The organism is Janthinobacterium sp. SUN026 (assembly GCF_030397625.1).
In the GTDB taxonomy this organism is placed as follows: domain Bacteria; phylum Pseudomonadota; class Gammaproteobacteria; order Burkholderiales; family Burkholderiaceae_D; genus Janthinobacterium; species Janthinobacterium kumbetense.
This window is the reverse complement of record NZ_JAPQNU010000004.1, coordinates 398508-513850: the sequence shown is the minus strand read 5'-3', so window position 1 is coordinate 513850 and position 115343 is coordinate 398508. Positions and strand designations below refer to the sequence as shown.

Below are 115343 nucleotides of genomic sequence, written 5' to 3'. Positions count from 1 at the left end.
CCGCCGTGGCCGGTGACCAGAAGGGCAAGCTGTACACCCTGCATGCGGACAGCCTGGGATCCGTCGATGTCGGTTCGCCCCTGTTCTTCCACCGCCTGCGGGTGGGCAAGGTGGTCAGCTTTGCGCTGGACAAGGATGGCAACGGCATCACCATGTCCGTCTTCGTGAACGCGCCGTACGACCAGTTCGTCGGCAAGAACGCGCGCTGGTGGCATGCCAGCGGCGTCGATGTGCGCCTCGATTCCAACGGCTTCAAGCTGAACACCCAGTCCCTGGCGGCCATGCTGGTGGGCGGCATCGCCTTCGAGGCGGAAAATGGCCGTAAGCCGGAAGAACCGGCACCGGCCAATACCAATTTCCGCTTGGCGGCCGACGAAGCCAGCGCCATGCGCGAACCCGATGGCGAAGCCATTACTACCGTGTTCTATTTCGACCAGTCCCTGCGCGGCTTGCAGCCTGGCGCCACGGTGGACTTCCGCGGCATCGTGCTGGGCGAAGTGCGTTCGGTCGGCATCGAGTTCGATCCCGTGAAGAAGAACTTCCGCATGCCCGTCACCGTCAATTTGTACCCCGCCCGCCTGGGCATGCGCTTCAAGGCCGCTGTCGACGATGAGGAAGGCTCGGCCGGCCACCAGCTGCTCGAACGCATGGTCAGCCGTGGCTTGCGCGCCCAGCTACGCACGGGCAACCTGCTGACCAGCCAGCTGTACATCGCGCTGGACTTCTTCCCGAAAGCGCCGAAGGTGGTGCTCGACGCGAACAAGTATCCGCTGGAAGTGCCGACCGTGCCGAACACGCTCGACGAATTGCAGACGCAGATCGCCAGCATCGCCCGCAAGCTCGATCAGGTACCGTATGCGGAGATCGGCAATAACCTGAACGCCACCATCAAGCAGGCCAATACCCTGTTCAAGCAGCTCGATGGTCAGGTGGTGCCGGAAATGCGCGATACCTTGACGGCGGCGAAACAGACCTTCGGCACGGCCGAACAGGTGCTGCAAAAGGATTCGCCGCTGCAGTCGGACGTGCGCCAGGCCTTGCAGCAGCTGACGCAAACCCTGCAATCGCTCAATGCCCTGTCGGATTACCTGGAACGCCACCCCGAGTCCCTGATCCGCGGTAAAAAAGGAGATGAGAAAAAATGAAGCAGCCAATTCTTGCGCTTTTGATGACAGCCATCCTGCTGGGTGCCTGTTCCACGCCACAGCCCGAGCATTTCTATACGCTCAGCGGCGGCGCCGACGCGCAGCCGGCCAAGCCCGTCAAATACTATGTCGAAGTGCTGGCCGTCAGCGTGCCGCAGCAGGTGAGCCGTAACCAGTTTGTCGTGACGGCGCCATCGGGGCGCATCGAATTGCTGGAGCAGCAGCGCTGGGCGGGGCCGCTGGCCGGCGAGATCGGCCAGGCGCTGTCGACGGCCGTGACGAACGACCTGGGCGCCATCGACGTGTTCCGCACGCCGCATCCGGACAACTTGCCCGTGTACCGCATCAGCACCAATGTGCAGCGTTTCGAGTCCGTGATGGGCCAATATGCGCTGATCGACGCCGTGTGGAGCGTGCGCCAGCTGGCCAGCAGCAAGGTGGTGACTTGCCGCACGATAGCCAATGAGAGGGTGGGCGCCGGCTACGATGAACTGGTGCTGGGCCACCGCCGCGCCGTCGCCCGCATCGCCGCCGATACGGCGAGCGTCGTGCGCGCTTTTGATAACGGCAACGCCGCCTGCCCGGCCGCCTGAGCCGCTTTCCGCTACCCAGTCCCGGCGGCCGCTGGTAAAATGCGGCCATGGGAATGACCTTGTTCACGCGCCGCTTTGCCGCATGGATCGCCTGTTTCGCGATCCTGCTGGCGGCGCTCGCGCCATCGATTTCCCAGGCCGTCGCCAACGCCAAGCAGGAGTCGGGCTCCGGCTGGGCGGAAATCTGCTCGGTTGCCGGCATCCGCTTCGTGCAGGTCGATGACGGTGCCGCCGACGAGAAATCCGGCGGCAAGGCCATGCAGATGGAGCATTGCGCCTTCTGTTCCACGCATGCGGGTTCCGTCGGCCTGCCGCCCGCCAGCCCCGTGCTGCCGCTGCTCGTGGCCAGCGGCACGGCCATTTTCCCGGCCCTGTACTATCAGTCCCCATCGCCACTGTTCATCTGGTCCATCGCGCAGTCGCGTGCACCGCCCACCCTCGTTTAAGTCTTTTTGCATTTTCAATGTTGGCGCTGTCCGCCTTGCGGTGTGACGCGCCGCATCCGCACACTTAAACGAGAATCACATGAACAAGAAATTATTGGTGCTGGCCGTCGCCATCACCGTGGCTTACCCCTGCGCGCGGGCGCAGCAACTTGACCACGCCATCGACACCGTCGTCGTTTCCGGTTCGCGCGCACAAGCGTGGCTGTCCGAGACGCCGCAGGCCATCGGCGTCGTCAATGCCGCAACCCTGGAACGCGACAAGCCCAAGACCATGGGCGATATCCTCAACCGCATCGCCGGCGTGTACTGGAATGACCTGGGAAACGAGCAGCACAGCATGAGCATCCGCCAGCCCATCGGCACGAATGCCGTCTACCAGTACCTGGAAGACGGCATTCCCATCCGCCCGCTGGGCGTCTTCAACCACAATTCGCTCAACGAGATGAACATGGCGGGTGCCAGCGGCGTGGAAGTGGTGAAGGGTGCCGCTTCCTCGCTGTACGGCAGCAATGCCGTCGGCGGCGCCGTCAATTTCCTGACAGCCGGCGCCAGCGCGACACCCACGGCCAAGGTTGGCGTGCGGCGCGACAACGTGGCCGGCTACACCCGCTACGACACTTCCGCCAGCGATACGTGGGGGCCGCTGGGACTGCGCTTTTCCCATTACAGTTCGCGCCGTTCGCGCGACAACTGGCAAGAGTACAGCTATGGCGACAAGGATTCGTTCTCGCTGCGCGCCGATTATGCGCTCAGCCCCACCTCGCAGCTGCGCGCCACCATCGTCCACACGGATCTCGATGCGGCGATGACGGGCAGCTTGTTCGAGAACGACTACCGCAATGACCCGGGCAAGAGCCTGAACACGTTTACCTACCGCAAGGACAAGACCACGCGCATGAATCTGGCGTGGGAGGGCGCGACGACGGCCAATGGCACGAGCACCGTCACCGTGTTTACGCGCAAGAACGACCATGGGCAGATTCCCGCGTATTCCATCGGCAGCTGCGCGGGCATGCTGTGCAAGGGCGTCATCAACAATAACCACGTCGATTCGCTGGGACTGGACGTGAAACACCAGCAGGAATTCGCGTGGCTGCGTTCGCGCCTGATCGCCGGCGTGTATGTGGACAAGAGCGACAATCCCTTTGTCAGCGATAACCTATCCATCGTGCACGATGCCGCCACGGGCCGCTACCTGCGCTACTCCCTGGCCAATGCCAGCAATCCGCAGGGCGTGCGCGACTACCAGACGGAAATCCTCAACACGGCCGTCTTCGCGCAATGGGAGTTTTCCCCCCTAGCGGGCACGCGCGTGGTGCTGGGCGGCCGCTCGGACGCCATCCACTACGACTACCATAACAAGCTGGCGCCCGGCGGCAGCGTCAATTATGGCGCGCCCGACGAGTCGCGCAGCTTTTCGCACGTGAGCCCGAAGCTGGGCGCCACCTATGCCATCGGCCATGCGGGCAGCGCGTATGCGAACGTCAGCCAGGGTTTTACGCCACCCGAGGTGAGCCAGCTGTATGGCAAGACCGGCATCGCCGACTTGCAGCCGTCCGTCTACAACAACTATGAACTGGGCTTGCGCTGGGCCTTTTTGCAGGGCCGTTTGAAACTCGATACGGCCCTGTACCGGCTCGACGGGCGCGACACCATCGTCAGCTATACGCTTTCGCCGGGCAACAGCGAAAACCGCAATGCGGGGCGCACGCGCAGCGAAGGCCTGGAGCTGGGCCTGAACTACGACAGTGGCCCGTTTGACGCGCGCTTCGCCACGGCCATCGCACGCCACCGCTACCTGCGCTACCAGGTCTCCAGTACCCTCGATTACAGCGGCCGCACCATGCCTCAGGCGCCGCGCGACATCACTTCGATCGAGATCGGCTACAAGCCCGTGGCGGGCGCGCGTATCGCGCTCGAAGCCGTGCACCTGGGGCGCTACTGGATGAACAATGCCAACACGGTGGAGTACAAGGGGCACGCCTTGCTGAACCTGCGCGTCAGCTACCAGCTCGCGCGCGGGCTGGAAGCGTGGGCGCAGGTGCGCAACCTGGCCGATAAACGCTATGCCGATTCGGCCAGCAGCAGCTATGCGGGCACGGGCAGCTATGCGCCGAACAGCCAGAACCAGTACACGCCCGGCGCGCCGCGCAGCGTGATGCTCGGCCTGGCCTATACCTTCAACGCACTGTGAGGATGGCCGTGGACGACGCAACTTTTCTCATCGCACGGTGCAAAAGCCTGTATTGGCGCATCCACTTCTGGGCCGCGCTGATCGCTTCACCGTTTGCCCTGGTGGCCACCCTGACGGGCATTTTGTATGTATTCACGCCGCAGATCGAAGCAAGGCTGTACCAGCACCTCGACCATGTGGCGCCGCAGGGCGCCATGCTGCCGCTGGATGCCGCGGTGGAGGCGGCCGAACGGGCGGCGCCGCGTGGCTGGGCGGTGCAGCACGTGGTGCCGCCGTTTCAACCGGATGACGCGGTGCAGGTGGCGTTCGCGCCGCCCGGCGGCGCGCAGAATGAACATGCGGGCCATGGCGGACATGCCGCGCCGGCCACGCCCGCCAGGCCGAAGTTCGGCCTGCCCGCGCAAGCCGTCGTCGTATATGTGAACCCCTATGACGCGCGCGTGCTGGGTAGCCTGGCCAGTAGTGAGCGCTTCGGCAACTGGGCGAAAAAGCTGCATTCGCGCCTGCTGCAAAACGATGGCTGGCGCTGGATGATCGAGCTGGCGGCCAGCTGGCTGATGGTGATGCTGGTGACGGGAGTTGTCCTGTGGTGGCCGCGCGGCGCGCAATCGGGCTTGCCGAAGCGGGGCGCGCGCGGGCGCAATGGCTGGCGCCAGTGGCATGCTTTTCTTGGCGTGGCGCTCGGCATCGTCAGTGTCGTCATCCTGACGACGGGGCTGACGTGGAGCCAGCAGGCGGGTGGGCGCATCCGCGCGCTGCGCGACATCAGCGGCCAGGCGCCGCCGCCCGTGCCGCGCGGCCTGCATTCAAACGAGGAGGGCGCCCCGCTCGACTGGCAGGATGCGTGGCGGGTGGCGCGCAGCCATGCGCCCGCCATCGCCGTGCAGCTGACGGCGCCGGCCAGCCAGGACGATGTGTGGCGCGCCACCATGGCCGACCGCAGCCAGCCCACCTTGCGCTTCGACCTGCAATTCGATGCCTACAGCGGTAAGCCTTTGTACTATGCGGGGTGGGAGGCGCAGACGGCGTTCGGCAAGGCGACGGCCATCGGCATTCCGTTTCATCGCGGCGAATTCGGTTGGTGGAACCAGGCCGTGCTGCTGCTGTTCGGCGCCAGCGTGCTGTTCTCGCTGGTGTCGGGCTGGGTGATGTTTTTCAAACGGCGCTTGCCTGGCTCGCTGGGTTTACCCAAGCTGCTGCCGGGCGCCTGGACGTCGCCCTCGGCCCTGGCCTGGCTGACGGCGGCGGGCATGTGTGCGCTGATGCCGCTGCTGCTCGTTTCCGGCGGCATGCTGTTGCTGCTGGAGCTGTTCCTGGCACGGGCTAGCCGCCGACGATGGGCTGCGCGATGATCCAGAGACTGAGCAAAGTGTAGGCGATCATCAGGGCCAGCATCGGATACTGGCTGCGCAGGGCCGCGCGGCGACTGGCGTACAGGCGCAGCGCGCAGACATGAGCCAGCCAGACGGCCGCCACGTGGCCTGCGACGATGGCGAACAGCGATACGTACCACACCACCTTGGCGTCAACGATGCCAAGGCGGATGAAGTACAGCTTCGTGTCGAACAGGTCCCAGTCCAGGCCCAGCGGGTCCGACGCCAGCGGAATCAGGTACTGGCCCGCCATCGCCAGGAAAGACAGGTAGTGGGCGAAATGGTAGGCGATGGCGATCGGCACCAGGGTCAGCACGAAGTGGCCGGCCACGCGCAGCAAGGGTATGGCCGGCTGGCCATCGCTGGCACCGCAGCGGGCGATCAGCGCGCAAAACAGCAGGAACACCAGCAGGAACAGGGCCGGCATCAGCAGCAGGGCGGCCGTGGTGATCCATGCTAGCGCACCAGGCGCCACGGCGAGGACGGCGTCGACGATGTCGTACCACGTTTGCGTTTCCATCATGCCGTCGAAGCTGACGGAGGCCAGCATGAGGATCACCAGCACCAGGCAGGCGGGACGCACGGGTTCCACCGTCAGCAAGCCCGCCGCATACGGGCGCACGTAGCAGGCGCCGTCGCGGAATGTCACGGGCGCGAAGCGGGCCAGCAGACCGAAGACGACGTTGAAAACTTCCGCATGGCGCAGCCAGGCGGCGCGGCCGAACAGCGCCATGCCTGCCCACGTGCAGGCAGAATACAGCAGCATGGTCCAGGCCAGGCTGGCCGGCTGCTCGCTGCCTTCCCAGTTCAGCTCCATCCAGATAAAGCCGAAGAACAGGGCCGCCGCCGGCCAGCTATCGAGCCAGCGCGGCCACGCCAGCGGTGCGCGCCAGCGGGGGAACAGTTGCTGCGCCGCGCGCGCCACGCTGTCGAGCGGATTGACCAGCGCCCACAAGTCGCCCAGCAGCGCCGACACGTAGGCCATGCCGACCCACCAGATGGCCCACACCATGGCGGGCGCGATATTTTTCACGGGGTTTTGCACGCCCACCAGTCCCGCCACGATCACCAGAATATACAACGCCAGCACCAGCAGGCGCAGTGCGAAAGCGATGGCGCGTGCGCCAGGAACCTGCCGCAGGACGAGGCGCACATAGTCGCCCTGGCAGGTCGCTGTGCCATCCCGGCGCCACAGTGCCAGGAAGGCAAACGACAGCGCCACCGTCAGTCCCGCGCCCAGCAAATATAGCCAGAGCGGCAAGGGCAGGTCGTAGCGCTGGCCAAAGCCGTGCGCATGGGCGATGCCTGGCGCGGCCAGCAGGACGAAAGCGATGGCGCGCCGCATCATCGCGGCAGCACTTCCAGGTACATCAGGGGCGCCTCGCGGTGATGCTTGTGCTGTTTGCCCTTCTTGCCATCCGTTTGCGCGCCATAGCCGTGCGCGGAAACAGGGAAGCGTCCCGGCACCGTGGCGTCGATGCGCATGGCTTTTGTCTCGCCCGGCTTGACTTCCAGCAGCTGATCGTAGCCATGCAAGTGGATACTGACTATTTCGTCGGTACTCCAATCCACGGTGATCCGGGCGTCCTGCCGGACCCGTATCGTCGGTGGCTTCGCGGCGATTTTGCGCTGCGCGATGGCCAGAGCCACATGCTGTTCCTGTTGTTGCGGTTTTGCCGCAGAGTCGCTCTGCGACTGGCTTTGCGCCGATATGCATAGCAGGAAAATGGCCAGGCCCAGGCTGGCAAGCGGAGGGAGGAATGAGTATTTTTTCATGCTTAAATTTTAGGAAAGATTTCCAGCATTGGCCATCTGAAAAAAAACACCAGTTTGAAAAAGTGCGGCCGTAGAATGATCGGCGCGGATCCGACGACACTTGGAAAAGGCGGGGGAGATGATGAAAAAAGCGATGTTTGCACTGGCCGTGACATGCCTGGCGGTGTTGCCTGCGTCGGCCGAAATCCTGGCCATGGTCAATTACGAGAGCAAGGCGCCCGAGTCATTGAAGTCGCTGAAAAGCCCTGTCGCGCCGCCGTCGCGTAAGGAGGGTATCGCCATCATCGATGTCGATCCCGAGTCGAAAAACTTCGGCAAGATCGTGCGCGACATCGCCCTGCCGCCGGACCTGGTGGCGCACCATATCTTCTACAACCACGACATGAGCAAGGCTTACATCACGGCGCTGGGCAAGACGCAGCTGCGCGTGATGGACATGCGCCACAAGGACTTTCCCATCAAGGTGATCGAGGTGCCGACTTGCCAGGTGGGCGAGGACATCGTCTTTTCGGATGACCACAAGCGCTGGTATCTGAGCTGCATGGGATCGCAGGCCATGCTGGAAGGCGACGCCGTGCACGACAAGCCGGGGCGCACCGTCAGGCTGCCGGCACCATATCCGCATGGCCTGGCCGTCCACGATGGCATCGACCGCACTCTGCTGACGAGCACTATCCGCCCCACGGACCTGGGCGACGCGGGTGAGGTAATCAGCGTGGTGGAAACTAGCACGGGCAAGGTGCTGGGCACGCACAAGCTGTCGAAAAAGCCGTCGCCGTCTGGCGAAGCGCCGGTGGAAGTGCTGTTCGTCCCGGGCAGCAAACTGCCTGTCGCCTACGTCGCCAATATGTACGGCGGCACCGTGTGGACCGCCACGTGGAATCCGACAACCAAGGATTTCGACACGGCCCAGGTGCATGACTTTGCCGAACAAAAGGCGGGCGTGCCGCTGGAGCTGTATTTCAACAAGGGCGCGACGCGGCTGTACCTGACGACGGCCAAGCCGGGCCACCTGCATATCTTCGACCTGACGGGCGGCATCGGCAAGCCCCGGCTATTGAAATCAATCCCTGCCGCCGAAGGTGCGCACCACGTGGCGTTCACCAGGGATGGCCGCTATGCCTTCGTGCAGAACGCGCTGCTCAACCTGCCGGGCATGAGCGATGGCAGCATCACCGTCATCGACATGAAAAAGGAGGTGGTGGCGGGTAGTGTCGATACCTTGAAAAACAAGGGGCTCAATCCGAACAGTATCGTGCTGCTGCCGAAGTGGAATGACTTCATGGGGCATTGAAAGATGCATTCCGCTAGAATGAAAGGGCGCGGCCCGGCTCGTTGCCATGGGCCGCCCCTTGCATAGGCTGAACCATGGTATTCATCGATTTTCCCGCCTTGTCCGCACTGGCCGCCGCGTCGGCCGCGGTTACCCAGAAATGTAGCTGCTGCGTCGTTCCGCTGGATGCCTGGCAGCGCCTTCCCACCTCGTTGGAGCTGGACCGGTTTGAAGAAATCGGCACCCTGCGCGAAGATCCGTACGAGGAACCGACGTTTGACGAGTATCACCCGCACGGCACGCGCTACGACAGCGTCGATGCGCCCATCGCGCCGCGCTACTATCCCGCCAATCTGAGCCAGGTAGCACGCTGCCTCAATTGCGGCCGCCACTACCTGCGCTACAACGAGGCGGGCGGTTATTTCACGGAACTGCGCATCCGCGCGCTGCGCCCGGCATTGCTGGCCGACGCGCCGCTGTCTGTCTGAGGGCTACAGGCTTTCCTTGACGTGCGCGATGCCGTGTTCATCGTAGATCGAATACACGGCAGCGAGGAGATTGTCCAGTTCCGGCGAGCGGTCCATGTGCCGCATGCTGAATAAAATGGGCGAGAACGCATGCTTGTCGTCCAGCTTGCGGTACACGACGTTCCGGTGATGCATGGCTTGCACGCTTTCCGGCACGATGGAGATGCCCTGGCCGGCCGCCACCAGTCCCATGGAAATCTGCAGCTCGCGCACTTCCGTGACGGGGCCGGGCGTGACATTGCCCTCGCTGAACATGGCCAGCACCTGGTCGGCGAAGCTGGGGCGGGGCGCTTTCGGATACACGAGCAGGGTTTCGTGGATCAGGTCCGTCAGGCGCAATCCGCCTTCCCCCTTGGCCAGCCGGTGGCCGGGCGGCAGGGCCACCACCAGCCGCTCCTCGCGCAGCAGGATGCGGCGGATGCTGGGATCCTCGCTTTTCAGGCGCCCGAAACCCACGTCGATGCGGCCTTCCTTCAGGGCCTTGATTTGCTCCACTGTCGTCATTTCATGCAGGGTCACGTCGACTTCGGGATGGCGCTCGCAATAGCGGTGCACGACGTCGGGCAATTCCCCGTACAGGGTCGAGGCGACGAAGCCGATCGACAGCGTGCGTTCCAGCTTGCCGATGCGCTGGGTCATCGCCTTCAGGTCGCGCACCTGGTCGAGCAGCGGGCGCGCGTGGGCGAGAAAAAACTCACCCGCTTCCGTCAGCCGCAAGGGCCGCGAGCCTTTCTCGATCAGCGCCACGCCCAGGGTTTCTTCCAGCTGCTGCATCTGCCGGCTCAGCGGCGGTTGCGCGATATGCAGGCGCGCGGCGGCCCGCGTGAAGTTCCTTTCCTCTGCCACTGCCACGAAGTAGCGCAAGTACCGTAATTCCATCTTCATACCTTTCAGGTATAGGTTTGATACCAACTCGGTGTTGGACGTGGGGACATTCGGGGAATATCGTGTCTCCACTCTACAGAATTATACGGAATAAATATGATTCAAAATATCGAGACCTACCTGGTCGATGTGCCAACAATCCGTCCGCACAAGCTGTCCGTCGCCACCATGAATACGCAAACCCTGGTGCTGGTACGGCTGCGCTGCGCCGACGGCATCACGGGCTGGGGCGAGGCGACCACCATCGGCGGCTTGAGCTACGGCGGCGAAAGCCCGGAAAGCATCAAGACGAATATCGATACCTACATCGCGCCGCTGCTGGTCGGCATGGAAGCGAGCGAAGTGGCCAAGGCCATGGCCAGGGTGCGCAAGGTCATCCAGGGCAACCGCTTCGCCAAGTGTGCGATCGAGACGGCGCTGCTGGACGCGCAGGCGCGCCGCCTGAATGTGCCGCTGTCGGAATTGCTGGGCGGCCGCGTGCGCGATGCGCTGCCCGTGGCCTGGGTGCTGGCCAGCGGCGACACCGCGCGCGATATCGCGGAAGGGGAAAAAATGCTGGAACTGCGCCGCCACCGCATCTTCAAGCTGAAGATCGGCTTGCGCGACGTGATGGACGACGTGGCCCACGTGCTGGAGATCAAGCGGGCGCTGGGCGAACGGGCCAGCGTGCGCGTCGACGTCAACCAGGCCTGGAGCGAGACGGACGCCGTGCGCGGCATCGCCGCGCTGGAAGCGGGCGGCATCGACTTGATCGAGCAGCCCGTCAAGGCGGGCAACCGCGCCGCGCTGGCGCGCCTGACGCAGCGCTTCGACGTGGCCATCATGGCCGACGAAGCCTTGCACGGTCCCGCCGACGCGCTGGCGCTGGCGCAGGCCGATGCGGCCGACGTGTATGCGGTCAAGATCACCCAGTCTGGCGGCTTGCTGCCCGCGCTGGAAGTGGCCACCGTGGCGCGCCTGGCCGGTGTCGGCCTGTACGGCGGCACCATGCTCGAAGGCGGCGTCGGCACGGCCGCCACGGCCCACGTGTGTTCCACGTTTGCCGAACTGGCCTGGGGCACGGAGCTGTTCGGGCCACTGCTGCTGACGCAGGAAGTCCTGCGCGAGCCGCTCGTGTACCGCGACTTCATGCTGCAGGTGCCGACGGGGCCGGGCCTGGGCGTCGACATCGATATGGACAAACTGCGCACCATGCAGCGCGCCTGAAGACGCCTATCAAAACCTACTGCGCGTCGTGATTTACGGTCTGCGATGCTCACTGTACCTTCGTACAGTTGCGCGTCTCGACCGCAACTCTCTTCCGCTCGCTACGGTTTTGTTAGGCGTTGTAAGTGCCTATAAAAATCTTAAGGAGACACCATGTTATTCCATGTACGCATGAACGTGAACCTGCCATTAAGCATGCCCGCCGAGCAGGCGGCGCAACTGAAACAGACGGAAAAGGAACTGGCGCAGCGCCTGCGGCACGAGGGCAAGTGGCGCCACCTGTGGCGCATCGCGGGCCAGTACGCCAACATCAGCGTCTTCGATGTGGACAGCGTGGACGAGTTGCACCACTTGCTCACTTCCTTGCCGCTGTTCCCCTACATGCAGATCGACGTGATGCCGCTGTGCCGCCATCCATCGTCGGTGCGCGACGGCAATGCCTGACCCGCAGAGCAAAGGAGACATGCGATGAAACACACGGATACCGGAATTGTCGTGACCACCTGGAACGGGGAAGATACGCTGCTGCATTACCGCACCGACGGCGAGCGCGGCAAACCGTGCCTGGTATTGTCGAATTCCCTGGGCACGGACCTGTCCATGTGGGATGCCCAGGCGGCGGACCTGGCCAGCGACTTTTATGTCGTGCGCTACGATACGCGCGGCCATGGCCGCTCGGCCAGCGGCGGCGCGCCGTTCTGCATCGAGCGCCTGGGCCTGGACGTGGTGGGGCTGCTCGACCACCTGGATATCGCCCGTGCCGCGTTCTGCGGCATTTCCATGGGCGGCTTGACGGGGCAGTGGCTGGGCATCCACCAGCCGCAGCGCTTGACGAAGCTCGTGCTGGCGAATACGGCGGCGCGCATCGGCACGGCCGACGCCTGGCTGGCGCGCGCGGCGCAGGTGCGCCGCGACGGCATGGCCACGGTGGCCGACGGCGCCGCCGCGCGCTGGTTCACGCCAGCCTTCATCGCGCGTGAAGCGGCCACGGTGGCGCGCATGATCGCCACCCTGCGCGGGCAGGATGCCGAAGGCTACGCGGCCTGCTGCGCAGCGCTGGCGCAGGCGGACTTGCGCGCGCAGGTGGCCACGATTGCGGTGCCCACCCTGGTCATTGCCGGCGAGCACGATCCCGTCACCACGGTGGACGATGCGCGCTGGCTGCAGCGGCAAGTGGCGGGCGCGCAGCTGGCCCAGGTGCCCGCGTCGCATTTGTCGAATGTCGAGGCGGCGCCAGCCTTCACGGCGCAGCTGCGCGCCTTTGTCGCGTCGCTGGCAGGGTAAGATTTCGCTTTGCCCCTGAGCACCGCCACCGGCAAAGACCGGCACGCGGCAGGGGAAGCTTTTTTGAAAAAATAATAAGAAAAAAAGCAAACTTGGAGTAGACAGATGGAAAACAGATTGATCATCATCGCGGCGGTCACGGTGGGCTATTTCGCCCTCATGTCGTACATTACGTATAGCGTGCGCAAGCATGCCAACAGTGCCGAGGGCATGACGGCGGGCGGGCGCAATTATCCCGCTTACCTGATCGGCGCGCTGCTATTGTCGGAATTCATCGGCAGTTCCGTCAGCATCGGCACGGCCCAGAAGGGCTATGAACTGGGCATTTCCGCCGCCTGGAACCTGGTGGCGCTGTCGCTGGGCTTTTTGCTGCTGGCCATCGTGCTGGTGAAAAAATACAAGGAAAGCGGGCAGTCGACGATTTCCGGCATCCTGGCGCAGACGTACGGCGAACCCGTGCGCTATGCGGCGTCCATCCTCACCATCGTCGCGCTGAGCATCGTTGCCGTGGCCCTGTATGCGAGCGGCGGCGCCGTGCTGGCGGCCGTGCTGCACATCAATAAAACGGTGGCCATTTTGCTGGTGGGCGCCATCACCGTGATTTATGTCAGCCTGGGCGGCATGCGCTCGGTGGTGTACACGAATTTCGCCCACTCCATCGTCAAGTACCTGGGCGTGATCCTGGCGCTGGCATATGCGCTGGAAGCAAGCGGCGGCATCGGCGCGCTGCAGGCGCAGCTGCCGGCCAAGATGTTCAACTGGGTCGAGATCGGCTGGGGCCAGATCATCGCGTGGATGATCGGCGGCATCGGTTCCATCTTCGCCACGCAATACGTGATCCAGGCTCTCGTCAGCACGGACAACCCGGCCGTGGCCAAGCGCGCCTGCTATTACGTGTCTTCGTTGATGATTCCGTTCGGCCTGATGGCCGCGCTGATCGGCATGTGCAGCGCCGTGCTGTATCCGGGCATGAAGTCGATCGACGCGTTTCCCACCCTGATCGCCCACATGCCGGCGTTTTCCGCCAGCATCATGATCGTCGGTCTGGCCGGCGCCCTGTTCGGCGGCATTTCCGCCACCACCCTGGCATCGGCCACCCTGGCCATGAAGGATTTTTATGATCCCTGGTACAACAAGGCAAAGAACGATGCGAAATCGCTGATGTTCCTGCGCATCGCCATCGTCGTGGCGGGCTTGCTGCCGCTGGTGCTGGCGCTGTATGCGGAAAAACTGCTGATGATCGCCTTCCTCGGCAAGGCCCTGCGCGCCACCCTGGCCGTGCTGGTGCTGATGGCCTTTTATGCGCCGAAATTCGGCACGCCGCGCGGCGCCTTTGTCGGCGTGATTGTCTCGGTGATCGCCACCATCGGCTGGTTTCTGGCAGGCAATCCCTACGGCGTCGACAGTTCCTACCTGGCGCTGGCCGGTCCGCTGCTGACCATGGGTATCAGCCATCTGTTCAAGCCGGCGCAAGCCGTGGCGAAGCCGGCATCGTCGTCACGGCTCTAGGTCAGACCAGCCCCGTCAGATAATACAGGGCAATGACGAGGAACACGGCCACCGTCTTGATGACGGTGATGCCGAAAATGTCGCGGTAGGATTGGCGGTGCGTGAGGCCCGTGACGGCCAGCAGGGTGATCACGGCGCCATTGTGCGGCAAGGTATCCATGCCGCCGCTGGCCATGGCCACCACGCGGTGCATGACTTCCAGCGGAATATGCGCCTGTTGCGCGGCCTGGATGAAACTGTCCGACATGGCAGCCAGCGCGATGCTCATGCCGCCCGAGGCCGAACCCGTAATGCCGGCCAGGGTCGTCACGGACACGGCCGCGTTGACGAGGGGATCGGGCACGCTGCGCAAGGTGTTGCTGACGGCAAGAAAGCCGGGCAGGGCGGCAATGACGCCGCCAAAGCCATATTCGGAGGCCGTATTCATGGCCGCCAGCAAGGCGCCACCCACGGCCGCCTTGGTGCCTTCTGCAAAGGCGGCGCGGATGCGCCCGAAAGCCGTTGCGCACACGAGCAAAATTCCCAGCAACAAGGCGCCTTCCACGGCCCAGATACCGGTGACGGAGGCGATCGACGTGGTCACGGGCGCATGCAGCCCTGGCAACGCCTCGGCGGTGAGCGAGTAACTGACACCGTACCAGTGGGGAATCAGCCGGGTCAGCGCAAAGTTGGCCACCCCCACCAGCACCAGGGGCGCTACCGACAGTAGCGGATGGGGCAGGTCGCCCACGTCGGCCTTGGCCTTTTCGGCCTCGGCCCCATAGCCTTCGCCCGTCGCCATGACGGAACGGCGGCGCCATTCGAGGAAAGCCAGTCCCATGATTACCGTCAGCACGGCGCCGATGGTGCCCAGCCACGGTGCGGCCCAGCCCGTCGTATTGAAAAAGGTGGTGGGGATGATGTTCTGGATCTGCGGCGTGCCGGGCAAGGTATCCATGGTGAACGAGAACGCGCCCAGGGCGATGGCGCCCGGCATCAGCCGCTTGGGAATATTGCTCTGGCGATACAGCTCGGCCGCGAACGGATACACGGCAAACACCACGACGAACAGCGACACGCCGCCATAGGTCAGGGCCGCGCACACGGCAACGATGACGGCGTTCGCGCGCGCGCTGCCGATATAGCGAATGGCCGCCACGACGATGGACTGGGAAAAGCCGGACAGCTCGATGAGTTTACCGAACACGGCGCCGAGCAAGAAGACGGGGAAATACAGCTTGATGAAGCCCACCATCTTTTCCATGAAGATGCCGCTGAAGACAGCCGGCACGGCCGACGGATCGGTCAGCAGCACGGCGCCCAGTGCGGCGACGGGCGCAAACAGGATTACGCTATAGCCGCGGTAGGCGGCCAGCATGAGAAAGGCCAGTGCGGCCAGAACTATCAGGAAAGACATCGGTCAGGCCCTTGCGCGGAAAGTGATCAGGATACTAATGATGTAATTAGTATCATACTTCTCGGCAAGACACCAACGCGCAGGTCAAGGTGCAAGCAGTTGATGCAGGCGCAGCAAGGAAGAAAGGGCTGGTCGGGGTGAGAGGATTCGAACCTCCGGCCTCTGCGTCCCGAACGCAGCGCTCTACCAGGCTGAGCCACACCCCGCATACTGGTATTACAGCAGATGGCGGGGCGGGTTTCAAGCGACTGCATCAACGCTTATTTCTTTTCCTGCTGGGCCTTTTTGATGTCCGCTTCGCTGACTTTTTTTGCCGGTGCATGCGTCGCCGGCGAAGTGGGTGCCTTGCGGGTGGCGTTCGCTTGCGCCATGACGGCGGCGCAGTCCGTGTCGGGCGCCTTGTCGACGTTGACCAGCGGCAGCAGGGCGGCCAGCGGCGTGACGACGGTGGCCAGGGCCACGGCGGCGCCCGCTTTCAGGGCCAGCGGGCCTTTTTGCGGACCCACGTCCGGGTTTTTGAACGTGCCTTTCGCGTACAGCGGCGTGCGCAGGGTGATGATGCGGGCGCCCTTGGTGCGCGGGCGCACGTCGAGGTCCAGGGTTTCGTGGGCCAGGTTGACGTTGCCCGTGACATTCACGACGGCCGTGTCCGTATCGAGCACGAAGCGGCGCACGTCGGCCTGGCCGTTCGTCACGGCGAAGTCGCTGGCCATGCAATTGAGGTGCACTTGCTTGTCGCCAAAGATTTTGACGAAGACGGCGTTGGCCAGGTTCAGGCCGGCCAGTTCCAGCATGAATTGGCTGACGGAGCCTTCGCTGACGGTGGCCGCCAGTTCGCCATTCGCGCTGGCCAGCATGGCCGAGACGGAGTTGCCGTGGCCCGTCAGCGCCGCGTCGCCATACACTTCGCCGAAACTCGCTTGCATCGATTGCAGCTTGGGAAACAGTTCGCGAATTTTGAGGTGGCGCGCCGCCACCTTGGCTTGCGCGGCGATGGTCTTTTGACGGCCGTCGAGCGTGATATTCGAGGTGATGTTGCCGCCGGCCATGCCGAAGTTGAGCGGCGTCAAACTCAACACCTTGTCTTTCATGTGGATATGGGCGACGATATCGTTGAACGGAATGTCGTGCGTGCGCATCAGTTTCTTGCCCGTGAATTTTACGTCGGCATCGAGCGCATTCCATTTTGCCGTGTTGAACTGTTCCACCGGCAAGGCTTTGTTGGCGGGCTGCACGGGCGCCTTGCCGCGCGCCTGTTTCTGCGCATTGCTGTCGGCGCCGATGGTGGGACCCAGGTCTTCCAGACGCAATTGCTGCGACGTCACTTCACCGCGCAGCAGGGGACGCGGCTGGCGCGGCAAGTATTGCAGGGTGCCGGCCAGGTCGCTCTGGCCCACCGTGCCCTTGAAGTCTTGATAGGTCCAGTTCCAGGTGGCGCCGTCTTTTTTGCCCAGCAAGCGTCCCTTGGTGGCGTAGTCCGGCGTTTCCGGCAGCAGCACGCCCGTCAGCGGATACAGGTCGGCCATGCTGGCGCCGGCCAGACTCAGCTGTAAGTCGATGCCGGACAAGGAGCGCGGGTCCGTCAGGGTGCCGTCGATGCTGGCCTTGTTCTTGCCCAGCACGGCATGGGCCTGCACGGGATAAACGGTGTTGTTATCGGTCAAGGACAGCACGGCGCCCGCCTTGCCGCCACCCGTCACGGGCGCCTTGCGATAGGTTCCGCCCAGGGTGAATGCGATGCCGTATTTCTGCACGGGCGCGCTGCCTGGCGCGTCGCCCGGCGTGGCGTCGGGCGCCGTCGAGCTGACCTTGGCGTGCACGTCCAGCGAAATGCCCTCATCCAGATAACGGATGGCGCCGTCGCCGAAGGCCATGCGCTGGATTTCCACGTCCCATGCCGAAGGGCCGTTGTCCTTGAAGGTCCAGCTGTTGCTGCCGTCGACGCGCCGCTGCAGGGCGATGTTCGGCGCGTCGAGCGCCAGGTCCGTCAACACTACCTTGTGCTGCAGCAAGGGCAATGGATGGAGGGCCACGTCGATGCGTTTCGCGCTGGCCAGCTGCGGGCCGGCCGTGGCCCAGTCCGGGTTGCTCATGCGCACGTCCTGCGCGCTGATGATGGGCCGCGGCACGTAGCGGCGCCAGCCGGGCTCCGTTTTCAGCCCTTGCTTCCATTTCACCTGCAAATCGCCGCCGATGACGAAGGTACGGCCCGTGCTTTCCGACACCTTCTCGTTGATGTAGGGGCGCGCGCGGTTCCAGTCGAAGGTCAGCACAAAGGTGACTACGATGGCGACCAGGGCCAGCAGGGCGGCCAGGCTCCAGCCGAGGATTTTCAGGGGTGTCGAGCGTGTCATGGGATGCCGATCGCAGTGATTTTTCATCAAGGTAGACCGATAGGCCATGATAGTCGGTGCGCTAGGTTACGTAAGATAGGTCGCCAAGACGTATGGCTTGAAATGATTTAATAATTCGACTATTATTGAAATATGGAAAATACACAGCAAATAGCGAGCGAAGCGACACCGCTGACAAGCACGGCCGCCATCGCTGCCCTGGCGGCGCTGGCACAGGAATCGCGGCTGGCCGTGTTCCGCCTGCTGGTGCAAGCGGGGCCGCAAGGCATGGCGGCGACGAAAATCGCCGAAGCGCTGGCCATTGCGCCCTCGTCGCTGTCGTTTCACTTGAAAGAACTGGCGCACGCCAATCTGGTAACGGCAAGCAAGGCGGGCCGTTCCATCATCTATGCGGCCAATTATGCGGGCATGAACGGCTTGCTTGCCTTTTTGACCGAGAACTGCTGCGCTGGCGCGTCTTGCTGCGTCAGCGAACCACATTTACTGAAGGACATCACGACATGACGATCACGATTTACCACAACACGGCGTGCGGCACCTCGCGCAATACCCTGGCCCTGATCCGCAACACGGGCGTCGAACCCGTCATCATCGATTACGTCAAGCATCCGCCTTCGCGCGAGGAGCTGGTCGACCTGATCGCCCGCGCCGGCCTGACCGTGCGCGCCGTCATGCGCGACAAGGGCGCCCTGTACGACGAACTGGGCCTGGCCAATCCGGATTTGCCCGATGCGGCCCTGCTCGACGCTATGCAAGCCCATCCTATCTTGATCAACCGTCCCATCGTCGTCACGGAACTGGGCGTGCGCCTGTGCCGGCCGTCGGAAAAAGTACTGGAAATCCTGCCGCTGCCGCAGCAGGGCGCGTTTGCCAAGGAAGACGGCCAGGCCGTGGTGGGCGCCGACGGCAAGCCGGTGGCCTGAGATGGCAGACCTTGCCAACGAGCTGCCGAACATCAGCGCCGCGCACCTGGACGTGCCGGACCTGGACAAGCTGGCGCCGGCCAGCGTGTCCACCCACGCGCCGCGCATCTTGCTGCTGTACGGTTCCTTGCGCGAGCGCTCGTACAGCAAGCTGCTGACCCTGGAAGCGGAGCGCATCCTGCGTCACTTCGGCGCCGACACGCGCGTGTTCGACCCGCACGGCTTGCCCATGGTCGACAGCGTGTCGCCCGAGCATCCGAAAGTGCAAGAGTTGCGGGCGCTGTCGCTGTGGTCGGAAGGGCAAGTCTGGTGCAGCCCCGAGCGGCACGGCGCCGTCACGGGCGTGTTCAAATCGCAGATCGACTGGCTGCCGCTGGAAACGGGCAGCGTGCGGCCCACGCAGGGGAGAACTCTTGCTGTGATGCAAGTGTCGGGCGGCTCGCAATCGTTCAACGCCGTCAACGGCTTGCGCGTGCTGGGGCGCTGGATGCGCATGGTCACCATTCCGAACCAGTCTTCCGTTGCCAAGGCGTATCAGGAGTTCGACGATGACGGCCGCATGAAGCCGTCGTCGTATTACGAGCGCCTGGTCGACGTGATGGAGGAATTGTACAAATTCACCTTGCTGGTGCGCGACCGCCGCGATTACCTGGGCAGCCGCTACAGCGAACGGCTGGAAGCGGCGCCGGCCATCTTGCAGGAATTGGCGGGCGCGGCGATGGCGCACGAGCGCACATAGCTTTTCGGCAGTGCATAAAAAACGGCGCCATCGGCGCCGTTGTCTTTGCTGTAACGCAAATCGCAATCAGTGATTGCGGTCCACGGCAAACGAGCACAGTTGCAACATGGATTGCTTGTAGACGCTGTCCGGCCAGCTGGCGATGGCATCGGCGGCGCGCTGACCGGCGATTTCCGCCTGCTTGCGCGTGTAGTCGAGGGCGCCGCTGCTGGTGATGGCCGTCAGGACGGCGTCGAAATGCTGTTCGTCGCCTTGCTCGATGCAGCTGCGCACCAGTTCGCGTTGCTCTGGCGTACCGTTTTCCATCAGCCAGATCAGCGGCATGGTCGGTTTGCCTTCGCGCAAGTCGTCGCCCACGTTCTTGCCGATTTCGGCAGCGTCGCCTGCATAGTCGAGCACGTCGTCGATCAGCTGGAAAGCCGTGCCCAGCGAGCGGCCGTATTCGGCAGCCGCTTCGATATCGTCTTCGCTGGCACCGGCGATCAGGGCGCCCAGTTGCGCTGACGCTTCGAACAGCTTGGCCGTCTTCGAGCGGATGACGTTCAGGTAGCTGTCTTGCGTCACGTCCGGATCGTGCATGTTCAGCAACTGCAGCACTTCGCCTTCGGCGATCACGTTGGTGGCGTCGGACAGGATTTGCATGACGCGCATATTATTCAGCGATACCATCAGCTGGAACGAGCGCGAGTGCAGGAAATCGCCCACCAGCACCGAGGCGGCATTGCCGAACAGGGCGTTGGCCGTCTGGCGTCCGCGGCGCATCGACGATTCGTCGACGACGTCGTCGTGCAGCAGGGTGGCGGTATGGATGAATTCGACCACGGCGGCCAGTTCATGGTGCGCCGTGCCGCGATAGGCGTGGGCATTGGCCACCAGCAAGATCAGCACGGGACGGATGCGTTTGCCGCCTGCGCTGATGATGTATTCAGCGATCTGGTTGATCAGAATCACATCGGAGTGCAACTTTTGGCGGATCACCGTATTGACTGCGTCCATATCGGCGGCAATCGTTTGCACGATGGTGTTTTGGTTAACGTGTTTGTTAGCGTCAGACAAGGCGAACCTGCATTAGATTGTGGGTGCCGCGATTATACGACAAGGCTTGCGCGTGCGTGATGTTTGCCTATGACTGTAGAGCAATTGATTGATCTGCTTGGCACTGGCGCGCGTTTTGCTGTCCGCCTGGCGCAAGCCTGACATGATGGTCAGGTTGTCGACATACCACGATCATCAAGCTTTGTGAATAGTTTTTGACGCAATTTCTCAGTCCGTGTATAATCGCTGGTTCCCCCTGTTGTGCACGGCTTGCTTTTCATGGCAGTGGGACAAATTCTTTCAACATTTGATGAGGTTTCAAATCATGTACGCGGTCATAAAAACCGGTGGCAAACAATACAAAGTTGTCGCTGGCGAAAAACTTAAAGTAGAACAGATACCGGCAGACATTGGTTCCGAAATCACCATCGATCAAGTGCTCGCAGTAGGCGCGGGCGACAGCATCAAGTTTGGTGCTCCATTGGTCGAAGGTGCAACGGTACTGGTTACGGTTGTGGCGCATGGTCGCCATGATAAGGTCAAAATTTTCAAGATGCGTCGTCGTAAGCACTACCAAAAGCATCAAGGCCATCGCCAGAATTTTACCGAAATCCAAATCGTTTCGATCAACGGCTAATCGCCGCTGTTTGAATTAATCAGCTATCAAGGAGTCTTAAATGGCACATAAAAAAGGCGGCGGCACAACGCGAAACGGCCGTGATTCAGAATCAAAACGTCTGGGCGTTAAAGTCTACGGCGGCCAAGCTATCAATGCTGGCGGCATCATCATTCGTCAACGCGGCACCCCAGTGCGCGCCGGCGAAGGCGTAGGCATGGGCAAGGACCACACGTTGTTCGCGCTGATCGCGGGCAAAGTGAAGTTCGTTGTCAAAGGTGCTGGCTCGAAGCAATTCGTGACCGTTGTACCAAACGAAGCAGTACCAGCGTAATTCATCGCGGAGCGCCAGTTCGCTCCGCCATGATCGCATGATGTAAGGCGCAAGCCTTCAATCGAAAGGCTCTGCCCAAGGTAGAGCCTTTTTAGTTTTATGGCGGCAAAATTATGAAGTTTATCGACGAAGCAAAAATCGAAGTCATCGCGGGCGATGGCGGCAACGGCTGCGCATCTTTCTGCCGTGAAAAATTCCGGCCTTTCGGCGGTCCCGATGGCGGCGATGGCGGCAAGGGCGGGTCCATCTGGGCTGTCGCCGACCGCAATATCAACACGCTCGTCGATTTCCGTTTCTCCAAAATGCACAAGGCTCGCAATGGCGAGCCTGGCCGTGGCGCAGATTGCTATGGCAAGGGCGCGGATGACATCCACCTGCGCATGCCTGTGGGCACCTTGATCATCGACAACGCGAGCGGCGAAATCCTGGCCGATTTGACCGAACACGGCCAGATCGAATTGCTGGCCAAGGGCGGCGAAGGCGGCTGGGGCAATATCCACTTCAAGTCCTCGACCAACCGCGCGCCACGCCAAAAAGGCGAGGGCAAGGAAGGCGAACGCCGCGAACTGCGCCTGGAACTGAAAGTCCTGGCTGACGTGGGCCTGCTGGGCATGCCGAACGCCGGCAAGTCGACTTTCATTTCGGCCGTCTCGAACGCGCGCCCGAAAATTGCCGATTACCCATTTACCACCCTGCACCCGAACCTGGGCGTAGTGCGCGTGTCGCACGAGAAGAGCTTTGTGATCGCCGATATTCCCGGCTTGATCGAAGGCGCTTCCGAAGGCGCGGGCCTGGGCCATCAATTCCTGCGTCACTTGCAGCGTACGGGTCTGCTGTTGCACATCGTCGACCTGGCGCCGTTCGAAACCAACGTCGATCCTGTCAAGGAAGCCAAGGCGCTGGTGAAGGAATTGAAGAAGTACGACGAGTCGCTGGTCGACAAGCCGCGCTGGCTGGTGTTGAACAAGCTCGACATGGTGCCGGAAGAAGAGCGCAAGAAGATCGTCAAGGACTTCCTCAAGCGTTTCGCCTGGAAAGGTCCCGTCTTCGAGATTTCCGCCCTGAACCATCAAGGTTGCCCGGAACTGGTGAATGCGATTTACCAGCATCTGGAAGCGAAGAAACACAGCGAAAGCCGTGCCGAAGAAACGCAGATGACCGAAGAAGCACGCGGTATCTCGTCGATCGACCCGGATGATCCGCGTTTCAAGATCCTCGACTAAGGCTTTACCCTGATGTCGGTACAGACGGCCGTTGCCGCGCCAGCGCGCAAGCAAGCGTGGCAGCGCCGTGTATTGCATCTGATCGCGTATGCTTACGGGCTGAGCGCGGTCGCCTGCCTGTTGTTCGCCGATGAAATGGCGGCCGGCATGGGCATCTTCCTCAATGGCGTCAATGGCTACAGCCAGTTCTACGCCACGCATGTCGGTGTCTGGGGCGCTACCGCGCTCCTGGCGCTGTTCGCGGCACGGCAGGGCGAACCGCCTGTCCTCGGCGATATCACAGCAATGTTGGTCCTGGCGCAGCCCGCCGGCCGTCTGTTCGCGGCCATCAGCTTCGGCTTGCCCCAGGGTTTTGTGTTGTTCATGTGCGCAATGGAGCTGACGGCGGGGCTGGCCTTGCTGCTGCTGCGTCCTGCGCGCTGACGTCTATTAAGTGAAGAGCGCCGCCCCATGGATTCCGTGATTCAAAAAGCTACCCGTATCATCATCAAAGTCGGCTCTTCGCTGGTCACCAACGATGGCCGCGGACTTGACCATGCCGCCATCGCGCGCTGGGCTGCGCAGATTTCCGGTTTGCGCGCCCTGGGCAAGGAAGTGGTGCTCGTCAGTTCCGGCGCCATCGCCGAAGGCATGCTGCGCCTCGGTTTCGAGCAGCGCCCCACCGATATCCACGAATTGCAGGCCTGCGCCGCCGTCGGCCAGATGGGCCTGGCGCAAATCTATGAAAGCAGCTTCCGTGCCCACAGCCTCGGCACGGCGCAAGTGCTGCTCACGCACGCCGACCTGGCTGACCGCGAACGCTACCTGAATGCACGCTCCACCCTGACGACCCTGCTGCGCCTGGGCGTGGTGCCGATCATCAATGAAAACGACACGGTCGTCACCGATGAAATCAAGTTCGGCGACAACGATACCCTGGGCGCCCTGGTCGCGAACCTGATCGAAGCCGATGCGCTCGTCATCCTGACGGACCAGCACGGCCTGTTCTCGGCCGACCCGCGCAAGGACCCGACCGCCTACCTGATCACGCAAGGTATCGCCGGCGATCCGGCCCTGGAAGCGATGGCCGGCGGCGCCGGCAGCAGCCTGGGCCGTGGCGGCATGCTGACGAAAATCCTCGCCGCCAAGCGCGCCGCCAAGTCCGGCGCCCACACCATCATCGCCTGGGGCCGCGACAGCGACGTGCTCAGCCGCCTGGCCCAGGGCGAAGCGATCGGTACGGAGTTACTGGCACAAACGGGGCAATTGACGGCGCGTAAGCAGTGGATGGCCGATCATCTGCACACGGCCGGCGCCGTCGTGCTGGACGCTGGCGCCGTGCAAAAGCTGCGTCAGGAAGGCAAGTCCCTGCTGCCGATCGGCGTGACGGGCGTGAACGGCGAATTCGGCCGCGGCGCCGTCATCACCTGCGTCGACGTGGATGGCGTGCCCGTGGCGCGCGGCCTGTCCAACTACACGAGCGGTGAAGCGCGCCGCATCATGCGCAAGCCGTCCACCGAGATCGAAGCGATTCTCGGCTACATGGAAGGCCATGAACTGATTCATCGCGACAATATGGTGTTGCTGTAAGCGTACGCTTGCTGCGAATGACAAAAACGGCCCTCGCGGGCCGTTTTTTTTGCATTACACCACGGCCGGCATCGGCGATTTGTCCTTGTAATCGCACAGGTCGGCGATCATGCAATTCCAGCATTGGGGCTTGCGCGCCGTACATGTGTAGCGGCCGTGCAGGATGAGCCAGTGGTGGGCGTCGTGCAGGAATTCCTTGGGGATGAATTTCAGCAGTTTTTGCTCGACGATATCGACATTCTTGCCTGGCGCGATGCCAGTGCGGTTCGAGACGCGGAAGATATGCGTGTCCACGGCCATCGTCGGTTCGCCAAACGCCGTGTTCATGACCACGTTGGCCGTCTTGCGGCCCACGCCGGGCAAGGCTTCCAGCGAGGCGCGGTCGCGCGGCACTTCGCCGCCGTGCTGCTCGAGCAGGATCTGGCAAGTGGCGATGACGTTCTTCGCCTTGGTGCGGAACAGGCCGATGGTGCGGATGTAGCTGGCCAGCTCGTCCACGCCCAGCGCCAGTATCGTGGCTGGCGTATTGGCGACCGGATACAGCAAGCGGGTTGCCTTGTTGACGGACACGTCCGTCGCCTGTGCCGACAGCAGCACGGCGATCAGCAGCTCGAACGGCGTCGTGTAGTCGAGTTCCGTTTTCGGGGAAGGATTGGCGGCGCGAAAGCGCGTAAAGATTTCCAGGCGTTTGGCGGCGTTCATGCGTCTTTTTTCGGGGTGATTGGGGCTGGCTGGGGGGTATCCGTGCTGGCGGCAGCGGCCTTGGCGCGCGCGCGCTCCATGGCCGCGGCGATGATGGCGCGCTTGCGTTCCTTTTCCGCCTGTTCATCGGGCGTGACGGGCACTTCCTGCGTCACTTCGCGCATCTTGGCGACGGCCTTGGCAGCCAGGCGCGCTTCGTTTTCCTCCGTTTCGCGGCGCAGGCGCTGCGTGCGGAAATCGTGGCGCGCGCGCGCGTCGTCTGCTTCTGCCTGGCTCCAGGCATCCCAGCCCGTGGCGTCGCCGCTGACGGGGTACATGACGATGCAATCGACGGGGCAGGGCGCCACGCACAAGTCGCAGCCCGTGCACAGGCTTGTCACCACCGTATGCATCTGCTTGGCGGCGCCGACGATGGCGTCCACCGGGCAAGCCTGGATGCACAGGGTACAGCCGATACACAGCGATTCGTCGATATAGGCGATAGATCGCGGACGTTCGAGGCCGTTGACGGGATTGAGCGGAATGACTTTTTTGCCCAGCAAGCCGGCCAGACGCACGATGCCTTGCGCGCCGCCCGGCGGGCACTGGTTGATGTCGGCGCTGCCGGCGGCAATCGCTTCCGCATACGGGCGGCAACCGTTGTAGCCGCATTTGGTGCATTGCGTTTGCGGCAGCAAGTCTTCGATCTGGTCGGCAAGTGAGGGAGGGGCAGGGTGCGGCACGGTCATCTTCCACGGTAAAACGCCATTATCGGCCATCCGGCGCGCGCACAAGTAAAAACCTGTTGCGCAAGAGGGGATAGCCGGCGCCATGACAGCCTGTTGCAGGCGCGCCGCAATCGTATTTTATTTCCCGTGGGAATGTCAAAGTGCAAGTAAACAACTTTGCAATTTCTTTTTTTTGTGGGAGCATGATTTTTATCAAGCCAGTGATCAAAAAAAGCCGACCGCCAGTCCTGTTGCCGCGCCTGCATTGCACGGTGCGCCAGGCCATAGGAGCCAAACATGCGTTTCCTCCGGACAGTTGGTTTGCCCTTCTGTTTGTTCATGCACTCTGCACTTGCCCTTGCACACGGGCAGGCTAGCTCCCCCATGGCGCCGCCGGGCGCTGCCAGTTCGCGCATCGTCCGCTTCGCGGCGGAAGACTGGCCGCCCTTTATTTCCCGTAGCCTGCCGGCCGATGGCATGTCGGGCGCCATGGTCAGCGCCGTTTTCGAGCGTCTCGGCTATACGGTCAAATATGACTATTTTCCCTGGAAGCGCGCCATGCAGTTTGGCTTGGCCAGTTCCCGCTATGCTGGGTTTCTGGCCGTGTGGCGCACGCCGGAACGGGAAAAACTCTGCCACTTTTCTGTTCCGGTTGGTAACACGCAGGGTGTGCTGGCCTACCTGAAGGAGGACGGCGTGCCCGGTGCCAGCCTGGCCGACCTGGGCAAGCTGCGCATTGGCACTGTGGCCGGCTACTCGAATGGGGAACAGTTCGACGGCATGGTGGCGCGCGGCGAGCTGAAGACGGAAGAGGGCTTGAACGACGCGACGAATCTGAAGAAACTGTTCATCAAGCGTTACCGCGTGATCGTCATCGAGCGCCATGTCCTGCAGCACTTGTTGATGGGGCGCAACTTCAGCAAGGCCGAGCGCGAACGCATCGCCGTCATCGATACCGTCTTCAAGGAGCGTCCCGTGCATGTGTGCTTCCAGCGCGATGCCGGGGGGGCGGCGTGGCAAAAACGCTTCAACGAGGCGGCGCGCGATATCGATACGGCCCGGCTGGAACGCGATTACTGGAAGCGGCTCGACCAGAGCCTGGCGACCGCCCCGGCGACTCCCTGACACGGCGCGCCGCCGCTGTTGTTAGTTGCCAAAACGAAATATCTAAATACGAAACCATTCGTTCTTGTTTGTTTGTCCATCCTTTAGTCTGCAGCCACTGTGTTGACGACTTTGAAAGGATGTTTTCGTATGCTGGAACCGATTCACAAGCATGACCCCGCCCCGCGTTTGCGGCAACTGGCGCACGCCGTCTCCGCCGCCGTACTGCTGCTGGGGGCGCCTGGCGTGGTCCACGCGCAGGCCGCGCCGGATGGCGCTGGCGCACTGGCCGCCGCGTCGTATGACACCGTCATCGTCACGGGGGCGCGCGGCACGGGCCGCACGGTGGCCAACAGCGCCGCACCCATCGACGTGATCAGCGCGCAGCAATTGCAGGCCACGGGTAAACTGAACTTGCTCGATGCGCTGGATACGGCTTTGCCGTCGTTCAACTTGCCAGCCCGCGTGCAGCCGGACCTGGGCAGCATCGTGCGTGCCGGTCAATTGCGCAACCTCGACCCGTCGCATACCCTGGTATTGGTCAACGGCAAGCGCCGTCATACGACGGCCATCGTCAACGAGGATGGTTTTCCCGGTTCCGTCGCCACCGACCTGGCCCTGATACCCACGGGGGCCATTGCCCGCGTGGAAATCCTGCGCGACGGCGCCTCGGCCATCTACGGTTCCGACGCCATTGCCGGCGTCATCAACATCATCCTGAAGGCGGATGACAAGGGCAGCTTCAGCACCCAACTCGGCTCCACCTACGACGGCGACGGCACGAACGGTTCCGTGCGCATCGATGGCGGCACGCGCCTGGGCGAACACGGCTTTGCCCACTTCGGCGCCGAAGTCCAGCGCCAGGGCATCGCCGTGCGCAATTTCGGACTGAATCCCGGCTACCTGTCGTATCCGGCCGTGCGCAACAGCGATGGCCAGCTGGTGAAATTGGGGCCGAACAACAGCTTGCCGGCGGGCGCCTCGCCGAACCCGGCAGAAGCAAGCCGCAACAGCAATCCGTGGCGCAATACGGGCGTGCCGCAAAGCACGACCGCTTCGCTCAGCGCCAACTTCGGCTATGACGTGTCGAACGAGGTGCAACTGTACGGTTTCGGCACGTATGCGCACCGCAATGCCCGCTCGGCGCAGAATTTCCGTTTGCCCAATACCATTTTCAATAACAACAAAGGCTTGCTGTCCGTGTATCCCGACGGCTTCACGCCGTATGAAACGACGAGCGAAAACGATTTTTCCCTGACGGGCGGCGTCAAGGGCGAGACGGCGGGCTGGAACTGGGATATCAGCAGTACTTACGGACGCGACGATATCGACGTGGGCGTGGAAAACTCGGCCAATTATTCGCTGAGCTATCCAGGTGGCAAGACGGATTTCACCATCGGCAATCAGCGTTACAGCCGCTCGACCACCAACGCCGACGCGCGCCGTCCCGTGCCGCTGGGATTGAGCGAGCCAGCCGACCTGAGCGTCGGTCTCGAGTATTCGCATGAAACACAGCAACGCAGCCCAGGTGAGCCCGCTTCCTGGCAGGGCAGCGGCTCATCGGCGCTGGCCGGTTACCTGCCCGTCGACGCCTCGGATACGGCGCGCCACAGCTATGCGGCGTATATCGGCCTGGGCGCGAAACTGACGCCGCAATTGTTGCTCGACACGGCACTGCGCGCCGAGAAATATTCCGATTTCGGCAGCAAGACGACGGGCCGTTTGTCCGCCCGCTATGACGTCACGCCCACGGTCGCCGTGCGTGGCACCGTCAGCAATGGTTTCCATGCGCCGAGCCTGGTGACGCAATCGTATTCGAATACCTCCGACCATGCTGGCGTGCCGTATACCCTGGCGCAGCCGAACTCGGCCGCAGCGCGGGCACTGGGTGCGCAAGCGCTGAAACCGGAAAAATCGACGAATCTGTCGGCCGGGCTGACCTTCAATCCTACGCCCACCCTGCGCCTGGCCGTTGACGCGTATCAAATCAAGGTCAGCGACCGCCTGGGCGTGTCGTCGAACATCGGCATCGACCGCAGCTCGGGCGTGGCGCTCGATGGCAGTGGTCGGCCGCTGACGGCCGCGCAAGCAAGCGTGATCGAAAACCTGCTGCGCTCGGCGGGTTTGACGGTAGGCAATGGCCTCGTCGCGCATTACTTTGCCAACGTGGGCGACACGCGCACGCGCGGTATCGACTTGACGGCCGAGGATGTGCTGCGTGTGGCCGACGGCAAGCTGCGCTGGACGGCGGCCGCGAATATCAACCACACGAGCCTGGTCGGCAAGGCGGCCTTGCCGACGGTGCTGCAAGGCTTGCCGAATATCGGCACCCTGAGCAAATCGGCCGAGTACGACTTGCTGTACCGGGCGCCGCGCGACAAGGAAATTGTCACCCTGGCGTATGAAAAGGCGGGCTGGACGTTCAACGTGCGCGAGACGCGTTACGGCAAGCTCAAGCGCCTGAACGCCATCACGGGCGGCGATTACCAGCTGAAAGCCGCCTTCGTGACGGATGTCAGCGTCGGCTACGACATCAGCAAGCGCATCAGCGTGACGGTGGGCGCCAACAATGTCTTCGACCAGAAACCGGGCCAGGTGCCGCGCGACGCGCGCAGCGCCGCGAATCTGGCGCAGTACACGGGCGCGTACGACAACTCGGGACCATTGGGCGTACTGGGCGGTTATTACTACGCCCGCGCCACCGTTCACTTTTGATCTGCCTTCTCTCCATACTCATAATCAAGAACAGGAAATCCTATGTCAGACAACACTCAACACGCGGCCATCGACCTGGAGTGGGCCAATCTCCTCTCGCCGCAGCGCCGCACGGTCTTGCGCGGCGGCGGCCTGGTGGCGGCGCTGGCCGCTTCGGGCCTGGCTGGCACGGCCCTGGCCCAGGATGGCGCCGTCAAACGCGCCAAACCAGCACCCGGCAAGAGCCCGTGGGGCGAGCATACGGACACGGCGCCCACGCCGCGCCCCGTCAGCGTGCGGCCCGGCGAGGAAACCTTGCCATCGAAGCCGCGCGCCTACACGGATATCGAGAGTTATCACGCGCATATCTATTTTGACGAAGACAGTTACCAGAAGGCGACGCTGATACGCAAGTGGGCGGCCGAGCGTTTTCAGATCGAACTGGGCGACTGGAACCTGGAGCCGCGCGGCCCGCACGTGACGCCGTCGTTTTACTTTGGTTTTACGAATGACTTGCTGCCCGTCATCGTGCCGTGGCTGCAGCTCAATAGCCTGGGCCTGACGATACTGATCCATCCGAACACGGAAGATCCGCGCGCCGACCATTTGTATTACGCGCTGTGGGTGAACCGCTCGCAGCCCGTGAATGGCTATGCGATGAAGAAACCGGGGCCGGGCGAGCCGCGAGTCGAGCAAATCTTTGTCAATACGCGTCCGACGGTGAAGGTCGAAACGTCACGCGCATGAGCCGGGCATAAAAAAAACGGCACGCCAGGGTAGCCTGGCGTGCCGTTTTGCCTAAAATACTGCGGATCAGGAATGTTTCTGGATGAATTCGCCGATTTTCGGGCAAATGATTTCGCGCCAGCGGCGGCCCGAGAAAATGCCATAATGGCCACATTTTGGCGCCACGAAATCCTGCTGCATCTCGGCAGGGATGCCGGAACACAGGTCATGCGCCGCCTGCGTCTGGCCGGCGCCGGAAATGTCGTCCAGCTCGCCTTCTACGGTGAACAGCGCCACATTCGTGATGTCTTGCGGACGCACCAGCTGGCCGCCCACTTTCCACGTGCCCATCGGCAAGCTGAATTCCTGGAAAACCGTTTTAATGGTTTCCAGGTAGTACTCGGCCGGCATGTCCAGCACGGCGTTGTACTCGTTGTAGAACTGGCGATGGCCTTCCGCCGGCTCGTCGTCGCCCGTCACCAGGTGCATGTAGAACTCGCGATGGCTTTGCGCGTGACGGCCCGGGTTCATGGCGATGAAGCCGGCGTGCTGCAGGAAGCCCGGATACACCTTGCGGCCAAAACCCGGGTAGTTCGGCGGCACCGCGTAGATCACGGTGTTTTCAAACCACGAGAATTTCTTTTCCGTCGCCAGGTTGTTCACTTGCGTGGGCGAGCGGCGCGGGTCGATCGGGCCGCCCATCATCGTCATGGTTTTCGGCATGTGCGGATCTTTGGCCGTCGCCATCAGCGAGATGGCAGCCAGCACGGGCACGGTCGGTTGACAGACGGAAATGACGTGCAAGTCAGGCGCCAGCAGGCGGATGAATTCCTGCACATAATAAATGTAGTCGTCCAAGTGGAACGGGCCTTCCGTCAGCGGTACCATGCGCGCGTCCGTCCAGTCGGTGATGTAGACATCGTGCTCGGCCAGCAAGCCGCGCACGGTATCGCGCAGCAGGGTCGAGTGGTGACCGGACAGGGGGGCAACCAGCAAAACTTTGGGCTGTTGCAAGCCAGTGGCTTCTTTTTTGAAGTGAATCAGGCGGCAAAACGGTTTTGTCACGACAACGTGTTCGCGGATGTCGACGTTCTCGCCTTGGACGAGAACGGATTTGATGTCAAATTGTGGTTTTTCGTAGTCTTTGCCAAGGCGGTACATCAGCTCGTAGCCGGCTGCGATGCGTTGCGAAAACGGGGTGTGGGCCAGTGGAGAAACCGGGTTGGTAAATAACTTGGAGGACATGTCTGCCCATTGCATCACCGGAGTGAGGAAGGAGCGTTGCAGTTCGTGCAGTTGGTAAAGCATATATAGTCCTTGTTTAATTCCAAGCGCCAATATCGGCTCAAATATCATAATCCAATTTTACGATATTTGTTGAGGACAAAATGTGCATTACCGCGCATAGGTCCACAGTTTGCGCTTTGGTGTGACAGCGCGCCACACTTGCGTGGATAGACCTGCAACGATGCTCTAAAAGCAAAAAAAGCAGCGTTTCCGCTGCTTTTTGTACATTTTTTCACCGCCACGCCCCTGCGGAGAACAGTCTCTCCGCCGGAAACGGCGCGGCAAGTGCCGTGCGCTTAGCGCACCAGCATGTCGAGCTTGTCCTTGACGTCTTTGTATTGCTCGGCTTCCGGCAAGGCAGCCTTCGTCTTGGTGATCGAAGGCCAGTTACGGGCCAGGTCGACGTTGATCTTGATGAAGGCTTGCTGGTCGCCCGGCACGTCTTCTTCCGCGAAAATCGCGTTCACCGGGCACTCTGCCACGCAGACTGCGCAGTCAATACATTCGTCCGGATCGATTGCCAGGAAGTTCGGGCCTTCCCGGAAACAATCTACCGGGCAGACATCGACGCAGTCGGTATAGCGACAGGCGATGCAGGATTCGGTGACAACGTGGGTCATAACAGTCCTATCAATTTGGGGGGAGGTGCTGTAGCGCCTGCAGGAACCTCGGCGGCGCATACTAAAGCAAAGCATTGTATTTTAAGGCAATTCGCTATTTCTAACAAATCCCGCTTATATACAATACATATAAGCAAATTCATTTTTTGGCAGCGCCGTTGCCGCGCAGAGCGTGCAATTCAGCGACTATCCGGGACGTTACCATGAAGAACGCGGCAAGAAAGCGACAGTCGCCCGATGCTGCAGGGAGCAGGACGGGCGAGGCGGAAGCTCGCCGTGTGGTGTTTTTGTTTTACCCAAATCAAGATCGGCAAAAATAAGTGCCAGAACAATCAGGCGCTGGCGCGTATTTGCGTCAGCAACTGTTGCCAATGTGCATTTTCAGCACTGCCATCTTCGGCAAACGTGATGGTGCGGCGCGCGGCCGGTGCCTCGACGGTGATCTGCCAATGGGGGATATCGGCGCCCACCTGTCCGCCCGTGCCCTGCGGGTGCGTGAAAAAACCGCTGCTGGCCAGTGCCGCTTCCAGCCCGGGGCCGGCCGGGTGGGCTTGCGTATCGATGTCGTACTGTTCGCTCAGGCCGGCAAAGCCGCCGCTGCTGCGGGCTGAAATTTTCATGCTGCTCCTTCTTGGGGACGGTGGTGGTGGTGGTGATGCGGCATGCCATCGCCTGCGGCTGACCGCTGGCGGGCTTGCGGCGCGGGGCGTTTACCGGGGGGCGTAACTGCGGCACCAGGCCGCCAGCGCTTCGCGCTCCGCTTCCAGCAATTGATCCGATTCGCTGTATTCCGTATGGTTCATGGTACCGCAGCAGGCGCGCCTGTCTTGCACGGCGCCCGCTTCGTCGACGACATCGGGGGCAAAGGTCATTTGTCCATCCTCCGTCATGGCATTGTCCTTGAGCACTTCGCGCACGGTAAAGCTGTTGCGGATGAAATCGAGGTAGCTGGTAAAGCCGTCGGCTTGCGCCAGGGTCAGCATGTGGCCGGCCACGTCGGCGTACGTGGCCGCCTGGTCGGGGGACGCTACCAGGGCGCGCAAGACCAGGCTGCGCAGGTAGTCGCCGCAACGGTGCAGCACGGCCGCGTCATCTTCCAGCTGGGGCTGGCGTTCGTGGGCAAAGATGTCGGCCAGGATGTCGTAGATAGCGCCTGTAAACACTTGCGAGATGGCGTGCACTTCCGTGCCGGCCTCCGACAATTTGATGTCGTTATCGGCATTGCGCAAGCCGTTCGGCCGGCCCAGCGCCAGGCCGAACTGTTCCGCCAGGTCGGCCAGAAAGGTTTTGTCGTGCAGGTCGGACTTGGTTTGCGCGATCACGGCCTCGACCTGGTCCAGCTGCGACAGGGCCAGGAAGATGGCCGTCAGGTCGCCGAACGATTCGTGCAAGCCGCCCGTCTGCGGTGGATTATTGTTGAGCAGCCAATTCGGCTTGAGGCCATCGAGGATGGCGTGCCCGGTTTCATGCGAGACGATGTCGAGCGAGCGGCAAGTGTAGACGCGTTCGGTGGCGCCGCTGGGAATGAAGTCGCCGAACTTGAGGGCCTTGTCGCTGCGGCTGTAATAGGCATTCATGACATTGGGCAAGCCGTGCGGGAACACGCGCAGCGGTGCCGTGTTGCTGGCGCTATTCCATTGCCAGGGCAGGGGCGGCGCCGTGTTGTTGCTGGCCATCGCGCGCTGGTACATGGTCAGCGTCATGCGCACGATGGCAAACGTGTGCACGGCGTCGAACTGGTCGGTGTTGGGCGAGACGATGAAGTCGCCAAAGGCGTTCGGGCTGACCTGGGCGATGCCCGGCTCGCCAAAGGTGATGCGCGCGTCGCGCGGACCTTGCAGTATCAGGCCGGGCAGGAAGGACTTGCGCGTGCCCAGCTCGCTCACGGACGGGTCTTGCTTCCAGATCAGCACGCGCGAACCGACGGGCACGGCGGCCAGGTTGCGGACCGTGGCGTCCGTCAGACGGGGCGGACCCGGCTGCAGGGTCAGTTGCGCATTCTTGCGGTGCAGGCGGTAGGGCGCCGAGGGGGTAGGGACATAGCCGACAGGCAAGGACACGCATTTGGTCAGCACGGCTTCGACCGGCACGATGACTTTCTGGTCCATGGTAGCTCTCCAAGACACTCGCAACTGGAATGGAGATAGTCGGCCTGCTTTGGTGGTTGCGGTTTGATGCGGCGCAAGTGCGGCGCAAGAAAGCGCGGTTTTTTCCGTGTGCCGGCGTTCCCCATGGCTGCGGCTGCCGCGTGGCGGCTGGTATGATGCTGGCCGTATGGCACCCGTTTTTATAATAAAAGGATCGTTTGATGGCGGATATAAATATAGTTCAGCAACATAAGCTGACAGCAGCAAAGGCGCGCGAAGCGGCGCAGCAAGTGGCCGACAAGCTGGCCCAGGAGTATGACCTGGCGTGCGCCTGGGATGGCGATGTGCTGCGCTTCGAGCGCAGCGGCGTCGATGGTTCGCTGACTCTGGAAAAAGAGCAGGCGCAACTGCAAATCAAGCTGGGCTTCATGCTCAGCGCCTTCGCGTCCACGATTGAAGGCAAGATCGCCGAAAAGATGCGCAAGGTGTTTACCGAGCCAGTTTGATCCGCTTGTCTGGCGCCATGTTTGGTGCTAGAAAACGTGTCGCAGCGATGGGCGAAAAGACGATGAAAACACGTCGCTTTTCGCCTTTTTCACGTCTGACTGTACGCTGGCGAACATTGCTAGCACATTTCTATTTGGAAAGCCATTGGACTTTGGCGGCTTTTTGCGTTATACTTGAGTCATATTTACAACAGCTACACCGCGTTTCACCTTCTGCTTCGCAGTACTCCCCACTCGCTGAGTGGTGAATAATTCATTGGGTTTTACACCCGCATCCAGTTAAAAGTAGCTTGGTCGATTTTTTTCGGTCAAATACATTTGGTGCCATGTATTTGCATGGCGCTAGCGTTGTTAAAAGTCCTGAACCACAGCCTCTTTTAGCACGCACACGGCACCCCGGCACCGGCTTTGGCCATCCGCTGGTCACATGCGTGTCACCCCCTGTTTCCTGTCGCTCCCGTGCGCTTTTGCGCCGTGGCGTAGCCGACGCAACAGGGTTTGCTGATTCCCGCCGCAAGCTGGCAGCTTGCTGGGTTTCATTCCATTCGTCAAATCGAGGGAGAACCACATCGTGGCAAAACAAATCATTATCGACCATGTGTTCAAAGTGTTCGGCGACAAGCCAGAAGAAGCACTTGAACTCGTCCATCAGGGCGCCAGCAAGCAGGATATCCTGGCCCAGACCGACTGCACCATCGGCGTTTTCGACGCCACCTTTACCATTGAAGCGGGTGAGATCTTCGTCATCATGGGCCTGTCCGGTTCGGGCAAATCGACCCTGGTGCGCATGCTGAACCGCCTGATCGAGCCGACCGCCGGCCGCATCTTGATCGACGGCAACGACATCAATACCTTGCCGGATGCCCAACTGCGCGCCCTGCGCCGCAAGGACATCAGCATGGTGTTCCAGTCGTTCGCGCTGCTGCCGCAAATTACCGTGCTCGACAACACTGCCTTCGGCATGGAACTGGCCGGCATGCCCAAGGCCGAGCGCCATGCGCTGGCCCAGCAAGCGCTGGAACAAGTGGGCCTGGACGGCTACGGCGCCAGCTATCCCGACGAATTGTCGGGCGGCATGCAGCAGCGCGTGGGCCTGGCCCGTGCGCTGGCGTGCGATCCATCGATTCTGTTGATGGATGAAGCGTTTTCCGCGCTCGATCCGATTATTCGTACGGAAATGCAATCGGAACTGCTGCGTTTGCAGCAAATCAAGCGCCGCACCATCGTCTTCATTTCGCATGACCTCGACGAAGCCATGCGCATCGGCGACCGCGTTGCCATCATGAAAGACGGCCACGTGGTGCAAGTGGGCACGCCGGAAGAAATCCTGCGTAAACCTGCCAACGATTACGTGCGCAACTTCGTGCGCGGCGTCGATGCGGCGGCCGTCTTCAAGGCCAGCGATATCGCCCGCAAGAGCCAGATCGTCGTGTCCGAGTCGCCGAGCCGCGGCTCGCGCGCCGCGCTGTCGATGCTGGAAGAGCAGGATCGCGCGTTTGCCTACGTTGTCAATCCGCAGCGCAAGTTCCTTGGCGTCGTCTCGGCCGATTCGCTGCGCAGTGCGCTCGACGGCCATGTGGGACCGCTGGGCCTGGCGCATGCCTATTTGCCCGACGTGCAGACCATCAATGCAGATGAGCCAGTCGCCGGCCTGTTCGGCCAGGTGGCGCAACTGCCTTACGCCGTCCCTGTGGTGGCCAATGACGGCAGCTTCCGCGGCGCCATCAGCAAGACAACCTTGCTGAAGTTCCTCGACCGCGACACGCCAGCCATAGCCGAACAACAACAGAAAGGACAAGCATGAACCCAAGCACCGTTTCCGCAGTAGAACCTGTTGTTGAACAGGCCGCCCAAATCAATCCCTGGGCGCTGACGCCGCCTACCGACGCCAGCACCGCCTGGCTGGACGCCGCCGCGCCTGCCGTGCAGCCGGAACATGCGTCCGGCTTTCACCTGACGCAGATTTTCGACGGCTCGCTGCCGCTGGAAAGCTGGATCAACCAGGGCCTGGGCTGGGTCGTCGCGCATTTCCGTCCCTTCTTCCAGGCCGTGCGCGCGCCGATCGACAGCGTGCTGTCCGGCGTGGAAGGCGTGCTGCTGGCCGCTCCGTCGCTGACGGTGATCGCCATCATCGGCTTGCTGGCATGGCAATTTACCAGCCGCACCCTGGCCATCGGCACCGTGCTGGCGCTGCTGGTGGTGTCCATGCTGGGCATCTGGCCGGAAGCCATGACGACCCTGTCGCTGGTCTTGACGTCGCTGGCGTTCTGCCTGGCCATCGGCTTGCCGTTGGGCATCTTCCTTGCCAGCAGCGACCGCGCGCAGAATATCCTGCGCCCCCTGCTCGACGCCATGCAGACGACGCCCGCGTTTGTCTACCTGGTGCCCGTGGTGATGCTGTTTGGTATCGGTAATGCGCCTGGCGTGATCGTGACGATCATCTTTGCCCTGCCGCCGCTGGTGCGTCTGACCAACCTCGGCATCCGCCAGGTGCGTCCCGACCTGATCGAAGCGGCCCGCGCCTATGGCGCCTCGCCGTGGCAGTTGCTGACCCGCGTGCAATTTCCGCTGGCCATGCCATCGATCATGGCCGGTATCAACCAGTCGCTGATGCTGTCGCTGTCGATGGTTGTGATCGCCTCGATGATCGCCGTGGGCGGCCTGGGCCAGATGGTATTGCGCGGCATCGGCCGCCTGGACATGGGCCTGGCCACCGTGGGCGGCCTGGGCATCGTGCTGCTGGCCATCACCCTGGACCGCTTGACGCAAGCGATGGGCCAGCCACGCCGCGGCGTGCGCCACTGGTACCAGACGGGTCCTGCCGGTTTCGTGCTGCGCCTGGTGCGCGGCAATGCGGAGAAAAATAATGTTGAACAGCAAGTAACGCTGGCCAACGCACAATAAAGGATACACATGCATCAAATCGACAATTTCAAAGTGACGCAAAAATCGCAACGCAAGTTCCAGCTGTTTTCCGCCCTGGCGATCGCCGCCATGGCCCTGACCACCAGCCTGGCCATGGCGCAGACGCCGGCCGCCGCTGCCGATGCGCTGCCCGGCAAGGGCGTCAAGGTGCAACCGCTGCAAAGTTCGATCGCGGAAGAAACCTTCCAGACCATGCTGGTCGACAAGGCCCTGGAAAAGCTGGGCTACGACGTGCAGCCGATCAAGGAAGTGGAATATCCGACGGCGCATATCGCCATTGCCAATGGTGACGCCACCTTCATGGCCGTGCACTGGGACCCGATGCACAAGGATTTCTATAACAATGCGGGCGGCGACGCCAAGCTGTCGCGCACGGGCCAGTATGCGGGGCCTGCCGCGCAAGGTTATCTGATCGACAAGGCGACGGCGGAAAAGTACAACATCACGAATATCGACCAGTTGCGCGATCCCAACCTGGCCAAGCTGTTCGACCATGATGGCGATGGCAAGGCCGACTTGACCGGTTGCAACCCAGGCTGGGGCTGCGAAGCGCTGATCGAGAACCACATGGATGCGTATAAACTGCGCAAGACGGTGACGCACGTGCAGGGCAGCTATGCGGCCCTGATCGCCGACACCCTGGGCCGCTACAAGCGTGGCGAACCGATTTTGTACTACACGTGGACGCCGTACTGGGTCAGCGGCGTGCTGGTGCCGGGCAAGGACGTGGTCTGGCTGAAAGTGCCGTTCTCGGCCAATCCGGACAAGGTGAATACCCGCCTCGACGATGGCAGCGACTACGGCTTTGCCGTCAACACGGCGCGCATCGTGTCGAACAAGGCCTGGGCGGAGAAGAATCCGGCCGCGGCCAAGCTGTTCGAAGTGATGCAATTGCCCGTGGCGGACATCAATGCGCAGAACGAGCGCATGCGCCGCGGCGAAAACACGCAAGCCGATATCGCGCGCCATACGGCTGGCTGGATCAAGTACCACCAGCAGACGTTTGACGGCTGGATCGCGCAAGCGCTGGCGGCGGCGAAAAAGTAAGTTTGCGGCTGAGACAGGCGTAAAAAAAGTGGCTACCGATTTGGTAGCCACTTTTGCATTTTCAGCCTGTTTTTGTGGTTTTTGGTGAGTTTTCAGCCGTTTTCGGCCTATTTCTCTGCAAAACAGGCGTTTTCAGGTTTAATCCTTCAAGTCTTCGATCAGGTCGATGTATTGCTGTTGCGCCTCTTCCTTCGAGGTGCCGGCCAGGGCCGCCCAGGCGTCGAACTTGGCGCGGTTGACGAAGTCGGTCATGCCAGGACGCTCGCCCGTGGCGTCGCCGCTCGACGCTTGCTTGAACAAGGCGTAGATTTTCAACAAGGTCATATTGTCCGGACGCTCGGACAGGGTCTTGGAATCGAGCTGCGCTTGTTCGAATTGCTCTTGTAAACTCATGATGGCTCCTGTGTGCTGATGGAATCGCTGGAAAAGTGCGGCAGGCCCGGCGGAGTGGCCACCGTGCGTGCTGCAGTGCCTGACATCATAGTGAAAAAAGCGCGCCGTGCATTAGAGGACACACTCAAAACAAAAACGCCGCCGCTGCGTGAACAGGGGCGGCGTCGGTACAGTCGCTTGAGCGCTGCGGAGTCGGTGCTTATACGCCCAGCAGTTCGACGTCGAAAATCAGGGTGGCGTTCGGTGGAATCACGCCGCCGGCGCCGCGTGCGCCATAGCCCAGTGCTGCCGGGATGATCAGTTGGCGCTTGCCGCCCACTTTCATGCCTTGTACGCCTTCGTCCCAGCCTTGAATGACGCGGCCGGCGCCCAGCGGGAATTCGAATGGATCGTTGCGGTCCTTGCTCGAGTCAAATTTCGCGCCGGCGCTGCCGTCGTCGTTTTGCAGCCAGCCCGTGTAATGCACGACAACATTGTTGCCGGCTTGCGCTTCAGCGCCTTCGCCAACGGTGGTGTCGATGTATTGCAGGCCGGAAGCGGTAGTGGTGGTGGTCATGATTATCCTTGTGTAGGCGATGAAAGCTTCAGATTGTAGAGCAATGAGTTGCAAAGCGCCATTCCAGGCCTGGGACGGGGAAAAAACGGAAATTACGGCGATGTGTGGCTGCCGGCAGCATTTAAGGGGGGATTTCACACAATAAATACAGTGTTCCACGTAAAATGCATGTTTTGTATTTAACAGTGATTTTTGCCATGTTCCGCAGTCTACGCCGCCTTGTTTTTTCCTCGCTGTGCCTGGTTTCCGCAATATCGACGGCGCAAGCCGAAGTGGTGGTGGTGCTCAATTCCCGTGATGCTACGGTGCAACTGCTGGACCAGAAAACCTATGCTCCCCTGTCCACCTTTGCCGTCGGCAAGGAACCGCACCATCTGATGGAAACGCCGGATGGCAAGTCGCTGATCGTCGCCAGTTCCGTCGGCAACGAGCTGATCTTCCTCGACCCTGTGTCGGGCCAGATCCAGCGCCGCATCAGCAACATCCTCGACCCGTACCAGATCGGCTTTTCGCCGGACCAGAAATGGTTCATCTCGAACTCCTTGCGCCTGGACCGCATCGACCTGTACCGCTACGACGGCAAGAACCTGACCCTGGCCAAGCGCATCCCGCTGCCAAAATTGCCTAGTCATATGGCGTTCACGGCCGACAGCACCATGGCTTTCATTACGCAGCAGGGCAGCAACCAGGTCAGCGCCATCGACCTGGCCACGCAAACGGTGAAATGGACCATGCCTGTCGGTCCGGCGCCGGCCGGCATCACGATGACGCCCGATGGCAAGCATTTGCTGGTGGGCATCATGGGCAGCGATTACGTGGAAGTGATCGACTGGCGCACGCAAAAGACCGTCAAGCGCATCAAGGCGGGCGCCGGCACGCACAATTTCCGCGCGCTGGGCGACAACCGCATGACGTTCGTCTCGAACCGCGTGTCGAACACCATCAACATCATCGACCAGCAAACGCTGGAAAACGTGGGCACCATCAATGTGCCGGGCGGCCCAGATTGCATGGAAATCACGCCGGACGGCAAGACCATGTGGGTAACGTTGCGCTGGATCAAGAAAGTGGCCGTGATCGACTTGACCACGCGCAAGGTGATCAAGACCATCCCGGTGGGCCGCTCGCCCCATGGCGTGTATTTCGCCACCCACTCGCCGCGCATGTGATGAGCTGGTGATGATGAAACGCTTCATTTTCGCGGGCCACGGGCCCGCCATGCTGCTGTGCGCCAACGCCATGCTGTCGCCCGCACATGCCGCCGCACCTGCTGCCCCAGCCGCATCTGCAGCTGCATCGCCAGCGCCGGCTGCCTGCAAGGGCGCCATCTACATGACCTTCGACACGGGTAGCCAGTCGCAAGCGCAGCTGATCGCCGACGTGCTGAACAAACGCCATGTGAAGGCAACCTTCTTCCTGGCCAATGAAAAGACGACGCGCGGCGACTATTCGCTCGATGCCTCGTGGGCGCCGTACTGGAAAGCCCGCGTGGCCGAAGGCCATGCGTTTGGCACGCATACGTTTGACCACGTGTACTGGAAGAAGGATCTGGCCAACGGCTTGATCCAGGTCAAGCCCCAGTTCGGCAAGGATGGCGGCAAGCTGGCCTCGTTCACGGATCAGCAGTTCTGCGAAGAATTGCGCCGCGTCGATACGCGCTTCCAGGAGCTGACCGGGCGCAAGCTCGACCCGTTCTGGCGCGCGCCGGGCGGCTACACGTCGCCGCGCACCCTGGCGGCCGGCAGCGCCTGCGGCTACCAGCACGCGGGCTGGGCGCCGGCCGGCTATTCGGGCGATGAATTACCCAGTGATAAGTATCCAAACGCCACGCTGCTGAAAAAAGCCCTGGCGAACTTGCGCAGCGGCGACATTTTCATTGCACACATGGGTATCTGGTCGCGCAAGGAGCCGTGGGCACCGGCCAACCTGGACGCCTTGATTTCCGGCCTGCAAGACAAAGGTTTTTGCTTTGCCACCCTGCGCGAGCATCCTGCCTATGCGCAGAAGAAGGGCCAGCCATGATCGCCGCCGACATCGTCAGCTTCGTCACGCCCGTCATCGATGCCGTGGTCGACGCCTTTGGCGCGGCGCAAGGCTGGCTGTTCCAGACGGTGGTGAACCCGCTTGTGTATCACCTGGGCTTTGGCGAATTCACGGAAGAAGCGTTCGAGGGCACGGAGTGGCTGCTGATCGGCCTGTGCGAACTGGTGCTGCTGTTTCTCGTGCTGCGTCCGCTCGAAGCCTTGATTCCCGCACAAAAGATGACGGACCCGCGCGCCCGCTGGAACGATTTTCTCTATACGGTGCTGCACCGCGTCGGCCTGTTTTCCGTCGTGGTGTTCTTCACGCTCGATCCGCTGATGGATGCATTGGCGGGCGCCTTGCGCTTCGACAATATCCATCCATTGAATCTGGAATCGCTGTTGCCCGGCATCAGCCCCTTGCTCAGTTTTATCATTTATTTTGTGATACTGGACTTCGTCGATTATTGCTACCACCGGGCCTCGCACCATTTCGGCTGGTGGTGGGGCTTGCACAGCCTGCATCACAGCCAGCAAAACATGAATTTGTGGAGCGATGACCGCAACCACTTGCTCGATGACTTCCTGCGCGACGTGGTGATGGCGCTGGTGGCGCTCGGCATTGGCGTGCCGCCGGGCCAGTACGTGCTGCTGGTGTCGATTTCGCGCATCCTGCAAAGCTTGCAGCACGCAAATGTGAGGATACACTTCGGCCGCATCGGCGAGCGGCTCTTGATCTCGCCCCGTTTCCACCGCACGCATCACGCGATCGGCGTGGGGCACGAGTCGAAAGGCAAGGGCAGCATGGGTGGTTGCAACTTCGGCGTGGTCTTGCCGATTTGGGATATGCTGCTGGGCACCGCGAATTTCTCGGCGGGCTATGCGCGCACGGGCGTGCGCGACCAGCTGGCCCGCATCGACAGCAACGGTGTCGGCCGGCCGGGGCGCAACTATGGCCGCGGATTCTGGCAGCAGCAATGGCTGGGCCTGCGCCGCATGGTGGAATTTGCAAGAATTAAACGAAAAGGACGCCGTTGATGCGTAATGTGTTGAATTCGTATGGCCGTGCTTTCCTGTCGCAATTGCATGGCAGGATACTGCTGCTGAGCGTGGCGCCGTTCATCCTGTCGCTGGTGCTGTGGGGCGGCTTGCTGTACGTGGGCTTGCAGCCGCTGATCGACAGCCTGCATGCGCTGTTCACGCAGTACGATTTCTTCCGCACCAGCGGCCAGGTGCTGACTACCTTCGGCCTGGGCGTGCTGAAAGCCGTGATCGTGCCGCTGATCGCCATGTTCATGCTGCTGCCGCTGATGATCTTGACGGCGCTGATCTTCATGGGCCTGTTCGCCATGCCAGCCATCGGCCGCCATATCGGCGGGCGGCACTTTCCTCAGCTGGAAAAGAAGCATGGCGGCAGCCTGCTCGGCAGCGTCGGCACTTCGCTGGCCACGTTTTTACTCTTTATCGTCGCCTGGGTCATCCTGCTGCCCCTGTACGCGTTTCCGCCGGCCGCCCTGGCGGGGCAAGCCGTGCTGTGGGGCTGGCTGACCTATCGCGTGATGGCGTATGACGCCATGGCCGATTACGCCAGCGTGGACGAGCGCCACGCCATCATGCGCACGCAGCGCTGGCCCCTGCTGGCCATCGGCATGGTGTCCGGCGCGGCCGGCGCCGTGCCGGGCTTGCTGTGGATGGGGGGCGCGATGTCGGTGGTGTTCTTCCCCTTCCTGGCGGCGTTCGCCATCTGGCTGTATGTGCTGATCTTCATCTTTACGGGGCTGTGGTTCCAGTATTACTGCCTGGAAGCACTGTCGCGGTTGCGGGGCGTACGCGGCATGACCGACGTGGCGCCGGCGGACGCTTGAGTATTTTTATCGAATTCTACGAGGAAGCTTCATGGCTATCGGATTGATCATCATCGGCGACGAAATCCTGTCGGGCAAGCGCACGGACCAGCATTTCCCGAAAGTGGTGCACATGCTCAAGGCGCGGGGATTGCAGCTGAGCTGGGCGGAATACGTGGGCGACGAGTCTGCCCGCCTGGTCGCCTTGCTCAAGCGCAGCTTTGCCAGCGGCGACATCGTCTTCAGCTTTGGCGGCATCGGCGCCACGCCGGACGACCATACTCGCCAGGCGGCGGCCGATGCGCTGGGCTTGCCGCTGGTGCTGCATCCGCAGGGCAAGATCAATATCCAGCAGCGCATCACGGAAATGGGCGTAGAGGCGGGCGTGCCGGCCGATCTGAACTCGCCGGAAAACCTGCACCGCCTGAAAATGGCGGAATTTGTCGAAGGCGCCGAGCTGATTCCGAATCCGTACAACAAGATTGCCGGCTTTGCCGTGCGCGAGCATTACTTCGTGCCCGGCTTTCCCATCATGTCCTGGCCCATGATCGAATGGGTGCTGGACACGCATTACCCCCATTTGTTCAACCAGGTGCCGCATGCGGAACATGCCTTGCTCGTGTACGAAACGGCCGAATCCCTGCTGACGCCGCTGATGGTGCGGCTGGAAGCGGAGTTTCCGTTGATCAAGGTTTTCAGCTTGCCCAGCGTGGGCGATGCGCAGACGCGCCGGCATATCGAACTGGGCGTCAAGGGCGAGCCGGCGCAAGCGGCGGCCGCCTTCGCGCAGATGTGCGCCGCACTCGATACCTTGCAGGCGGAATACACCACCATCTGACATGCAGCCAGCCCGGCGCCGGCAGCTTTTTTGCCGGCGTCCAGCCCGCCGTGCATCTATGTACGCAAGCGTACATTCCAAGACGTTGTTTTTTTGCGAAAATCTTCAATGAAGCAAGATTTTTGTGCGCGCTCGTCAGTCGTTTTCATGCCGATGTGGTGGAATGGTGAACAGGGGCCTTGCGTGTCAAACGCGGGGTCGCCTGCCTGTGCAGTAGCGTGTTTTTTCGATTTACCGGTATGGACATCATGTTAAGCAAGCTTTGTTGTGACCGGCCCTGGCTGGCTCTCGTCTTATCCCGCGCGGAGCGGTATCGCTGCCGCATTTCCCGCGCCGTCCAAACCCAACCTTACCCCAGCATCCCATGAAAGACACAGGCGTCAATCTGGCCGCGCAAGAGCGGCCCCCCTCTGATCCAGCTGCCGAGGCGCCGCCGCCGGCGAGCCCGCCGAAGAAGCGCCGTTCGCGCATCTGGCCCATCTTTGCCATCATCCTGCTGGCGCTGATCGCCGGCGTGGCCTGGTTCGTCATGCGCGAAGTGCGCACGTCGGCCCTGCAGGCGGAATTTTTCACGCGCCTGGACCGCCAGCTGTCGTTCAAGGTCGAGCCCGGCCCCGCACCGGCTGGCGCCATCCGCTATCCGCAGCACGGCCCGTATGACGAGCGCCTCGGCTATGCCAGCTTGCCGGATTTTATTAGCAAGCTCAATGCGCGCGACTATGAAGTGACGGCGCAGGCGCGCATGTCGCCGAAGATGGTGCAATTGGTCGACCGGGGCATCTTTGCCACGTATCACGAGAAAAACCGCGCGGGATTGAGCATCCTCGATTGCCGCGCCGCGCCCCTGTTCGCGGCCAGCTATCCCGAGCGCATGTTCGATGGCTTCGCCGAAGCGCCGCCCGCGCTCGTGCAAAGCCTGCTGTTCATCGAAAACCGCGAATTGCTCGATCCGGGCACGCCCGAGCGCAATCCGGCCGTGGAATGGGACCGCCTGAGCAAGGCGATTCTGGACAAGGCGCTGAACCTGTTCGGCGGCCACCGCGGCGGCGGCGGCAGCACGCTGGCCACGCAAATTGAAAAATACCGCCATTCGGAAGACGGCCGCACCAGTTCCATGCAGGACAAGCTGCTGCAGATGCTGTCGGCCAGCCTGCGCTCGTACCAGGATGGCGAAAACACCATGGAAGCGCGGCGCAAGATCGTCGTCAATTACCTCAATACCGTGCCGCTGTCGGCGAAGAGCGGCTTTGGCGAGGTCAACGGCATCGGCGACGGCATGTGGGTCTGGTATGGCCGTCCATTTGCCGAAGTGAAAACTTTGCTCAAAGGCAATATGGACCAGCCGGGCAGTGCGCTCGCCTACAAGCAGGCGCTGAGCTTGCTGATCGCGCAGCGCCGTCCCTCGCATTACCTGGTGGCAGGCGGCGCCGATCTGGAAGAATTGACCAACAGCCATCTGCGCCTGCTGGCGCAAGCGGGCGTGATCTCGCCGCAGCTGCGCAATGCGGCCATCGCCGAGAAGCTGCGCCCATCGACGGCCTTGGGCGTGCAATCGGAAGCGTCGACCTCGTTCGTCACGCGCAAGGCCTCGAATGCCGTGCGCAACCACTTGGCCAGCATGCTGGGCGATCCCCGTTTGTACAACCTGGACCGCCTGGACCTGAAAGTGGTCAGCACGCTCGACGCGCAGGCGCAGAACGCCGTCACCAAGGTCTTGCGCGAGCTGCGCGACCCGGAAGTGGCGAAAGCGGCCGGCTTGACGGGCAAGGGCATGCTGGGCAATGGCGACCCCGCCAATGTGGTCTACAGTTTTACTTTGCTGCAAAAGGGCGAACAAGCCAACTTGCTGCGCGTACAGACGGATAACTACGACCAGCCGCTGGACATCAACGAAGGCGCCAAGCTGGACCTCGGTTCCACGGCCAAGCTGCGCACCCTGGTCACCTACCTGGACATCATCGACCAGTTGCACCAGCGCTACAGCGGCATGGGCGCCGCCGAACTGGGCAAGATTGCCGTCGATCCGAAGGACATGCTGTCGCAGTGGGCAATTGCCTATTTGAAACCTTTGCCGCTGGGCGAGGCGCGCAATTTACCCGCCATGCTGGCGGCCGCCATGGAACGCAAATATTCGGGCAACCCGGGCGAAGGCTTCTTCACGGGCGGCGGCTTGCACCATTTCGGCAACTTCTCCAAGCTCGACGACAGCCGCATCATGACGGTGCAGCAGGCGCTGCGCCAGTCGACCAACCTGGTGTTCGTGCGCCTGATGCGCGACGTGGCCCGCTACTACATGTTTTCGCGTCCCGATTCCTCGGCCTCGCTGCTGGCGGACGCGGACGATCCGCGCCGGGCCCAGTACCTGAGCCGTTTTGCCGATAAGGAAGGGCGCGAATTCCTGCACCGCTTCTACCAGAAATACCGCGGCAAGAGCGTCGACGAGCAGGAAAAGATCCTGTTGGCCAGCATACGCCCGACACCCGTGCGCCTGGCGAATATCTTCCGCACCATCAATCCGAAGGGCACCGTCGCGGAATTCGGCGACTTCCTCAACGCCAATTTGCCGTCGCAAAACGAAGTGCCGCCCGAGCGCGTGGCCAAGATGTACCAGCAGTATGCGATGGAAAACTGGTCCTTGGCCGACCGGGGCTACCTTGCCAATGTGCATCCGCTGGAACTGTGGATGGTGGCGTATCTGCGCCAGCACGAAGGTTCCACCCTGTCGCAGATGGTGGCGGCCAGCGAAAAGGAACGCCAGGAAGTGTATAAATGGCTGTTCAATACGCACCGCAAGCACGCGCAGGACCGCCGCATCGCCAACTTGCTGGAAGTGGAAGGGTTCCTGGAAATCCACCGCCAGTGGAAGAAGATGGGTTACCCGTTCGATTCGCTTGTACCGTCCTACGCGACCACCCTGGGCGCGTCGGCCGACCGTCCCGCCGCGCTGGCCGAGCTGATGGGCATCATCATCAACGATGGCGTGCGTAAACCCAGCGTGCGCATCGATTCCATGCATTTCGCCGCCAATACGCCGTACGACACCATGGTCAAGCGGGGCACGAAGGTGGAAGCGGAGCAAGTGCTGTCGCCGGACGTGGCGAAAGCTGTCGCCAAGGCCATCCGCGAAGTGGTGTCGGACGGCACGGCGAAACGGGCGAAGACGGCGTTTGTCGGCGCCGACGGCGTGCCGATCCCGATGGGCGGCAAGACGGGCACGGGCGACCAGCGCTTCGACGTGTATGGCGCCGGCGGCCGCCTGATCGAGTCGCGCTACGTGAACCGTTCGGCCACGTTCGTCTTCAATATCGGCGAGCGCTTCTATGGCAGCATGACGGCGTATGTGCGGGGGCCGGAATCGAAGAACTACGATTTCACCAGCGCCTTGCCCGTGCAACTGCTGGTGTCGCTGGCGCCGAGCCTGATGCCGCTGATCGAGCCGCCTGCGCCAGCCGAAGGCGTGGCCAAGCAGTGCACGAATTAAATCGTTGCTGCATTAAAAAGCCGGCCTGAATGGGCCGGTTTTTTTATGGAGGAGAAAGAATCCATGGAAAGAACACAGCAGATCTTTGCGCAATATCACCGTTTTGACGATGGCGCGCTCGTATCATTTGAGCAAGCATATGGACCCCGAGGCGTGCAGAGCGTGCGCATCGTGTTGTACGCGAGGAATCATGGGCTGGAAGGCAATGTCTGGCACAAAGTCGCCATCACGGTGGGTGACGTGCGGGAATTGATGATGAAGACGCCGGGCAACTTCATCAACCGCATCTGCTGCGGCGTGAAGCTGCTGCGCTTTGGCGACGTGTGGTGCGTGGATGTCGACGGCACGTATGCGCACGACGACCCTGCGACCCTGGAGGAAGTGCGCCGCGATGGCGATTGCTACGTCATCGGCGGCACGGTCGAGGCAATCGAACTGGATTAACCGGCAAACACGGCCGTTTTACCTTCCAGGCGCGCGTGATACGCGGCGATGGCCGGATACTCGGGGCGCTGCATGGGCGCCATCAGCCAGCGCTTGACGGACAGGCCTAGCACGATATCCGCCAAGGTAAATTGCTCGCCGCACACATACGCGCCCGTGCGCTGCAACTGCTGTTCCAGCACGCCCATCATCTTGTTCCATCCGGCAATACCGGCCGCCAACTGGGCCGCATCCTGGTGTGCCGGGCTGTGGCGCACCAGCGACATGAAGGCATAGCGCCAGCTGTTGTTGAGGTCGCCCATTTGCCAGTCCATCCATTTTTCCACCTCCGCGCGAGCGCGGGGATTACTCGGCAGCAAGTCGTCGCGGCCCGCCTGGGCGCACAGGTAGCGGCAAATCGTGTTCGATTCCCACAGCACCAGGTCGCCATCGAGCAGCACGGGCACCATGGCGTTCGGGTTCAGGGCCAGGAAGGCCGGGTCGTCCGTGGCGCGAAAGCCGCTGCCCCAGTCTTCGCGTTCGTACGACAGGTCGAGTTCCTCGCACGTCCACAAGACTTTGCGGACATTGATCGAGGCGGCTTTTCCAAGAATTTTCAGCATGCAGGGCTCCGAAGGGCGAATGAGTGATCTGCCACTGTAGCGGAAATGACCACGCCGCGCATGTGAAAGTGCCTTGCATAGTTGAGCTTTTCTTGGCATCGTAGCCACCCATGAAACCTATGCGCCACCACATGTCCAAAATCCTCGCGTTCAGCCGCTTTTCCGTGCGCGATTTCCTCGCCACCGCCGGTCCCACCTTGCTGCTGGTCGGCGCGTTTTGCGCGCTCGCTTACTGGCTGGTCGACCCGGCGCCGCCGCGCAAGGTAACCCTGTCGACAGGGCAGGACAATAGCGCCTATGAAGAGTTCGGCAAGAAGTACGCGGCCACCCTGGCCAGGCACGGCATCAAGGTGACCTTGCAGCCGTCGCTGGGCTCGCAGGAAAACCTGCAGCGCTTGAACGCGGGCAAGACCGATATCGCCTTCGTGCAAAGTGGCTCGACGGAACACGAAGATGCCGAGCGCCACGGCCTCATCTCCCTGGGCAGCCTGTTTACGGAACCCGTCTGGCTGTTCATGCGCGAAGACAAGGCCGTGACGGAGCTGACGCAATTGAAGGGCATGAAGATCAACCTGGGGCCGGAAGGCACGGGCGTGCCCGGCCTGTTCCGGCAGTTGCTGTCCGTCAATGGCGTGGAAGCCAAGGAACTGACGGTGAGCGACTTGCAGAACACGCCTGCCACGGTGGAACTGCTGGAAGGGCGCATCGACGGTCTCGTGTTCAGCTCGGCGCCGGAAGCGCCGCTGATCCAGATGCTGCTGCAAACGCCGGGCATCAAGCTGTTTGATTTTTCGCAAGCGGAGGCGTACACGCGGCGCCTGCCTTTCCTCACGCATGTCGTTTTGCCGCGTGGCATCGTCGACCTGGGGCAAAACATTCCCGCGCAGGATTATCACCTGATCGCGCCGACGGCCACCCTGGTCGCGCGCGAAGACTTGCATCCGGCCCTGGTCGACCTGTTCGTGCAGGCGGCGGCCGGCATCCATGGCGGCACGGGGTGGTTCCAGCAGCAGGGGCAGTTCCCGTCCGCGCGCTACACGGAAATTCCCGTGGCTCCGGAAGCGTTGAAGTTCTACAAGGATGGCGCGCCCGTGTTGCAGCGCTACATGAGTTTCTGGCTGGCCAATTTCTTTGACCGCATGTGGGTGCTGGTGGTAGCGCTCGGGGCCTTGATCCTGCCCCTGTCGCGCGTCGTGCCGCCGCTGTACGTGTGGCGCATCCGTTCGCGCGTGTACCGCTGGTATGGCCAGCTGCGCACGGTGGAGCAGGCGCTGGAAGACGTGCCGGAAGGGCAGCGCGCGCACGTGTATGCGGAACAATTGAAGCGGCTCGACCAGATCGAGGAAATGGTCAACCAGATATCGATTCCCCTGTCGTTCGCCGATGGCCTGTATGGCTTGCGCAGTCACATCAATTTCGTGCGCAAGCGCATATTGACACTGATGGGCGAGCATCCGGCCGCAGAGGCAGGCGAGCCGGCCTGAGCGCTTAACCTGCTTAGACGAGGGTGATCGACAGCTTGCGCCCGAGCAGCGCGGCGGCCCGCTCCAGGGTGGAGAGCGTCACGTCGCTGCCGGGATCGAGCAGGCGGTCGAGTTGCGAACGGCTCGTCTGCAGCAGCGCTGCCATGCGCGTCTTCGACAGCGATTGTTCCTGCATGGCCTGCGTCAGTTGCCACGCGATCACTTCCTTGATGGCGCGGGTTTGCGTTTGCTCAAAGATGCCTTCTTCCTTGAGGAAGTCGTCGAGACTGCTGCCGAGGTGGGGAGCGGTGGCGTTCATGTCAATTCCTTGTGGCGTTTGCGGGCCAGCGCCAGGTCGTCGTCCGGCGTGGCAAAAGCGGGCGCACATGGATGGTTGTAGCCGATGGCGGGCCGCATGGTGGCCCGCCAGATCAAACACTGTTCAGATAATTCGGCGGCCAGCGTCAAGCGGCCAGAATCAAGCGGCCAGCGTCAGGCGCCCAGCCACGGCAAGCCTGCCTTGCACCAGCCGCCGATCTGCTTGCGGTGGCCGTCGGCGTCCTTGTCGCCCTCGAAGCCTTCGAGGATGTCGAAGCAGTTGATATAGCCGTGTTCGGTCGCCAGCTTGGCTGCGTGGCGCGAACGCACGCCGGAGCGGCACAGGAACAGCAGCACCTCATCCTTGCCGGCCTGGGCCGCCAGCTGTGCGAGGAAGTCGGGATTCGGCACGCCGCCCGGGTAGGTGGCCCACTGCACCGCACCATGCTGGGTATCGGCGATGTCGACGCGGCCCACCCAGTCGCGCTCGGCAGTCGTGCGCACATCGATGAGCTTGACGGCGGCATCGCCTTGCAGCAAGTCATACGCTTCCTGCGGCGTGACGGCGCCGGCATACGGCGTACCTTCATTGGCCCGGCTGCGGGCGGTGGTCAGGATGTCGGCGGCGGTGGTCATGGCGTCCTCGATGAAAGTGGGCAGGTGTGTGTACGATTATAGTGCGCCGTCCGCGCCCCGCAAACGGGAATCCATGGTGCACGGCGCATGCACCACAACGAGGCATTTTTCGGTAATTCGCACAAAATGCACGATAATGGTGCGTTATTCGTTTTTTGCACTTGCTTAGTGCATTCTTGATTCGACGCAAACGCGCATGAAAATCGCGGGCAGGAAAACTTTCACTGGGATGGCAGTAATTTTGTTGCCGGCACCAGGGGGCTCCGGGAGCTGGCATGGAATCTGCTATGATCCTTATGAGTTTTGGTGGCACGCAATGTTTGCTTCGCTTCATCAGCCCAGACGCACTAAGGTCGGCTCACCCCACATTCATTTAGGAGATACGCATGGCAATGACAGCCGCAGAAGTCTTGAAGATGGTAGAAGAAAACGAAGTCAAATTCGTTGATTTCCGCTTTGCCGATACCCGTGGTAAAGAGCAGCACGTGACGGTTCCCGTGTCGCACTTCGACATGGACAAATTCGAGTCGGGCCACGCCTTTGACGGTTCTTCGATCGCTGGCTGGAAAGGCATTGAAGCGTCCGACATGATCTTGCTGCCGGATCCAAACACGGCCAATATCGACCCGTTCATGGAAGAAACCACCCTGTTCATGCAGTGCGACGTGATCGAACCGTCGGACGGCAAGGGCTACGACCGCGACCCGCGCTCGATCGCGAAACGCGCCGAAGCCTACCTGAAATCGTCGGGCATGGGCGACACCGCCTACTTCGGCCCTGAGCCGGAATTCTTCATCTTCGACAGCGTGCGCTGGAAGATCGATATGTCGGGCTGCTTCGTCAAGATCGGTTCGGACGAAGGTTCGTGGTCGACCGGCAAGGACATCGAAGGCGGCAACAGCGGCCACCGTCCTACCGTCAAGGGCGGCTATTTCCCAGTGCCACCAGTGGACAGCTTCCAGGACATGCGTTCGGAAATGTGCCTGATCTTGGAATCGCTGGGCATCCCGGTTGAGGTACATCATCACGAAGTGGCCGGCGCCGGTCAAAATGAAATCGGCACCAAGTTCTCGACCCTGGTCGAGCGCGCCGACTGGACGCAAAACCTGAAATACGTGGTGTGGAACGTGGCGCACAGCTATGGCAAGACCGCCACCTTCATGCCGAAACCTATCGTTGGCGACAACGGTTCGGGCATGCACGTGCATCAATCCGTATGGAAAGATGGCAAAAACCTGTTCGCCGGCGACGGCTATGCCGGCCTGTCCGATTTCGCCCTGTACTACATCGGCGGCATCATCAAGCACGCCAAGGCACTGAACGCGATCACGAATCCGGGCACCAACTCGTACAAGCGTCTGGTACCAGGCTACGAAGCTCCAGTGAAACTGGCGTACTCGGCGAAAAACCGTTCCGCCTCGATCCGTATCCCGCACGTGGCCAATCCAAAAGGTCGCCGCGTCGAAGCGCGCTTCCCGGATCCACTGGCGAACCCGTACCTGTGCTTCGCCGCACTGCTGATGGCCGGCCTGGACGGCGTTGCCAACAAGATCCATCCGGGCGAAGCCGCCTCGAAAGATCTGTACCATCTGCCGCCGGAAGAAGATGCACTGATCCCGACCGTGTGCGCTTCGCTGGAAGAAGCACTGGAAGCCCTGGACAAGGACCGCGAGTTCCTGACCCGCGGCGGCGTGTTCAGCGATTCCATGATCGACGCTTACCTGGAACTGAAAATGCAGGACGTACAGCGCATGCGCATGACCACGCATCCTGCCGAGTTCGACATGTACTACTCGCTGTAATGGCGCCACGCCGGCAATGTGCCGGTAGTGAATAAAAAACGCGGGTGAGGCGATGGTCTTGCCCGCGTTTTTTTATGCAAGGCGCCAAGGCGGTGACAGTGCGGTGTTGTATAGTCGGCCCAGGAACGATGCGGCACGAGCCGACAGGAGTGAAGATTGACCAAGCATTACAGAATGGCGCTGATGGCAGGATTGCTGGGCGCGGCGGCACAGGCGCACGGGCAGCTGTATGTGTGCGCCGATGCGCAAGGACACAAGACGTACACGGACAGGAGTGCTGGCAAACATTGCCAGTTGCTCGATTTGCCGGGCGCCATGACGGAGCCGCCACGCAGGACGGCGCCGCTGGCCGGTGCGCCGGTACGGCCCGCCCTGCAGGCGGCGGCCACGGCGGCGCCTGCCGCCGGCGCGTTTCCCAAGGTCGATGGCGCCGAGCAGCGCGCGCGCGACCTGGATCGGCGCCAGATCCTGCAGGACGAATTGCGCAGCGAAGAGCAGAAACTGGCGGCGCAGCGCCTGGAATTTAACGGCGGCCAGCCCGAGCGCCAGGGCAATGAGCGTAACTACGCGAAATACCAGGAAAGAGTTGCGCAGTTGAAGGACAACATTAGCCGGACACAGCAAAACGTCGAGGCCCTGAAACGCGAGATCGCGAATATCCGGTAAAGCACATGACACTAGACAACCATTCCAGCCGTCCCGCCCACCTGGCCGGCCTCGATTTGCTGGCCTCGGCCGTGATCCTGCTCGATGGCGACGGCCGCATCAGCTACGCCAACGCGGCGGCGGAAAACCTGCTGGAAAGCTCCTTGAAGGCCCTGTCGCGGCAAAAGCTGACGGCGCTGTTCCTCAACCCCGAGGAGCTGGCCGGCATTTGCGCGCAGGCGCTCGAACACAAGTTTTCCGACTTGCGCCAGGACCTGAGCCTGGAGCGCCTGGGGCGCGAGCCGCTGCGCGTGCACAGCATCGTCAGCGCGCTCGACGCGCCGAGCGACGGCGTGCTGATCGAGCTGCGCGAGAACGTGCAGCAGTTAAAGCTCGACCGCGAGGAGCGCATCCTCGACCAGAGCCAGGTCAACAAGGAGCTGATCCGCAATCTGGCGCATGAAATCAAGAACCCGCTGGGCGGCATCCGCGGCGCGGCCCAGCTGCTGGAACTGGAATTGCCGGCCCTGCACCTGAGCGAACTGCGCGAATACACGCAAGTCATCATCAAGGAAGCGGACCGCCTGCAAACCCTGGTCGACCGCCTGCTGGCGCCGCACCGCCGTCCGCATATCGTGGGCGACGTGAATATCCACGAAGTGTGCGAACGGGTCCGCAGCCTGATCCTGGCCGAATTCCCCAGCGGCCTGACCATTGCGCGCGATTACGACGCCTCGATCCCCGAGTTTCGCGGCGACAAGGAACAATTGATACAGACCGTGCTCAATATCGCGCATAACGCGGCGCAGGCCCTGGCCGAGCGCATCGAGGCGGGCGATGCGGAGCTGATTTTCAAGACGCGCGTAGCGCGCCAGGTGACCCTGGCCAAGGTCCGTTACGGCCTGGCATTAGACTTGCATATCATTGACAATGGACCGGGCATCGCACCCCAGATCCGCGACCGGATTTTCTACCCGCTGGTGTCGGGCAGGGAAGGCGGCAGCGGGCTGGGACTGACCTTGGCGCAAACCTTCGTGCAACAGCACCTGGGCGTGATCGAGTGCGAAAGCCGGCCTGGATACACCGATTTCAGGATCGTTCTACCCTTGCCATAAGCGAGGAGGTATCCCACCCATGAAATCCATTGCGGGACGCACACACTAATGAAGCCAATCTGGATAGTTGACGACGACGAATCAATCCGCTGGGTGCTGGAAAAAGCCCTGGCGCGGGAAAATCTCGCCACCAAGAGTTTTGCCAATGCGCGCGACGCCATCGCCGCACTGGAATTTGACACGCCGCAAGTGCTCGTGTCCGATATCCGCATGCCGGGCGCTTCCGGCCTGGAATTGTTGCAGACGGTCAAGTCGCGCTTTCCTGGCTTGCCTGTCATCATCATCACGGCCTTTTCCGACCTCGATTCGGCCGTCGCAGCCTTCCAGGGCGGCGCCTTCGAATACCTGGCCAAGCCCTTCGACATCGACAAGGCTGTCGAGCTGATCCGCCGCGCGCTGGAAGAAAGCCTGCGCGAGACGAGCGTCGAGTCGGGGCCGTCGGAAACGCCGGAAATCCTCGGCCAGGCGCCAGCCATGCAGGAAGTCTTCCGCGCCATCGGCCGCCTGTCGCAATCGAACGTGACGGTGCTCATCACGGGCGAATCCGGTTCCGGCAAGGAACTCGTGGCGCGCGCGCTGCACAAGCACAGCCCGCGCGCAGCGCAGCCTTTCATTGCCCTCAACACGGCGGCGATCCCGAAGGATTTGCTGGAATCGGAACTGTTCGGCCATGAACGGGGGGCGTTTACGGGCGCCCAGACGACGCGCCGGGGCCGCTTCGAGCAAGCGGAGAACGGCACCCTGTTCCTCGACGAGATCGGCGACATGCCGTTCGACCTGCAGACGCGCTTGCTGCGCGTGTTGTCCGACGGCCATTTCTACCGCGTCGGCGGCCATCAGCCCATGAAGGCGAACGTGCGTGTCATTACGGCCACGCACCAGAACCTTGAGCAGCGCGTGCGCGACGGCCTGTTCCGCGAAGACTTGTATCACCGCCTGAACGTGATCCGTTTGCGCCTGCCCAGTTTGCGGGAGCGGCGCGAAGATATCCCCATCCTGGTGCGCCACTTCCTGGTGCAAAGCGCACGCCAGCTGGGCGTGGAAGCCAAACGCATGAGCGAGCCGACGATGCAGTTCCTCAGCAGCCTCGATTTGCCCGGCAATGTGCGCCAGCTGGAAAACCTGTGCAACTGGATCACCGTGATGGCGCCGGGCCAGACGGTGGAAATCAAGGACTTGCCGCTGGAATTGACGCAGGGGCAGGGCGACGGTGCCGCCACTGCGGCGGCGGGCGAGCCTGCGCCGGCGGTCGTTGCCCATGTGCATGGCGGCCAGGTCTTCGAGGCGGCCGCGCCCGCCAACGGCGCGCCGCCGGGCTGGATTGGTTTACTGGAATTGCAGGCGGCCGGCATGCTGGGCGCGGGGCAGCAGGAAGTCATGGCCGTGCTGGGACGCCAGTTCGAGTCGGCCCTGATCAAGACGGCGCTCAAGCATACGCACGGGCGCAAGAACGACGCTGCCGTGCGCCTGGGCATCGGCCGCAATACCATCACGCGCAAGATCTCCGAACTGGGCATCGACGGTGCCAAGGACGATTGACGCATGAACGGACGGGGACTCCCCCGTCCGCTTTTCCACGCGGCGTCCCTCGCACGCCACAACACGCAGTGCAGGCGATAAGGTAAGCTGGCGCCTGCCGGACTGTTTCGTCCGGTGTTAACTTGAACTGTGGAATAGCATGCTCATAAACTGCGTGGCCTACCAGGATGGCAAAAAACTGGCCGACTTGCCGATCGACGACATCAGCGATTACGTCGAGCGCCCCGATTGTTTCGTCTGGGTCGCCCTGCTCGACGCCACGCCGGACGAGCTGAAACAGATGCAGCACGAGTTTTGCCTGCACGAACTGGCGGTGGAAGACGCGCAGCGGGGCCACCAGCGCCCGAAGATCGAGGAATATGGCGATTCCCTGTTTGCCGTGGTGAAAACCGTGGAAATGGTCGAGAATGAACTGGTGCTGGGCGAAGTCGACATTTTCGTTGGCGCCAATTACGTGCTCTCGTCGCGCAGCAACAGCTCGCAAGGTTTCCTGGGCGTGCGCGCGCGTGCCGAGCGCGAACCGCATCTGCTGCGCCAGGGCTCGGCCTTCGTGCTGTACGCGCTGATGGACGCCGTCGTCGACCGCTATTTTCCCGTCCTCGACGCGCTGGAATCGGAGCTGGAACTGATCGAAGACCGCATCTTCGACCGTGGCACCGAGCGCGACAATATCGAACGGCTGTATCAATTGAAGCGCAAGGTCATGGTCTTGCGCCACGTGGTGGCGCCCCTGATGGAAGCGGTGGGCAAGCTGCACGGCGGGCGCGTGCCGCCCCTGTGCCACGATACCCAGGAGTATTTCCGCGACGTGCACGATCACCTGGCGCGCATCAATGGCACGCTCGACACCATCCGCGACACCATCAGCACGGCGATCCAGGTGAATCTGTCGATGGTGGCCATCGACGAGAGCGAAGTGAACAAGCAGTTGGCGGCCTGGGCGGCCATCTTCGCCGTGTTTACGGCGTTTGCCGGCATCTGGGGCATGAACTTCAAGTTCATGCCGGAGCTGGACTGGCATTATGGCTATCCGGCCGCCGTGGCAGTGATGAGCTGTGTCTGCGGTTATATGTATTACTTGTTCAAGCGTTCCGGCTGGCTGTAAAAAATTCCTGTATATCTGTATTATTAAGCAATAGCCAGGGGTACAATCGCGGCAGGTCCGCTGGGGCGGGCCATGGCTGAGAGTCGCCGCGCCGGCAGGTGTGCCTGCGCTTCCGGTGCCGTGCAGGAGCATTCATGAGTATTCCGTTGTTTGATGTGAATTCGCAAGAACCCCTGTTCGATGCCGAGCAGCGGCGCACCCTGGCGGAAGCGGCCCTGCGCTCGATTACCGCCTCGACGGCGCACGCCCGGGGCGACGACTTCCTGCGCATCCTCGTCAAGGACCTGGCCGAAGCGCTCGACGTGCATTATGTGATCGCCGGACGCCTGGTGCGCCTGGAAGATGGCAGCGAAGGCATCCGCACCCTCGCCCTGTGGGGCGGCGACGGTTACCAGCCGAATATCGAATACAGCCTGCAGCACACGCCATGCCAGGACGTGACGTGCCAGAGCATGTGTTTTCATGGCAGCGATATCCAGCGTCGCTTTCCATTCGATACCCTCCTCGTCGACATGCAGGCGGAAAGCTATGTCGGCATGCCGCTGATCGACACCGATGGCAAGACCCTTGGCATCCTGTCGGCCATCGACACGCGTCCCATCGATGAAAACAAGCGCTTGCTGGCCTTGCTGCTGCTGTCGATCTTCTCGGCCCGCGGCGCGGCCGAGCTGCAGCACCAGGAGCGCACCCAGCAGCTGGAAGAAATCGTGCGCGTGCGCACCGAATCGCTGCTGGCGGCGCAGGCCAACCTGATCGAGCAAGAGCAGATGGCGGCCCTCGGCTCGCTGGTGGCCGGTGTCTCGCATGAAGTCAACACGCCCATCGGCGTGGCGCTGACGGCCGCGTCGAGCATGGGCAGCTATGCCGACCAGCTGGTGCAGCTGCTGGGCGGCGCCAAGGTCAGCCGTGCAGAACTGATCGACATTGCCGAGTCGCTCAAGGGGGCGGCCGCCTTGATCGAGCGCAACCTGGCGCGCGCCGCCGACCTGATCGGCAATTTCAAGCAACTGGCCGTGGACCAGGTCAGCGAATACGTGGCCGACCTGGCGCTGCACGACTATGTGCACGGCCTGGTGTCGGCGCACAGTCCGGAATTGCGCAAGGCGGCGCTAGGCGTGGAACTCGATATCGCCCCCGATTGCCAGGTGCGCCTGGCGGCCGGCAAGCTGTCGCAAATCCTCTCGAACCTGCTGATGAACAGCGCCCGCCATGGCTATCCGCAGGGCGGACCGGGGCGCATCACGATACGCGCGCGCATCGAGGAGGATGACACCGACGCGGCTGCGCGCTGGCTGCTGCTCGATTTTTCCGACGACGGCATCGGCCTGGCGCCGGCCGTGCGCGAACATATGTTCGAACCGTTCTTCACCACCAAGCGGGGCCAGGGTGGCTCCGGCCTGGGCATGCACATCGTCTACACCATCGTGCAGCAGCTGGGCGGCCAGGTGTGCGCCATCGACAGCACGCCCGGCTGTCATATACAGATCAGGCTGCCGCTGGCCAGCTGAGCAAGCCAGCGTTTGCGCCACTTTCAGGTGGCCTGCGTGCCCCATCCTCCCTTGTTTTCACAATGTTGTATGCGCGCCATACACGTGCCGAGTTCTGTTGACACCAAGATTGGCATTGTGATTCCATGTAGTTTCCGAGTTAACTTTCGGTTATTTGGTGTCTGTTTCCGCGCAAATGTCGTGGGGTTCCTTGCTGGGCCGAGACCTGAAGAATGTGCGGTGAAAAGAGTGCCTTGAAGTGAACGAATGCAGTGCGGATAGCAAATCCGTTGCTTGTCTAACGTACAATAAAAAGGGTTCACCATGCTTAAAGAAACCGTCATATCTCATGCCGTGCGCATCGTTTGCGCCGGTGGCGTGGCAGCGGCGCTGTCCGTTGCGTCACAGCCGGCGATCGCGCAGGATGCACAAGGGGCCGATACGCAGATCCAGCGCGTCGAAGTCACCGGTTCGTCGATCAAGCGCATCGCCGCCGAAGGCGCCTTGCCCGTCACCGTCCTGACCGCCGAAGCCATCCGCACCTCGGGCGCCACCTCGGTCACCGACCTGGTCAAGAAACTCTCTTCCGCCCAGGGCGCCACCAGCGAAAGCTCTTCGGTTGGCGGCAGCACTTTCGGTTTCTCCGGTATTTCCGTGCATAACGTAGGTGAGACGCGTACGCTCGTCTTGCTGAACGGCAAGCGCCTGGCCCAGTTCGGCGGCCAGACGCTGACTGGCTTCGCCGCCGGTTTCGACTTGAATTCGATTCCCATTTCGGCCATTCAGCGCGTCGAGTTGCTGACCGACGGCGCATCCGCGCTGTACGGCGCCGACGCCATTGCCGGCGTGGTCAACTTCATTACCAAGCACGACACGACGGAAGGCGACGTCTCCATCGGCTATTCGGCGCCCAAAAACGGTGCACGTGAGAAACGCATCAGCGCCACCAAGGGCTTTGGCAACCTGGAGGACGATGGCTACAACGTGGTGCTGACCTTTGGCCACGATGAGCGCGACAAGCTCGCTTCGGTCGACCGCAAGTTCGCCAGCACGGGCAAGGTGCAATTCTCGGCCAACGGCAAGCGCTATCAGAAGCAGCAATTCTCGGCCAGCCCGATTCCCGCCAACGCCACCGACGACCAGGGGCAATTGATCAGCCCATTCCAGAAGACCAACGGCTCCTGCCCCGACAAGACCTTCCGCGTGATCGAGCCGTATAACGATGGCAGCGGCCTGGTCGATGACTATTGCGGCTACGACTTCACCAAGGACCTGGAGATCTACCCGGAGCGCAAACGCGACAACTTCATGGCCTCGGGCACGTTCAAGGTCGCCGGCCACGAAGTGTATGCGGACGTGCTGTTGTCGCGCACCAAGCAAACCTCGCGTATCGCCCCCGTGCCTGGCGCCATTGCCGTCGATGCGGGCACGCCCCTGCATGACAAGTATTTATTACCCATTGGCATTACAGGCGACAGCACGGCATTTTACCGGCTGTTCGACATGGGTCAGCGTACCTCGAAGGATACGGCCGACTTCGCCAGTGTGGTGGTCGGCACGCGCGGCATTGCTGCCGGCTGGGACTACAATGCGTCGTACAACTTCTCGGAAAGCCGCGTAAAAGGCAGTATTTCCGGCTATCCCGGCGCCATCGCCGTCAATAATCTCACGTCGAGCGGCTTGCTCGATCCCTTCGTCGGCCCGGGCAAGCAGTCCACTGCCGCCCAGGACGCCATCAAGGCGGCCGCGTTCTCCGGCTATTGGGATGGCGGCACGTCGCGCCTGCAAACCATCAATTTGAATGGTTCGACGGAAATACGACGCCTGCCGGGCGGCGCCATGATGCTGGGCGTGGGCGCCAACATCAACCGCGAGGAATTCTCGGCCAAGCCGAGTCCGTTTGCGCAAGGCATCCTGGCCGATCCGGTCAAAGGCACCTTGTGCGGCGGCACGACGGGACTGGAATGCGACCAGCGTTTCGGCGACGCCGCCAGCAGCCAGCCATACAGCGCCAGCCGCACCTCGAAAGGCATTTTTGGCGAAGTCATCGCCCCTGTGCTGAAGGAGCTGGAACTGGGCGCAGCCTTGCGTTTCGATGAATTCTCGGACTTCGGCGGCGCCACCACGGCCAAGGCCAGCTTCAAGTGGACGCCGGCCCCCACCTTGCTGATCCGCGGCTCGGTCGGCAATGGTTTCCATGCACCGACAGTGCCGCAAGTCAACGCCCTGCAGCGCGGCTATGGCGTCACCAGCGACAAGTACACATGTACGCCGGCTCTGCAGGCCATCGCCACGCGTCTGAATGCACAATGTCAGCCAGGCAATCGCCAGTACGACCAGCTGGCTGGCGGCAACCGCGATTTGCAGCCTGAAAAATCGAAACAGGCGACCATCGGTTTCCGTTACGAGCCGATCAGCGCCATCACCCTGGGCGCCGACCTGTGGCATGTGCAGATCCGCGATTCCTTCGGCCAGTTGACGGAGCAGCTGGTGTTCGCCAATCCGGCCAACTTCCCGAAATCCTGGGGCGTCAACAAGGACGTGGGCACGGGGACGACTTACCTGGCCTTCCTGGCGGATAACCAGAACCTCGGTAAATCGTTTGCCACCGGTGTCGATATCGATGTCAGCGCCCGTTACCGCTCCGGCATCGGCCTGTTTACGTCGCAGCTGAACGCGACGCAGATGCTGCGCGAAGACATCCAGCAGGAACGCAATGGCCAGTATTATTCGGCGCTGGGCAACTTCGCCGATCTGGGCACGGTGACGTTCCGCACGCGCGGCCAGTGGACGAATACTTTGAAAACAGGCAACTGGGCCAATTCGCTGACGGTTAACTTCCTGTCCGGCTACAAGGACCAGGAAACGTCGGTCGATGTGCTTGACGCCTCCGGCGCCGTGACGGGCCAGGAAAAGATCCGCATGCAAGTGGGCTTCTATTCGACGCTCGACTGGCAAACGGTGTGGACGCCCAGCAAGAGCTGGGTTCTCACCGCAGGCGTGCTGAACCTGACCGACAAGAGCCCGCCATTCGTGCCATCGACGTCCGGCGCGAACCGCGGCCAGCAATTCGGCTATGACGACCGCTACTACGATCCGCGCGGCCGTACCGGCTACCTGAATGCCTCGTACAAGTTCTAATCGTCAGGTACAGGTATAAAAAAACCGGCACATGGTGCCGGTTTTTTTTCGTCCCGCCGCAGGGTGGGGACGGCGTGGCCTAGCCGCGCGCCGCCATCGACAACGCCACCGCTTCGGCCACCTTGATGCCGTCGACGGCCGCCGACAGGATGCCGCCCGCATAGCCGGCGCCTTCGCCGGCGGGGAACAGGCCGCGCGTGTTCAGGCTTTGCAGGTCGTCGTCGCGGCGCTTGATGCGGATCGGCGATGAGGTGCGCGTTTCCACGCCCGTCAGCACGGCGTCGGCCTTGTAATAGCCCTTGATTTGCTTGTTGAACGCCGGAAACGCTTCACGCAGCGCCGTGATCGCGTATTCGGGCAGCGAGGGCGCCAGGTCCGTCAGGTGCACGGCCGGCTTGTACGACGGCACCACGCTGCCAAATTCCGTCGAGGCGCGGCCAGCGACGAAGTCGCCGACCAATTGCCCTGGAGCATCGTAGTTGCCGCCACCCAGGGCAAATGCGCGCTCTTCCAGTTCGCGCTGCAGGGCGATGCCGGCCAGCGGGTCGCCCGGATAGTCGGCCGGCGTGATGCCGACCACGATGGCGCTGTTGGCGTTGCGCTCGTTGCGCGAATACTGGCTCATGCCGTTCGTCACCAGGCGGCCTGGTTCCGAGGCGGCCGCCACCACCGTGCCGCCCGGGCACATGCAGAAGCTGTAGACGGAACGGCCATTGCTGGCGTGGTGCACGAGCTTGTAGTCGGCCGCGCCCAGGATCGGGTGGCCGGCGCTGGGGCCGAAGCGGCAGCTGTCGATCAGGGATTGCGGGTGTTCCACGCGGAAGCCGATCGAGAACGGTTTCGCTTCGATGTACACACCGCGCTTGTGCAGCATTTCAAAGGTGTCGCGCGCGCTGTGGCCGATGGCCAGCACGACGTGGTTGCTGGCGATGGTTTCGCCATTGTCCAGCACCACGCCGCGCACCTGGCCGCCGTCGGCACCTGGCACGATGTCGAGGTCGACCACCTTGCTGCTGAAACGGTATTCGCCCCCCAGCCGCTCGATATTGGCGCGCATTTCTTCCACCATCTTGACCAGGCGGAAGGTGCCGATGTGCGGCTTGCTCACATACATGATTTCCTCGGGCGCGCCCGCCTTGACGAATTCCGTCAAGACCTTGCGGCCGTAGTGCTTGGGGTCCTTGATCTGGCTGTACAGCTTGCCGTCCGAGAAGGTGCCGGCGCCGCCTTCGCCGAACTGCACGTTCGATTCGGGATTGAGTTCGCGCTTGCGCCAGAAGCCGAAGGTGTCGACCGTGCGTTCGCGCACCTGCTTGCCCCGTTCCAGGATGAGGGGGCGCAAGCCCATCTGCGCCAGGATCAGCGCCACGAACAGGCCGCAGGGGCCCGTGCCGATGACGATGGGACGCGGTTCAGTGCTGTGTCCGGCCAGCTGTTCGCCGCCGGCAACAAATTTATAGTCGGTGTCGGGCGCGGGCATCAGGTGCACATCGTGCTGCAGGCGCGCCAGCACGGCCGCTTCGTTCTTGACGTCCACATGCAGCGAGTAAATCAACACCACGGCGCTGCGCTTGCGCGCGTCATAGCTGCGTTTGAAGACGGTAAAGCCGAGCAAATCGGCCGCGGCGATGCCCAGGCGCGCCAGGATGGCGGCGGGCAGGGCCGCTTCGTCGTGTTCGAGGGGGAGTTTTACTTCGTTGAGTCGCAACATGGTGTCTATCCGAAAAGTGCAGGGCTCCGTATCTAGCGGAGAGTGGGCAGCCGCATGGCGCGGCGCAAGGCGGCATTTTACTCCTTCTTGTACGCAATGCATGGCCTGTGGACCCCGCCGGGAGGGCGCTGGACGCCGGATTCTTAAAACCACAATGTTAAATTTGCATCGATACAAATGTAACTGCCAGCCTTGTTCCGGGACGGGCGGCACGCACAGGCCTGCGGTGATGAATGGATGAGTGCGGGAAATGTTGTCGTGGCGCCGGCAGCAGGAGCACTCCAGCAGTGCACAGCATGTTGCTGCTGCGAAAAAACAACAGTTCGTCGCGAGCGCTGCCTGCGCCGTGATGGGGTTCCAAACCGGTTTTGCCAATCTTCTGTTTGCTGCATTTGCACAATTGTCATCGAGCAGGGAAAGCAGCCTTTTTTTCCAGGTGTCAAGACAGCTAAGAAGAGTGATTTCGAGAAAAGTTGTAACAGTGTTTTGTAAATGCGTCATCATTTTTTTGCTGCATTGCAATGTAAATATCATTGCACCAAAAACGGGCGGCTGCGCACTAATTTGGACGGTTTTCGCACTATTTCCGAATAAGCTATGGCGTAAGGCTAGATTATGGAAATTAAGCTGTTGTTTTAAAGTTATACCGGTCGCCTAATAAATTGACACCGCTCTGTGCCGTATGGTTCCATGTAGTGGCTGCGTCACATTTGTAACGTTTTGACACATTTACCGGGAAAACCTTTACCCAAGGGTTTCCTTATAAAAATTCAGGGACATGCCCAGAAGGAGTTTTTTACATGAAGTTACGTATCAAACCTATGCCAGTTGCGATCTTGCAAGTCTTTGCAAGTGGCGCAATTTCCGTTGCCGCCATTTCCCCAGCCATGGCTCAACAAGCCGCTGCTAGCGAGCCTGTGCAACGCGTCATGGTGACCGGTTCGCTGATCAGCCGTACCGATTCCGAAACCGCGGCACCAGTTCAGGTAATCACTGCAGCCGAAATCCAGCGCAGCGGCAAAACCTCGGTTGCCGAGCTGCTGCAGGATCTGGCCTCCAACGGTGCAGGCACACTTGGTACGGGCTTCTCTGGCGCATTCGCCAACGGCGCATCGGGCGTCTCGCTGCGCGGCCTGACCGTCGGTTCGACCCTGGTGCTGATCGACGGCCACCGCATGTCGCCTTACGCGATCGGTGACGATTCGCAACGCTCCTTCGTTGACGTATCCAACATCCCATTCGATGCCATCGAAAGCATCGAAGTGCTGAAAAGCGGTGCTTCCTCGCTGTACGGCTCGGATGCTGTCGCTGGCGTGGTCAACATCAAACTGAAGAAAAACTTCACGGGCACCCGCTTCTCGGCTGACAGCGGTACCACGGAACATGGCGGCGGCACGACCAACCGCGCTTCGTTGAGCACCGGTTTCGGCGATCTCGACACCGATGGCTACAACGTTTTCGCTACCGCCGAATGGCGTCGCCAGGGCGCGATCAAGGTCGACGACCGCAAGCAGTACGCCTGGGACCAGCTGGACTGGCGTCCACGTGGTGGCCAAAACCTGACTTTCGGTGTGCCAACCGCCCGTAACGGCTTCCTGACCGCCGCCAATTCGCCATTCCTGTACAACCCTTCGGGTGCTGGTGGTGCGCAAAATGCGGCCAACTTCGTCTTCCTGGATCCGAAATGTAATTACACTTCCTACCGCGCCGGCGGCTGCGCGGTGGAAGACAAGTATGCATTCATCCAGCCTGAAACCGAAAACAAGAACTTGCTGGTCGGCTTTACCAAAAAGCTGCCGCAAGACTGGGAAATGTCGGTCAAGGCTTCGATCTTCCAGCGTGATAACCTGAACAATCGCGGCTTGCCAGCAGCCTACTCGCCGACCTCGTTCGCCGGTACCAACGTCAATAACAATGGCGTGCTGATCCCGGGTTTCGGCGCCATGCCTAGCACCACGTTTGCTCCTGGCGCAGCTGTCGGCGCCAACGTGAACAACCCGTTCGCCAACAATGCCCGCCTGTATGGCTACATTCCTGGCCTGGACGGCAACTCGCAACAGAGCAACACCGCGACCACCACCCGTCTGGCGATCGATCTGACTGGTGCCGCGATGGGTTGGGACCTGCAATTGGCAGGCGGCTTGACCAAGTCCAAGGCAGAAGTCGATTACAGTGGTTTTGTTGACCGTGCCGCCTTGTACAGCCTGCTGCGCTCCGGTTCGTGGAATGCACTGGGCGGTAACTCGCAACAGCTGATCGACCAAGTGTCGCCACGCTTCTCGAACACGCTGGTATCGAAGCTGAACTACATCGATGCAGTCGGTTCGCGTGAAGTGATGCCGCAGCTGGGTGCAGGCCCGCTGAAACTGGCAGTCGGCGTCCACTGGCACAAACGTACCTGGGATGCGCCACCGTCGCCACTGACCCTGAATGGTCAGGTTGGTTCGACGTCGGCCTTCGTGTTTGGTGAAGAGACCAACAAGGCAATCTTCGCCGAGCTGGCAGCGATTCCGGTGAAAAATGTCGAGTTCAATCTGTCGAGCCGTTATGATAGTTTCGATAACAACAACTCGTTCACCCCGGCAGCAACGCTGAAATGGACGCCGACCAAGGAAGTCGCATTGCGCGGTACCTTCGCTCGTGGTTTCCGCTCGCCTAACCCTGCAGAGACCGGCAATTCGGGTTCGTTCTTCCTGTACCACGGTATCAACGATCCGATCCTGTGCGCCAACGGCCAGCAATACACCGCTGGCAACGTACCAAGCTCTTGCAACATTCAGCCTACGTACGTACAACGTCCAAACAAGGATCTGTCGCCAGAGAAATCGAAATCGTACACCCTGGGTGCCGTGCTCCAGCCATTCAAGGGCTTGAACGCGACCATCGACTACTACAACATCGAAGTGCGTAACCAGATCGTGACCGCCGCCGGCAACGATCCTACCTACCGCGAGACGTTTGTGCGTGGTGCAGCCGTGCCGATCGACATCGCTACTGGCGTAGGTACGGGCGTTGCTCAAGGTACCCCATCGGTTGGTCCTATCCTGTTCGCAGAATCGGCCTACATCAACGGTGGTTCGACCAAGACTTCCGGCGTGGAAACCGATATCGGCTACCGTTGGAACCTGTCTGAAAACGGCGTCATTCGTGCCAACCTGAGCTATGCTCACACCATCAGCTACGAGCAAACCGTTGCTGGCGTGACTTACCAGCTGGCCGGTACCCAGGGCCCGACGGTGGTTTCCGGTGCAACCGGTTCGCCGAAAGACCGTGCGCAGCTGAGCCTGGGCTGGACCCGTGGTCCGCTGGACGTGAATGCCACGCTGAACTACACCAGCAGCTTCTCGGCACTGGACCCATCGGTGGGTGCTACCGATTGCTCCAAAGCATCGGCTGTCATCACGAGCCGTCCTTACTACCAGAACCTTACGCAGCCTGATCAGTATTGCCACGTACCATCGTTCACGACGACCAATCTGAACATCCAGTACAAGGTCAGCCCGAACCTGACATTGAAAGGTTCGATCCTGAACCTGTTCGACCGTCAGCCACCGTTTGACCTGAGCACCTACGGCAATGCCACTGTACAAACCACGTACAACGCATCGCTGCACCAGGCAGGCGCTGTTGGCCGCTTCCTGAGCCTGGGTCTGGCATATACCTTCTAATATAGCAAGGTGAACAAGGCGGCAGCGATGCCGCCCCGTTCTTCGAAAGGGCGGGATGACTGAAGAGTCATCCCGCCCTTTTTTTTCGATGTCACCCTCGGGTGTGGGAACGCGCCCAAGGTTGCCTTCAATATGCCTGGCGCACGAGATCCGATGTCAGCAGGGAATGTGCGTAGTCGAGCCACAGGTCTTGTGGCGCAAGCGGGCCGGCAGTGCGCCGGGGAGCGCATGCCAGGTAAGCCTGCAGGGCGCGAACGGTAGCGCTGCAGGCCGTGTGCATGAGCATGCCGGGGCCGGTGTGTCGAGTGGCCGGCGGGACGGTGCGAGCGTACTGCACGCAACAGGGACTGCGGAAGACTTCTGGAATTCCCCTGCTTGCCGGAGACAGGGTCTATATCAGCTGTTGCCGCCAGACACAGGCCAGGATCGCTGGTGCTGCCGGTATGCAAGACGCTGTTCCGTCTTGAAAATTGCCGGGTGCGTAGCCAGCGCAGAGCCAGGGAAAGCGTACGCAGGCACGGCATTGGCACGCCATTTGCCGCTAGCCTGACGCAGGTTCGAGCGGCACCTGTGCCCTATTGCAGTGCACCATGCTGGTGCGCTGGCCCGTCGTTTCGCAGGCTGGATCGCACAGGCAATGTGGCCGGCCGAACTGCCCGCCAATGGTCGAAGTCAGGCTGTCTTGCCAGTTTTCAGATATCGCCCATTCGTATGCTGAATATCTTTCATTGGATGCCATTTTATCCACGGTGGTTCGCTTGCTTATTAGCCAATCTAATGGAGGCGATAAGAAATTGAAAATAGAGATGTATAGGCAATTTCTCAATTTTTCTATTGAGTTGAATGGACAAGAAGGAATTGATGAGACTTCTGCCGCGTGGCCAAGGCTGCCGCGCCGCAAGGAAGGGGTGTCGAAGTGTGGCGGAAGGCGCCTGCCGATGCCGTCATCTCCGCGAGCATGCCCCGATGGCACGGCATGATATTGCGAGTCGCAGGATATATATTCGTCTCACTGATGCTGCTCTATAACTGACGTACCGCAGCAGTACGGAGTTTTCCGATAATTGCCTCAATCATATTTCCGGGTTTTCTTTTTATTTTCCGGATTGACTGTTTTTTATGTCACTGCGTTTATTCTTTTTTAGAGAAATTCCCGAGATGAGTATTTGTGTCTGATATTCGGTTTTTAATAATGAATATAAAACTTTTTTTGCGACGTCATTTTCTATGATGGCGATTTTTTAAAACATCCATTCAGCGAGGGACATTTTTTCAAATTCAATTATGTAATGTAATTGAAAACTCAATATTTCAGAAATTTAATTTCACAAAATGTTGTTAATTCGCAACATTATTTTAGTCCTTGCAAAGGCGAAAAAATGCCGTTTCAAGGGCTACGCGCACGTCAACATGCGCCCGCCGTGCCCCGCCATACCTGCAATGTACACGCCGAAATGCACGCTATCAAAGTACATTTTTCACATATTCTTATTCTGTTTTTTCTGCACTGCATCAAAATGGTGCGCTGCTGCACCATTTTCGCTGGATTGTTCAATATTTCCCCGTTTATTTAAATTGTTGTTTGTTTGCATCATATTTTTACCCTGTATTGACAGTGAACAATTGCCTATGGTTTTATGTATCGCTTAGACAAGCAGGTTCTTCCTGTTTTGTCTGAGGCCTGCCCTATCAGTGGTGGGGGAGTGTCAAATCATCAAAAACTAAAACCGGAAATAAAAACGTATTAAACATGATTTAGTGCTTAAATTTACCAAGCAGCTCTACCAGAGACGCTTAATCTAATAATTAGGAAACCACATGTTGAGAAAAACTGTTTTAGTACGCGCGCTTGCACTGGCGTTCAGTGCAGGTGCCATGTCCACGATGGTCGTTGCGCCTGTCATGGCACAGTCGAACGCATCCGGTACGATTTACGGTACGGTTGACACGCCTGCGGGCACGACCGTGTCGCTGCAAAATCTGGACACCGGGTTGAAGCGTACCGTGACGGTAGAGGCTAGCGGCCGCTACACGGTCACGGCGTTGCCTATCGGTCACTACAAAGTTGAACTGATTCGCGATGGCAAAGTTGTTGAAACGAAGGAAACGGATGTCGTGATCGGCCAGGGTGTGGATGCATCCTTCGGTTCCAAAGTGCAAGCCGTGCAAGTGACCGGCCGCCGTAACCGTATCGATGTCTCGAATACCAATAATGGCGCGATCTTTACGGCGAAGGAACTGGATAAGTTGCCAGTTGCTACGAACTTGAGTTCGATCATTTTGCTGGCGCCGAACACCACGCGCGCTGATTCCGCTTATGGCGGCACGAGTATCGGCGGCGGCGGCGCATCGGAAAATGCGTTCTATGTCAACGGTTTCCCAGTCACCAACCCGCTGACTCAGCTCGGTTCGTCGGAACTGCCGTTTGGCGCCATCGCTCAAGCCCAGGTGTTGACCGGCGGTTTTGGCGCGGAATTTGGCCGCTCCATCGGTGGCGTGCTCAACGTCACGACCAAGAGCGGTACCAATAATTGGGAATTTGGCGCAACGGCTGCCATTACGCCAAACTCGATGCGTTCGGATGCCAAGAATATTTACTATCCAAACACGGGTGTGAACCCGAATACGGATGGCAAGCTGCATTTCCGCCGTGATACCAGCCAGAGCACGCAGAACTACTATGGCGCATACGTGGGTGGTCCGATCGTAGAAGACAAACTGTTCATGTTTGTCGCCGTGGATCAAACTGCTACCAAGACCGGTATCGCCAACAGCACCGCCAGCACCACTCTGGGGCGTGACGGCTGGGCCGACCGCCGCGTCGAGCAAACCCGCTACCTGGCCAAATTCGACTGGAATATCTCCGATAATCATCGTCTGGAATGGACGTCGATCGGCGATACCACCAAAGACCGCCAGCGTGCGTATGGTTTGAACACCGATACGTACAAGTCGAATGGCGTCAAGTATTCGGAGCAGAACGACAAGAATGGCGGCGGTAACGGTGCCGAATCGAATGCGCTGAAGTACACGGGCCAATTCACCGATGACCTGGTCTTCACGACCTTGTATGGCGTCTCCAAGGCGCCACGCAGCACCACGTACGAAGACTATGACGTGAACGGCATCTTGCGTTCGGTTACTTCCACCGTGGCTGGCCGCGTGCCTGAACTTGACGCGAAAAATCTGTACCGCGACTACCAAAAATATTCGGGTGCGACAGGCAATATCACCAAGCCGGGTAGCGATGAAGTGAAATCCTTCCGTGCCGACTTGGAATACAAGCTGGGTAGCCATACCCTGCGCGTCGGTGTCGATCACAATGAAATCGATTCCGTGAACGCTGGCCAGTTCCGTGCTGGTGGCGGTTCGTGGAGCTATCGTACGGTCGGCCAGGCCAATGCCAACAAGCCGGTCAACCTGTCGGGTGGTCGTCCTGCTGTAGTCGGCGATTTCGGTGGTTATGGCACGCGCGGTTACTACGTGCGCTTGTCGGACTTCTCCAGCGTGACGGATGCTTCGGCAACCCAATCGGCGCAGTACATCGAGGACCGCTATCAAGTTACCAAGAACCTGCTGATTACGGCTGGTTTGCGTAATGAGCAATACACCAACAAAAACGGCGATGGCGAGAAGTTCATCGATGTGAAAAACCAGATCGCCCCGCGTCTGGCCGCATCGTGGGACGTCTTTGGCGACGCATCGATGAAGGTGTTTGGTAGCGCCGGTCGTTATCACCTGCAATTGCCTACCCAGGTAGCTGCACGTGCCGCCAGCCGTTCGACCTTGATTACGCAGGATTTCACCTATACTGGTATCGATGCTCTGGGCCAGCCTACGGGCCTGGTTGCCATCAATACCCCGGTATCGCCTGATAATGAATACGGCCAACGCAAGGACGTGCGTAGCGTCGTTGTCAAAGATCTCAAGCCTAACTACCAGGATGAAATCACCCTGGGCTTTGAAAAAGCCTACAACCCTAGCCTGAACTTTGGTGCCAAGGCAACCTACCGCAAACTGGGCGCCGGTATCGATGATAGCTGCGATACCCGTCCGCTGCGCGCCTATGCCGCCAAAAACGGCATTCCTGTTGAAGCTTCGGATATTCCTTGCTTCATCTTCAATCCAGGCGAAGATGCAACGGTATGGCTGAACGGTTCCGATGGCAGCGGCCGCTATGTGCACCTGTCCAAGGAAGAGCTGGGTTTCCCGAAAGTGAAACGTACGTACGCTGCTCTGGATCTGTTTGCCGAACATCCATTCCGCAATGGCTGGTATGGCAAGATCAACTACACATGGTCGCGTAGCTACGGCAACATGGAAGGTCAAACCCGTTCCGATACCGGTCAAACCGACGTTGGTACCTCGGCTGGTTGGGACTTCCCTGAGTTCACTCCGGATTCGATGGGCTTGCTGCCTAACGATCGTCGTCATCAGTTGAAAGCATTCGGCTACTACGAGTTCACTAACGAGTGGTCGGTTGGCGCCAATCTGTTGATCCAATCGGGTCGTCCGAAAACTTGCTTGGGCACCAACCCGGTTGCCGATGCAGGCGAAGACAATCCATACGGTGGTCCTGGTTACGGCGCAGAGTACTACTTCTGCGGCGGCAAGCCGACCCCACGTGGCAGCCTGGGTCGTATGCCATACGAGAAGCGTCTGGACATGAACGTGGCCTACAAGCCGGCGATACTGAAAGGTGTCGAGTTCAAGATCGACGTGTTCAACGTCACCAACTCGCAAACGGCAACGGCTCGTCAAGAAACCTACGATGACGGCAGCGGCGAAGGGATCCTGGCCAACTACGACGAATACCGCACCTTGCAAGCACCACGTACGGTCAAACTGTCGGTCGAGTACAACCACAAGTTCTGATGCAAGCTGACAGCTTGAGTTGACCTTTCGGTTGGCTCGGCTGTCCGGCTAGCGCACCACGCAGTGGTTTGCTGGAAAGAAAACACCCCGCAAGTGGCGACACTTGCGGGGTGTTGTCATTTGGGGGGAAGGGTTACATCCCGCCCCACAAGGCGCTCAGCGTGGCCAGCGCCGTCAGGCCCGCCGTTTCCGTGCGCAGGATGCGCGGGCCCATGGCCAGGCCGATGGCGCCGGCGGCCAGCGCGGCCTTTTCTTCCGCTTCCGAAAAGCCGCCTTCCGGGCCCACCATCACGGTGATCGCCTGCGGCGGCTGGTGGCGGGCCCAGTCGGCCAGCGACTGCTCCGCGCGCGGCGTCAAAATGATGCGTTTATGCAAATCTTGCTGGCGGCTCCAGTGATTGAAATCCTGCAATGGCGCCAGCTGCGCCAGGCGGTTGCGCCCGCATTGTTCCGAAGCGGAAACGATAATGCCTTGCCAATGTGCAAGTTTTTTCTCGGCCCGCTCGGCGGACAAGCGCACGACGCAACGCTGCGCCGACAGCGGCACGATGCCCGCCGCGCCCAGTTCGATGGCTTTTTCGATGATCCAGTCCATTTTGGACGCTTCCGGCAAGGCCTGTGCCAGGGTCACGGCATACGGCAGCTCCGCTTCGCGCGCCACGTGCGTCTGGATTTCAGCCGTCACGCTGCGCTTGGCGACCGTTACCAGGCTCGCTTGCACTTCGCCCCCTTCGCCATTGAACAGGGTGATCACGTCGCCCGGCGCCAGGCGCACGACCTGGATATGGTGGGCGACAGCCTCCGGCAGGGCGATGGTGGTGCCGGCAACGAGCGGCTGGGGACAGAAAAAACGCGGCATGCAAATCCTCAACGGGGGTATGAATGGGGTGGAAAGACGTCAAAGTATAGCCATTTGGCGGGCCAGTACGCCGCAATTCTAATTTGCGGCCCCCCAGTCTGGTAAAATACTTGACCACAGAAAGCAGCCGGCTTCCCTGTCCGTGCTGTTGCAAACGAATTCCAAACTCGCGACTGACCCATACCATCATGACAACTACGCTCCCGACTACCAAAATGGCCAATGCGATCCGCGCACTGGCAATGGACGCTGTACAAAAGGCCAACTCCGGCCATCCAGGCATGCCGATGGGCATGGCCGAGATTGCAGTTGCCCTGTGGAGCGGTCACTATCGCCACAATCCCGCGAATCCAAAATGGCAGAACCGCGACCGTTTCCTGTTGTCGAACGGCCACGGCTCGATGCTGCACTACGCGCTGCTGCACCTGACCGGTTACGACCTGTCGATGGATGACATCAAGGCCTTCCGCCAGATGCATTCGAAAACCCCGGGCCACCCGGAAGTCGATGTCACGCCAGGCGTGGAAACGACCACCGGCCCGCTGGGCCAGGGCATCGCCAACGCCGTCGGCATGGCCCTGTCGGAGCAATTGCTGGCCGCTGAATTCAACAAGCCTGGCTACGATATCGTCAACCACTACACCTACGCGTTCGTGGGCGATGGTTGCCTGATGGAAGGTATTTCGCACGAAGTGTGCGCGCTGGCAGGTACCCTGGGCTTGAACAAACTGATCGCCCTGTACGATGACAACGGCATTTCCATCGACGGCAAAGTCGAAGGCTGGTTCACGGACGATACCCCGGCCCGCTTCGAAGCGTACGGCTGGAACGTCATCCGCGCCGTCGACGGCCACGATGTTGCCGCCGTGGCTGCCGCCATCGCCGCCGCCAAGAAGGCCAGCAAGCCAACCTTGATCTGCTGCAAGACCATCATCGGCAAGGGTTCGCCGAACCTGCAAGGCGGCGACAAGGTCCACGGCGCCGCGCTGGGCGACAAGGAAATCGCCGCCGTGCGCGAATACATCGGCTGGGATGCCGCCCCGTTCGAGATGCCGGCCGACGTGTACGCAGCCTGGGATGCCAAAAAGCAAGGCGCCCTGCTGGAAGCGGACTGGAACGAGCGTTTCGTCGCTTATGGCCGCGAATTCCCGCAGCAAGCCGCTGAACTGAGCCGCCGCATGCAGGGCGACTTGCCCGCCGCGTTTGAAACGGCGCTGTCGGCCGCCATCGCTTCCTGCGTCGAGAAGAAAGAAAACATCGCCACCCGCAAGGCCAGCCAGAACGCCATCCAGGCACTGGCGTCGTCCCTGCCGGAATTCCTGGGCGGCTCGGCCGACCTGACCGGTTCGAACCTGACCAACTGGAAAGAGTGCGTGGCCGTGCGTTCGGGCCAGCCTGGCAACCACATCAACTACGGCGTGCGCGAATTCGGCATGAGCGCCATCATGAACGGCATTACCTTGCACGGCGGCTACATTCCGTTCGGCGCCACGTTCTTGACGTTCTCCGACTACAGCCGCAATGCGCTGCGCATGGCTGCCCTGATGAAACTGCGTTCGATCTTCGTGTTCACCCACGATTCGATCGGCCTGGGCGAAGACGGCCCGACGCACCAATCGGTCGAGCACGTCTCGTCGATGCGTTTGATCCCGAACCTGGACAACTGGCGTCCGTGCGACACCGTCGAGTCGGCTGCTGCCTGGGGCGCCGCCGTGCGCCGCAAGGATGGCCCGTCGACCCTGATCTTCTCGCGCCAGAACCTGCCATACCAGGAACGTAGCGCCGAACAGATCGAGAACATCTACCGCGGCGGCTATGTGCTGAACGACGTGGCCGATGCCAAGGCGATCCTGATCGCCACCGGTTCCGAAGTGGAACTGGCCGTCGCCGCCGCCAGCGCGCTGGCTGCCGAAGGCATCGCCGTGCGCGTGGTGTCGATGCCGTCGACCGACGTGTACGACCGCCAGGACGCCGCCTACAAGGCCAGCGTGCTGACGAAAGGCGTGCCGCGCGTGGCCATCGAAGCGGGCGTGACCAGCTTCTGGTACAAATACGTGGGCCTGGAAGGCGCCGTGGTCGGTATCGACACGTTTGGCGAATCGGCTCCGGCCGGTGTGCTGTTCAAGCACTTCGGCTTCACGGTCGAGAATGTCGTAGCCAAGGTTAAAGCCGTTATCGCTGGCTAATATTGATTTTGAGCAGACCCTGGTCATGTGCTGGCCGGGGTGCTGTGCTGATACCTTTTTTTTAATCAGGAGCAGAGTATGACGATCAAAGTTGCAATCAACGGCTACGGCCGCATCGGCCGTAATGTATTGCGCGCTTTCTACGAAGGCGGCAAGAAACAGGATATCCAGATCGTTGCCATCAACGACCTGGGCGATGCCAAATCGAACGCCCACCTGACCCGCTACGACACCGCGCACGGCAAGTTCCCGGGCACGGTTACCGTCGAAGGCGACAACATGATCGTCAATGGCGATCCGATCCGCGTATTCGCACAGCGCAACCCGGCTGAAATCCCATGGGGCGAGCTGGGCGTGGACGTCGTGCTGGAATGCACGGGCTTCTTCACCACCAAAGAGAAAGCTTCGGCTCACTTGAAGGGCGGCGCGAAAAAAGTCATCATTTCGGCACCAGGCGGCAAGGACGTCGATGCTACCGTCGTGTTCGGCGTGAACCACTCGGTCCTGAAATCGACGGACACCGTCATCTCGAACGCTTCGTGCACCACCAACTGCCTGGCACCGCTGGTCAAGCCGCTGAACGACGCCATCGGCATCGAAACGGGCCTGATGACCACCGTGCACGCCTACACCAACGACCAGGTGCTGTCCGACGTGATGCATGAAGACCTGCGCCGTGCCCGTTCGGCCACCATGAGCATGATCCCGACCAAGACGGGCGCTGCTGCCGCCGTGGGCCTGGTGCTGCCTGAACTGAATGGCAAGCTGGACGGTTTCGCCATCCGCGTGCCGACCATCAACGTGTCGCTGGTCGACCTGTCCTTCATCGCCAAGCGCGACACCACCGTGGAAGAAGTCAACGCGCTGATGAAGTCCGCTTCGGAAGGCGCCCTGGAAGGCATCCTGACGTACCAGACCGAACCGCTGGTCTCGATCGACTTCAACCACAACCCGGCGTCGTCGAACTTCGACTCGACCCTGACCAAAGTGTCGGGCCGCCTGGTAAAAGTGTCGTCGTGGTACGACAACGAGTGGGGTTTCTCGAACCGCATGCTCGACACCACCGTTGCACTGATGTCGGCCAAGTAATCTTTTGACCGCATAAGAAAAAACGCCCTTCGGGGCGTTTTTTTTTCGTCTGTTGCTTTAGTCCGCTTACTCAGGGTCGACGTTGGCGCACTGTGCGTACCAGAGTTCGCAGTCATTGTTGTTGCCCTGATAGCAGCTGTTCAAGAGATAGTTGCACGTATCCGGCGGTCTGCGTGCATGTTCGGTCGCGTTACTGGCAAACGAGGCGGCAACTCCGACAGCGGCGGCAAAGACAAACAGGGCTTTTTTGATGGAAATCATTTTTCTCGCTTTCACAATTGGACAACGATAGGGTGTCAAATCAAAACGCCGTCCTGCCAAGCCTGGTTGGCTCGCCGGACGCAGAAAAATATTAGCATTAAAACCAGTGTATTATTGCTTTAAAGAAAAATATTTTTGCTAACGGAGGATGTGCAGGCGGCGCCGGTAAAAGCGCCACAGCAGGCGCAAATCGCGCAGCACGGGCACGCCCGACAGCAGGGTCAGCACGCCGGCGAGCAGGATGGTGGCAGCCGGAAAGCCGATGTGCTTGAAGGCGAGGGCGCCGCTGACGCCGCCGATGAAGAAGCAGACGATCAGCAGGCTGTGCGTTCTCAGCTTGCCGCGGTTGACCTTGACCATCCGGTCCGGCAGGTGGCGCCGGTTGTAATACGCCATCTTGCCCAGTTCGATGCCGATGTCGGTGGACAGCCCCGTCACGTGCGTGGTGCGGATGACGGCGCCTGAAATCTTGGTGATGATGGCGTTTTGCAAACCCATCACAAAGCACAGCAGCAAAATGGTGACGGGGCCCAGCACGTCGGGCATGGTGGCCAGGTAATTGCCCGTCAAGCCGAACAGCAGCAACAAGGCCGCTTCCAGCAGCAGGCTGGCGGCAAACTGGCTGTGCAGGCGGCGCCGCTTGCCCCAGTTCACCATGATGGCCGTCACGGCCGCGCCGCTGACAAAGGCCAGCCATGCGCCCAGCGCCGCCAGGGCCAGCGTGATATTGCCCAGCGCCAAGTCATCCGCCATGCCCGAGACGATGCCCGTCATGTGCGAGGTATAGCCGCCGATGGCGAGAAAACCGCCTGCATTCACGGCGCCGGCCACCAGCGCCAGCACGCAGCCCAGCTGCAGATTGGCTTGCGTATCGCGCGCCGATCCGCTCAGGCGGGACAGGTAATGAAGCGGCATGCCTGGGCCGGCCTCAGGCGGTGGCGCCGAAGATGGCTTGCCACAGGCGCATGACGTTGTCCGCATGCACGCGCACTCTTTCCGGTTCCACGCGGGCCAGGTCTTGCCCCTGCAGGCGCAGCTGGTGCTGCAGCTTGCGCAGCGCGCGGTAGGCGTCGGCCACCAGGGCGGCCAGCTGGGCGTCGATCAACCCCAGTTCGCCGCACAGGCGCAGCAGGGCGATATTGCCCGAGTTGGCCGTCAGCTGCGGGTATTGCGCCGCATGCTGGAGCACCAGGTATTGCACCATGAACTCGATGTCGATCATGCCGCCCGGATCTTGTTTCAAATCAAAGTTGCCGGGGCGGGGCGGGTGGGCGTCCAGCATCTTCTTGCGCATGGCCACCACTTCGCCCCTGAGCGGGCCGTTTTCCGGCCTTTCCTTGCGCAGGATCGTGTCGCGGATGCGCTCGAAGTGCTTGCCGATGCCGACATCGCCGGCGCAGAAGCGCGCGCGCGTCAGCGCCTGGTGTTCCCACACCCAGGCCGCGCTGCCCTGGTAGCGTTCGAACGCTTGCACGCTGGAAACCAGCATGCCCGAGGCGCCGTCGGGACGCAGGGCGATATCGATATCGAACAAAATGCCGGCCGAGGTGTGCGAGGTCATCCAGGTAATGAAGCGCTGCGCCAGCTTGGCGTACAGGCCGGGCGCTTCCTGGTCGTCGTCGTCGAACAGGAAGATGACGTCGAGGTCGGAGACATAGCCCAGCTCCTTGCCGCCCAGCTTGCCGTAGGCGATGACGGCGAATTTCGGCACCTCGCGGTGGCGCGCCGGCAAGGTTTGCCAGACGGCTTGCACGGTGGCGGCGACGATGATGTCGGCCAGCTGGGACAGGTAATCGGCCAGCTTTTCCACGCTCAGGTCGCCCGCCAGGTCTTGCGCCAGGCACTGGAACAGCTGCGCGTGGTGTGTTTCGCGCAGGATATCCATCTGCCGCTCCGTGTCGCCGGGCGCGTCGTCGAGCTGGCGTTGCAAGTCCAGCGCCAGCGCGGCCGGGTCGGGCACCGTATTGCGGATGCGTTCATCGAGCAGCTCGTCGAGCAGGATCGGGTGTTGCGTGAGGAAGGTGGCGGCCCAGCCGCTGGCGCACACCATGCGCACGACGCGCTCGAGCGTATGCGGGTATTCCGTCAGCAGCGACAGATAGGCCGAGCGGCGCGCGATCGCCTCCAGGAAATCGAGCAGGCGGCCCAGGGTGGCCAGCTGGCTGGCGTTGCCGTTGGATACGGAGCAATCGGTGATCAGGGGCAGGGCGGAATTGACGAGGGCCACTAAACGTGTGCGGCTCGCCTCGGGCAGGGATTGCAGCCGCGGCGCCTGCCACGTGGCCAGCAGGCGGCGCGCGCAGGCGGCCGGTTCATGGAAACCCAGGGCGGCGAAGCGCGCCTCGATGGCTTCCTGCTGGTCCGAGGCGGCGCAGTCGTTCGACGTCTGCGGGTCGATGCCCGTGTCGGCCGGCGGCGTGCCGCTGCTCTTGTCGCTGAACATCTCGTCGAACTGGCCGGCGACAAACACGCGGTGCGCTTCCAGCTGGGCCAGCAGGGTAGGCGTGTCGGGCAAGCCCATCATCTGCGCCACGGTGAGGCGGTCGGCCTCGTTCGCGGGCAGGGTATGGGTTTGCGCATCGTCAAGATACTGCAGCCGGTGTTCCAGGTTGCGCAGGAAAGTGTAGGAACCCAGCAATTGTTCCACGATGGCCGGTTCCAATAGCCCCTTGTCCGCCACCGTGCGCAGGGTGGCGCGCGTGGAACGTTCGCGCAGCTCGGCGTCGCGCCCGCCCCGTATCAATTGAAACACTTGCGCGAGGAACTCGATTTCGCGGATGCCGCCACGGCCCAGCTTGACGTTATTGCTGCGGTCCGGGTGCAGCCGCTCCTGGCGGTTGACTTCGGCGCGGATCTGGCCGTGCATGGTGCGGATGGCATCGATGACGCCGAAATCGAGGTAGCGGCGGAAGACGAAGGGGCGCACGATGGCGTCGAGTGCGGCGATGTCTTCCGGCTTGCCCGTCACGGCGCGCGCCTTGACCCAGGCGTAGCGCTCCCATTCGCGCCCTTGCACGATCAGGTACTGTTCCACCATGCCCAGGCTGGCGGCCAGCGGGCCGGAATTGCCGTTCGGTCGCAGGGCCATATCCACACGGAAAGTAAAACCGTCTTGCGTGATCTCCGCCAGGGCGGCGATCAGTTTCTTGCCCATGCGAATGAAAAACTCGTGGTTGGACAGGCTGCGCTGGCCCGGCAAGGTCGCTTGCGTATCGCCATCTTCCGGGTAGACAAAGATCAGGTCGATATCCGACGAGACATTCAGTTCGCCGCCGCCCTGCTTGCCCATTGCCAGTACCATCAAGGCTTGTTCCTCGCCCGATTCCTCGCCGACGGGCATGCCGTGCAGGGCCACCATCTCGGCCATGATGGCGTCCACATGCGTGCGGATGGCGAAATCGGCAAAACCCGTCATGGCGGTCACGACTTCGTTCAAGTCGGCCTGGCCGCCAAGATCGCGCGCGATCAGGCCGCAGACGAGCAGGTTGCGCAGGCGGCGCATGGCCCGTTCGGGCGGCAGCGGAGGCGTGGCGGCGTTCGCCTGGGCGGCCAGCTCGGCGGCAAAGTCGAGCCCGTCCAGCGGCGCGCGCACCAGTTGCGCCACCTGCGCGGCGCGCTCGGGGGCGGCGTCCAGCCAGCGCTGGTAGAAACGGGAGGCGGAAATCAAAGGCTGTGTGCTCATGGTATCGGTAAGGGTCTCGTGGATGCTGCGTGCATGTTCTTGTTTAACTTGGCTGCGAACGGCGGGGGATGCGGTAAAATTGTGCCGCTGGCTGAATACCGCCGGTAGTGCGTGCTCTTCCGGACGATGGTAAGGGAGGCTTTGCTCAGACGCAAGCGCAAGGATGCAGGCGCGCACCACGAATGCAGACGATTTTTGCCATTATTTGACGCCGGGCCAGTTTATTAGCTTATTGATGCAAAAACCGCCAGAAGCAAGCGTGACAGAACATGTGCCATTGGCCCTGCGCTGGCAGAGGCTGCGTGCCGCCTATCGCATGGCCAACCTGGCCACCCACCATGTATTGGGTTTTACCATCAAACTGGTGCTGCTGGCGTATTTCGCCTTCGCCGTGCTGTTTTTATTCCTGCGCTACGCCATCTTGCCGAATATCGACTATTACAAAGGCGATATCGAGCGGGCGGCCAGCCGCGCGCTGGGCAACCCTGTCAGCATCGCGCGCATTTATGCTTCCTGGCATGGCGTGCGGCCGAATCTCTTCCTCGGCGACGTGACCCTGCGCGACCAGGCGGGGCGCCAGGCGCTGAGCCTGCCGAGCATTTCGGCGACCGTGTCGTGGTGGAGCGTGCTCGGTTCCGTGCGCTTCACTACCCTGGAAATCACGCGGCCCGACCTGGACGTGCGGCGCAGCATGGATGGCAAGCTGTATGTGGCCGGCGTGCTCGTCGACAGCAGCCAGGGCAGCGACGGCAAGGGCGCCGACTGGCTGCTGTCGCAGCATGACATCATCATTCGCGACGGCAAGGTGCGCTGGACGGACGAAGCGCGCGGCACGCCGGAGCTGGCTTTAACCCAGGTCAACTTGCTGCTGCGCAACCGCTGGCGCAGCCACCGGCTGGGCTTGCAGGCCACGCCGCCCGCCAGCCTGGCCGCGCCCATCGATGTGCGTGCTCACTTCACGCATCCGCCTTTCAGCACGCGCATCTCGGATGTATCGATGTGGAAGGGCGAGCTGTATGCGGACCTGAAAAACGCCGACCTGGCCGCCTGGCGCCGCTACCTCGATTACCCGTTCGAGCTGAGCCAGGGCAAGGGCGCCTTGCGCGCCTGGTTGAGCCTGGATCACGCGCGCCTGGCCGGCTTCACGGCCGACGTGGGCTTGACGGATGTGCAGGCGCAGCTGGGCGAGCATATCGCCCCGCTCGACTTGCTGTCGGTCAGCGGGCGCATTTCGGCAAAAGAAGAGCTGTCGGCGCAGGTGCCGGACGGCAAGCCCACCTTTGGCGCGAATGGCCATCAGGTGGAGTTGACGAATTTCGCGGTAGAAACACGCGACGGCCTCAGCCTGCCGCCCACGACCCTGTCCGAACGTTTCATTGCCGCCACCAAGCGCAAGCCGGCGCGCACGGAAATCACGGCCAAGTCACTCGATTTGCAAACCCTGGCCGCGCTGGCCGACAAGCTGCCGCTGGGCGAACAGCAGCGCCAGCGCCTCGACGCCCTGGCGCCGCGCGGGCGTTTGCAGGATTTCTCGGCGCAATGGGAAGGCGAGATGGCGACACCGGCCAGCTACCGTTTGCGCGGCAAGCTCATCGACCTGGGCCTGAATGCGCAGCCGGCGCGCCTGGCCGTGGCGAAGACGGCGAGCAGCCCTGCGCAGGCGGCCGCACCGGCCATTCCCGGCTTTGACAAACTCAGCGGCACCATCGACGCCAACGACAAGGGCGGCAGCATCGCTATCGATGCGCAGGACCTGGTGCTGCAGTTTCCATCGTACCTGAGCGAACCGGCCATGCCGTTCGAACAATTCGCCATGCAGGCGCGCTGGACGTTTGAAGCGGAAAATATGCTGCAAGTCGAGCTGGACAAGCTCGACTTCAATCAGCAAGGCTTGCGCGTCGCCTTGCAAGGCACGCACCGCATGCCGCTCGACGGCAAGAACCTGGGCCAGGTCGACTTGACGGGCACGATCGACAATTTCCAGATCAACACCATCGGCCGCTATCTGCCGCTGCAAACGCCCGAGCACCTGCGCCACTGGCTGACGGGGGCGCTGGAAGGCGGTGTGGCGCGCGATGTCAGCCTGCGCCTGCGCGGTGAACTCGAGCATTTCCCCTTCAAGGCCGACACGCCGGCCCAGCGCACCCGGGGCGAATTCCGCGTGGCCGGCAAGCTCGAAAATGGCACCCTGAACTACGCGCCCGGCGAATTTGCGGAAAGCGGCCCGCTGGCCGGCAAGGCTCCCCTGTGGCCGCAGGCGGACAAGATCAAGGGCAGTTTCGTGTTTGAACGGGCGCGCATGGAAATCCGCGGCGACACGGCCACCACGGGCGGCGTGGCCTTGACGAATGTCAAAGCCGTGATCCCCGACCTGACCGTGTTCGACACCTTGCTCGACATTGAAGGCAACGCGGCCGGCCCCATGCAGGAATTCCTCAAGTACGTGACGGCCAGCCCCGTGCTGGGCTGGATCGAGCATTTCACGGATGAAACGACGGCGACGGGCAACGCCAGGCTGGCCCTCAAATTGCACTTGCCGATCGAGCGCATGCTCGAATCGACCGTGCAGGGCAGCTTGCAGCTGGCGGGCAACGACGTGGTGCTGTTCCACGACATGCCGCCCGTACTGGGTACGCAGGGCAAGATCGAATTCAACGAAAAGGGCGTCAACCTGAACGGCTTGAACGGCAGCCTGCTGGGCGGGCCGCTGGCCATCTCGGGCGGCACGCAGGCGGACAGTTCCATCCAGGTCAAGATTGCCGGCAACATGACCATCGACGGCTTGCGCAAGACGTATCCGGCGCCCGTGCTGCAGCGCCTGGCGAAACATTTGAATGGCGGCGCGCGCTACAGCGGCTTGATCACGGCGCGAGACCACCAGGTGGTGGTCAATGTCGAATCGCCGCTGACGGGCCTGGGCCTGGATTTCCCCGCCCCCCTGAAAAAGCCGGCCGGCGACAGCCTGCCCGTGAAATTCACCTTGACGGGCAATGCGGCCAACGGCGCGGGCCTGCGCACGGACGATATCCGCATCGCGCTGGGATCCGGCATTGCCGCGCGTTACCAGCGCCAGAAGCAGGGCAAGGACGCCTGGCGCCTGGTGCGCGGCGGCATCGGCGTGAACGTGCCGGCGCCGGAACCGGACAGCGGCATGATGCTCAACGTCAACATGAAAACCCTGGACGTGGACAGCTGGATCGCCGCCGGCAGCGAGATCGCCGGCAGCGGCTCGGCATCCGCCGACAGCAGCGCCGCCGACGATGCCCCCGATATCGCGCAATACGTGGTGCCGGACATGATGGCCGCCCGTGCGAGTGAACTGATGCTGGGCGAGCGCAAGCTGGAAAACGTGGTCGTGGGCGCCACGCACCAGAAGGATGTGTGGCAAGCCAATATTGATGCAAAACAAGTGTCCGGCTATGTGACCTGGCTGGAAACGCCGTCCGGCCTGGGCAAGATGACGGCGCGCCTGTCGTCGCTGATCATTCCGGAGTCGGCCGCCAACGACGTGAAGAATTTGCTGGAGGGAAAGAACGGCGCGCAGTCGATTCCCTCGCTCGATATCGTCGCCGAGCAATTTGAACTGTTCAACAAGAAGATCGGCCGGCTGGAGTTGCAGGCCTATAACACCATGGCGGCGGGCGGGCGCGAATGGCGCGTGGGCAAGCTGCAACTGTCGAATCCCGATGGCGCCCTGAGCGGCAATGGCAAATGGGTGATCAAGGATGGGCAAAGCACGACCAGCCTGCGTTTCGGCCTCGATATCGTCGATGCGGGCAAGCTGCTCGACCGCTTCGGCTTTGCCGACACGGTGCGCCGCGGCAAGGGCCGCCTGAGCGGCGACATCGCCTGGAACGGCTTGCCGTATTCGCTCGACATCCCCACCTTGTCGGGGCAGATCGAGATGAACGTGGAATCGGGCCAGTTCCTCAAGCAGGATCCGGGCGCGGCCAAGCTGTTGGGCGTGCTTAGCCTGCAAGCCTTGCCCCGCTTGCTGAAACTCGATTTCCACGACGTGTTTTCCGAAGGCCTGGCCTTCGACGGCATCACGGCCAACGCCAGCATCAAGCGCGGCGTGGTGAGCACCGATAACCTCAAGATGCATGGCGTGGCGGCAACCGTACTGATGGATGGCACGGCCGATATCGCCAATGAAACGACGAATTTGCACGTGGTGGTGATCCCGGAATTCAACCTGGGCACGGGGCCGCTCGTGTACGCGCTGGCCGTCAACCCCGTCATCGGCCTGGGCAGTTTCCTGGCGCAATTGTTCCTGCGCGCGCCCGTGATGAAGGCGCTCACTTACCATATGCAGATCGCCGGGCCGTGGAAAGCGCCCGTCGTGACCAAGCTCGATGGTGGTAAATTGGACCCTGTCGCCGTGCCTGCCGCCGCAGCGGCGGAGGCCGTGGCGAAATAGGCGCGGCGTTCGAATGGAGAAGAGGTGGCAATGATGCATACAGTCGCAGCAGTACAAATGATTTCCTCGCCTTCCGTGGAAGACAACCTGGCCACGGCGCGCCGCCTGGTGGCGCAGGCCGCCGCCGGTGGCGCGCAGCTGGTGGTGCTGCCCGAGTACTGGGCCATCATGGGCAAGCAGGAAACGGACAAGCTGGCCCACGCGGAACAGCCCGGCAGCGGCCCCATCCAGGATGGCATGGCGCAGATGGCGCGCCAGCACGGCATCTGGCTGATCGGCGGTACCTTGCCCCTGATTTCCGGCGAGGAGGGCAAGGTCCTCAACACCACGCTGGTGTATGACCCGCAAGGCGAACCGGCCGGCCGCTACGACAAGATCCACCTGTTCGGTTTTACGCGCGGCGCCGAGTCGTACAACGAATCGCGCACCATCGTGCCGGGCGCGCAGGTGCGCTCGATCGAGACGCCGTTCGGCCGGGTCGGCCTGTCCATCTGCTATGACTTGCGCTTTCCCGAACTGTACCGCGCCATGGGCGATTGCGCGCTGATCGTCGTGCCGGCCGCGTTTACCCATACGACGGGCAGCGCCCACTGGGAAGTGCTGCTGCGCGCGCGCGCCATCGAAAACCAGTGCTATGTGCTGGCCTCGGCGCAGGGCGGCTTGCATCCGAACGGCCGCCGCACGTGGGGCCACAGCATGCTGATCGACCCGTGGGGCGAAGTGAAAGCCGTGTTGCCCGAAGGCGAGGGCGTGGTGAGCGGCGAGATCGATCTGCTGTTTTTGGCCGGTGTGCGCGAATCCTTGCCAGCCCTGGCGCACCGCACTATGTGAGGGTACCTGACATAAGCTACTGCGCGTCGCGCTTTGCGGCCTGCGATGCTCACCGTGCTCAAGCACGGCTGCGCTTCTCGGCCACAAATCACTGCCGCTCGCTACGCTTCTGTCAGGTACTGAGAATGAGTTGAATATAATTAGCGAGTGCAAAGTTATGAAGCCATTTGAACCCAATCTGTCCAGCCTGGCCGTGGCGCGCGAGATCCTGCTCACGCCGTTCGGCCTGGACGAAGACAAGCTGTTGAAAGCCCTGGGCACGATGTTTACGCACAAGGTCGACTATGCCGACCTGTATTTCCAGTCGACCAAGAGCGAAGGCTGGAGCCTGGAAGAGGGCATCGTCAAGACGGGCAGTTTTTCCATCGACCAGGGTGTGGGCGTGCGCGCAGTGTCCGGCGACAAGACGGCGTTTGCGTATTCCGACGATATTTCCGAGCGTGCCCTGCTGGAAGCGGCGGCGGCCACGCGCACGATTGCGCGCGCCGGCGCCGGCAGGATCAAGATCGCGGGCCAGATGCAGCCGCAGGGCGGACGTTCCTTGTACCTGCCCAACGATCCGCTTGCCTCGCTGGATGCCACGGCCAAGGTGCAATTGCTCGAACGCGTGGAAAAGATGGCGCGGGCGAAAGATCCCAGGGTCGTGCAAGTGATGGCGGGCCTGGCCGGCGAATATGATGTAGTGCTCGTGCTGCGCAGCGACGGCGTGCTGGCGGCCGACATCCGTCCGTTGGTGCGCGTCTCGCTGACGGTGATCGCGGAACAGAATGGCCGCCGTGAAACGGGCTCGGCAGGCGGCGGCGGGCGTTACAGCTATGACTATTTCAGCGATGCCGTGCTGGAACAATACGCGGCGGACGCCGTCAATTCGGCCCTGGTGAACCTGGAAGCGCGTCCGGCGCCCGCGGGCCCCATGACCATCGTGCTGGGGCCGGGCTGGCCCGGTATCCTGTTGCACGAAGCCATCGGCCATGGCCTGGAAGGCGATTTCAACCGCAAGGGTTCGTCCGCGTTTTCCGGGTGCATCGGCGAGCGCGTGGCCGCCAAGGGTGTCACCGTGGTCGACGACGGCACCCTGGCTGGCCGGCGCGGCTCGTTGAATATCGATGACGAGGGCAACCCCACGCAGTGCACGACCCTGATCGAGGATGGCATCCTGAAGGGTTATATCCAGGACACCATGAATGCGCGCCTGATGAAGATGCCCGTGACGGGCAATGCGCGCCGCGAATCGTTCGCCCACCTGCCCATGCCGCGCATGACGAATACGTATATGCTGGGCGGCGACAAGGACCCGGGCGAGATCCTCGCCTCCGTCAAAAACGGTCTGTATGCCGTCAACTTCGGCGGCGGCCAGGTCGACATCACGAATGGCAAGTTCGTCTTTTCGGCCAGCGAAGCGTACATGATTGAAAATGGCAAGCTCAGCTACCCGGTGAAGGGCGCGACCCTGATCGGCAACGGCCCGGACGTGCTCAACCGAGTTTCCATGATCGGCAACGACATGCGCCTGGACTCGGGCGTGGGCGTGTGCGGCAAGGAAGGGCAGAGCGTGCCCGTGGGCGTGGGACAGCCGACCTTGCGCCTGGACGGCATTACCGTCGGCGGCACGGCTTAGATCGCCATTTCAGGAACCTACTGCGCAGCCCACTCTTGAGTTTGCGTTGCTCGCTGTACCTGAAGTACAGCTGCGCTACTCAACCCAATATTGGGCTTGCTCGCGACGGTTCCTGAAACGCCTGATACGTTGAAAATATGACGAAATTCAGAACTTGTACTTCACCCCCGCACTGATGAAGCGTCCCGCCGCGCCCGCGTAGTCGAGCGGGTTGTAGCCCGTGGCGCCATACGTGAGCGGATCGAGCGGGGCGATCTTGTCGAACAGGTTTTGTATGGTCGCAAACACTTCCAGCTTGGGCGTGGCCAGCCAGCGGGCCGTCAGGTCCACCGTGGTGAACGAGGCGATGCGGCAGCCGCGCGGCGCGTCCGTGCCGTCGGCGAAGTGCGTGGCGCAGCCGTCCGGGTCATTCTTGAACAGCAGGTTGTCGAGCGGCGCGCGGTAGTTGACGTTGGCCGTGACGCGCCAGTTCTGGCGTTCCCAGGTGGCGCCCAGGTTGATGCGGTCGTCCGGGGTGCCCATGCAGTTGGACACGTCGCAATTGCCATGCGTGCCGGCAAAATCGCGCTGCGTGCCGTCCTGTTCCGTGCGCAGCCATTTATACAGATGCGTCCACTTCAAGTCGAAGGTCAGGTTGCCATAGTCGCTGCCCAGGCTGAAGCGCTGGCGCGCGTCGATATCGATGCCGCGCACCGTCGTTTGCGCCGAATTCACATAGCTGCCTAGGACGGCCGTGATGGCGCCCGGATCGCCGGGAATGGCGGTCGCCGTGGAGGGGTCGCGTGCGACATGGCCGGCGAGTATGGCCATATCGGTCTGTTCCTGGTTGATTTCATTCTTGCGCCGTATTTCCCACAGGTCGAATGAAATGCTTGTCCGCGGTAATGGATCCCAGATGGCGCCGATGGAATAGCTCTTTGAACGTTCGGGCGAGAGGTTCGGGTTGCTCTTGGTAATGACCGCGATGTTGCTGGGGTCGCATGCTGCTTCGACGCCCAGTGCGCAGCGGACAGGATCGGTGCCAACAGCAAAGGCCGCCAGGCCGCCGACGCCATTTTCTGCCGCATTGGGTGCCCGGAAACCCCGGGCGAAGGTGCTGCGCAGAGCCAGTTCGCGTATCGGCGTCCATTTCACGCCCAGCTTCGGCGTATAGGAATTGCCGACATCGGTGAAATGGTCGGCGCGCAGGGCGCCCGACAGTTCCAGCGTTTTTAGTACGGGTGCCAACACTTCGGCATACAAGGCCGTGGCGTTGCGGCTGCCCTTGTAGGCGGAGTAACCCAAACCGATGATGTTGCCGCGTTCGGTGCCGGTGGTTGGTTGGAGTTCTGTCGATTCGTGGCGGAACTCGGCCCCCACGGCCGCGCCAAGCGCTCCTCCATCAAGCTTGCCAATATCGCGGCTGGCCTTGAAATCGATCTGCGCGATGTGTGTCTTGCCGGCACTGGAAATGCGCGGCGACAAGGCCGCATACAGCGCGGCGGAATTGAGACCGGCATTTTCTGCGATGCGCCACACGCTACCGGGAGGTAGGGCGGCATACGCCGGGTTGGCGCTGGCTGTCGCCACGTTGGCGGCGGTGGGGTTGAGCAGGGCGAAAGTCACGTCGCGTTGCAGATAGCCGCTGCTTTCGTTCGATACCTTGTTGCGCGAATATAGCAGGGCGCTGTCGATATTCCAGCCCGCCAGCGTGCCCTTGATGCCGGCGGCGAAGCGGACAAAGGTCGAATCGATATCAGAAATACGGGGGCCGACATCGGCCGCCAGGTAGCGTAGCCGCGCGGTGCGCCCGAAATACGGGTTGTCGGGATGGTCTGCGCCGAGTGACACGCTTGCAGTGCTGATGGGGCCGCCAGGATAAATGATGGTTCCATTGATGCCTGCCGGCGTCGTGGCCGCTGTGGATGCGCTGTGGTAAACATTCAGTTCGGCATAGGTTTGCAGTTCCGGCGTCAATTGCCAGGCGCCGCGGCCGAAGAAATTGATGTTCTTTTGCTTGGGCTGGATTTGGCCATATTGCTGTGCGGCATCAGTCAGGCAGCCGCCGCCCGGATCGCCCTGCAGATGCGTGGTGAAATTGCCGCAGGCGGCGCCGGGGAAGGTGCGCGTAAAGCCCGCGCCAGCGAGGTTGCCGCGGTTGTAGTAGTCGAGCGTGTCGGGATTGCGCACATTGCCATTGACGGCGCTGCCGGCCGCATTGTTGGTGGTGATGGCGCCCGTGCCGCCCAGTGCTTCCTGGGCGCTGAAGCCCAGGTCGCGCAAGTCGCTGCGGCCGACGGTGCCCCGGCCGGCCCGGTCGCGGTTCCAGATGGCGGCCTTTTCGCTGTACTCGAGGTTCAGCAGCACGTTGTAGCGGTCCGTGTCGATGTCGCCGAAGCCGTGCGTGATGGCGGCGCGCGCGTCGCGCCCGTCCCACTCCTTCGTCTTGCCGTAATTGCCCTTGATGGCCGTGCCCTGGTAGTCGCGCCGCAGGATCACGTTGACGACGCCGGCGATGGCGTCCGAGCCATAGATGGCCGAGGCGCCATCCTTGAGGATTTCCACCCGTTCCACGGCTTCCAGGGGAATGATGTTCAGGTCGGCAAACACTTTCTGCCCGTCGTCGGCCAGGCCATACGGCGCGACGCGGCGGCCATTCAGCAGTACCAGGGTCGAGGCCGTGCCCAGGCCCCGCAGCGACACGCCGGAAGCGCCGGCGGCAAAGCCGTTGCCGAAGGTGGTGGGGACGGAGCCCTGGTTGTCGACGGCCAGGGTCTGCAGCAGTTCGGCCACGCTGGACTTGCCCGATTTTTCAATGTCGGCCGCGCTCAGGGTTTGCACGGCCGAAGCCGTTTCCGCTTGCGCGCGGCGGATGTTCGAGCCGGTAATTTCCACGCGCGCAATCGGCGCGGCGTCCTGCGCCAGGACGGGTAGGCTCAGCAGTGCACTGGCCAGTGCCAGGCCTAGTCTGGGTGGTGAAAATGCAGCGGAATGCAAGGATGGAGTAGGGATCATGCGGTTCTCCGGAAAGGTCAGGCAGTCAAAGGTCGTCGATACGTCCTTGAGTTTTGTCCGTGCGGCGACGCCGGGACTAGACCTGGATCAAGGAGTGCCCCGCTTGTCGTCGATAGAATGGCTGGCGTGGCGTGGTTGCCACGACGGGCACAACGGTGGCGCCGGGGATGCAGAGTCGCGGTGAGATTCACAGCGCGCAACTTTTTATGCTTTTTTGCGGGTTATGCAGTGTAAAACGGCAGCGGCATGCGGCTTTGCCGACAAATATGCTTGCCAACCCTTGCAATTTAGGTTTATAGTCGTTCATCACTTACGGATGACTCGCATGTTCGCTCGCCACTTTTTTACCGCTTATTTTTACTTTAGCAATTCCAACCCAAAGGCGGTGGAGTAGCGGTCGGTTCACGTAGCAGCAAAACGAGATCCCAGCAAATTCTAAAAAACCGCCACCGATGGCGGTTTTTTTTTACCCAGATGTTTTACCCTTCCTTAAATTTTGGAGAAAATGATGCCCCGCACCGATGATTTGCGCATTCGCGAAATGAAGGAACTGACTCCGCCGTCCCACCTGATCCGCGAATTTGCCTGCTCGGAGCAAGCCGAACAGACTGCCGCCAGCGCCCGCATTGCCCTGCACCGTATCCTGCATGGCCAGGACGACCGCCTGATGGTGGTGATCGGGCCTTGCTCCATCCACGACACCAAGGCGGCGATGGAATATGCGCGCCTGCTGGTCAAGGAACGCGCGCGTTTCGCGGGCGAACTGGAAATCGTCATGCGCGTCTACTTCGAGAAACCGCGCACCACGGTGGGCTGGAAGGGCTTGATCAACGACCCGTACATGGACAACAGCTTCCGCATCAACGACGGCTTGCGCATGGCGCGCGAACTGTTGCGCGATATCAATGAGCTGGGCTTGCCGGCCGGCACGGAGTTCCTTGACGTGATCAGCCCGCAATACATCGCCGACCTGATCAGCTGGGGCGCCATCGGCGCGCGCACGACGGAGTCGCAGGTGCACCGCGAGCTGGCGTCGGGATTGTCCTGTCCGGTCGGCTTCAAGAATGGCACGGATGGCAATGTGAAAATCGCCGTGGAAGCCATCAAGGCCGCCTCGCAGCCGCACCATTTCCTGTCCGTCACGAAGGGCGGCCACTCGGCCATCGTCTCGACCAACGGCAACGAGGATTGCCACATCATCTTGCGCGGCGGTAAAACCCCGAACTATGACGCGGCCAGCGTGGACGAGGCGTGCAAGGCGATCGCCGCGCAAGGCCTGGCGGCGCGCCTGATGATCGACGCCTCGCATGCGAACAGCTCGAAAAAACCGGAAAACCAGATTCCCGTATGCGCCGACATCGCCAGCCAGGTGGCCGGCGGCGATGGCCGCATCGTCGGCGTGATGGTGGAATCGCACCTGGTGGCGGGCCGCCAGGATTTGATCCCAGGCAAGGAATTGATCTATGGCCAGTCCGTCACGGATGGCTGCATCGACTGGAGCGCCAGCGTGGCCGTGCTGGAAAACCTGGCGGCGGCCGTCAGGCAGCGCCGCCTGCAGGGCGACGCGGAATAAGGTGGCGCGCAGCATGAAAAAAAGCCCGGAAAGCTAAGCTTTCCGGGCTTTTTCAGTTTTCAGCCGATGCAATCAGCTTAGAACTTGTAGGAACCGCTCAGGTAGAACTGGCGGCCCAGGGCGCTCGAGTACGATGGGTTGTAGCCAATTTGATGCGAACCCGTGTTACGCAGGGTGAACGGCGGATTGCGGTCGAACAGGTTCAGGATGCCGCCCGTGATTTCCACGTTCTTCAGCGGACGGTAAGCCGTCTGGAAGTCGAAGGTGGTGTAGCTCGGCACTTCCAGCTGGATGCCATAGCATTCGCCAGGGCTGCCGGCGACGATCACGGCGCAATCGTCGACCGTCTGTTCCTTGTCCGTGTAGCCATTGCGGTAGCTGGCGCTCAGCGTATGCGTGAACTTGGCCGTCTCATACGAGGTGGTGGCGCGGATGATGTTGCGGAAGCTGACCTTGTCGTTCGAACCGTAGCGATTCAGGCTGGTTTCCCACTGATCATCGGTGCCCGGCGTCGTGTAGCGTGAACGCAGCAGGTAGGTACCCATCAGGCGGCTTGTCAGACGGCCGTCCAGCAACTTCATCTTGTGGGTGAAGTCGTAGTCGATACCGCGGTTTTCCACCTTGCCGATGTTAATCGGCAGCAGCTTGATGGCCAGCACGTCGAGGCCCGTCGAGGTGATGTGCTTGGTGGTGAACAGGTTGGCATACTTGGCTGGATTGTTGAAGATCAAGCCTTCGGAGACGGCCGTGACCTGGTCGCGGATTTCCACGTTCCACAGGTCGAACGACATCGACAGGCTGTCGATTGGCTCGAACACGGTACCGATGCTCCATTGCTTCGACGTTTCCGGCTTCAGCTCAGGATTGCCGCCCTGGAAGGCTTCGAATTGCTGGCGTCCAACGCCACTGCAATAGCTGGCCAGCGGGTGACCGCCCATACCGTTTGCCGCCGTCAATGGGCATTGGTAGTTACCGCCCGTGACGCCCCAGTCTTCCAGCGGTCCGGCGATTTCCTGCATGCTGGCGGCGCGGAAGCCGGTGCCGGCAGCGGCGCGGAACATCAGGCTCTTGGTCGCGGAATACTTGCCGCTGATTTTCCAGGTGGTGGCGTTTTCTTTCTTGCCTACCGTCTTGCCCGTCAGCTTGTCGTCGATGGCGCCGATCTGGTCATAACGCACCGAGCCGGTCACTTCCAGTTTTTTCGAAATCGGCAGCATCAGCTCGGCATAGGCGCCCGCGTTGTCGCGTGCGTATTCGCTGTCGACTTGCGCATTGTCAAACAGGATTTGCGCCTGCTTGGCGACGTCCGCCTGTTGCATCTTGAACGAGGTGTTGCGGTAGTCGGCGCCCACGCCCAGCATGGCGGTGCCGCCCGGCAGCGAGAACACAGGGCGCGAAGCGCGGCCGTCGACGCCCTTCATTTCCACGGTTTGCGTGTTGTAGGTACCGCTGAAGCCAGTGCCGAGCAGGGCCTGACGCATGGCGTCCGGCATGGCGCCCACGGGGTAGGCGAACGGGTCGATAGTGCCGGCGTCGAGCAGGGCATTGAACTTGTCGGACAGCGGGAAGCCGCTGACGTAGTCCTGCGTCTGCTTGTTTTTCGAGTACGTCACGGCCGTGTTGATATCCCAGCCGAATGCACTGCCTTCCACGCCACCGACGAGGTGGGTCGCCTTGTTGCCGTAGTCGTACACGCGGTTACCCATTTCGGACAGGCGGTACTTGGCGACGCCGCTCACTGCATTGGCCAGTTGCGACGGGCTCAACTGCGAAGCCAGGTACTTGCTGAACAGGGGCGAGTTCGGGGAAATGGAGAAATCGGCCGGGTACGGCGCGATGCTGGCCTTGATGCTCGCTTCGGTGTAGGCGAAGTCGTAGAAACCTTGCCAGCCGGTCTTGCCCAGCTTGACGGTACCCGAACTGAACAGCGAGTCGCGCTTCGATTCGGGATTGATTTCAATGGTCGACGGCGAGTCGAAATAGCAGTTGCCATCGCCGTAGAAGTCCATATTGCCAGGCGCGCACTTGCCGCCATGGGCCAATGCATACGGATTGGCCAGGTTGACGGTATCGACGAACGGTTTGTTGGTTTCCGGGTTGATCACCACATTGCCGTTTGCATCGGTACGGTTGTAGGTGGCAGCGGCATTGGCTGCTGACGAACGCGAGGAACCGTTGATGAATTGCAGCGCCTTGCCGGTCTTCGGATCGTTGAAATTGATGATGCCGCTTTTCGCGAAGCTGCGCTGCGATGCTTTCAGCGATTTTTGCTCGTCATGGCTGGCCGACACGAAGATGCTGTAGCCGTCTTCGTCGATATCGCCGAAGCCCTTGCTGATCGAAATCGAATTGCTGGCGCCGCCTTTTTCTTCAGGGCGCGAATACTTGGCATTGATTTCCAGCGGCGAGGTGCCTTTTTTCAGGATGAAGTTGACCACGCCGGCGATGGCGTCGGCGCCATACAGGGCCGAGGCGCCGTCCGTCAGCACTTCCACACGCTCGATGGCCGACAGGGGGATCGAATTCAGGTCGATGGTGGTGCCGGAATTGGATGGCGCCAAGCGGCGGCCATTCAGCAGCACCAGCGTGTAGGCTGCGCCGATATCGTGGATCGAGGCCGTGGTGACGCCACCGCCGCCGCCGCCCACCGAATCAGCGGCCACGGAGAAGCCCTGCATTGCAGGAATTTGCTGGATGAAATCGGTAACCGTGGTAACGCCGGTTTTCTTGATGTCTTTCTGGTTGAACGACTGCACCGGCAGCGACGCTTCGGAAGCGATGCGCTTGATGCTCGAACCCGTGACTTCCACGCGTTGCATGGTGCCATCTGTTGTTTCTTGCGCATACGCGGCGTGCATGCCCAGGGCCATGCCGCCTGCAAACATCAGGCGCAGCGACCGCGATATTACATTTTCTATCATCATCTGAAATTCCTTGTTATTGTGATAAAGATGGCATTTATTTTGAAATAACATGTTGCTTGCTGACAATTTATTTGCTTATTTCAAAATTGACCAACGAAAATTCTGTAAATTTTCTTGGGCCTCATCAAAACATTCACGATTCAGATTGTCAATTTCGTGCGGACTTTTTGGACGAAATGCAACATTTTCCTGTTTTTTTTATAATCCTTCAGCAATAAAATATCGTGAACCCTTGTCAGGCGTGCTCAGATGCGTAAAATAAAACGGCGCACATCATCGCTGATGGCGCCGTCTTTGCTTCCGCTGGCATATGCTTGCCAGCGCTGTCCGTCTGATCGCGTTTCCCGCAATTTCCCCTTAAAACGTATAGCTGCCGCGCAAGTACCAGGCGCGCCCGATCGGGTCCGTGTAACGCGGGTCATAGCCTTTCTGGAACAGGGTGCCCTGGTTCGAGAACGGCGGTTCCTTGTCCAGCAGGTTTTTCACGCCGGCAGTCAGCAGCAAGCCCTTCCACGCATAGCTGCCCGACAGTCCCAGCAGGCTGTAGGACGGCACATCGTGGCGGTACTGCGGATCCACCTGGTTCTGATCCGTGTAGCCGGACTTGAACGATTGCGACACGGTGGCGCCCCAGTTGCCCATGCGCCAGTTCAGCGCGGCCGTATGCTTCCAGCGGAAGACGGGATTGTTGTCCGCGTAGCGGCCCACGTTGGCGATGAATTCGCCGCCGCGCTCGTTCTGGTAGTCATACTTGTGGGTCCAGGTGCCGTCGACCGACACGCTGAAATCGCCATACGCGCCGCGTCCCAGGCGCGCATTCAGGCTGACGTCGATGCCGTCGGTCTTCACTTCACCGAGGTTGTCGTTCAGGTCGAGGATGGCGTAGGGCGAACCGTCGGGATTGCGCAGGAACAAGGCCTTGTATTTTTCATAGTTACCGTAGATCGATTGTTCGGGCAGGGATGAAATCTTGTCCTTCAAATGGATGTTCCAGTAGTCGACGGCAACGGTGACTTCCTTGATGGGTTCGAGCACCAGGCCAAAGGCGAAGGTGGTGGATTTTTCCGGTTTCAGCTTTTCATTGCCGCCCTGCAGCTTGAATTGCTGCAAGTCGCAATCGCGCAGGGGGTTGGCCCCCGGCTGCGGCACGCCTCCGGGGCACAGGATCGGGTCGTCGTAGGAGTCGTTGGTATCGTTCTTCGACGGCGGCGCATTCTTTTCAAACAGGGTGGGCGCGCGGAAACCCGTGCTGGCCGAGCCGCGCAGCACCAGCGCGCTGCTGGCCTGGTAGCGCAGGGCCAGCTTCGGATTGGTGGTGCTGCCCACGTCGCTGTAATGGTCGAAGCGGGTGGCCAGCTGCACTTCCAGGTCCTTGATCAGCGGCAAGTTAACTTCGCCGAAGATCGCCTGGATCGTGCGTGAACCGCTCTTCGACAGCGAGCCGGACAGGCCTGAACTGGTGGCCTGGCCGGCGATGTCGCGGTTCACGTTGAAGTCGGCCTTTTCGCGCCGTACTTCGCCGCCCAAAGCGATCGCCAGCGGGCCGCCGGCCAGTTGCATCAGGTCGCGGCTGCCCTTGATGTCGAAGCCCGTGGTGGTGACCTTAGCGTTCTGCACTTCACCGCGCAGGGCAGTGCTGTCCAGATAAGCCTTGCCGGCCGCATCCTGCACGCCAAACGGGTTCAGGATGCCATTGAGCACGCCGGCGGCGAACGAGGCATCCTGCACATAGCCACCCGTAAATTTCTCCGACGATTTGCTGATCGCGTGGCTCAGCCCCGTCTTGTAATCCCAGCCGGCCAGTTCGCCTTCGAGAGCCAGCACCAGGCGGTCCGCCTTGCCGTCCGAATCGATCTGCCGCTGGCCCGCTTCCACGGGGCGCCAGTTGACGCTCAGCGGCTGGCCCGACAAGCCCGGCTGCGCCGGCACGCCGCCCGCATTGCCCGGATAATATTTGCTGCTAATGGGCAAGATCAAGCCCGTTTGCGGCGGCGGCGCCGTGCGTGCCTTCACCTTGTTTTCCGAATGCAGATATTCCACCGTGGCCAGGTGGCCGCCACCGAGCTTGAAGGCGCCCTTGCCGAAGAAGGCCACTTGCTCCTGCGCGGGCAGATCGTCGATCTGGCGCGTGTAATCCTGGCGGCAAGTGCCGTTGGCGGCCGCCACCGACAGCGGCGGCAGACAGCCGCTGGCCGCGTACGGATTGCCGGCCAGGCCCTTGCCGCCGTTGGCCGCCGCATCGAAGTAGTTGCCGGGGAAGGTGGTGCCGCTGGTGAGCGACAGGCCCCGCTCGGGAATGATGCCGGTCTTGGAAAAATCGCGGTCCTGCGACGTGAGCACATTTTGCTTGTGGTAGTCGACCACGCCGAAAATATTGTAGCCGTCCGTGTCGAGCTTGCCGAAACCCGTCGACAGGTTGATGCGGTGCTCGCCTCCGCCCTTGTGCTCGGGCGCGACGACTTCGGCGGTGATATTCGTGACGTTGACGGAGCGTTTGGTGATGAAGTTGATGACGCCGCCGATGGCGTCCGTGCCGTAGATGGCCGAGGCGCCGTCGCGCAGTACTTCGACCCGTTCCAGGGCGGCGATGGGAATGATGTTCAGGTCGACGCTGGCGCCGTCATACGGATGGTTGGCGATGCGCCGGCCGTTGAGCAGGACCAGGGTCTTGTCGCCGCCCAGGCCGCGCAAGTCGGCACTGGCCTGGCCGCCCGTGGGCAAGCCGCTGGTATTGCCGCCGACGGCATTGCCGCTGCCCATGCTGGACGCATTCGAGGGGATCTTGCTGAGCACTTCCTGGGCCGTCGTCAAGCCCTGTTTGGCAAAATCCTCGGCCTTGAAGATGGACAAGGGCGTCGCCGTTTCCGAGACGAGGCGCTTGATGGAGGAACCGGTGACTTCGACGCGCTGCATGCTGCTGGTATCGCTGACTTCTTGCGCCAGCACCTGCTGGCTGAGCAGGCCTGCGGCAAGGCCGCTGGCGCAAATCAAACGGATGGAGCGGGACAAGCGTGTTTCTCTGATCATGTTCAAGACTCCTGGAAAAGCGGTTGGCTAGAAGGGCAAGAACGGCCGCGCTGGTTGGCGCACCGAGAACATTGAAAAGTATTTATATCTTTTCAAGAGATTCACTGTAATGAGCTGCAAAAGTCCTTGTCAACGTGGCAAACAGGTTTGTGTGCCTAAACAACGCAATGCATCAGAGGTACTGATTTAGAACAAAGAAGGTGCATTTTGTGCCGCATTTTTGACGAGGCTGCCATCCCCCTTCGTGCGCAAAATAAAAATACGCTCGCTGCAGTGCAGCGGGCGTTGGTGTAGATGGCATGGCGATAGTGACTTGTGCCTGCCAGATGTTCAGGCTGTGCGTGGCAGCCTGAGCGGACGCTGGGAAGAACTTGTCGCTGGCGCCCAGTTTCGGCGTGGTCGACGAGAAACGGTCGTATTTGTCGTCACGCAAGGCGCCGGACAGTTCCACCGTCTTGATCACGGACACCAGCACTTCCAGGAACACGGCCGACACCTTGCTGTCGCCCCTGGCGGCCACATAGCTGGAATGGATGGAGCCGTCTTTCGTGCCCGACAACGATGGATTGTCGAGCTTGTCGCGGCGGTGTTCCGCGCCCACGGCCAGGCCCAGGGCGCCGACTTGTTTCAATATTTGCAATTATTTCAATGTTGCACCGCGCCGTATATTTTCCGTACTGCCATAAAAACTGTCGTCATTCGGGGCCGTAACGGTTACTGCCAAGTCGTTTTTTCATGGTGGCGACCGGTCTTTGTTGCGCTGCGGAAGATTTCCCCTGTACGGCAGGCAGCCGTGGCTGCCCGCCACGCCCGTACTGCGGCTTTTTGCCCGGCGAACAAAATATGCGTTATCGTTACGCCTTTTTCCAGCGCGCCTGCATGCGGACGGGGCTGGCGATGAGCAAGGCATAGATCTTGCGAGGATGGACTGGTTTTGGCGGTGGAATCCTGTATCCCAGGGGGAAGCCAGTACAAGCGCACCAATACGGTGCGACAGATAATCGAGATGAAGGGTATTACATGAAGTCACCATGGATGCGGCGCGTGGCGCTGCTCGCCTGCCTGGCCACCCTGCCGCTGGCGGCCGTTGCCGCCGATGCCCCCAGCGCCGCGGCCGCGCCGGTCAAAACCTTGCGCTATATCTTGCCGGCCGCCGAGACGGGCTTCGATCCGGCTACCGCGCGCGACCTGTATTCGAACCACATCACGCAGGCCGTCTTCGACACCCTGTACACCTATGATTACCTGGCGCGCCCCGTCAAGGTGGTGCCCGGCGCGGCCGCCGCCATGCCGGAAGTGTCCGCCGACGGCAAGACCTACACCATCCGCCTGAAAAAAGGCATCCTGTTCACGCCCGATGCGGCGTTTGGCGGCAAGCGCCGCGAACTGACGATGGCCGATTACGTGTATTCGTGGAAACGATTGTTCGACCCGCGCCTCGCTTCGCCGCACAGCTGGCTGTTCGAAGGCAAGGTAGTGGGGCTGGACGACCTGGCCAAGGAAGCGGCCAAGGCGAACAAGCTGGACTTCAACAAGAAGGTGGCCGGCCTGGAAATTCTCGATCCGTACACCTTGCGCATCACGCTGACCAAGACGGATTTCAACTTCCCCATGATCCTCGCCTACGTGCCGACGGCCGCCGTGGCGCGCGAAGTGGTGGACAAGTACGGCGACGTGAAGGGCGAAGTGGGCTCGAATCCCGTCGGCACCGGCTACTACACGCTCGGTGAATGGACGCGCGGCAACCGCATCGTCCTCAACCGCAACCCGCAGCACTTGCCGGAAACGTGGAATTTCATGGCTGGCGACGACCCGGACGACCAGCGTATCGTGCGCCAGATGCAGGGTAAACGCATTCCCGCCATCGACCGCATCGAAATTTCCGTGATGATCGAAGACCAGTCGCGCTGGCTGTCCTTCCAGAGCGGCGGCACGGACGTGTTTTGGCTCGACGGCCCGCTGGCGCCGAAAGCATTGCTGAACGGCAAGCTGCGTCCCGAACTGGCTGAGAAGGGCGTGCAACTGTCGCGCTTGCTGGACCCGGAGATCAGCTATTACTACTGGAACATGGAAGACCCCACCCTCGGCGGCTTCAGCAAGGAAAAGATCGCGCTGCGCCGTGCCATTGCCATGGCGCACAATATCGATGAAGAAATCCGCATCATCTGGAATGGCCAGGCCAAGCGCCTCGATTATCCGATACCGCCCGGTGTCGTCGGCTACGATCCCCACTACAAGAGCCTGCTGCAATACGATCCCGTGCTGGCCAATAAATTGCTGGATAAATTCGGCTACAAGAAGGGCGCCGACGGCTGGCGCACCTTACCGGACGGCAAGCCGCTCCTGATCCGCTACGCTTCGCGCAACGAAGCCAATGGCGTGCTGCAGGCGGAAATGTGGCGCAAGACCTACAACTCGCTGGGCATCCGTATGGAAAACGACCGCATGATCTTTTCCGACATTTTAAAGACGGAAAAGCAGTGCAAGATGCAGACGCGCACGGCGCCGTGGCTGGCCGATTATCCGGACGGCGACAACTTCATGCAGCTGTTCTATGGCCCGAACACGCACCAGAACAACAATGGCTGCTACCAGGACCCCGAGTACGATAAATGGTACGCCGCCAGCCAGGCCATGCCGGCCAGCCCCGAGCGCGACGAGCTGTTCCACAAGATGGCGCGCCGCCTGGAAGTCAATGCGGGCGCCCTGATCGGCTATGCGCGCTACCGCAACATGCTGGCGCAAAAGTCGGTGCAAGGCTACAAGAAGCACCCGATCCTGTTCCAGGAATGGGCGTACATGGATATCGACAGCACGGGCACGCCAGTGGCGCCTGTTGCCGATTCCGCTAAAAAATAAGCGCGGCTTATAACAACAAGGAATCATTATGTTTGCTTATATCCTGCGCCGCTTGTGGCAGATGCTGCCCACCATGCTGGGCGTCGTCCTGCTGGTGTTTATCCTGTTCAACTGGGTGGGCGGCGACCCCGCCTACATCCTGGCCGGCAAGATGTCTAGTGCGGAAAGCATCGCCAACATCCGCCGCCAGCTGGGCGTCGACCAGCCGTATTACGTGCAACTGTGGATCTTCATCAAGCAGATCGTCACGTTCGATTTCGGCCAGAGCTGGGCGACGGGGGAATCCGTGTCGCACATCATCACCTCGCGCCTGGGGCCGTCGATGATGGTGCTGATCCCGCTGACCGTGCTGGAAACGTTCTTTGGCGTGGCGCTGGCGCTGGCCATCGCTTTCGTGCGCGGTTCGCTGACGGACCGCGCCGTCATGATCGCCTGCACGGTGGGCATGTCGATTTCCATCCTCGTCTACATCATCGTCTTCCAGTACGGTTTTGCCTACAAACTGGGCCTGTTCCCCGTGCAGGGCTGGGGCGACAGCTTCTGGGAAAACCTGCTGCGCTATTCCACCTTGCCCATCCTGATCGGCCTGGCCGTGTCGATTGCGCCCACCCTGCGCCTGTTCCGCACCTTCGTGCTGGACGAGGCCAACCAGGATTACGTGCGCACGGCGCGCGCCAAGGGCTTGAAGGAAGGCCGCATCATGTGGGTCCACGTGCTGCGCAATGCCGGCATCCCCATCATTACCTATGTGATGTCGAACTTGCCGGCCCTGCTGATCGGCGCTTTCCTGCTCGAGCGCTTCTTTGGCATCCCCGGCATCGGGCGTGAAGTGATTCTGGCTGTCGAGCGCAGCGACTTTCCGGTGATCAAGGCGATTACCGTGTATGTCGCCGCCGCCACCATGCTCTTCAACCTGCTCACCGACCTGCTGTACCAGGCGGTCGATCCTCGCGTACAACTGAAGTAGAAAGAGACGATGTCGAAACCTCATACATCGCCCGGCCTGTGGGCCCTGGCGTGGCGCCGTTTGCGCGGCGACAAGATTGCAATGGTATCGCTGGCCGTGGTCGGCGCCTTTTTCCTGCTGGTGCTGGCTTCCGCCAGCGGCCTGGTGGCTTCGAACTGGGAAGACGAAGTGGCCGTCAGCTACGCGCCGCCCACGTTTGTCGGCGCCGACAAGGACGTCGCCGCCGATGGCGCCATGCCCGTGACGGACGAGCGCAGCGCGCCCACACCCGTCAACGTGCTCGACCCGCTGGCCGATGATATCGCCGAACTGCGCGCCCAGATGGGCAGCAACCCATCGGCTGGCGTGGAAATGTACGGTGTCACGGACCCGCTGGCCGACGACTTGACGGCCTTGCGCGCTGGCATGGGCAAGGCCAAGAAACTCGTCACGCACAAGGCGGCAACCTTGCCGTTCGGCGCCGACAAGTGGGGCCACGATATCCTGCAGAAAACCGTCAAGGGCGGCGAGACGTCGATCGTCGTGGGCCTGGTGGCCGCCTTGCTGGCCGTCGTGCTGGGCACCATCTTTGGCGCCGTGTCCGGCTATTTCGGCGGCATCGTCGATGACTTCTTCAACTGGTTCTACAGCATCTTCACGTCGATTCCTTCCATCCTGATGATTTTGACGGTGGCGGCGGTCTTGCAGCAAAAGGGCGTGCTGACCATCGTGCTGATCCTGGGCTTGACGGGCTGGACGGGGCCGTACCGCTTGATCCGTGCCGAATACATCAAGCACAAGGCGCGTGAATACGTGATGGCGGCCGACGCCATCGGCGCCTCGCACTGGCGCAAGATGTTTTCCCACATCTTCCCGAACGTCAGCCACGTTGCCTTGGTGCAAATGTCCATCCTCGTGGTGGGCTTCATCAAGGCGGAAGTGATCCTGAGTTTCCTCGGCTTTGGCGTGCCGGTGGGCACCGTCTCGTGGGGCAGCATGCTCAACGAGGCACAAAATGAACTGATCCTGGGCAAATGGTGGCAGTTGACAGCCGCCGCCACGGCGATGGCCGTGCTGGTGACGGCGTTCTCGCTGTTTACCGATGCCTTGCGCGATGCGCTCGACCCCAAAGTGAAATAGGAGTTGCTCATGGACCAGAATAACCTGTTGGAAGTGCGCGACCTGCGCGTCACCTTCCGCCTGGACAAGAAGACCACGTTCGAAGCCGTCAAGGGCATCTCGTTCAACGTGCCGCGCAACAGCACCGTCGCTCTGGTGGGCGAATCGGGCAGCGGCAAGTCCGTCAGCTCCCTGGCCGTGATGGGCTTGTTGCCGCCGGATAACACCATCATCGACCCCGGATCCAGCATCCACTTCGGCGGGCGCGACTTGCTCAAATTGTCGATCGCCGAGCGGCGCACCATGTGCGGCAAGGATATCTCGATGATCTTCCAGGAGCCGATGTCGTCCCTGAACCCCGTGTTTACTGTGGGTTTCCAGATCGCCGAAGTGTTGCGCCAGCACATGGGCATGAACCGCAAGCAGGCGCGGGCGCGCACCCTGGAATTGCTCGAGGAAGTGGGCATACCCGACCCTGCCACGAAAATCGACGCCTACCCGAGCCAGATGTCGGGCGGCCAGCAGCAGCGCGTGATGATCGCCATGGCCATCGCCTGCGAACCGAAGCTCTTGATCGCGGATGAACCGACGACGGCGCTGGACGTGACGATCCAGAAGCAGATCATGGACCTCATCGCGGCGTTGCAAAAGAAACACCAGATGTCCGTGCTCTTCATTACCCATGACCTGGGCCTGGTGGGAGAGATTGCCGACCAGGTGATCGTCATGCGCCACGGCGAAGTGCGCGAGACGGGGGACGTGCGGCAAGTGTTTGAAGCGCCGCAAGACAGTTATACGAAAGCGCTGCTGCATTGCCGTCCGTCCCTGGACGAGCGCCCTTGGCGCCTGCCCGTCATCGCCGATTATATGGATGGCAAGGCGGGTCCCGGCATCGAGGTGAAGCAGCGCACGCGCGGCTACACGCCGGGCGACGAACCCGTGCTGGTGGTAAATAATCTGAGCAAAAGCTTTTATACGCGCGAGGGCTTGTTCGGAAAGCGCGAATTCCAGGCCGTCAAGGACGTGTCGTTCACCTTGCCACGCGGAAAAACGCTGGGCGTGGTGGGCGAGTCCGGTTCCGGCAAGACGACGGTGGGCTTGACCTTGCTGCGCCTGCACCAGGCCACGGGCGGCACGGCCATGTTCCACGGCAAGGATCTGATCGCCATGCCGAACAAGGAGTATTTGCCGTATAAACGCCGCATCCAGATCATCTTCCAGAATCCATATGCCTCGCTGAACCCGCGCTTCACGGTGGGACAGATCCTGCTGGAGCCCATGCGCATCCACAAGATCGGCGCGACGGACCAGGAACGCATCGCCAAGGCCTACTGGCTGCTCGATAAAGTCGGCTTGCCGGAGCAGGCTTTCCACCGCTATCCGCACGAGTTTTCCGGTGGACAACGTCAGCGCATCGCCATTGCCCGCTGCCTGACCATGCAGCCGGAAATTCTCGTGTGCGACGAATCCGTGTCGGCGCTGGACGTGTCGGTGCAAGCGCAGGTATTGAACTTGCTGCAGGATTTGCAGGATGAATTTGGATTGTCGTACATCTTCATCTCGCACGATTTGTCCGTCGTCAAATACATCGCCGACCAGGTGATGGTGATGCACAAGGGGCAAGTGGTGGAACTGGCCGATTCGGATGAGCTGTACCGCAATCCCGTGCATCCGTACACGCGCACGTTACTAAGCGCGATACCGAAGGGCGTGCAAATCTAAACACGCTTTTACGGTAAGATAGCGGCCATGCCCAACCTCATTTACCTGCTCGAACATTACGGTGTCCTGATTGTCTTTGGCATCGTGCTGGTGGAGCAGCTCGGCCTGCCGATTCCCGCCTTTCCCATCCTCGTGGTGGCGGGGGCACTGGCCGTCGATGGCGACATGAATGGGGGACTGGTGCTGGCCGCCGCGCTCAGTGCTTGCCTGATCAGCGACTTCACGTGGTTCCGCGCGGGCCGCCATTTCGGCAAGCGCATCCTGCGGCTGCTGTGCCGCATCTCGCTGTCGCCCGATTACTGCGTCAGCCAGACGGAAGACAAATTCAAGCGCTGGGGCCCGAAAGCCCTGATCGTCTCCAAGTTCGTGCCGGGATTCAATACCGTGGCCGCGCCCATGTCGGGCGCGCTGGGCACGCCGCCGGGCCTGTTTTTCCTGTACGCGGGCCTGGGCGCCTTGCTGTGGACGGGCACGGGCATCGTCGTCGGCGTGATTTTCCATGCCAGCGTGCAGCAGGTGCTCGACTTGCTCAGCACCATGGGCAGCACGGCCTTGCTGATGCTGGCCACCTTGCTGGGCTTGTTCCTGCTGTACAAATTCCTCGAACGCCGGCGTTTCCGCCAGGCCTTGCAGATCGAGCGCATCGGTATCGATGAATTGCTCGAACTCATAGAGCAGGGCGAGGAGCCGCTGATGGTCGACGCGCGCAGCGCCACGGCGCAGGCGCTGGAACCGGCCGTGCCGGGCGCCTTGTTCTTCAATGGCAAGGAACCTGTGCCCGCCATGATCGCCATGGACAAGGACCGCCACATCATCGTGTATTGCAGCTGCCCCAACGATGTGACGGCCGCGCAAGTGGCCAAGCTGCTGCACCAGCATGGCTTCCACCGGGCCAAGCCCCTGCATGGCGGCCTCGATGCCTGGAATGCCGCCTACCGCTCGGACCAGCCGGCGCCCGCCAGCCTGCTGGGCGAAGGCTTGCCTTCCTGATCCGGGCTGCCGCCGGCACGCCAGGCTGGCAGTAAAACCCACAGTAAAAACCGGTAGTAATAATACGAAAACACCTTTGCGGCCCGGCCAGGACGGCAGCGCCGCACCAGTGCCGCCGCGTCCCAAGCGGCTTTGCGCAAACTCCGGCATACTCTGTTTTCAAGGTGATTCCTGCTGCTGTGCAGCATGCTTTTCGCGTGCCTGGCGAGTGCAAGTACTTACTATAAATCATTGTTTCTAAGCAATTTTGGCGCTGCCTGTTGCATTTGGAGTGGAACTACCAATAAAGGCTTGTTTTGATGTACTTAAACTACAAACTTTGCTTGCCTCCGGGCGCATTCATCCTTTAAGCTTGGCGTCCCATGCGTCCCACTTCATCATTTAAAATCATGAGCGCTTCGTCTTCTCCCGTACTGCCGACTTCCGCCTTCGCCGATGGACCGCGCCTGCTGGCCGACGTGGGCGGCACCAATGCCCGTTTCGCCCTGGAAGTGGCCGCCGGCCACATCACCCTGGTGGAAGTGTTGCCCTGTGCCGATTACCCGAGCCTGTCCGCCGCCCTGCAAGCCTACCTGGCCCTGCCGCACATCGCCGCGGCCGGCGGGCAAGCCGTGCGCCATGCCGTGATCGCCATCGCCAATCCGGTCGACGGCGATTTCCTCAGCATGACGAACCACCACTGGTCGTTCTCGATCCGCGCCATGCGCGAAGAGTGCGGTTTCACGACCCTGGACGTGGTCAACGATTTCACGGCCCTGGCGCGCGCCTTGCCGCAGCTGTCCAACGAGCAAAAGCACCAGGTGGGCGCGGGCACGGCCCGTCCGAACACGGCCATCGGCCTGATCGGCGCCGGCACGGGCCTGGGCGTCTCCGGCCTGATTCCTTCGCATGGCGGCTGGATCGCCCTGCAAAGCGAAGGCGGCCACGTCAGCTTCGCGCCGTTCAATGAAACGGAAGTGAGCATTCTGCAATTTGCCTGGCGCGAATACGAGCATGTCTCGGCCGAGCGCCTGATTTCCGGCGATGGCCTGGAATTGATCTACCGCGCCCTGGCCGACCGCGCGGGCGTGCCGGCGGAAGACTTGCCGGCGGCGGAAATCACGCGCCGCGCGCTGGCTGGCGAATCCCAGCTGTGCGACGACGTCATCGAAGCGTTCTGCTGCATGCTGGGCACCGTGGCGGGCAACGTCGCCGTCACCCTGGGCGCGCTGGGCGGCATTTATATCGGCGGCGGCATCGTGCCGCGCCTGGGCGCGCGGTTCGACCGCTCCGGCTTCCGCGCCCGCTTCGAGCGCAAGGGCCGCTTCGCCAATTATGTCTCGCAAGTGCCGACCTTCGTCATCACGGCGCAGTACCCAGCTTTCCTGGGCGCATCGGCCATTCTCTCGGAGAAACTCGCCTCCCTGTGATGCGGGCAGCGGGCGGGATGTCGCGCCAGAGCCGGGTAAAACGCGTGTTTTACCCGGTTTTGCGCTTTTCCGCTTTTTATCAGGTACAATTGGCATCGTTGGATGAAACGACGACTGTCGCTTTCCCGTCTGGCTGCATCGTCGCCACGGGAAAAGCAGCTGCTCCGGAGTTCGTTTCATTGCTGGTTATTTAAGGCCAGCACCATGGATGGCAGGACTTTCACTGCATCCGCTTTAGTCCCGCTTTGCGCGCATCGGCCAAGGCGTCGGAAAAACAGCCTCAACTAGTAACCCAGCACGGCGTCATCATCGATGTCTGCCCTCTGTTACGTTGAAATGAACGTTTTTGATTTCTTTCTCTGCATACGAATTGCAACACACATCCGCACAGAATTGCTATGAATACAATTGAGGCTAAAAAAGTCCTCGAAACCGCGTTGCTGTGCGCTCGTGAATCGCTGACGATCCACAGCTTGAAGAAGCTGTTCGTCGATGCGGACGAGAATGGTCGCGTGCGTGGCGTCGGCGTCGGTGCCGACACGATCAAGCAATTGCTGGAAGAGTTGCGCGATGAGTGGGAAGGGCGCGGCATCGAGATCGTCAGTCTCGCTTCGGGCTGGCGCTTTCAAAGCCGCCCGGAAATGAAGATGTATCTGGACCGTTTGACGCCCGAGCGGCCGCCCAAGTATTCGCGGGCGACCCTGGAAACCCTGGCCATCATCGCCTACCGCCAGCCGGTGACGCGCGGCGATATCGAGGAGATTCGCGGCGTTGCCGTCAATTCGCAGACGATCAAGATGCTGGAAGACCGTGGCTGGGTCGATGCCATCGGTTACCGCGATGTGGTGGGACGGCCGGCCTTGCTGGCCACCACCAAGCAGTTTTTGGATGACCTGGGTTTGCATTCGCTGTCCCAGCTGCCGCCGTTGCAGCAAATCAGTGAAATGCAGGGCAATGGGCTGGAAGCCCTGGAAGCGGCCCTGCAAGAGAATTTTGACAAGGCAAGCAATGAGCTTGTCCCCCAGCTTGGTGCAGGTAGCAATACGGCTGTGACAGATGTAGATGTGACAGCAAGCCTTGATGCCGGCCCCGATGCTTCGCCCACGGACGAAGCCTACACTCACGACCCTGCGCCAGAACTAACGGTTGACGCTGCGCCAGGTCAGCACAGCCAAGAAACGAAGAATGAATAATCCGAACACACCCGAGACAGTAACCGCCAGCGACGAAGCCATCGTTGCCAAGCCCAAGCGCCGCACCAAGGCCCAGATCGAAGCCGATACGGCCGCTGCCGCCGCTGCAGGCGACACCGCCGCCGCCAAGCCGAAGCGCCGCACGAAAGCCGACGTGGCTGCCGATGCGCCCGTCGTCGTCGCCGCTGCTGAAACTGAAGCGGCGCCGGCCGCCAAGAAAACCCGCGCCAAGCCGGCCCTGAAGGCCGTGGCCGACGCCGCCGAAGCGGCTGCCGAGGCGGTTGCCGCCCCGGCGCCGCGTCCGCCGCGCGCCCGCGCCGCCGCCAAGGCCGCTGCCGCCGTCGCTGAAACGGCGCCGGAAGCCGTCGCCGACAAGCCGGCCGAAGCGCGTCCGACGCGCGGTCCGCGCCAGATGCGTGGCGTGCAGGCGGAGCGTGCGCTGCGCCAGCCGCCGCGCGCCGAAGCGCCGCAGGCAGCCGAAGCCGCACCTGCCGCCGAGCAAGCTGCCGCGCCTGTCGCCGATGTGTTCGATGCCGAAGGCAACCTCGTGTCCGGCCCGCGCCTGCCGCGCGGTCCGCGCAACGACGTGCCGGGCGCCGGCAAGAATGCCGGCAAGAGCCGCAAGAAGGGCAAGGGCCGCCAGGCTGCGCCGGGCAAGCTCAGCGACGCTGATGCTGTCTTCTCGTTCGTTACCTCCGACGCGTTCGACAGCGAAGAAGGCGGCACGGGCCGCGTACAGAAAGCCGTCGTGCGCCGCGATCTGACGTCCGACGACGATGCGCCGAAGCTGCACAAGGTGCTGGCCGAAGCCGGTCTCGGTTCGCGCCGCGACATGGAAGACTTGATCATTTCGGGCCGCGTATCCGTCAATGGCGAGCCAGCCCACATCGGCCAGCGCATCCTGCCGAGCGATCACGTGCGCATCAATGGCAAGTTGATCCAGCGCCGCGTCAGCAAGAAGCCGCCACGCGTATTGGTCTACCACAAGCCGGCCGGCGAAATCGTCAGCCATAATGACCCGGACGGCCGTCCATCCGTATTCGACCGCTTGCCGACCATGAAAGCCGGCAAGTGGCTGGCCGTTGGCCGCCTCGACTTCAATACGGAAGGCTTGCTGCTGTTTACCACCTCCGGTGACCTGGCCAACCGCCTGATGCACCCGCGCTACGGTATCGACCGCGAGTACGCCGTGCGTACCCTGGGCGAGCTGGAAGAGGGCATGCGCCAGAAGCTGCTGGCCGGCGTCGAGCTGGAAGACGGTCTGGCGCAGTTCTCGAAGATCGCCGATGGCGGCGGCGAAGGCATCAACAAGTGGTACCGCGTGGTGATCGGCGAAGGCCGTAACCGCGAAGTGCGCCGCATGTTCGAAGCCATCGGCCTGACCGTTTCGCGCCTGATCCGTACCCGCTACGGCGCCATGACCCTGCCGAGCGGCCTGAAGCGCGGCCGCTGGGAAGAGATGGATGAAAACACCGTGCGCGACCTGCTGACGGCCTACGGCATCGAAAAGAAAATGCCGGCATCGGGCGACCCCCGCGCCGCTGGCGCCGCCAAGGGCCGTGAAGCGCGCAAGGCCAGCCGCGATGACGAGCCGAATGGCAACCGCATCGATGTGAGCAACCGCAACGCCGATCCTTTCCCGGTCGCGCCGCGCCGTGGCCAGCCGCAAGGCCAGTTTGCCCGTCCGCAAGGCCAGGGTCGCCCAGGCGGCGCCGGCCGTCCAGGCGACGCGCGTGGTCCTGGCCGTGGCCAGCCGCAAGGTCCGTTCCAGGGTGGTCAGCCCCGCTCGTCGGCATCGTTCGAAGGCGCGCCGCAAGGCCAGGGTCGTCCGCCGCGTGCGGCAGGCCAGGGTCAAGGCCGTCCGGGTGGCGAAGGCCGCGCGCCGCAGCGCGGTCCGCGCCAGCCCGATCCGCTGCAAACGGCCTTCGGCTTCGCCAACACGGGTCCGCGCCGCAATACGGGTGGTGGTGCCGGTGGGCAACGTTCCGGTGGTCAGCCGCGTGGCGGCATGGATCGTGGCGGCATGGATGGCATGCCGCGCCGCCGCAGCAAAGGTTAATCGGGAAGAGTTTCTTCTTGCGCGTCCGCCGATCTGCCGCGGGTGCGCGCTCTTGTAACTGTTGTAAGCCGGGCCGCTCCGCGTGTGCGGCATTGCGGCGAAGTTAATAAGAGGTTATAATCTGCAGCCTAATAAAAGTTCTCCGCAGGGTTGTTTGGTGGGGAGTGCTTTCATCTGGTTGGGGAAATACAAGAAGATGGGCAGATGCCCATTTTTTTTTTGTTGAACCGTTTGTAATGGCTCCGCAAGGGGCCATATATGACTTGAATGCGTGTTTTTGCATGTTGTAGGCGCCCGATGTGGCGCTGTCATGCCGAAAACGGGCCTTATTTCTGGAGAATTTCTTGCAGCAGTTGGGATTAATTGAAAAGACAGTTACAGGTCTGGGCTATGAGCTCGTTGATGTCGAACGTGCCGAGCGCGGACTGCTGCGCGTCTTTATTGATTTCAGCGCCGCCGATGCCGCTGAAAAAGGTCCGATCACGGTCGAAGACTGTGCCACGGTGAGTCACCAGTTATCGCATGTGTTGACGGTAGAGAACGTTCCTTACGAACGCCTCGAGATTTCTTCTCCGGGTCTGGATCGTCCGGTGCGCAAGCTGGAAGACTTTGTCCGTTTCGCAGGTCAGGAAATCATCGTCAAGCTGATGGTGGCGATGCCGGGTACGAACAACCGGAAATCGTTCCAGGGGATCTTGCAAGAACCCGTGGGCGATAAATTGTCGTTGGAATTTGAAGGTAAGGATGGTCCGGCGATGTTGGAGTTTACGCTCGCGGATGTGGATAAGGCACGCTTGGTGCCGCAGGTGGTTTTTAAGGGACGCAAAGCATGAGCCGCGAAGTTTTATTATTGGTTGACGCGCTGGCGCGCGAAAAAAACGTCGATAAAGATGTCGTCTTCGGCGCCCTCGAATTCGCGTTGGCGCAAGCCACGAAGAAACGGTATGAGGGTGAGGTAGACATCCGCGTTTCGATCGACCGCGAAACGGGCGAATTCGAATCGTTCCGCCGCTGGCACGTGGTGCCCGATGAAGCGGGCCTGCAATTGCCGGATCAGGAGATCCTGCATTTCGAGGCAAAAGAACAGATTCCGGATATCGAAGTCGATGATCACATCGAAGAACCGATCGAATCCGTCGAATTCGGCCGCCGTTTCGCCCAGGATACCAAACAGGTCGTCCTGCAGCGCGTGCGTGACGCCGAGCGCGAACAGATCCTGGTCGACTTCCTGGAACGCGGCGACTCGCTCGTCACCGGCACCATCAAGCGCATGGAACGCGGCGACGCCATCGTCGAATCGGGCAAGATCGAAGCGCGTCTGCCACGCGACCAGATGATCCCGAAAGAGAATCTGCGTATCGGCGACCGCGTGCGTGCTTTCATCTTGCGCATCGACCGCAATATGCGCGGCCCGCAAGTGATTTTGTCGCGTACCGCGCCAGACTTCATCATGAAGCTGTTTGAACTGGAAGTGCCGGAAATCGAGCAAGGCATGCTGGAAATCAAATCCGCAGCCCGCGATGCCGGCGTCCGCGCCAAGATCGCCGTCTACACGGCCGACAAGCGCATCGACCCGATCGGTACTTGCGTCGGCATGCGCGGTTCGCGCGTGCAGGCTGTGACCGGCGAACTCGGCGGCGAACGTGTCGACATCGTGCTGTGGTCGGAAGATCCGGCGCAGTTCGTCATCGGCGCCCTGGCGCCGGCGAACGTGTCGTCGATCATGGTCGATGAAGAAAAACACGCGATGGATGTCGTCGTGGACGAAGAAAACCTGGCAATCGCGATCGGCCGTTCCGGCCAGAACGTGCGCCTGGCCTCGGACCTGACCGGCTGGAAGATCAACATCATGACGGCCGAAGAATCGGCTGACAAAGCTGCCCAGGAAACGGCTGCCGTGCGCATCCTGTTCATGGAAAAGCTCGATGTCGACCAGGAAGTGGCCGATATTCTGGTGGAAGAAGGTTTCGCCAGTCTGGAAGAAATCGCTTACGTGCCAATTTCCGAAATGCTGGAAATCGAATCGTTTGACGAAGATACCGTCAATGAACTCCGTACCCGTGCGCGTGATGCGCTCGTGACCGAAGCGATTGCTTCGGAAGAGGGTCTGGAAGGCATGGACGAGGCGTTGGTCGGTCTGGAAGGCATGGACCGCATTACCGCCGGCAAGCTGGGTCTGGCTGGTATCAAGACCGTTGAAGCATTTGCAGCACTGGCATACGACGAATTTGGCGCAATCCTGGCCTTGTCTGCGGACCGTGCGCGTGAACTGATTACAAGTGAATTTAAAGATGTGACCGACGATGAGATGAAGTTGGTTGACTCGAAATACGACGATCGTGCCAAGGCGTTGCAAGCCAAGGCATGGAGTCTGGCCGAATCCGCAAAGGCTTAATTTGAGTATCTTTATCATCTCCGCGACACATAGAAAAGAGGACTGAATGGCGAGTAACAACGTAGCCCAATTTGCCACCGAACTGAAGATGCCTGCAGATTTGCTGCTGACGCAGCTGCGTTCTGCCGGCGTCGAGAAAAGTTCGACGTCAGATCCATTGTCGAAAGATGATAAGGACAAGCTTTTGGATCATCTGCGCCGCACACACGGCGCAGCGGCTGACACAGAAAAGAAGAAAATCACCGTGACCCGCAAGGAAACGACTGAAATCAAGCAAGCTGATGCCACCGGCAAATCGCGCACCATCCAGGTGGAAGTGCGCAAGAAACGCACTTTCGTCCAGCGTGACGAAGCTGCGCCGGTCGCAGCTGAACCGGTCGCGCCTGCCGCGCCGGTGATCGATCCCGCCGACGTGGCGCGCCGTGAAGAAGAAGCCCGTAAACAGGCTGAACTGATCGCCCGCCAGGAAGCCGATCTGCGCGAAAAGCAAGAACGTCTGGCCAAGCTCGACGCGGAAAAAGAAGCCCAGGCGAAAGCCACGCAACAGGCTGAATTGGCTGCGAAGAAAGAAGCTGAAGCGGAAGCGAAGAAAGCGGCCGCCAAGGCTGCCGCCGCGCCTGCCGCCAGCGCCGCTGCGCCTGTCGTTGACGACGCCGCCGCCGAAGCGAAAAAAGCTGCTGCCGCTGAAGAAGCGAAGAAGAAAGCCGCCGCCGCTGCTGTTGCCGCCAAGGAAGCCGCTGACAAAGCGGAAGCCACCGAGCGTGCACGCAAGGCCGTAGCCGACGAAGTCGCCCAGATCAAGGCCATGATGAACGCGCCACGCCGCGCCATCAAGGCTCCTGAGCCTGCACCGGTACCGGTCAAACCGAAGGCGCCGGAAGGCACGCTGCACAAGCCTGCTGACAAGAAACCTGGCGACAAGCCGGGCGACAAGAAGCCTGCTGTTGCAGACAAGAAATCCATCAAGTCGGCGAATGTGTCGTCCACCTGGTCCGATGACGCGAAAAAACGCGGCACCACCGGTGGTCCTAAACCACGCGGCAACAGCGGTCCAGGCGGCCGTGACAGCTGGCGCGGTGGCGCGAAGGGCCGTCGCCCGACGCACCATGACGACCGTGAATCGAACTTCCAGGCGCCTACGGAAGCCGTCGTCAAGGACGTGCACGTACCGGAAACGATCACCGTGGCCGAACTGGCGCACAAAATGTCCGTCAAGGCATCCGAAGTCATCAAGCATTTGATGAAATTGGGCCAGATGTGCACGATCAACCAGGTGCTGGACCAGGAAACCGCCATGATTCTGGTGGAAGAAATGGGCCACAAGGCGTTTGCCGCCGAACTGGACGATCCGGAAGCGCTGCTGGCCGACGTGGGCGAACACGCGCACTTCGAAACCAAGCCGCGCGCACCGGTGGTCACCGTCATGGGTCACGTCGACCACGGCAAGACCTCGCTGCTGGACTATATTCGTCGCGCCAAGGTTGCTTCCGGCGAAGCGGGCGGCATTACGCAGCATATCGGCGCTTACCACGTCGATACGCCACGCGGCATGATCACCTTCCTCGACACCCCGGGTCACGAAGCGTTTACCGCAATGCGTGCCCGTGGCGCCAAGGCAACCGACATCGTCATTCTGGTGGTTGCCGCCGACGATGGCGTGATGCCGCAAACGAAAGAAGCGATTGCCCATGCGAAAGCAGCCGGCGTACCGCTGGTGGTGGCGATCAACAAGGTCGACAAACCAGGCGGCAACGTTGACCGCGTGACGCAGGAACTGGTCGCCGAACAAGTCGTGCCGGAAGAATACGGTGGCGAATCGCCATTCGTGCCGGTTTCGGCCAAAACGGGTCAAGGTATCGACGACCTGCTGGAACAAGTGCTGTTGCAAGCCGAAGTGCTGGAACTGACGGCACCGGTCGAAGCGCCAGCGCGCGGCCTGGTAGTCGAGGCGCGTCTTGACAAGGGCCGTGGTCCTGTCGCGACGATCCTGGTGCAGTCCGGTACCTTGCGCCGCGGCGACGTGATCCTGGCTGGCTCTTCGTATGGTCGTGTTCGCGCCATGCTGGACGAGAACGGCAAAGCCATCGCTGAAGCGGGTCCTTCGATTCCGGTCGAAATCCAGGGCCTGACGGAAGTGCCGGTTGCCGGTGAAGAAGTCGTCGTCATGGCTGACGAGCGCAAGGCGCGTGAAATCGGTCTGTTCCGTCAAGGTAAGTTCCGCGACGTGAAACTGGCGAAACAGCAAGCTGCGAAACTGGAAAACATGTTCGACCAGATGGCCGAAGGCGAAGTGAAAAACTTGCCACTGATCATCAAAACCGACGTGCAAGGTTCGCAAGAAGCGCTGGTCGGTTCGCTGCAGAAGCTGTCGACCTCCGAAGTGCGCGTACAAGTGGTCCATGCTGCCGTCGGCGGCATCACGGAATCGGACGTCAACCTGGCAGTCGCCTCGAAAGCGGTCATCATCGGCTTCAACGCCCGTGCTGATGCCCAGGCACGCAAGCTGGCCGAGTCGAATGGCGTGGACATTCGCTACTACAACATCATTTACGATGCGATCGACGAGATCAAATCGGCGTTGTCGGGCATGTTGGCACCAGAGAAACGCGAAACGGTCATCGGCCAGGTCGAGATCCGCCAGGTTATCCTGGTCTCGAAAGTGGGCGCGATTGCCGGTTGCCTGGTCACCGATGGCGTG

The 115343-nt window shown here is 61.4% G+C and carries 87 protein-coding genes, 1 tRNA gene and 1 pseudogene (2 of these 89 cut by a window edge); 61 read left to right on the top strand and 28 right to left on the bottom strand.

The window, feature by feature from the left end; genetic code table 11:
• The 5 genes from OX459_RS20660 to OX459_RS20640 all read left to right on the top strand — a co-directional run.
• On the top strand, positions 1-1145 hold the 3' portion of the coding sequence (locus OX459_RS20660) for an MlaD family protein (RefSeq protein WP_289906384.1). The gene continues 487 nt to the left of window position 1, outside the view; the window shows 1145 of its 1632 coding nt (coding positions 488-1632); the start codon falls outside the window, past its left edge; its stop codon occupies positions 1143-1145.
• Positions 1146-1168: 23 nt separating this feature from the next.
• Complete coding sequence (locus OX459_RS20655) at positions 1169-1738, top strand: PqiC family protein (protein ID WP_289906383.1); 570 nt, start codon at positions 1169-1171, stop codon at positions 1736-1738.
• Between the two features lie 47 nt (positions 1739-1785).
• The gene (locus OX459_RS20650; protein WP_289906382.1) at positions 1786-2184 is read left to right on the top strand and encodes a DUF2946 domain-containing protein; all 399 of its coding nucleotides are present in this window, start codon (positions 1786-1788) and stop codon (positions 2182-2184) included.
• 79 nt (positions 2185-2263) lie between these two features.
• Positions 2264-4378, top strand: coding sequence for a TonB-dependent receptor (locus OX459_RS20645; RefSeq protein ID WP_289906381.1), 2115 nt, complete (start codon positions 2264-2266; stop codon positions 4376-4378).
• Positions 4379-4386: 8 nt separating this feature from the next.
• Positions 4387-5730 carry a PepSY-associated TM helix domain-containing protein gene (locus OX459_RS20640; RefSeq protein ID WP_289906380.1) on the top strand — a complete coding sequence of 448 codons (1344 nt, stop codon included), beginning with the start codon at positions 4387-4389 and terminating at the stop codon, positions 5728-5730.
• Here OX459_RS20640 and OX459_RS20635 read toward each other — a convergent pair.
• Positions 5702-7099 (bottom strand): hypothetical protein, encoded by a 1398-nt coding sequence (locus OX459_RS20635; RefSeq protein WP_289906379.1) that lies wholly within the window; start codon positions 7097-7099, stop codon positions 5702-5704. The two genes, OX459_RS20640 and OX459_RS20635, sit on opposite strands and share 29 nt — an antisense overlap.
• Positions 7096-7527, bottom strand: coding sequence for a hypothetical protein (locus OX459_RS20630; RefSeq protein WP_289906378.1), 432 nt, complete (start codon positions 7525-7527; stop codon positions 7096-7098). The genes OX459_RS20635 and OX459_RS20630 overlap by 4 nt, the downstream gene beginning before the upstream one ends.
• 118 nt (positions 7528-7645) lie before the next feature.
• On the opposite strand from OX459_RS20630, the gene OX459_RS20625 reads away from it, so the two are divergent.
• Together OX459_RS20625 and OX459_RS20620 are read left to right on the top strand one after the other, a co-directional pair.
• Entirely contained in the window at positions 7646-8821 is a 1176-nt protein-coding gene (locus OX459_RS20625) for a hypothetical protein (RefSeq protein WP_289906377.1), read from the top strand.
• A 74-nt stretch (positions 8822-8895) separates the two neighbouring features.
• Positions 8896-9288 carry a hypothetical protein gene (locus OX459_RS20620; RefSeq protein WP_289906376.1) on the top strand — a complete coding sequence of 131 codons (393 nt, stop codon included), beginning with the start codon at positions 8896-8898 and terminating at the stop codon, positions 9286-9288.
• Between the two features lie 3 nt (positions 9289-9291).
• Here the strand turns inward: OX459_RS20620 and OX459_RS20615 are convergent, their stop codons facing one another.
• Complete coding sequence (locus tag OX459_RS20615) at positions 9292-10206, bottom strand: LysR family transcriptional regulator (RefSeq protein ID WP_289906375.1); 915 nt, start codon at positions 10204-10206, stop codon at positions 9292-9294.
• Positions 10207-10308: 102 nt separating this feature from the next.
• Here OX459_RS20615 and OX459_RS20610 point away from each other — a divergent pair, with 102 nt between their 5' ends.
• From OX459_RS20610 to OX459_RS20595, 4 genes are all read left to right on the top strand, one after another.
• The gene (locus OX459_RS20610) at positions 10309-11418 is read left to right on the top strand and encodes a muconate/chloromuconate family cycloisomerase (protein ID WP_289906374.1); all 1110 of its coding nucleotides are present in this window, start codon (positions 10309-10311) and stop codon (positions 11416-11418) included.
• A gap of 153 nt (positions 11419-11571) precedes the next feature.
• On the top strand, positions 11572-11862 hold the full coding sequence (gene catC / locus OX459_RS20605) for a muconolactone Delta-isomerase (RefSeq protein ID WP_289906373.1): 291 nt from the start codon (positions 11572-11574) through the stop codon (positions 11860-11862).
• Positions 11863-11886: 24 nt separating this feature from the next.
• Positions 11887-12702, top strand: a complete 816-nt coding sequence (pcaD, locus tag OX459_RS20600) for a 3-oxoadipate enol-lactonase (protein WP_289906372.1) — start codon at positions 11887-11889, stop codon at positions 12700-12702.
• 105 nt (positions 12703-12807) lie between these two features.
• Positions 12808-14211, top strand: coding sequence for a sodium:solute symporter family protein (locus OX459_RS20595; protein ID WP_289906371.1), 1404 nt, complete (start codon positions 12808-12810; stop codon positions 14209-14211).
• Between the two features lies 1 nt (position 14212).
• Here OX459_RS20595 and OX459_RS20590 read toward each other — a convergent pair whose 3' ends face one another.
• From OX459_RS20590 to OX459_RS20580, 3 genes are all read right to left on the bottom strand, one after another.
• Positions 14213-15607 (bottom strand): GntP family permease, encoded by a 1395-nt coding sequence (locus tag OX459_RS20590; protein WP_289906370.1) that lies wholly within the window; start codon positions 15605-15607, stop codon positions 14213-14215.
• Between the two features lie 129 nt (positions 15608-15736).
• Positions 15737-15813, bottom strand: a tRNA-Pro gene (locus tag OX459_RS20585).
• A gap of 54 nt (positions 15814-15867) precedes the next feature.
• The gene (locus tag OX459_RS20580; protein ID WP_289906369.1) at positions 15868-17961 is read right to left on the bottom strand and encodes an AsmA family protein; all 2094 of its coding nucleotides are present in this window, start codon (positions 17959-17961) and stop codon (positions 15868-15870) included.
• Positions 17962-18093: 132 nt separating this feature from the next.
• On the opposite strand from OX459_RS20580, the gene OX459_RS20575 reads away from it, so the two are divergent.
• Genes OX459_RS20575 through arsH form a run of 3 tightly spaced genes read left to right on the top strand, consistent with a single transcriptional unit; the run spans position 18094 to position 19623 of the window.
• A complete protein-coding gene (locus OX459_RS20575) occupies positions 18094-18465 on the top strand; it encodes a metalloregulator ArsR/SmtB family transcription factor (RefSeq protein ID WP_289906368.1) in 372 nt (123 codons plus the stop codon).
• Positions 18462-18884 carry an arsenate reductase (glutaredoxin) gene (arsC, locus tag OX459_RS20570; RefSeq protein WP_289899830.1) on the top strand — a complete coding sequence of 141 codons (423 nt, stop codon included), beginning with the start codon at positions 18462-18464 and terminating at the stop codon, positions 18882-18884. Before OX459_RS20575 ends, arsC begins: the two co-directional genes overlap by 4 nt.
• Before the next feature lies 1 nt (position 18885).
• The gene (gene arsH, locus OX459_RS20565) at positions 18886-19623 is read left to right on the top strand and encodes an arsenical resistance protein ArsH (protein WP_289906367.1); all 738 of its coding nucleotides are present in this window, start codon (positions 18886-18888) and stop codon (positions 19621-19623) included.
• A gap of 66 nt (positions 19624-19689) precedes the next feature.
• Here the strand turns inward: arsH and ispB are convergent, their stop codons facing one another.
• Entirely contained in the window at positions 19690-20679 is a 990-nt protein-coding gene (gene ispB, locus OX459_RS20560; protein ID WP_354669678.1) for an octaprenyl diphosphate synthase, read from the bottom strand.
• Positions 20680-20983: 304 nt separating this feature from the next.
• Here ispB and rplU point away from each other — a divergent pair, with 304 nt between their 5' ends.
• From rplU to proB, 5 genes are all read left to right on the top strand, one after another.
• The gene (rplU, locus tag OX459_RS20555; protein WP_034754730.1) at positions 20984-21295 is read left to right on the top strand and encodes a 50S ribosomal protein L21; all 312 of its coding nucleotides are present in this window, start codon (positions 20984-20986) and stop codon (positions 21293-21295) included.
• A 40-nt stretch (positions 21296-21335) separates the two neighbouring features.
• Positions 21336-21608 carry a 50S ribosomal protein L27 gene (rpmA, locus tag OX459_RS20550; protein WP_070219281.1) on the top strand — a complete coding sequence of 91 codons (273 nt, stop codon included), beginning with the start codon at positions 21336-21338 and terminating at the stop codon, positions 21606-21608.
• Between the two features lie 113 nt (positions 21609-21721).
• Positions 21722-22831 carry a GTPase ObgE gene (gene obgE, locus OX459_RS20545; protein ID WP_077400162.1) on the top strand — a complete coding sequence of 370 codons (1110 nt, stop codon included), beginning with the start codon at positions 21722-21724 and terminating at the stop codon, positions 22829-22831.
• Positions 22832-22843: 12 nt separating this feature from the next.
• Entirely contained in the window at positions 22844-23254 is a 411-nt protein-coding gene (locus tag OX459_RS20540) for a hypothetical protein (RefSeq protein ID WP_289906365.1), read from the top strand.
• 27 nt (positions 23255-23281) lie between these two features.
• Positions 23282-24400 (top strand): glutamate 5-kinase, encoded by a 1119-nt coding sequence (gene proB / locus OX459_RS20535; protein ID WP_251349774.1) that lies wholly within the window; start codon positions 23282-23284, stop codon positions 24398-24400.
• Positions 24401-24454: 54 nt separating this feature from the next.
• On the opposite strand, the gene nth is transcribed toward proB, so the two are convergent.
• The gene (nth, locus tag OX459_RS20530; RefSeq protein WP_034782448.1) at positions 24455-25102 is read right to left on the bottom strand and encodes an endonuclease III; all 648 of its coding nucleotides are present in this window, start codon (positions 25100-25102) and stop codon (positions 24455-24457) included.
• The gene (gene rsxB, locus OX459_RS20525; protein ID WP_289906364.1) at positions 25099-25830 is read right to left on the bottom strand and encodes an electron transport complex subunit RsxB; all 732 of its coding nucleotides are present in this window, start codon (positions 25828-25830) and stop codon (positions 25099-25101) included. The genes nth and rsxB overlap by 4 nt, the downstream gene beginning before the upstream one ends.
• A 363-nt stretch (positions 25831-26193) precedes the next feature.
• On the opposite strand from rsxB, the gene OX459_RS20520 reads away from it, so the two are divergent.
• The 3 genes from OX459_RS20520 to OX459_RS20510 all read left to right on the top strand — a co-directional run bounded on the left by OX459_RS20520 (position 26194) and on the right by OX459_RS20510 (position 30354).
• Positions 26194-26934, top strand: coding sequence for a transporter substrate-binding domain-containing protein (locus OX459_RS20520; protein ID WP_289906363.1), 741 nt, complete (start codon positions 26194-26196; stop codon positions 26932-26934).
• A 129-nt stretch (positions 26935-27063) separates the two neighbouring features.
• The gene (locus tag OX459_RS20515) at positions 27064-29628 is read left to right on the top strand and encodes a TonB-dependent receptor (protein ID WP_289906362.1); all 2565 of its coding nucleotides are present in this window, start codon (positions 27064-27066) and stop codon (positions 29626-29628) included.
• Between the two features lie 42 nt (positions 29629-29670).
• Positions 29671-30354, top strand: coding sequence for a DOPA 4,5-dioxygenase family protein (locus OX459_RS20510; RefSeq protein ID WP_289906361.1), 684 nt, complete (start codon positions 29671-29673; stop codon positions 30352-30354).
• Positions 30355-30420: 66 nt separating this feature from the next.
• Here OX459_RS20510 and phaZ read toward each other — a convergent pair whose 3' ends face one another.
• From phaZ to OX459_RS20490, 4 genes are all read right to left on the bottom strand, one after another.
• Positions 30421-31641 (bottom strand): polyhydroxyalkanoate depolymerase, encoded by a 1221-nt coding sequence (gene phaZ / locus OX459_RS20505; protein ID WP_077400193.1) that lies wholly within the window; start codon positions 31639-31641, stop codon positions 30421-30423.
• A 275-nt stretch (positions 31642-31916) separates the two neighbouring features.
• Complete coding sequence (gene fdxA / locus OX459_RS20500) at positions 31917-32240, bottom strand: ferredoxin FdxA (RefSeq protein ID WP_010395176.1); 324 nt, start codon at positions 32238-32240, stop codon at positions 31917-31919.
• Positions 32241-32572: 332 nt separating this feature from the next.
• A complete protein-coding gene (locus OX459_RS20495; RefSeq protein ID WP_289906360.1) occupies positions 32573-32860 on the bottom strand; it encodes a protealysin inhibitor emfourin in 288 nt (95 codons plus the stop codon).
• 90 nt (positions 32861-32950) lie between these two features.
• Positions 32951-34348 (bottom strand): hypothetical protein, encoded by a 1398-nt coding sequence (locus OX459_RS20490; RefSeq protein WP_289906359.1) that lies wholly within the window; start codon positions 34346-34348, stop codon positions 32951-32953.
• A gap of 200 nt (positions 34349-34548) precedes the next feature.
• Here OX459_RS20490 and OX459_RS20485 point away from each other — a divergent pair, with 200 nt between their 5' ends.
• The 4 genes from OX459_RS20485 to proX all read left to right on the top strand — a co-directional run bounded on the left by OX459_RS20485 (position 34549) and on the right by proX (position 38805).
• Positions 34549-34833, top strand: a complete 285-nt coding sequence (locus tag OX459_RS20485; protein ID WP_099665323.1) for a polyhydroxyalkanoic acid system family protein — start codon at positions 34549-34551, stop codon at positions 34831-34833.
• Between the two features lie 571 nt (positions 34834-35404).
• Entirely contained in the window at positions 35405-36637 is a 1233-nt protein-coding gene (proV, locus tag OX459_RS20480) for a glycine betaine/L-proline ABC transporter ATP-binding protein ProV (protein ID WP_099668215.1), read from the top strand.
• Positions 36634-37737: a glycine betaine/L-proline ABC transporter permease ProW gene (proW, locus tag OX459_RS20475; protein WP_289906358.1), complete on the top strand. Its 1104-nt coding sequence runs from the start codon at positions 36634-36636 to the stop codon at positions 37735-37737. The genes proV and proW overlap by 4 nt, the downstream gene beginning before the upstream one ends.
• 9 nt (positions 37738-37746) lie before the next feature.
• Positions 37747-38805 carry a glycine betaine/L-proline ABC transporter substrate-binding protein ProX gene (proX, locus tag OX459_RS20470; RefSeq protein WP_289906357.1) on the top strand — a complete coding sequence of 353 codons (1059 nt, stop codon included), beginning with the start codon at positions 37747-37749 and terminating at the stop codon, positions 38803-38805.
• Positions 38806-38943: 138 nt separating this feature from the next.
• Here proX and OX459_RS20465 read toward each other — a convergent pair whose 3' ends face one another.
• Both OX459_RS20465 and OX459_RS20460 read right to left on the bottom strand, forming a co-directional pair.
• Entirely contained in the window at positions 38944-39198 is a 255-nt protein-coding gene (locus OX459_RS20465) for an acyl-CoA-binding protein (protein ID WP_034782468.1), read from the bottom strand.
• 199 nt (positions 39199-39397) lie between these two features.
• Positions 39398-39754 (bottom strand): FKBP-type peptidyl-prolyl cis-trans isomerase, encoded by a 357-nt coding sequence (locus OX459_RS20460; RefSeq protein ID WP_034782471.1) that lies wholly within the window; start codon positions 39752-39754, stop codon positions 39398-39400.
• 197 nt (positions 39755-39951) lie between these two features.
• Between OX459_RS20460 and OX459_RS20455 the strand changes: the two genes are divergently transcribed.
• The 7 genes from OX459_RS20455 (at position 39952) to OX459_RS20425 (ending at position 48382) form a co-directional block, all read left to right on the top strand.
• Entirely contained in the window at positions 39952-40923 is a 972-nt protein-coding gene (locus tag OX459_RS20455) for a beta-propeller fold lactonase family protein (protein ID WP_034760259.1), read from the top strand.
• Between the two features lie 70 nt (positions 40924-40993).
• Positions 40994-41776 carry a polysaccharide deacetylase family protein gene (locus OX459_RS20450; protein WP_289906426.1) on the top strand — a complete coding sequence of 261 codons (783 nt, stop codon included), beginning with the start codon at positions 40994-40996 and terminating at the stop codon, positions 41774-41776.
• Positions 41773-42813: a sterol desaturase family protein gene (locus tag OX459_RS20445; RefSeq protein ID WP_289906356.1), complete on the top strand. Its 1041-nt coding sequence runs from the start codon at positions 41773-41775 to the stop codon at positions 42811-42813. The genes OX459_RS20450 and OX459_RS20445 overlap by 4 nt, the downstream gene beginning before the upstream one ends.
• Complete coding sequence (locus OX459_RS20440; RefSeq protein ID WP_099665319.1) at positions 42813-43640, top strand: EI24 domain-containing protein; 828 nt, start codon at positions 42813-42815, stop codon at positions 43638-43640. The genes OX459_RS20445 and OX459_RS20440 overlap by 1 nt, the downstream gene beginning before the upstream one ends.
• Positions 43641-43671: 31 nt before the next feature.
• Positions 43672-44457 (top strand): molybdopterin-binding protein, encoded by a 786-nt coding sequence (locus tag OX459_RS20435; protein WP_289906355.1) that lies wholly within the window; start codon positions 43672-43674, stop codon positions 44455-44457.
• A 364-nt stretch (positions 44458-44821) separates the two neighbouring features.
• On the top strand, positions 44822-47938 hold the full coding sequence (locus OX459_RS20430; protein WP_289906354.1) for a transglycosylase domain-containing protein: 3117 nt from the start codon (positions 44822-44824) through the stop codon (positions 47936-47938).
• 63 nt (positions 47939-48001) lie between these two features.
• Positions 48002-48382 (top strand): hypothetical protein, encoded by a 381-nt coding sequence (locus tag OX459_RS20425; protein WP_289906353.1) that lies wholly within the window; start codon positions 48002-48004, stop codon positions 48380-48382.
• On the opposite strand, the gene OX459_RS20420 is transcribed toward OX459_RS20425, so the two are convergent.
• Positions 48379-48984: a glutathione S-transferase gene (locus OX459_RS20420; RefSeq protein ID WP_289906352.1), complete on the bottom strand. Its 606-nt coding sequence runs from the start codon at positions 48982-48984 to the stop codon at positions 48379-48381. The two genes, OX459_RS20425 and OX459_RS20420, sit on opposite strands and share 4 nt — an antisense overlap.
• Before the next feature lie 131 nt (positions 48985-49115).
• On the opposite strand from OX459_RS20420, the gene OX459_RS20415 reads away from it, so the two are divergent.
• Entirely contained in the window at positions 49116-50468 is a 1353-nt protein-coding gene (locus OX459_RS20415) for a TAXI family TRAP transporter solute-binding subunit (protein WP_289906351.1), read from the top strand.
• A 13-nt stretch (positions 50469-50481) separates the two neighbouring features.
• Here the strand turns inward: OX459_RS20415 and OX459_RS20410 are convergent, their stop codons facing one another.
• The gene (locus tag OX459_RS20410; RefSeq protein WP_289906350.1) at positions 50482-50766 is read right to left on the bottom strand and encodes a Fis family transcriptional regulator; all 285 of its coding nucleotides are present in this window, start codon (positions 50764-50766) and stop codon (positions 50482-50484) included.
• A 173-nt stretch (positions 50767-50939) separates the two neighbouring features.
• Positions 50940-51401, bottom strand: coding sequence for a rhodanese-like domain-containing protein (locus OX459_RS20405; RefSeq protein WP_099665312.1), 462 nt, complete (start codon positions 51399-51401; stop codon positions 50940-50942).
• A 386-nt stretch (positions 51402-51787) separates the two neighbouring features.
• Between OX459_RS20405 and glnA the strand changes: the two genes are divergently transcribed.
• The 7 genes from glnA (at position 51788) to OX459_RS20370 (ending at position 62235) form a co-directional block, all read left to right on the top strand.
• Complete coding sequence (glnA, locus tag OX459_RS20400; protein ID WP_070219258.1) at positions 51788-53203, top strand: type I glutamate--ammonia ligase; 1416 nt, start codon at positions 51788-51790, stop codon at positions 53201-53203.
• 156 nt (positions 53204-53359) lie between these two features.
• The gene (locus tag OX459_RS20395; protein ID WP_306558298.1) at positions 53360-53869 is read left to right on the top strand and encodes a DUF4124 domain-containing protein; all 510 of its coding nucleotides are present in this window, start codon (positions 53360-53362) and stop codon (positions 53867-53869) included.
• A 5-nt stretch (positions 53870-53874) separates the two neighbouring features.
• Positions 53875-54963 (top strand): nitrogen regulation protein NR(II), encoded by a 1089-nt coding sequence (gene glnL / locus OX459_RS20390; RefSeq protein ID WP_099665311.1) that lies wholly within the window; start codon positions 53875-53877, stop codon positions 54961-54963.
• Positions 54964-55011: 48 nt separating this feature from the next.
• Positions 55012-56502 (top strand): nitrogen regulation protein NR(I), encoded by a 1491-nt coding sequence (gene ntrC / locus OX459_RS20385; protein WP_289906349.1) that lies wholly within the window; start codon positions 55012-55014, stop codon positions 56500-56502.
• A gap of 139 nt (positions 56503-56641) precedes the next feature.
• Positions 56642-57607 (top strand): magnesium/cobalt transporter CorA, encoded by a 966-nt coding sequence (corA, locus tag OX459_RS20380; RefSeq protein WP_034760218.1) that lies wholly within the window; start codon positions 56642-56644, stop codon positions 57605-57607.
• A gap of 134 nt (positions 57608-57741) precedes the next feature.
• Entirely contained in the window at positions 57742-59115 is a 1374-nt protein-coding gene (locus OX459_RS20375) for a GAF domain-containing sensor histidine kinase (RefSeq protein WP_099665309.1), read from the top strand.
• A 303-nt stretch (positions 59116-59418) separates the two neighbouring features.
• Positions 59419-62235 carry a TonB-dependent receptor gene (locus tag OX459_RS20370; protein ID WP_289906348.1) on the top strand — a complete coding sequence of 939 codons (2817 nt, stop codon included), beginning with the start codon at positions 59419-59421 and terminating at the stop codon, positions 62233-62235.
• 79 nt (positions 62236-62314) lie between these two features.
• Here the strand turns inward: OX459_RS20370 and OX459_RS20365 are convergent, their stop codons facing one another.
• Positions 62315-63946, bottom strand: coding sequence for an NAD(P)/FAD-dependent oxidoreductase (locus OX459_RS20365; RefSeq protein WP_289899852.1), 1632 nt, complete (start codon positions 63944-63946; stop codon positions 62315-62317).
• 800 nt (positions 63947-64746) lie between these two features.
• Between OX459_RS20365 and OX459_RS20360 the strand changes: the two genes are divergently transcribed.
• On the top strand, positions 64747-67614 hold the full coding sequence (locus tag OX459_RS20360) for a TonB-dependent receptor (protein WP_289906347.1): 2868 nt from the start codon (positions 64747-64749) through the stop codon (positions 67612-67614).
• Positions 67615-67747: 133 nt separating this feature from the next.
• Here the strand turns inward: OX459_RS20360 and OX459_RS20355 are convergent.
• Positions 67748-67931: pseudogene (locus OX459_RS20355) on the bottom strand (IS1595 family transposase); the annotation flags it as partial.
• A 273-nt stretch (positions 67932-68204) separates the two neighbouring features.
• Here OX459_RS20355 and OX459_RS20350 point away from each other — a divergent pair.
• Positions 68205-68594, top strand: a complete 390-nt coding sequence (locus OX459_RS20350) for a hypothetical protein (RefSeq protein WP_289906346.1) — start codon at positions 68205-68207, stop codon at positions 68592-68594.
• 838 nt (positions 68595-69432) lie between these two features.
• Complete coding sequence (locus OX459_RS20345; RefSeq protein WP_289906345.1) at positions 69433-72489, top strand: TonB-dependent receptor; 3057 nt, start codon at positions 69433-69435, stop codon at positions 72487-72489.
• 133 nt (positions 72490-72622) lie between these two features.
• On the opposite strand, the gene OX459_RS20340 is transcribed toward OX459_RS20345, so the two are convergent.
• Complete coding sequence (locus tag OX459_RS20340) at positions 72623-73348, bottom strand: 16S rRNA (uracil(1498)-N(3))-methyltransferase (protein ID WP_289906344.1); 726 nt, start codon at positions 73346-73348, stop codon at positions 72623-72625.
• Positions 73349-73536: 188 nt separating this feature from the next.
• Here OX459_RS20340 and tkt point away from each other — a divergent pair, with 188 nt between their 5' ends.
• Both tkt and gap read left to right on the top strand, forming a co-directional pair.
• A complete protein-coding gene (gene tkt, locus OX459_RS20335; protein ID WP_289906343.1) occupies positions 73537-75534 on the top strand; it encodes a transketolase in 1998 nt (665 codons plus the stop codon).
• Between the two features lie 78 nt (positions 75535-75612).
• Positions 75613-76623 carry a type I glyceraldehyde-3-phosphate dehydrogenase gene (gene gap, locus OX459_RS20330; RefSeq protein ID WP_046685413.1) on the top strand — a complete coding sequence of 337 codons (1011 nt, stop codon included), beginning with the start codon at positions 75613-75615 and terminating at the stop codon, positions 76621-76623.
• Between the two features lie 66 nt (positions 76624-76689).
• Here the strand turns inward: gap and OX459_RS20325 are convergent, their stop codons facing one another.
• The 3 genes from OX459_RS20325 to glnE all read right to left on the bottom strand — a co-directional run bounded on the left by OX459_RS20325 (position 76690) and on the right by glnE (position 80743).
• Positions 76690-76884, bottom strand: coding sequence for a hypothetical protein (locus OX459_RS20325; RefSeq protein ID WP_289906342.1), 195 nt, complete (start codon positions 76882-76884; stop codon positions 76690-76692).
• Positions 76885-77022: 138 nt separating this feature from the next.
• Positions 77023-77799, bottom strand: coding sequence for a YoaK family protein (locus OX459_RS20320; RefSeq protein ID WP_099665304.1), 777 nt, complete (start codon positions 77797-77799; stop codon positions 77023-77025).
• Positions 77800-77812: 13 nt separating this feature from the next.
• The gene (gene glnE / locus OX459_RS20315; RefSeq protein ID WP_289906341.1) at positions 77813-80743 is read right to left on the bottom strand and encodes a bifunctional [glutamate--ammonia ligase]-adenylyl-L-tyrosine phosphorylase/[glutamate--ammonia-ligase] adenylyltransferase; all 2931 of its coding nucleotides are present in this window, start codon (positions 80741-80743) and stop codon (positions 77813-77815) included.
• 82 nt (positions 80744-80825) lie between these two features.
• Between glnE and OX459_RS20310 the strand changes: the two genes are divergently transcribed.
• The 3 genes from OX459_RS20310 (at position 80826) to tldD (ending at position 87435) form a co-directional block, all read left to right on the top strand.
• On the top strand, positions 80826-84986 hold the full coding sequence (locus OX459_RS20310; protein WP_354669677.1) for a YhdP family protein: 4161 nt from the start codon (positions 80826-80828) through the stop codon (positions 84984-84986).
• Between the two features lie 30 nt (positions 84987-85016).
• The gene (locus tag OX459_RS20305) at positions 85017-85817 is read left to right on the top strand and encodes a carbon-nitrogen hydrolase family protein (RefSeq protein ID WP_077400273.1); all 801 of its coding nucleotides are present in this window, start codon (positions 85017-85019) and stop codon (positions 85815-85817) included.
• Positions 85818-85974: 157 nt separating this feature from the next.
• On the top strand, positions 85975-87435 hold the full coding sequence (gene tldD / locus OX459_RS20300) for a metalloprotease TldD (RefSeq protein WP_289899860.1): 1461 nt from the start codon (positions 85975-85977) through the stop codon (positions 87433-87435).
• Positions 87436-87582: 147 nt separating this feature from the next.
• On the opposite strand, the gene OX459_RS20295 is transcribed toward tldD, so the two are convergent.
• On the bottom strand, positions 87583-90429 hold the full coding sequence (locus OX459_RS20295) for a TonB-dependent receptor (RefSeq protein WP_289906339.1): 2847 nt from the start codon (positions 90427-90429) through the stop codon (positions 87583-87585).
• Positions 90430-90937: 508 nt separating this feature from the next.
• Between OX459_RS20295 and aroG the strand changes: the two genes are divergently transcribed.
• Complete coding sequence (aroG, locus tag OX459_RS20290; protein ID WP_099665300.1) at positions 90938-92002, top strand: 3-deoxy-7-phosphoheptulonate synthase AroG; 1065 nt, start codon at positions 90938-90940, stop codon at positions 92000-92002.
• A gap of 77 nt (positions 92003-92079) precedes the next feature.
• Here aroG and OX459_RS20285 read toward each other — a convergent pair whose 3' ends face one another.
• The 3 genes from OX459_RS20285 to OX459_RS20275 all read right to left on the bottom strand — a co-directional run bounded on the left by OX459_RS20285 (position 92080) and on the right by OX459_RS20275 (position 98593).
• Positions 92080-94926 (bottom strand): TonB-dependent receptor, encoded by a 2847-nt coding sequence (locus tag OX459_RS20285; protein WP_289906338.1) that lies wholly within the window; start codon positions 94924-94926, stop codon positions 92080-92082.
• 357 nt (positions 94927-95283) lie between these two features.
• Positions 95284-97953, bottom strand: a complete 2670-nt coding sequence (locus tag OX459_RS20280; protein ID WP_289906337.1) for a TonB-dependent receptor — start codon at positions 97951-97953, stop codon at positions 95284-95286.
• Between the two features lie 172 nt (positions 97954-98125).
• Positions 98126-98593, bottom strand: a complete 468-nt coding sequence (locus tag OX459_RS20275) for a TonB-dependent receptor (RefSeq protein WP_289906336.1) — start codon at positions 98591-98593, stop codon at positions 98126-98128.
• A gap of 380 nt (positions 98594-98973) precedes the next feature.
• Here OX459_RS20275 and OX459_RS20270 point away from each other — a divergent pair, with 380 nt between their 5' ends.
• The 11 genes from OX459_RS20270 to infB all read left to right on the top strand — a co-directional run.
• Positions 98974-100812: an ABC transporter substrate-binding protein gene (locus OX459_RS20270; RefSeq protein WP_081345921.1), complete on the top strand. Its 1839-nt coding sequence runs from the start codon at positions 98974-98976 to the stop codon at positions 100810-100812.
• Positions 100813-100840: 28 nt separating this feature from the next.
• Positions 100841-101779 (top strand): ABC transporter permease, encoded by a 939-nt coding sequence (locus OX459_RS20265; RefSeq protein ID WP_034782513.1) that lies wholly within the window; start codon positions 100841-100843, stop codon positions 101777-101779.
• A gap of 9 nt (positions 101780-101788) precedes the next feature.
• Complete coding sequence (locus OX459_RS20260) at positions 101789-102898, top strand: ABC transporter permease (protein WP_289906335.1); 1110 nt, start codon at positions 101789-101791, stop codon at positions 102896-102898.
• 9 nt (positions 102899-102907) lie between these two features.
• Positions 102908-104599 carry an ABC transporter ATP-binding protein gene (locus OX459_RS20255; protein WP_289906334.1) on the top strand — a complete coding sequence of 564 codons (1692 nt, stop codon included), beginning with the start codon at positions 102908-102910 and terminating at the stop codon, positions 104597-104599.
• A gap of 27 nt (positions 104600-104626) precedes the next feature.
• On the top strand, positions 104627-105589 hold the full coding sequence (locus OX459_RS20250; RefSeq protein WP_251349817.1) for a VTT domain-containing protein: 963 nt from the start codon (positions 104627-104629) through the stop codon (positions 105587-105589).
• Positions 105590-105978: 389 nt separating this feature from the next.
• Positions 105979-106998, top strand: coding sequence for a glucokinase (locus OX459_RS20245; protein ID WP_077400303.1), 1020 nt, complete (start codon positions 105979-105981; stop codon positions 106996-106998).
• A gap of 398 nt (positions 106999-107396) precedes the next feature.
• Positions 107397-108191, top strand: a complete 795-nt coding sequence (gene scpB, locus OX459_RS20240; protein ID WP_077400306.1) for an SMC-Scp complex subunit ScpB — start codon at positions 107397-107399, stop codon at positions 108189-108191.
• Positions 108184-110250 (top strand): 23S rRNA pseudouridine(2605) synthase RluB, encoded by a 2067-nt coding sequence (gene rluB / locus OX459_RS20235; protein ID WP_289906333.1) that lies wholly within the window; start codon positions 108184-108186, stop codon positions 110248-110250. Before scpB ends, rluB begins: the two co-directional genes overlap by 8 nt.
• Before the next feature lie 344 nt (positions 110251-110594).
• Positions 110595-111083, top strand: coding sequence for a ribosome maturation factor RimP (gene rimP / locus OX459_RS20230; RefSeq protein WP_035828693.1), 489 nt, complete (start codon positions 110595-110597; stop codon positions 111081-111083).
• A complete protein-coding gene (gene nusA / locus OX459_RS20225; protein WP_077400312.1) occupies positions 111080-112645 on the top strand; it encodes a transcription termination factor NusA in 1566 nt (521 codons plus the stop codon). The genes rimP and nusA overlap by 4 nt, the downstream gene beginning before the upstream one ends.
• 46 nt (positions 112646-112691) lie before the next feature.
• On the top strand, positions 112692-115343 hold the 5' portion of the coding sequence (infB, locus tag OX459_RS20220; RefSeq protein WP_099665291.1) for a translation initiation factor IF-2. The gene runs 207 nt beyond the window's last position; 2652 of the gene's 2859 nt are visible here — the first part of the coding sequence; the start codon lies at positions 112692-112694; its stop codon lies off the right edge, out of view.

What these genes read in the sequence shown, in the direction of transcription:
- glnL (WP_099665311.1), top strand. Translation starts at nt 53,875, where the DNA reads ATGACACTAGACAACCATTCCAGCCGTCCCGCCCACCTGGCCGGCCTC.
- OX459_RS20410 (WP_289906350.1), bottom strand. Translation starts at nt 50,766, where the DNA reads ATGAACGCCACCGCTCCCCACCTCGGCAGCAGTCTCGACGACTTCCTC.
- OX459_RS20270 (WP_081345921.1), top strand. Translation starts at nt 98,974, where the DNA reads ATGAAGTCACCATGGATGCGGCGCGTGGCGCTGCTCGCCTGCCTGGCC.
- proB (WP_251349774.1), top strand. Translation starts at nt 23,282, where the DNA reads ATGGATTCCGTGATTCAAAAAGCTACCCGTATCATCATCAAAGTCGGC.
- nusA (WP_077400312.1), top strand. Translation starts at nt 111,080, where the DNA reads ATGAGCCGCGAAGTTTTATTATTGGTTGACGCGCTGGCGCGCGAAAAA.
- OX459_RS20320 (WP_099665304.1), bottom strand. Translation starts at nt 77,799, where the DNA reads ATGCCGCTTCATTACCTGTCCCGCCTGAGCGGATCGGCGCGCGATACG.
- OX459_RS20325 (WP_289906342.1), bottom strand. Translation starts at nt 76,884, where the DNA reads ATGATTTCCATCAAAAAAGCCCTGTTTGTCTTTGCCGCCGCTGTCGGA.
- OX459_RS20280 (WP_289906337.1), bottom strand. Translation starts at nt 97,953, where the DNA reads ATGATCAGAGAAACACGCTTGTCCCGCTCCATCCGTTTGATTTGCGCC.
- OX459_RS20260 (WP_289906335.1), top strand. Translation starts at nt 101,789, where the DNA reads ATGTCGAAACCTCATACATCGCCCGGCCTGTGGGCCCTGGCGTGGCGC.
- OX459_RS20650 (WP_289906382.1), top strand. Translation starts at nt 1,786, where the DNA reads ATGGGAATGACCTTGTTCACGCGCCGCTTTGCCGCATGGATCGCCTGT.
- OX459_RS20450 (WP_289906426.1), top strand. Translation starts at nt 40,994, where the DNA reads ATGCTGTCGCCCGCACATGCCGCCGCACCTGCTGCCCCAGCCGCATCT.
- OX459_RS20460 (WP_034782471.1), bottom strand. Translation starts at nt 39,754, where the DNA reads ATGACCACCACCACTACCGCTTCCGGCCTGCAATACATCGACACCACC.
- proX (WP_289906357.1), top strand. Translation starts at nt 37,747, where the DNA reads ATGCATCAAATCGACAATTTCAAAGTGACGCAAAAATCGCAACGCAAG.
- pcaD (WP_289906372.1), top strand. Translation starts at nt 11,887, where the DNA reads ATGAAACACACGGATACCGGAATTGTCGTGACCACCTGGAACGGGGAA.
- arsH (WP_289906367.1), top strand. Translation starts at nt 18,886, where the DNA reads ATGGCAGACCTTGCCAACGAGCTGCCGAACATCAGCGCCGCGCACCTG.
- OX459_RS20365 (WP_289899852.1), bottom strand. Translation starts at nt 63,946, where the DNA reads ATGTTGCGACTCAACGAAGTAAAACTCCCCCTCGAACACGACGAAGCG.
- proW (WP_289906358.1), top strand. Translation starts at nt 36,634, where the DNA reads ATGAACCCAAGCACCGTTTCCGCAGTAGAACCTGTTGTTGAACAGGCC.
- rluB (WP_289906333.1), top strand. Translation starts at nt 108,184, where the DNA reads ATGAATAATCCGAACACACCCGAGACAGTAACCGCCAGCGACGAAGCC.
- OX459_RS20305 (WP_077400273.1), top strand. Translation starts at nt 85,017, where the DNA reads ATGATGCATACAGTCGCAGCAGTACAAATGATTTCCTCGCCTTCCGTG.
- OX459_RS20520 (WP_289906363.1), top strand. Translation starts at nt 26,194, where the DNA reads ATGGCGCCGCCGGGCGCTGCCAGTTCGCGCATCGTCCGCTTCGCGGCG.
- OX459_RS20440 (WP_099665319.1), top strand. Translation starts at nt 42,813, where the DNA reads ATGCGTAATGTGTTGAATTCGTATGGCCGTGCTTTCCTGTCGCAATTG.
- OX459_RS20630 (WP_289906378.1), bottom strand. Translation starts at nt 7,527, where the DNA reads ATGAAAAAATACTCATTCCTCCCTCCGCTTGCCAGCCTGGGCCTGGCC.
- OX459_RS20445 (WP_289906356.1), top strand. Translation starts at nt 41,773, where the DNA reads ATGATCGCCGCCGACATCGTCAGCTTCGTCACGCCCGTCATCGATGCC.
- OX459_RS20350 (WP_289906346.1), top strand. Translation starts at nt 68,205, where the DNA reads ATGCTGGTGCGCTGGCCCGTCGTTTCGCAGGCTGGATCGCACAGGCAA.
- OX459_RS20360 (WP_289906347.1), top strand. Translation starts at nt 64,747, where the DNA reads ATGAAGTTACGTATCAAACCTATGCCAGTTGCGATCTTGCAAGTCTTT.
- phaZ (WP_077400193.1), bottom strand. Translation starts at nt 31,641, where the DNA reads ATGCTTTACCAACTGCACGAACTGCAACGCTCCTTCCTCACTCCGGTG.
- OX459_RS20375 (WP_099665309.1), top strand. Translation starts at nt 57,742, where the DNA reads ATGAGTATTCCGTTGTTTGATGTGAATTCGCAAGAACCCCTGTTCGAT.
- fdxA (WP_010395176.1), bottom strand. Translation starts at nt 32,240, where the DNA reads ATGACCCACGTTGTCACCGAATCCTGCATCGCCTGTCGCTATACCGAC.
- OX459_RS20265 (WP_034782513.1), top strand. Translation starts at nt 100,841, where the DNA reads ATGTTTGCTTATATCCTGCGCCGCTTGTGGCAGATGCTGCCCACCATG.
- OX459_RS20595 (WP_289906371.1), top strand. Translation starts at nt 12,808, where the DNA reads ATGGAAAACAGATTGATCATCATCGCGGCGGTCACGGTGGGCTATTTC.
- rpmA (WP_070219281.1), top strand. Translation starts at nt 21,336, where the DNA reads ATGGCACATAAAAAAGGCGGCGGCACAACGCGAAACGGCCGTGATTCA.
- OX459_RS20580 (WP_289906369.1), bottom strand. Translation starts at nt 17,961, where the DNA reads ATGACACGCTCGACACCCCTGAAAATCCTCGGCTGGAGCCTGGCCGCC.
- OX459_RS20295 (WP_289906339.1), bottom strand. Translation starts at nt 90,429, where the DNA reads ATGATCCCTACTCCATCCTTGCATTCCGCTGCATTTTCACCACCCAGA.
- ntrC (WP_289906349.1), top strand. Translation starts at nt 55,012, where the DNA reads ATGAAGCCAATCTGGATAGTTGACGACGACGAATCAATCCGCTGGGTG.
- tldD (WP_289899860.1), top strand. Translation starts at nt 85,975, where the DNA reads ATGAAGCCATTTGAACCCAATCTGTCCAGCCTGGCCGTGGCGCGCGAG.
- OX459_RS20405 (WP_099665312.1), bottom strand. Translation starts at nt 51,401, where the DNA reads ATGACCACCGCCGCCGACATCCTGACCACCGCCCGCAGCCGGGCCAAT.
- OX459_RS20625 (WP_289906377.1), top strand. Translation starts at nt 7,646, where the DNA reads ATGATGAAAAAAGCGATGTTTGCACTGGCCGTGACATGCCTGGCGGTG.
- OX459_RS20635 (WP_289906379.1), bottom strand. Translation starts at nt 7,099, where the DNA reads ATGATGCGGCGCGCCATCGCTTTCGTCCTGCTGGCCGCGCCAGGCATC.
- rplU (WP_034754730.1), top strand. Translation starts at nt 20,984, where the DNA reads ATGTACGCGGTCATAAAAACCGGTGGCAAACAATACAAAGTTGTCGCT.
- OX459_RS20245 (WP_077400303.1), top strand. Translation starts at nt 105,979, where the DNA reads ATGAGCGCTTCGTCTTCTCCCGTACTGCCGACTTCCGCCTTCGCCGAT.
- obgE (WP_077400162.1), top strand. Translation starts at nt 21,722, where the DNA reads ATGAAGTTTATCGACGAAGCAAAAATCGAAGTCATCGCGGGCGATGGC.
- nth (WP_034782448.1), bottom strand. Translation starts at nt 25,102, where the DNA reads ATGAACGCCGCCAAACGCCTGGAAATCTTTACGCGCTTTCGCGCCGCC.
- OX459_RS20435 (WP_289906355.1), top strand. Translation starts at nt 43,672, where the DNA reads ATGGCTATCGGATTGATCATCATCGGCGACGAAATCCTGTCGGGCAAG.
- catC (WP_289906373.1), top strand. Translation starts at nt 11,572, where the DNA reads ATGTTATTCCATGTACGCATGAACGTGAACCTGCCATTAAGCATGCCC.
- OX459_RS20610 (WP_289906374.1), top strand. Translation starts at nt 10,309, where the DNA reads ATGATTCAAAATATCGAGACCTACCTGGTCGATGTGCCAACAATCCGT.
- OX459_RS20655 (WP_289906383.1), top strand. Translation starts at nt 1,169, where the DNA reads ATGACAGCCATCCTGCTGGGTGCCTGTTCCACGCCACAGCCCGAGCAT.
- OX459_RS20415 (WP_289906351.1), top strand. Translation starts at nt 49,116, where the DNA reads ATGTCCAAAATCCTCGCGTTCAGCCGCTTTTCCGTGCGCGATTTCCTC.
- OX459_RS20495 (WP_289906360.1), bottom strand. Translation starts at nt 32,860, where the DNA reads ATGAAAATTTCAGCCCGCAGCAGCGGCGGCTTTGCCGGCCTGAGCGAA.
- OX459_RS20430 (WP_289906354.1), top strand. Translation starts at nt 44,822, where the DNA reads ATGAAAGACACAGGCGTCAATCTGGCCGCGCAAGAGCGGCCCCCCTCT.
- scpB (WP_077400306.1), top strand. Translation starts at nt 107,397, where the DNA reads ATGAATACAATTGAGGCTAAAAAAGTCCTCGAAACCGCGTTGCTGTGC.
- OX459_RS20490 (WP_289906359.1), bottom strand. Translation starts at nt 34,348, where the DNA reads ATGGACCAGAAAGTCATCGTGCCGGTCGAAGCCGTGCTGACCAAATGC.
- OX459_RS20465 (WP_034782468.1), bottom strand. Translation starts at nt 39,198, where the DNA reads ATGAGTTTACAAGAGCAATTCGAACAAGCGCAGCTCGATTCCAAGACC.
- OX459_RS20455 (WP_034760259.1), top strand. Translation starts at nt 39,952, where the DNA reads ATGTTCCGCAGTCTACGCCGCCTTGTTTTTTCCTCGCTGTGCCTGGTT.
- OX459_RS20285 (WP_289906338.1), bottom strand. Translation starts at nt 94,926, where the DNA reads ATGATGATAGAAAATGTAATATCGCGGTCGCTGCGCCTGATGTTTGCA.
- OX459_RS20645 (WP_289906381.1), top strand. Translation starts at nt 2,264, where the DNA reads ATGAACAAGAAATTATTGGTGCTGGCCGTCGCCATCACCGTGGCTTAC.
- OX459_RS20575 (WP_289906368.1), top strand. Translation starts at nt 18,094, where the DNA reads ATGGAAAATACACAGCAAATAGCGAGCGAAGCGACACCGCTGACAAGC.
- OX459_RS20345 (WP_289906345.1), top strand. Translation starts at nt 69,433, where the DNA reads ATGTTGAGAAAAACTGTTTTAGTACGCGCGCTTGCACTGGCGTTCAGT.
- gap (WP_046685413.1), top strand. Translation starts at nt 75,613, where the DNA reads ATGACGATCAAAGTTGCAATCAACGGCTACGGCCGCATCGGCCGTAAT.
- OX459_RS20420 (WP_289906352.1), bottom strand. Translation starts at nt 48,984, where the DNA reads ATGCTGAAAATTCTTGGAAAAGCCGCCTCGATCAATGTCCGCAAAGTC.
- arsC (WP_289899830.1), top strand. Translation starts at nt 18,462, where the DNA reads ATGACGATCACGATTTACCACAACACGGCGTGCGGCACCTCGCGCAAT.
- OX459_RS20255 (WP_289906334.1), top strand. Translation starts at nt 102,908, where the DNA reads ATGGACCAGAATAACCTGTTGGAAGTGCGCGACCTGCGCGTCACCTTC.
- OX459_RS20250 (WP_251349817.1), top strand. Translation starts at nt 104,627, where the DNA reads ATGCCCAACCTCATTTACCTGCTCGAACATTACGGTGTCCTGATTGTC.
- OX459_RS20540 (WP_289906365.1), top strand. Translation starts at nt 22,844, where the DNA reads ATGTCGGTACAGACGGCCGTTGCCGCGCCAGCGCGCAAGCAAGCGTGG.
- OX459_RS20620 (WP_289906376.1), top strand. Translation starts at nt 8,896, where the DNA reads ATGGTATTCATCGATTTTCCCGCCTTGTCCGCACTGGCCGCCGCGTCG.
- OX459_RS20590 (WP_289906370.1), bottom strand. Translation starts at nt 15,607, where the DNA reads ATGTCTTTCCTGATAGTTCTGGCCGCACTGGCCTTTCTCATGCTGGCC.
- aroG (WP_099665300.1), top strand. Translation starts at nt 90,938, where the DNA reads ATGCCCCGCACCGATGATTTGCGCATTCGCGAAATGAAGGAACTGACT.
- corA (WP_034760218.1), top strand. Translation starts at nt 56,642, where the DNA reads ATGCTCATAAACTGCGTGGCCTACCAGGATGGCAAAAAACTGGCCGAC.
- rsxB (WP_289906364.1), bottom strand. Translation starts at nt 25,830, where the DNA reads ATGACCGTGCCGCACCCTGCCCCTCCCTCACTTGCCGACCAGATCGAA.
- OX459_RS20485 (WP_099665323.1), top strand. Translation starts at nt 34,549, where the DNA reads ATGGCGGATATAAATATAGTTCAGCAACATAAGCTGACAGCAGCAAAG.
- OX459_RS20510 (WP_289906361.1), top strand. Translation starts at nt 29,671, where the DNA reads ATGTCAGACAACACTCAACACGCGGCCATCGACCTGGAGTGGGCCAAT.
- OX459_RS20615 (WP_289906375.1), bottom strand. Translation starts at nt 10,206, where the DNA reads ATGGAATTACGGTACTTGCGCTACTTCGTGGCAGTGGCAGAGGAAAGG.
- glnA (WP_070219258.1), top strand. Translation starts at nt 51,788, where the DNA reads ATGGCAATGACAGCCGCAGAAGTCTTGAAGATGGTAGAAGAAAACGAA.
- tkt (WP_289906343.1), top strand. Translation starts at nt 73,537, where the DNA reads ATGACAACTACGCTCCCGACTACCAAAATGGCCAATGCGATCCGCGCA.
- OX459_RS20340 (WP_289906344.1), bottom strand. Translation starts at nt 73,348, where the DNA reads ATGCCGCGTTTTTTCTGTCCCCAGCCGCTCGTTGCCGGCACCACCATC.
- OX459_RS20425 (WP_289906353.1), top strand. Translation starts at nt 48,002, where the DNA reads ATGGAAAGAACACAGCAGATCTTTGCGCAATATCACCGTTTTGACGAT.
- OX459_RS20515 (WP_289906362.1), top strand. Translation starts at nt 27,064, where the DNA reads ATGCTGGAACCGATTCACAAGCATGACCCCGCCCCGCGTTTGCGGCAA.
- OX459_RS20370 (WP_289906348.1), top strand. Translation starts at nt 59,419, where the DNA reads ATGCTTAAAGAAACCGTCATATCTCATGCCGTGCGCATCGTTTGCGCC.